General features: G+C 61.4%; 95 protein-coding genes, 2 tRNA genes and 1 riboswitch. Of the genes, 42 read left to right on the top strand and 55 right to left on the bottom strand.

What is annotated here, in order from left to right:
* The 6 genes from ACTCHC_RS10780 to ACTCHC_RS10755 all read right to left on the bottom strand — a co-directional run.
* The coding region (locus tag ACTCHC_RS10780; protein ID WP_463022498.1) for an MBL fold metallo-hydrolase at window positions 1-445 on the bottom strand (445 nt) is incomplete at its 3' end.
* Window positions 445-1251 (bottom strand): TatD family hydrolase, encoded by an 807-nt coding sequence (locus tag ACTCHC_RS10775; RefSeq protein WP_463022497.1) that lies wholly within the window; start codon window positions 1249-1251, stop codon window positions 445-447. The genes ACTCHC_RS10775 and ACTCHC_RS10780, both read right to left, overlap by 1 nt.
* Window positions 1248-2387 carry a DNA polymerase III subunit delta' gene (locus ACTCHC_RS10770; protein WP_463022496.1) on the bottom strand — a complete coding sequence of 380 codons (1140 nt, stop codon included), beginning with the start codon at window positions 2385-2387 and terminating at the stop codon, window positions 1248-1250. Before ACTCHC_RS10770 ends, ACTCHC_RS10775 begins: the two co-directional genes overlap by 4 nt.
* Window positions 2384-3010, bottom strand: a complete 627-nt coding sequence (gene tmk, locus ACTCHC_RS10765) for a dTMP kinase (protein ID WP_463022495.1) — start codon at window positions 3008-3010, stop codon at window positions 2384-2386. The genes ACTCHC_RS10770 and tmk overlap by 4 nt, the downstream gene beginning before the upstream one ends.
* 2 nt (window positions 3011-3012) lie before the next feature.
* The gene (locus ACTCHC_RS10760; protein WP_463022494.1) at window positions 3013-4164 is read right to left on the bottom strand and encodes a D-alanyl-D-alanine carboxypeptidase family protein; all 1152 of its coding nucleotides are present in this window, start codon (window positions 4162-4164) and stop codon (window positions 3013-3015) included.
* 25 nt (window positions 4165-4189) lie between these two features.
* The gene (locus tag ACTCHC_RS10755; protein ID WP_463022493.1) at window positions 4190-5113 is read right to left on the bottom strand and encodes an SPOR domain-containing protein; all 924 of its coding nucleotides are present in this window, start codon (window positions 5111-5113) and stop codon (window positions 4190-4192) included.
* 218 nt (window positions 5114-5331) lie between these two features.
* On the opposite strand from ACTCHC_RS10755, the gene ACTCHC_RS10750 reads away from it, so the two are divergent.
* A tRNA-Ser gene (locus ACTCHC_RS10750) sits at window positions 5332-5421 on the top strand.
* 28 nt (window positions 5422-5449) lie between these two features.
* On the opposite strand, the gene ACTCHC_RS10745 is transcribed toward ACTCHC_RS10750, so the two are convergent.
* Entirely contained in the window at window positions 5450-6010 is a 561-nt protein-coding gene (locus ACTCHC_RS10745) for a hypothetical protein (RefSeq protein WP_463022492.1), read from the bottom strand.
* 31 nt (window positions 6011-6041) lie between these two features.
* Here ACTCHC_RS10745 and ACTCHC_RS10740 point away from each other — a divergent pair, with 31 nt between their 5' ends.
* Both ACTCHC_RS10740 and ACTCHC_RS10735 read left to right on the top strand, forming a co-directional pair.
* A complete protein-coding gene (locus tag ACTCHC_RS10740) occupies window positions 6042-7571 on the top strand; it encodes a glycosyltransferase (protein ID WP_463022491.1) in 1530 nt (509 codons plus the stop codon).
* 17 nt (window positions 7572-7588) lie between these two features.
* Window positions 7589-8623: an acyltransferase family protein gene (locus ACTCHC_RS10735; RefSeq protein ID WP_463022490.1), complete on the top strand. Its 1035-nt coding sequence runs from the start codon at window positions 7589-7591 to the stop codon at window positions 8621-8623.
* Between the two features lie 55 nt (window positions 8624-8678).
* On the opposite strand, the gene ACTCHC_RS10730 is transcribed toward ACTCHC_RS10735, so the two are convergent.
* The 19 genes from ACTCHC_RS10730 to hemP form a co-directional block, all read right to left on the bottom strand.
* Complete coding sequence (locus ACTCHC_RS10730; protein ID WP_463022489.1) at window positions 8679-9560, bottom strand: DMT family transporter; 882 nt, start codon at window positions 9558-9560, stop codon at window positions 8679-8681.
* Window positions 9561-9783: 223 nt separating this feature from the next.
* Complete coding sequence (locus ACTCHC_RS10725) at window positions 9784-10041, bottom strand: rhodanese-like domain-containing protein (RefSeq protein ID WP_463022488.1); 258 nt, start codon at window positions 10039-10041, stop codon at window positions 9784-9786.
* 138 nt (window positions 10042-10179) lie between these two features.
* Window positions 10180-10923 (bottom strand): ABC transporter permease, encoded by a 744-nt coding sequence (locus tag ACTCHC_RS10720; RefSeq protein ID WP_463022487.1) that lies wholly within the window; start codon window positions 10921-10923, stop codon window positions 10180-10182.
* Complete coding sequence (locus ACTCHC_RS10715) at window positions 10920-11627, bottom strand: ABC transporter ATP-binding protein (protein WP_463022486.1); 708 nt, start codon at window positions 11625-11627, stop codon at window positions 10920-10922. Before ACTCHC_RS10715 ends, ACTCHC_RS10720 begins: the two co-directional genes overlap by 4 nt.
* A gap of 37 nt (window positions 11628-11664) precedes the next feature.
* Entirely contained in the window at window positions 11665-12615 is a 951-nt protein-coding gene (locus ACTCHC_RS10710; protein WP_463022485.1) for an ABC transporter substrate-binding protein, read from the bottom strand.
* Window positions 12612-13604: a HesA/MoeB/ThiF family protein gene (locus ACTCHC_RS10705; protein ID WP_463022484.1), complete on the bottom strand. Its 993-nt coding sequence runs from the start codon at window positions 13602-13604 to the stop codon at window positions 12612-12614. The genes ACTCHC_RS10710 and ACTCHC_RS10705 overlap by 4 nt, the downstream gene beginning before the upstream one ends.
* Entirely contained in the window at window positions 13601-14197 is a 597-nt protein-coding gene (locus ACTCHC_RS10700; RefSeq protein ID WP_463022483.1) for a thiamine phosphate synthase, read from the bottom strand. Before ACTCHC_RS10700 ends, ACTCHC_RS10705 begins: the two co-directional genes overlap by 4 nt.
* Window positions 14194-14958 carry a thiazole synthase gene (locus ACTCHC_RS10695; RefSeq protein ID WP_463022482.1) on the bottom strand — a complete coding sequence of 255 codons (765 nt, stop codon included), beginning with the start codon at window positions 14956-14958 and terminating at the stop codon, window positions 14194-14196. The genes ACTCHC_RS10700 and ACTCHC_RS10695 overlap by 4 nt, the downstream gene beginning before the upstream one ends.
* Window positions 14959-14961: 3 nt before the next feature.
* Window positions 14962-15156 carry a sulfur carrier protein ThiS gene (gene thiS / locus ACTCHC_RS10690; RefSeq protein WP_463022481.1) on the bottom strand — a complete coding sequence of 65 codons (195 nt, stop codon included), beginning with the start codon at window positions 15154-15156 and terminating at the stop codon, window positions 14962-14964.
* Window positions 15153-16136: an FAD-dependent oxidoreductase gene (locus ACTCHC_RS10685; RefSeq protein ID WP_463022480.1), complete on the bottom strand. Its 984-nt coding sequence runs from the start codon at window positions 16134-16136 to the stop codon at window positions 15153-15155. The genes thiS and ACTCHC_RS10685 overlap by 4 nt, the downstream gene beginning before the upstream one ends.
* Window positions 16133-16936, bottom strand: a complete 804-nt coding sequence (thiD, locus tag ACTCHC_RS10680; RefSeq protein ID WP_463022479.1) for a bifunctional hydroxymethylpyrimidine kinase/phosphomethylpyrimidine kinase — start codon at window positions 16934-16936, stop codon at window positions 16133-16135. The genes ACTCHC_RS10685 and thiD overlap by 4 nt, the downstream gene beginning before the upstream one ends.
* 62 nt (window positions 16937-16998) lie before the next feature.
* Window positions 16999-17103, bottom strand: a riboswitch (TPP riboswitch).
* A gap of 127 nt (window positions 17104-17230) precedes the next feature.
* Complete coding sequence (locus ACTCHC_RS10675; RefSeq protein WP_463022478.1) at window positions 17231-18310, bottom strand: DUF1513 domain-containing protein; 1080 nt, start codon at window positions 18308-18310, stop codon at window positions 17231-17233.
* 3 nt (window positions 18311-18313) lie between these two features.
* Entirely contained in the window at window positions 18314-19297 is a 984-nt protein-coding gene (locus tag ACTCHC_RS10670; RefSeq protein WP_463022477.1) for an imelysin family protein, read from the bottom strand.
* The gene (locus ACTCHC_RS10665) at window positions 19297-20814 is read right to left on the bottom strand and encodes a di-heme oxidoreductase family protein (protein WP_463022476.1); all 1518 of its coding nucleotides are present in this window, start codon (window positions 20812-20814) and stop codon (window positions 19297-19299) included. Before ACTCHC_RS10665 ends, ACTCHC_RS10670 begins: the two co-directional genes overlap by 1 nt.
* Window positions 20801-21286: a bacterioferritin gene (gene bfr, locus ACTCHC_RS10660; protein WP_463022475.1), complete on the bottom strand. Its 486-nt coding sequence runs from the start codon at window positions 21284-21286 to the stop codon at window positions 20801-20803. The genes ACTCHC_RS10665 and bfr overlap by 14 nt, the downstream gene beginning before the upstream one ends.
* Window positions 21234-21533, bottom strand: a complete 300-nt coding sequence (locus ACTCHC_RS10655) for a (2Fe-2S)-binding protein (RefSeq protein ID WP_463022474.1) — start codon at window positions 21531-21533, stop codon at window positions 21234-21236. The genes bfr and ACTCHC_RS10655 overlap by 53 nt, the downstream gene beginning before the upstream one ends.
* Before the next feature lie 11 nt (window positions 21534-21544).
* Entirely contained in the window at window positions 21545-22816 is a 1272-nt protein-coding gene (locus tag ACTCHC_RS10650) for an imelysin family protein (protein WP_463022473.1), read from the bottom strand.
* An 18-nt stretch (window positions 22817-22834) separates the two neighbouring features.
* Window positions 22835-23305, bottom strand: a complete 471-nt coding sequence (locus ACTCHC_RS10645) for a hypothetical protein (RefSeq protein ID WP_463022472.1) — start codon at window positions 23303-23305, stop codon at window positions 22835-22837.
* Window positions 23306-23315: 10 nt separating this feature from the next.
* The gene (hemP, locus tag ACTCHC_RS10640; protein ID WP_463022471.1) at window positions 23316-23474 is read right to left on the bottom strand and encodes a hemin uptake protein HemP; all 159 of its coding nucleotides are present in this window, start codon (window positions 23472-23474) and stop codon (window positions 23316-23318) included.
* A 380-nt stretch (window positions 23475-23854) separates the two neighbouring features.
* Here hemP and ACTCHC_RS10635 point away from each other — a divergent pair, with 380 nt between their 5' ends.
* Window positions 23855-24598 (top strand): GMC family oxidoreductase, encoded by a 744-nt coding sequence (locus tag ACTCHC_RS10635; RefSeq protein WP_463022470.1) that lies wholly within the window; start codon window positions 23855-23857, stop codon window positions 24596-24598.
* A 21-nt stretch (window positions 24599-24619) separates the two neighbouring features.
* On the opposite strand, the gene ACTCHC_RS10630 is transcribed toward ACTCHC_RS10635, so the two are convergent.
* The 7 genes from ACTCHC_RS10630 to ACTCHC_RS10600 form a co-directional block, all read right to left on the bottom strand.
* Window positions 24620-25321, bottom strand: a complete 702-nt coding sequence (locus ACTCHC_RS10630) for an EthD family reductase (RefSeq protein ID WP_463022469.1) — start codon at window positions 25319-25321, stop codon at window positions 24620-24622.
* A gap of 153 nt (window positions 25322-25474) precedes the next feature.
* Window positions 25475-27124, bottom strand: coding sequence for an ABC transporter ATP-binding protein (locus ACTCHC_RS10625; protein WP_463022468.1), 1650 nt, complete (start codon window positions 27122-27124; stop codon window positions 25475-25477).
* Between the two features lie 5 nt (window positions 27125-27129).
* Window positions 27130-28191: an ABC transporter permease gene (locus tag ACTCHC_RS10620; RefSeq protein ID WP_463022467.1), complete on the bottom strand. Its 1062-nt coding sequence runs from the start codon at window positions 28189-28191 to the stop codon at window positions 27130-27132.
* A 9-nt stretch (window positions 28192-28200) separates the two neighbouring features.
* Window positions 28201-29157: an ABC transporter permease gene (locus tag ACTCHC_RS10615; protein WP_463022466.1), complete on the bottom strand. Its 957-nt coding sequence runs from the start codon at window positions 29155-29157 to the stop codon at window positions 28201-28203.
* Window positions 29158-29262: 105 nt separating this feature from the next.
* Window positions 29263-30870, bottom strand: coding sequence for an ABC transporter substrate-binding protein (locus ACTCHC_RS10610; RefSeq protein WP_463022465.1), 1608 nt, complete (start codon window positions 30868-30870; stop codon window positions 29263-29265).
* A 256-nt stretch (window positions 30871-31126) separates the two neighbouring features.
* Entirely contained in the window at window positions 31127-32209 is a 1083-nt protein-coding gene (locus ACTCHC_RS10605; RefSeq protein WP_463022464.1) for an AI-2E family transporter, read from the bottom strand.
* 129 nt (window positions 32210-32338) lie between these two features.
* A complete protein-coding gene (locus tag ACTCHC_RS10600) occupies window positions 32339-32992 on the bottom strand; it encodes an SH3 domain-containing protein (protein WP_463022463.1) in 654 nt (217 codons plus the stop codon).
* Window positions 32993-33242: 250 nt separating this feature from the next.
* Here ACTCHC_RS10600 and ACTCHC_RS10595 point away from each other — a divergent pair, with 250 nt between their 5' ends.
* Window positions 33243-34118 carry a PRC-barrel domain-containing protein gene (locus ACTCHC_RS10595; RefSeq protein ID WP_463022462.1) on the top strand — a complete coding sequence of 292 codons (876 nt, stop codon included), beginning with the start codon at window positions 33243-33245 and terminating at the stop codon, window positions 34116-34118.
* A gap of 66 nt (window positions 34119-34184) precedes the next feature.
* Here the strand turns inward: ACTCHC_RS10595 and ACTCHC_RS10590 are convergent, their stop codons facing one another.
* From ACTCHC_RS10590 to ACTCHC_RS10580, 3 genes are all read right to left on the bottom strand, one after another.
* Window positions 34185-34586: a response regulator gene (locus tag ACTCHC_RS10590; protein WP_463022461.1), complete on the bottom strand. Its 402-nt coding sequence runs from the start codon at window positions 34584-34586 to the stop codon at window positions 34185-34187.
* 169 nt (window positions 34587-34755) lie between these two features.
* On the bottom strand, window positions 34756-35268 hold the full coding sequence (locus tag ACTCHC_RS10585) for a pyridoxamine 5'-phosphate oxidase family protein (protein WP_463022460.1): 513 nt from the start codon (window positions 35266-35268) through the stop codon (window positions 34756-34758).
* Complete coding sequence (locus tag ACTCHC_RS10580; RefSeq protein WP_463022459.1) at window positions 35268-35468, bottom strand: CsbD family protein; 201 nt, start codon at window positions 35466-35468, stop codon at window positions 35268-35270. Before ACTCHC_RS10580 ends, ACTCHC_RS10585 begins: the two co-directional genes overlap by 1 nt.
* 166 nt (window positions 35469-35634) lie before the next feature.
* Between ACTCHC_RS10580 and ACTCHC_RS10575 the strand changes: the two genes are divergently transcribed.
* Window positions 35635-36363, top strand: a complete 729-nt coding sequence (locus tag ACTCHC_RS10575; protein ID WP_463022458.1) for a Crp/Fnr family transcriptional regulator — start codon at window positions 35635-35637, stop codon at window positions 36361-36363.
* Window positions 36364-36512: 149 nt separating this feature from the next.
* Here ACTCHC_RS10575 and ACTCHC_RS10570 read toward each other — a convergent pair whose 3' ends face one another.
* Genes ACTCHC_RS10570 through ACTCHC_RS10560 form a run of 3 tightly spaced genes read right to left on the bottom strand, consistent with a single transcriptional unit; the run spans window position 36513 to window position 38978 of the window.
* Window positions 36513-38216: a sensor histidine kinase gene (locus ACTCHC_RS10570; RefSeq protein WP_463022457.1), complete on the bottom strand. Its 1704-nt coding sequence runs from the start codon at window positions 38214-38216 to the stop codon at window positions 36513-36515.
* Window positions 38217-38245: 29 nt separating this feature from the next.
* Entirely contained in the window at window positions 38246-38836 is a 591-nt protein-coding gene (locus ACTCHC_RS10565) for an RNA polymerase sigma factor (RefSeq protein ID WP_463022456.1), read from the bottom strand.
* Window positions 38826-38978 carry a NepR family anti-sigma factor gene (locus tag ACTCHC_RS10560; RefSeq protein WP_463022455.1) on the bottom strand — a complete coding sequence of 51 codons (153 nt, stop codon included), beginning with the start codon at window positions 38976-38978 and terminating at the stop codon, window positions 38826-38828. Before ACTCHC_RS10560 ends, ACTCHC_RS10565 begins: the two co-directional genes overlap by 11 nt.
* 97 nt (window positions 38979-39075) lie before the next feature.
* Here ACTCHC_RS10560 and ACTCHC_RS10555 point away from each other — a divergent pair, with 97 nt between their 5' ends.
* Window positions 39076-39888, top strand: a complete 813-nt coding sequence (locus ACTCHC_RS10555; RefSeq protein WP_463022454.1) for a response regulator — start codon at window positions 39076-39078, stop codon at window positions 39886-39888.
* 37 nt (window positions 39889-39925) lie between these two features.
* Here ACTCHC_RS10555 and ACTCHC_RS10550 read toward each other — a convergent pair whose 3' ends face one another.
* Both ACTCHC_RS10550 and ACTCHC_RS10545 read right to left on the bottom strand, forming a co-directional pair.
* Complete coding sequence (locus tag ACTCHC_RS10550; RefSeq protein ID WP_463022453.1) at window positions 39926-40420, bottom strand: Dps family protein; 495 nt, start codon at window positions 40418-40420, stop codon at window positions 39926-39928.
* A gap of 83 nt (window positions 40421-40503) precedes the next feature.
* On the bottom strand, window positions 40504-40677 hold the full coding sequence (locus tag ACTCHC_RS10545; RefSeq protein ID WP_463022452.1) for a DUF1328 domain-containing protein: 174 nt from the start codon (window positions 40675-40677) through the stop codon (window positions 40504-40506).
* Window positions 40678-40879: 202 nt separating this feature from the next.
* Between ACTCHC_RS10545 and ACTCHC_RS10540 the strand changes: the two genes are divergently transcribed.
* Together ACTCHC_RS10540 and ACTCHC_RS10535 are read left to right on the top strand one after the other, a co-directional pair.
* Entirely contained in the window at window positions 40880-41206 is a 327-nt protein-coding gene (locus ACTCHC_RS10540; RefSeq protein ID WP_463022451.1) for an ElaB/YgaM/YqjD family protein, read from the top strand.
* 8 nt (window positions 41207-41214) lie between these two features.
* Window positions 41215-41532 carry a phage holin family protein gene (locus ACTCHC_RS10535; RefSeq protein WP_463022450.1) on the top strand — a complete coding sequence of 106 codons (318 nt, stop codon included), beginning with the start codon at window positions 41215-41217 and terminating at the stop codon, window positions 41530-41532.
* A gap of 63 nt (window positions 41533-41595) precedes the next feature.
* On the opposite strand, the gene ACTCHC_RS10530 is transcribed toward ACTCHC_RS10535, so the two are convergent.
* Window positions 41596-42441, bottom strand: coding sequence for an SDR family NAD(P)-dependent oxidoreductase (locus ACTCHC_RS10530; RefSeq protein ID WP_463022449.1), 846 nt, complete (start codon window positions 42439-42441; stop codon window positions 41596-41598).
* A gap of 284 nt (window positions 42442-42725) precedes the next feature.
* On the opposite strand from ACTCHC_RS10530, the gene ACTCHC_RS10525 reads away from it, so the two are divergent.
* The 13 genes from ACTCHC_RS10525 to ACTCHC_RS10465 all read left to right on the top strand — a co-directional run bounded on the left by ACTCHC_RS10525 (window position 42726) and on the right by ACTCHC_RS10465 (window position 58224).
* Complete coding sequence (locus ACTCHC_RS10525) at window positions 42726-43283, top strand: NADPH-dependent FMN reductase (protein ID WP_463022448.1); 558 nt, start codon at window positions 42726-42728, stop codon at window positions 43281-43283.
* A gap of 31 nt (window positions 43284-43314) precedes the next feature.
* Window positions 43315-44238: an alpha/beta hydrolase gene (locus ACTCHC_RS10520; RefSeq protein WP_463022447.1), complete on the top strand. Its 924-nt coding sequence runs from the start codon at window positions 43315-43317 to the stop codon at window positions 44236-44238.
* Between the two features lie 25 nt (window positions 44239-44263).
* The gene (locus ACTCHC_RS10515) at window positions 44264-45946 is read left to right on the top strand and encodes an AMP-binding protein (protein ID WP_463022446.1); all 1683 of its coding nucleotides are present in this window, start codon (window positions 44264-44266) and stop codon (window positions 45944-45946) included.
* 325 nt (window positions 45947-46271) lie between these two features.
* Window positions 46272-47516 (top strand): LLM class flavin-dependent oxidoreductase, encoded by a 1245-nt coding sequence (locus tag ACTCHC_RS10510; RefSeq protein WP_463022445.1) that lies wholly within the window; start codon window positions 46272-46274, stop codon window positions 47514-47516.
* The gene (locus ACTCHC_RS10505; protein WP_463022444.1) at window positions 47513-48316 is read left to right on the top strand and encodes an alpha/beta fold hydrolase; all 804 of its coding nucleotides are present in this window, start codon (window positions 47513-47515) and stop codon (window positions 48314-48316) included. Before ACTCHC_RS10510 ends, ACTCHC_RS10505 begins: the two co-directional genes overlap by 4 nt.
* A gap of 64 nt (window positions 48317-48380) precedes the next feature.
* Entirely contained in the window at window positions 48381-48806 is a 426-nt protein-coding gene (locus ACTCHC_RS10500; RefSeq protein WP_463022443.1) for a VOC family protein, read from the top strand.
* A gap of 353 nt (window positions 48807-49159) precedes the next feature.
* The gene (locus tag ACTCHC_RS10495; RefSeq protein WP_463022442.1) at window positions 49160-50641 is read left to right on the top strand and encodes an aldehyde dehydrogenase family protein; all 1482 of its coding nucleotides are present in this window, start codon (window positions 49160-49162) and stop codon (window positions 50639-50641) included.
* Between the two features lie 118 nt (window positions 50642-50759).
* Window positions 50760-51524 carry an SDR family NAD(P)-dependent oxidoreductase gene (locus ACTCHC_RS10490; protein ID WP_463022441.1) on the top strand — a complete coding sequence of 255 codons (765 nt, stop codon included), beginning with the start codon at window positions 50760-50762 and terminating at the stop codon, window positions 51522-51524.
* A gap of 282 nt (window positions 51525-51806) precedes the next feature.
* The gene (locus ACTCHC_RS10485) at window positions 51807-52970 is read left to right on the top strand and encodes an isovaleryl-CoA dehydrogenase (protein ID WP_463022440.1); all 1164 of its coding nucleotides are present in this window, start codon (window positions 51807-51809) and stop codon (window positions 52968-52970) included.
* Entirely contained in the window at window positions 52970-54577 is a 1608-nt protein-coding gene (locus ACTCHC_RS10480) for a carboxyl transferase domain-containing protein (protein ID WP_463022439.1), read from the top strand. Before ACTCHC_RS10485 ends, ACTCHC_RS10480 begins: the two co-directional genes overlap by 1 nt.
* A gap of 11 nt (window positions 54578-54588) precedes the next feature.
* Window positions 54589-56592: an acetyl/propionyl/methylcrotonyl-CoA carboxylase subunit alpha gene (locus ACTCHC_RS10475; protein ID WP_463022438.1), complete on the top strand. Its 2004-nt coding sequence runs from the start codon at window positions 54589-54591 to the stop codon at window positions 56590-56592.
* Complete coding sequence (locus ACTCHC_RS10470) at window positions 56585-57442, top strand: hydroxymethylglutaryl-CoA lyase (RefSeq protein WP_463022437.1); 858 nt, start codon at window positions 56585-56587, stop codon at window positions 57440-57442. Before ACTCHC_RS10475 ends, ACTCHC_RS10470 begins: the two co-directional genes overlap by 8 nt.
* A complete protein-coding gene (locus ACTCHC_RS10465; protein WP_463022436.1) occupies window positions 57439-58224 on the top strand; it encodes a crotonase/enoyl-CoA hydratase family protein in 786 nt (261 codons plus the stop codon). Before ACTCHC_RS10470 ends, ACTCHC_RS10465 begins: the two co-directional genes overlap by 4 nt.
* 67 nt (window positions 58225-58291) lie before the next feature.
* Here the strand turns inward: ACTCHC_RS10465 and ACTCHC_RS10460 are convergent, their stop codons facing one another.
* Entirely contained in the window at window positions 58292-59326 is a 1035-nt protein-coding gene (locus ACTCHC_RS10460) for an alcohol dehydrogenase catalytic domain-containing protein (protein WP_463022435.1), read from the bottom strand.
* A 249-nt stretch (window positions 59327-59575) separates the two neighbouring features.
* Here ACTCHC_RS10460 and ACTCHC_RS10455 point away from each other — a divergent pair, with 249 nt between their 5' ends.
* The 4 genes from ACTCHC_RS10455 to ACTCHC_RS10440 all read left to right on the top strand — a co-directional run bounded on the left by ACTCHC_RS10455 (window position 59576) and on the right by ACTCHC_RS10440 (window position 66373).
* Complete coding sequence (locus ACTCHC_RS10455; protein WP_463022434.1) at window positions 59576-60547, top strand: efflux RND transporter periplasmic adaptor subunit; 972 nt, start codon at window positions 59576-59578, stop codon at window positions 60545-60547.
* The gene (locus tag ACTCHC_RS10450; protein ID WP_463022433.1) at window positions 60540-63764 is read left to right on the top strand and encodes an efflux RND transporter permease subunit; all 3225 of its coding nucleotides are present in this window, start codon (window positions 60540-60542) and stop codon (window positions 63762-63764) included. Before ACTCHC_RS10455 ends, ACTCHC_RS10450 begins: the two co-directional genes overlap by 8 nt.
* 166 nt (window positions 63765-63930) lie before the next feature.
* Window positions 63931-64752, top strand: coding sequence for an enoyl-CoA hydratase-related protein (locus tag ACTCHC_RS10445; RefSeq protein WP_463022432.1), 822 nt, complete (start codon window positions 63931-63933; stop codon window positions 64750-64752).
* Window positions 64753-64819: 67 nt separating this feature from the next.
* Window positions 64820-66373 carry an acyl-CoA synthetase gene (locus ACTCHC_RS10440; RefSeq protein WP_463022431.1) on the top strand — a complete coding sequence of 518 codons (1554 nt, stop codon included), beginning with the start codon at window positions 64820-64822 and terminating at the stop codon, window positions 66371-66373.
* Window positions 66374-66433: 60 nt separating this feature from the next.
* Here ACTCHC_RS10440 and ACTCHC_RS10435 read toward each other — a convergent pair whose 3' ends face one another.
* Window positions 66434-67213: an SDR family NAD(P)-dependent oxidoreductase gene (locus tag ACTCHC_RS10435; RefSeq protein ID WP_463022430.1), complete on the bottom strand. Its 780-nt coding sequence runs from the start codon at window positions 67211-67213 to the stop codon at window positions 66434-66436.
* Window positions 67214-67268: 55 nt separating this feature from the next.
* Window positions 67269-68501, bottom strand: coding sequence for an acetyl-CoA C-acetyltransferase (locus ACTCHC_RS10430; protein WP_463022429.1), 1233 nt, complete (start codon window positions 68499-68501; stop codon window positions 67269-67271).
* Window positions 68502-68776: 275 nt separating this feature from the next.
* On the opposite strand from ACTCHC_RS10430, the gene ACTCHC_RS10425 reads away from it, so the two are divergent.
* The 12 genes from ACTCHC_RS10425 (at window position 68777) to ACTCHC_RS10370 (ending at window position 79037) form a co-directional block, all read left to right on the top strand.
* On the top strand, window positions 68777-69421 hold the full coding sequence (locus tag ACTCHC_RS10425; protein WP_463022428.1) for a TetR family transcriptional regulator: 645 nt from the start codon (window positions 68777-68779) through the stop codon (window positions 69419-69421).
* A gap of 60 nt (window positions 69422-69481) precedes the next feature.
* A complete protein-coding gene (locus tag ACTCHC_RS10420; RefSeq protein WP_463022427.1) occupies window positions 69482-70624 on the top strand; it encodes an acyl-CoA dehydrogenase family protein in 1143 nt (380 codons plus the stop codon).
* A gap of 117 nt (window positions 70625-70741) precedes the next feature.
* On the top strand, window positions 70742-72529 hold the full coding sequence (locus ACTCHC_RS10415) for a PHA/PHB synthase family protein (RefSeq protein ID WP_463022426.1): 1788 nt from the start codon (window positions 70742-70744) through the stop codon (window positions 72527-72529).
* 87 nt (window positions 72530-72616) lie between these two features.
* Window positions 72617-74053, top strand: a complete 1437-nt coding sequence (gene atpD / locus ACTCHC_RS10410; protein ID WP_463022425.1) for a F0F1 ATP synthase subunit beta — start codon at window positions 72617-72619, stop codon at window positions 74051-74053.
* Window positions 74050-74466 (top strand): F0F1 ATP synthase subunit epsilon, encoded by a 417-nt coding sequence (locus ACTCHC_RS10405; protein WP_463022424.1) that lies wholly within the window; start codon window positions 74050-74052, stop codon window positions 74464-74466. The genes atpD and ACTCHC_RS10405 overlap by 4 nt, the downstream gene beginning before the upstream one ends.
* Window positions 74463-74735, top strand: a complete 273-nt coding sequence (locus ACTCHC_RS10400) for an AtpZ/AtpI family protein (RefSeq protein WP_463022423.1) — start codon at window positions 74463-74465, stop codon at window positions 74733-74735. The genes ACTCHC_RS10405 and ACTCHC_RS10400 overlap by 4 nt, the downstream gene beginning before the upstream one ends.
* On the top strand, window positions 74732-74998 hold the full coding sequence (locus ACTCHC_RS10395) for an N-ATPase subunit AtpR (RefSeq protein ID WP_463022422.1): 267 nt from the start codon (window positions 74732-74734) through the stop codon (window positions 74996-74998). The genes ACTCHC_RS10400 and ACTCHC_RS10395 overlap by 4 nt, the downstream gene beginning before the upstream one ends.
* Entirely contained in the window at window positions 74995-75681 is a 687-nt protein-coding gene (locus ACTCHC_RS10390; protein WP_463022421.1) for a F0F1 ATP synthase subunit A, read from the top strand. Before ACTCHC_RS10395 ends, ACTCHC_RS10390 begins: the two co-directional genes overlap by 4 nt.
* A 3-nt stretch (window positions 75682-75684) precedes the next feature.
* Window positions 75685-75930, top strand: a complete 246-nt coding sequence (locus tag ACTCHC_RS10385; protein WP_463022420.1) for a F0F1 ATP synthase subunit C — start codon at window positions 75685-75687, stop codon at window positions 75928-75930.
* Window positions 75930-76664 carry a F0F1 ATP synthase subunit B family protein gene (locus tag ACTCHC_RS10380; protein WP_463022419.1) on the top strand — a complete coding sequence of 245 codons (735 nt, stop codon included), beginning with the start codon at window positions 75930-75932 and terminating at the stop codon, window positions 76662-76664. The genes ACTCHC_RS10385 and ACTCHC_RS10380 overlap by 1 nt, the downstream gene beginning before the upstream one ends.
* Window positions 76654-78174, top strand: coding sequence for a F0F1 ATP synthase subunit alpha (locus tag ACTCHC_RS10375; RefSeq protein ID WP_463022418.1), 1521 nt, complete (start codon window positions 76654-76656; stop codon window positions 78172-78174). Before ACTCHC_RS10380 ends, ACTCHC_RS10375 begins: the two co-directional genes overlap by 11 nt.
* Window positions 78171-79037 (top strand): F0F1 ATP synthase subunit gamma, encoded by an 867-nt coding sequence (locus ACTCHC_RS10370; RefSeq protein ID WP_463022417.1) that lies wholly within the window; start codon window positions 78171-78173, stop codon window positions 79035-79037. Before ACTCHC_RS10375 ends, ACTCHC_RS10370 begins: the two co-directional genes overlap by 4 nt.
* A 42-nt stretch (window positions 79038-79079) precedes the next feature.
* Here ACTCHC_RS10370 and ACTCHC_RS10365 read toward each other — a convergent pair whose 3' ends face one another.
* Both ACTCHC_RS10365 and ACTCHC_RS10360 read right to left on the bottom strand, forming a co-directional pair.
* On the bottom strand, window positions 79080-79472 hold the full coding sequence (locus tag ACTCHC_RS10365; RefSeq protein ID WP_463022416.1) for a phasin family protein: 393 nt from the start codon (window positions 79470-79472) through the stop codon (window positions 79080-79082).
* 242 nt (window positions 79473-79714) lie between these two features.
* Window positions 79715-79798: transfer RNA gene (locus ACTCHC_RS10360), tRNA-Tyr, on the bottom strand.
* A gap of 136 nt (window positions 79799-79934) precedes the next feature.
* On the opposite strand from ACTCHC_RS10360, the gene rlmB reads away from it, so the two are divergent.
* The 3 genes from rlmB (at window position 79935) to ACTCHC_RS10345 (ending at window position 82012) form a co-directional block, all read left to right on the top strand.
* Window positions 79935-80711: a 23S rRNA (guanosine(2251)-2'-O)-methyltransferase RlmB gene (rlmB, locus tag ACTCHC_RS10355; protein ID WP_463022415.1), complete on the top strand. Its 777-nt coding sequence runs from the start codon at window positions 79935-79937 to the stop codon at window positions 80709-80711.
* A gap of 185 nt (window positions 80712-80896) precedes the next feature.
* On the top strand, window positions 80897-81325 hold the full coding sequence (locus ACTCHC_RS10350) for a CoA-binding protein (RefSeq protein ID WP_463022414.1): 429 nt from the start codon (window positions 80897-80899) through the stop codon (window positions 81323-81325).
* Window positions 81326-81421: 96 nt separating this feature from the next.
* The gene (locus ACTCHC_RS10345) at window positions 81422-82012 is read left to right on the top strand and encodes a L,D-transpeptidase (RefSeq protein WP_463022413.1); all 591 of its coding nucleotides are present in this window, start codon (window positions 81422-81424) and stop codon (window positions 82010-82012) included.
* Between the two features lie 15 nt (window positions 82013-82027).
* On the opposite strand, the gene ACTCHC_RS10340 is transcribed toward ACTCHC_RS10345, so the two are convergent.
* From ACTCHC_RS10340 to ACTCHC_RS10305, 8 genes are all read right to left on the bottom strand, one after another.
* Window positions 82028-82336 carry a phosphoribosyl-ATP diphosphatase gene (locus tag ACTCHC_RS10340; protein ID WP_463022412.1) on the bottom strand — a complete coding sequence of 103 codons (309 nt, stop codon included), beginning with the start codon at window positions 82334-82336 and terminating at the stop codon, window positions 82028-82030.
* Window positions 82333-83094: an imidazole glycerol phosphate synthase subunit HisF gene (gene hisF / locus ACTCHC_RS10335; RefSeq protein WP_463022411.1), complete on the bottom strand. Its 762-nt coding sequence runs from the start codon at window positions 83092-83094 to the stop codon at window positions 82333-82335. Before hisF ends, ACTCHC_RS10340 begins: the two co-directional genes overlap by 4 nt.
* Window positions 83088-83816 (bottom strand): 1-(5-phosphoribosyl)-5-[(5-phosphoribosylamino)methylideneamino]imidazole-4-carboxamide isomerase, encoded by a 729-nt coding sequence (gene hisA, locus ACTCHC_RS10330; RefSeq protein WP_463022410.1) that lies wholly within the window; start codon window positions 83814-83816, stop codon window positions 83088-83090. Before hisA ends, hisF begins: the two co-directional genes overlap by 7 nt.
* 163 nt (window positions 83817-83979) lie before the next feature.
* Window positions 83980-84648: a Dph6-related ATP pyrophosphatase gene (locus tag ACTCHC_RS10325; RefSeq protein ID WP_463022409.1), complete on the bottom strand. Its 669-nt coding sequence runs from the start codon at window positions 84646-84648 to the stop codon at window positions 83980-83982.
* Window positions 84645-85283, bottom strand: a complete 639-nt coding sequence (gene hisH / locus ACTCHC_RS10320) for an imidazole glycerol phosphate synthase subunit HisH (RefSeq protein ID WP_463022408.1) — start codon at window positions 85281-85283, stop codon at window positions 84645-84647. Before hisH ends, ACTCHC_RS10325 begins: the two co-directional genes overlap by 4 nt.
* A gap of 4 nt (window positions 85284-85287) precedes the next feature.
* Complete coding sequence (gene hisB / locus ACTCHC_RS10315; protein WP_463022407.1) at window positions 85288-85875, bottom strand: imidazoleglycerol-phosphate dehydratase HisB; 588 nt, start codon at window positions 85873-85875, stop codon at window positions 85288-85290.
* 64 nt (window positions 85876-85939) lie between these two features.
* The gene (locus ACTCHC_RS10310) at window positions 85940-86341 is read right to left on the bottom strand and encodes an acyl-CoA thioesterase (RefSeq protein ID WP_463022406.1); all 402 of its coding nucleotides are present in this window, start codon (window positions 86339-86341) and stop codon (window positions 85940-85942) included.
* 82 nt (window positions 86342-86423) lie between these two features.
* Window positions 86424-87806 (bottom strand): arylsulfotransferase family protein, encoded by a 1383-nt coding sequence (locus ACTCHC_RS10305; RefSeq protein WP_463022405.1) that lies wholly within the window; start codon window positions 87804-87806, stop codon window positions 86424-86426.
* 370 nt (window positions 87807-88176) lie between these two features.
* Here ACTCHC_RS10305 and ACTCHC_RS10300 point away from each other — a divergent pair, with 370 nt between their 5' ends.
* Entirely contained in the window at window positions 88177-89808 is a 1632-nt protein-coding gene (locus ACTCHC_RS10300) for an alpha-D-glucose phosphate-specific phosphoglucomutase (protein WP_463022404.1), read from the top strand.
* Window positions 89809-90008: the final 200 nt, after the last annotated feature.

Genomic DNA, 90008 nt, shown 5'->3' with positions numbered 1-90008 from the left:
CCTGAATCGTGACATCACCGCGGATGGTGTGCATGTCCAGGATGGGGGGGTAAGGCGAATCCGCCGGTTGCACAAAGGCATAGCCAAAGCGCGAAAACAGCGCATCCTGCGTGGGGCCATCGGCCCAGACAGCCAGGCGCCGCCCGGTGTTGAACACGATCTGGCGAAGGTCATCCAACCCGTGCACATGGTCGGCATGCGCATGGGTATAGATGACGGCATCCAGTTCGCCGACGCCCGCGTTCAGCAATTGCTGGCGCATATCGGGTGTGGTGTCGATCAGAACGCGGGTCACGCCGTCTTCGTCTTCGCGTTCCACCATCAGCGAACAGCGCAGGCGCGTATTGCGCGGCTCGTCCGGGTCACAGTCACCCCAGTTGCCGCCCAAGCGTGGCACGCCGCTCGATGACCCACAGCCCAGAATGGTGAAATGCATTCGTGCCATCATGCCGCCTTTGCCCAGGCCGCGGCCCGTGTGAACAGCCGGTCGAAATTGGCCTGTGTCTGTGCTGCGAAATCAGCGTATTCCATGCCGAAGACCTCGGCCCCCACGCGCGCGGTATGGGCGGTAAAGGCAGGTTCATTGCGTTTGCCGCGATGGGGCGGCGGCGCCAGATAGGGCGCATCGGTTTCGACCAGAATGCGGTCCACCGGGGCGGCGGCGAAAATATCGCGCAGATCGCCCGATTTCGGGAAAGCGGCGATGCCCGACATCGACAGATAGAACCCCAGATCAAGCGCCGCCTGCGCCAGAGCGGCGCTGGAGGAAAAACAATGCATCACGCAGCCGAAGGCACCCGCGCGGTGTTCTTCGGCCAGGATGCGGGCCATGTCGTTATCGGCGTCACGTGAATGGATGATTATCGGCAGGCCGGTTTCGCGCGCCGCCGCGATATGGATGCGCAGGCTTTCGGCCTGAATGGCGGCGGTGTCGGCGGTGTAATGATAATCCAGCCCGGTTTCGCCGTAAGCCACGAATTTGGGATGCCGGGCCAGGGCGGTCAGTTCATCCAGCGTGGCCAGCGGTTCTTCGGCCGCGCTCATCGGGTGGGTGCCGGCGGCGTAAAAGACGGGGGCGTGGACCTCGGCAATGGCGCGCACGCGCGGTTCGTGCCGCAACCTTGTGCAGATCGTGACCATGCGTGTCACCCCGGCGGCCTGCGCACGCGCGACGACCTGCGGGATTTCGCCTTCGAAATCGGGGAAATCCAGATGGCAATGGCTGTCGGTGATCTGCGCGAGTTGTGTCATGCCGGGGCCCGTCTGGCGGCCAGTGAGGCCGCGCATTCGTCTATGCGGAAAATCATATCAAGGATCAGCGCGGCGGGGTCAAGGTTCACCGCCCGCCCGTGACGTGCGCGCGCGCCCAGCGTTTCGGCCAGTTCGGCCCAGCGGCGCGCGGCATAGGTGTCGGGGCACAGCCGGGTCAACAGATCGGCTTCGCCCGGCGCCCCTTGCGGGGTTGGCGCACCTGCCACCCCTGTGCGCGCCAAACGCGACAGGAACAGATCGAACAGGCGGAGCATCACATCGAACCTGTCGGCATTCGTGGCGCCGGCGGCGGAATTGGCAAGGGCCAGCGCACGGCCGCGATCCAGCCGGGGCAGGGTGGCGAACAGATCGACAATGGCGACGTAAATGGCCAGCCCGTCCAGATTGGTCAGCCGGATCGCCTCGCCCACAGAACCGCCCGACAGTGCCGCCAGCGCATCAGGATCCGGAACATCGGCACCTGCCTGTATCAGGGCCTGTGCCATCAGATCGGGCGGAAGGGCTGCGCAGCGCAGCTCGCGGCAGCGCGACCGGATGGTGGGCAGCAGCGCGGCAGGCCGATGCGCGACCAGCAGCAAGGTTGCGTCCGCGGGCGGCTCCTCCAGAACCTTCAGCAGTGCATTGGCGGCGCTGGTATTCATCTCATCGGCGCAATCGACAATCACCACCCGCCGCCCGCCATCGGTTGCGGACAGGCCAAAGAACCCTTTCAACTTGCGCGCCTCATCGACCGAAATCACCGATTGCAGCTTGGCGGTCTTTTCGTTCCAACCCCGGCGCAACAGGAACAGGCGGGGTTCGGACAGCGCCCGCATCCGGCGCAACACCGGATGATCGGCGGGTGCATCCAGTGTTTGGGGCGGCGGGGGCGCGCCGAACATGCCGCCGTCATCCTGTGGCTGTGTCAGCAGGAAGCGGGTGATGCGCCAGGCCAGCGTGGCCTTGCCCACGCCACGCGGCCCGGTGATCAGCCAGCCGTGATGCATTCGCCCCGAATTGAACGCGCTCAGAAACGCCTGTTCGGCCGCCTGCTGGCCCAGAAGCCGTGTCGTTTCACGCGGATGTGGCGCACCCTCGACGCGGTCGGGTTCAGGCAGATCGGCTGGGTCGGTCATCCCAGGTGCGCCCGAACGATACCGGCAATTTCGGCCGCCACGACCTGCGGGTCGCGATCACCGTCGATCACCTTGCAGCGGGCGGGAAATTCTGCGGCCAGTTCCAGAAATCCGTCGCGCAACTGGGCCTGCAAGCCTTCGCCGAAATCCTCGAACCGTTCTTCGCCGCCCTGTCGGCTGCGCGCGCGCGCCAGTCCGGTGCCCGGGTCCATGTCGATGACAAAGGTCAGATCGGCTTCGCGGCCGATCATCATCATGTGCAACTGATCGACCACCCCGCGCAGATCGCCGCGGGTGATCCCCTGATACAGCCGGGTGGAATCGACGAACCTGTCGCTGATCACGACCTTGCCGGCCGCAAGGGCGGGTTCAATGGTCTTTTCCAGATGATCGCGCCGGGCGGCGGTGAACAGCAGAATTTCTGTTTCCGCCGACCAGCGGTCCGGGTCACCCTCCAGCACCAGGCGGCGGATGTCTTCGGCACCCGGCGATCCACCCGGTTCGCGCGTCAGCATCACATCATGTCCGGCCTGGCGCAGCAGATCGGCCAGCATGCGCGCCTGCGTCGATTTCCCGGACCCGTCGATGCCTTCAAAGGTGATGAATATGCCCCGGGCCGCCATATCTATCCGGCCTGCGCCTGCAAGCGGCGCAGCAATACCTCGGCGGCGGTGCGGATGCGGGGCAGGAACCCGCCCTTGGCCACGGCGCGTTCAGCCACCAACGGCACGCTGACATCCTGCATGTCGGGCAGTTTTACCACCAGTGTGCCGATCTGCTGGCCTTCGGCGATGGGGGCGCTCAGCGGGGTTTCATATACGATTTCTGCCTGCACCTGATCCTGAATCGTCGCGGGAACCACGACCGACAGATCCTGCTCCGCCACCAGCCCGACACGGCGCTCTGCGCCCAGCCATATATCGGCCTCGGTCAGGCGGGTGCCTTTGGTCACGACGGTTTTCTGGACAAATTGCCGGAAGGCCCAGTTGATCAGCTGTTCGCCTTCCTGCGCGCGCTCGGCTTCGGAATTAAGGCCGGATATCACCACGATCACCCGGCGTGCGCCCTGCACCGCCGACCCGACCAGGCCATACCCTGCCTCTGCGGTATGGCCGGTTTTCAGACCATCTGCCCCGACACCCATCTTGAGCAGTGGATTGCGGTTAAACCGGTTTTGCGGGGCGCGGCCGTCATAATCGTATTCGGCCTCGCCGAAATAGCCGTAATATTCCGGAAATTCGCTGATCAGCCGGTCAGCGAGTATCGCCAGATCCTTCATCGACATGCGGTGGGCCGGGTTCGGCCAGCCAGAGGCATTGGCAAAGGTCGACCCCGTCATGCCAAGCGCCTTGGCGCGTTCGTTCATCGACCGGGCAAAGGCATCTTCGGTGCCGGCCAGCCCTTCGGCCACGACGACACAGGCATCGTTCCCCGACAAGACGACGATGCCCTGAATCAGGTCGCGTACCGTGGGACGGTCGGTTTCGTTCAGGAACATAGTCGATCCGCCCATGTTCTTGGCACGGGTCGAGACGCTGAATTCTGTATCCAGCGTCACGCGCCCGTCACGCAGTGCCTCGAACAGCATATTCAGTGTCATGAGTTTTGACATGGATGCCGGCGGCAGCGGTGTATCGGCATTTTTCGACAGCAAGACCGTTCCAGTTGTCTGGTCCAGCACATAGGCGGCGGTGGCGCGGGTGTCGAACGCCTGCGCGGCGGATGTCAGCAGCACGGTGCCCGCCAGCGCCAGAACAAGTGTTTTGATATATCGCATGGGTCCGTCCGTATGTTGGGGTGGTCTAGTTGGAAACGAAATACGCGTCGGAATATCCCAGCCCCTTGGCTTGTTTCAGCAAATCCTGCCGCGCCGCCTCTGTCGACAGCGGGCCGATGATGACGCGCCAGAAGGTCTTGCCGCTGCTTTCCTGTTTCAGGACCGTCGGCAGGATGCCGTTCTGGCGCAAGGTGTCCGCAGTGCGGTTTGCATTGGCTTCGATATTGAAGATACCGATCTGGATATAGGGTTTGGCAAGGGCTGGTCCAGCCGGATTGGCCGGTTTTGCCGCTGTGGCAGGGGCGGTCTTGGCCGCATCGCGTGCGGGGGCGGCGGGCGGCGGGGTGGTGCCCGTGGTGGTTGCGCCGGCCTTTGTTTTTGCTTCCGCCTTGTCGATCGCGGCTGCGGCAATCGGCGCAATGGGCTGCGTCGTGATGGCGCCGTTGGCGGGTGCAGGCGCGGCTTGGGGCGTTTCTTCAGCCTTGACCGGTGCTGGCGGATTGACCGGAACCAGTTCCTTGCGCAGCGCCACGACCTGCAGCGCGGTCGGTGCACCGGCCAGCAGGCCCAAAGCCGCGGCCGCATCGGATGATACGGTCAGCTTGGGGCCGGGGTTTTCACGCTCGCGGTTGAACAGGGCGCCGATAACCGATTTGCCATTGGTCTGGTTGCGGATCATCACGCGTTCGGGCTCTGCGATGCCGGGATAGGCCACCCAAACCCCGCCCAGCGACGGCCGCCCGTCCCATAGCCCCGGCTCGGATGCCTGGAACACATCGGGCGATTCAATGTCGCGTTCGATCATTTTTCCGACCGGACGGTCGCCCTCGACGGCAACCGAGCCTTCCGAAGGCTTCAAGAACGAAAACGTCTGACCATCTTCGCAGCCAGCCAGTGCCAGCGCGGCACATAGAAAAAATGCACCTTGCCCGATAATCTTGTTCGACATTTCATGCCCCCTGCGCGGCGGTTTTCGCCATTATTGCCCGATATACGCCATTTTTGGTCTCGCCCGCGCATACAATAGCGGGCATGACCCTTCATGGAAAGGCTGCGGCGCGGCGGGGCGGCAAAAATCGGCTTGGAAACGGGCTTTCAGAATCGCAATTGCCACGCTAAGGCAAACCGCCGTGTGCAAGGTGGCCTGCAAACTGAAGGCTGCGGCAGGGAAGCGTGTCCGAGTGGTTTAAGGAACTGGTCTTGAAAACCAGCGTGCGGGAAACCGTACCGTGGGTTCGAATCCCACCGCTTCCGCCACGATTTAACGCATTGATTGAAATCTGTTTTATGGCGTTGAAATTGTCGCGCGATAACCGTGATATATGAGATGTTCGGCCCCTCTGCGACTTGAAATTGCAGATGAAACACGGCCGTTCATCATGCGATGAGTCCCCTTGCGCGATTTGACTTGCGAATGCGGCCGAAAAGTCGGGGCTTGGTGCAGATGCTGCGACGCGGAACGGCCGCACGGCGTGATCGGCACCAAGGTCCCGATCACGCTGACGAAATCGGGGGACACCACCAGCCTGTCATCTTGATCGACGCCGGAAAATTCTGCCTTCGGGTGGTAGAAGGTTCGGCGTCGGACCACGCGGACCTGCTCCGTGCCGAGGCCGATCCGTCTGGATTGACACCCGCCAATCCACCTTCTCTCGGCCAGCGGGGCGACGATCTGAGCTGGATAACCGGCTTGGTGCTTTTGTCCTTCTGGCGGGCAATCAGATGAATTTTGCGGCAATTGCGACACAGGGTGCAGCAATAATATCACAATAGGAGTCTCGCCGCTGAATTTCCGGGCATACCGCCAGATCGGTGCAACCTGATGCGGAAATTCAGCGAAGATCACCGTGATCGTGAATCATCAGGGTTTACAGCAATTGGAGAACAAGATTGTGCCGGTGCTGGAGTATGGTTTTCTTGCCATCGTGACATTCATGGTGGTTTTTCTGCTGGTGATGTCGGTCTATAACGTCATTCTCGTGCGGCGCTATCGCCGCACCCGCGGACCCGATCCATTGCCGGTCAGCAGGTTTTCCGATGCCGAGTTGCCGCGCGTGGTTATCCAGTTGCCGGTCTATAACGAGGGGCGTCTTGCCGCACAGTGCCTTCGGCTTGCGGCCCAGCTGGACTATCCGCATGACAGGCTTGAAATCCAGTATCTGGACGATTCCGATGACGGCGTGACATCGCAGATCGCGGTTGCTGAAATCGAAAAGCTGCGCGCAGCCTATCCGGGCATAGTCTTTCAATATCTCAAGCGGGGCGATCGAAGCGGGTTCAAGGCCGGGGCATTGAAATACGGCACCGAACGGACCACCGCCGAGTTTCTGGCGATCTTTGATGCCGATTTCGAAATTCCCTCTGATTTCCTGCGTCAGACAATCCACTTCTTCACTGATCCCGGCATCGGTATCGTGCAGGCGCGCTGGGATTATCTGAACGACAGCAGTTCTATCTTCACGCGGCTGCAGGCCAACAAGCTGGACAGTCACCAGATGTTCGAACAGACCGCGCGGGCGCGCAGCGGGCTGCCTGTGATCTTCCACGGCACGGCTGGTGTCTGGCGTGCCACCGCGCTGGCCGATGCCGGGGGTTGGGATTGCATCAGCGAAGTGGAAGACGTGGAACTGACCATCCGCGCGATGACCAAGAACTGGCGCGTCGTCTATCTGGATCACCTTCGCCTGAAATCGGAATTGCCAGAAACGACGAATGGCTTCATCCGTCAGCAGATGCGCTGGAAGCGCGGCTGGAGCCGCGTGACGCTGCATTATACGGGAATGATCCTGCGCGCCGACTTTCCGCTGCGCCAAAAGCTGGACCTGCTCATGCGGATACACCTGACCTGGGGCCCGTTCTTCGGGCTGGTCATGACGCTTGCAGTGCTGCCGTTCTTTGCGATCGCCAAGAGCCACGGGCTGTATCCGGTGGCCGTCGTCCTGTATGGCAGCGGGCTGGTTCTATCGCTTGTGACGCGCCATATGGAGACGCGGACACTGTCTGAAGATCCCCGCGCGCGCGCGCCCATGCAAATGCACCCCTTGCTGCGCCCGCTGCCGCTGAATTACCTGATCCTGAGCATGGGCATGCTCTGGCCGCTTACCCAGGCCATGTTCGAGGGCTTCTGGTCCAAACCCGTCTGGGAAGTCACGCCCAAAAGCGGCACCACGGCGCTTTCGACAGGCCATGCCGCCATTCGCCGGTCCAGACGGTTGCCGTTCTATGTGACCGGAACACTTCTGCTGTCGCTGGCCGGTTTTGCGCTGGCCGCATTTTCGCTGCTCTGGGGGCTGTGGCTGGCGGTTGTGTTCTATCTGATGATGGGGCTGGGTGCGGGATATGTCGCGGTGGACCTGCTGCGCTTTTTCTGGGCGCGGCCCCGCCTGCAACCCTCGACAGTGTCCTGACCGGCCGGTGCTGATCCATGATTATGGCGCAGCCGCAACCCTATCTTTCGGTTCAGGCGCTGCGCGGGGTGGCGGTCTTTGTCGTCATCTGGTTCCATGCAAGCGTCATCTGGCCGGTCCCGGTTTATATCAACCTACCCGTCCTGGATGATCTGGGCTGGCTCGCCGTGCGGCTGTTTTTCGTGCTCAGCGGCTTCATCATCGCCGACCGCATCGCAGAGGCGCCATCGCTGCGCATGTTTCTGTTGCGCCGCTACCTGCGGGTGCTGCCGCTCAATGTGCTGGCCACGCTTGCGGCGCTAGGCGTGTCGCTGGCGGTGGGGGGCCCGATCTATACCAGCATGACGACCGATAGCGGCGCGCCATATGCGCCGGGGCCGCTCTATCTTCTCAAAAGCTTGTTGATCGTTCCCCAGGACGAATGGCCCTATCTGTTTCTGGGCTGGAGCCTGGAATTCGAGATCGTCTTTTATCTGGTGTTCGGCGTGTTGTTCTTCACGCTGGCGCGGCGGGCCGCAACGTTGATCTTCATCGCGATTTCATTGCTGTTGTGGATAACCAAAGGGTTCGGTCTGGATGTTACCCAGGGCTATTATGTCTATTTCGCGGTCGGATTGATCGCGCGCGAGTGGCTGCGCCATGACCCGCCTTCGATGCTGACAATCCCGCTGGCCGGCCTTGCGGTCGCGATCCCCTTGGCAAGATCGCTTTGGGGGATGGATTTCGGCGCGGCCTTCATCCCCTTGACCGCTTCGGGGTTCATGGGCGTGCTGGTTCTGGCGATGACGCTTGAACGTCGTGGCCAGGCCTTTACCCGGCCCGGCTGGTGGAGCCGGCTGGGGGACATATCGTTTTCGGCCTATCTGACACATGCGCTGGTAGTGAATTTCCTTGGCTTTCTGGCCCGTGGCTGGCTGACGCATCCACTTCTTGCCGAAGGCGCCCGCCTGTTCACGGTGTGGGTTTCTCTGATCGCCTCTGCCTGGGTTTTTCACCGTTTCGAACGCCCGATCCGCAGGTATATCGCCGCAAGGTTGAAGGCCACGCCCTGAAGACGGCGCAGCGCGCAAGGATGACGGGTGGGGCGGCGGGCTTGCGGCCCTGTGATCAGGGATTCCCGGCCTTTTCCCGAAAGATCGTGACGATGCCGCTGGCAATGATGATGGCCGCGCCAACGAAGGTCATTGTGTCGGGAAGTTCGTTCCAGATCAGCCAGCCCAGCGTGGTCGCCCATAGCAGGCCAGTATAATCCAGTGGCGCCACGACAACGGCAGCGGCCAGCCGGAAGGCCTGTGTCATCATCGTCATGCCCGCAGTGCCGAATATGGCGATGCCCGCGAAAAGCCAAAGGTCATCGGCCTGAACAGGCACCCAGACGAATGGCACGATGAATGCGCTCAGCAATGCGGCGGCGGCCGTCAGATAAAGAAGCAGCGTCCATACACTCTCGCGCGGGTCCACCCAACGGGCGCCAAGCATCAGCAGCGCATAAATAAACGCCGTTGCGACGGGCAGCAGGGAAACAAGCTCAAAGGTCGCCGCGCCGGGCCTGATCGCGATCAAGACCCCAATAAAACCGCCAAAGACGGCCGCCCATCGCCGCCAGCCTACATGTTCGCCCAGAAAGACGGCCGACAGGACCGTGATGAAAAACGGCGCGACGAATATCAACGCTGTCGCTTCTGCCAGTCGCAGGCGCATGATGCTTGTGAAAAACAGGGCGGTCGCGCAAACCCACAACAGCCCCCGCAATAGATGTGCAACGGGCCGATACGACCGCAATGCCGCCGTCCCACCCATCCGCAGCGCGATGAGAACCGTGAACGGCAGCGCGATCAGATTGCGCAGGAACAGGATCTGAAAGGGCGAATAGCCTTCGCTTAGCGTTTTGGCGATGGCGTCATTGATGCTCAGACAGGCAACACCCGCGCACATCAACACGATTCCCGCCGTGTTGGTTTTCGGCGCACCGGATGACAAGGTTCGCATCGCTTTCTTCCAAACTCGACTTGGCCAACCCGCGGGCCGGCCGCGATAGGCTACGAAAATGCCGGTGCGGGCATATCGGCAATATTCAATCGGCCTTGTTGATCTGAAGGCTATTACCGTCTCTGGGCGTCATTTTCTACCACTTACCGTCAGGCCCAGAAGGCGCCAGACCTGCATGCGCCCCGGTATTAATAGATACGTTCTGACGAATATCCGGCATTGATCATGGTGTGGATCGGGGGCGACTGGCCGCACCAGACGCCATTGCAAAACAGCGCGACAGGTTTTGCTGCCGTGCAGTCCCAGTGACCTGCCCCCCGGTCGTCCCTCGTTCATAACGAGAGTCCTTGGGGTTGATCGCGCCGGGGATCGTGCCGCCTTCGAACCAGTCACGGGTGCGGCTGTCTATCACCACAGCCTTCGGATCTTGCAGCATCGTGATCAATTCCAGCTCGCCGATCGTCAATGCAGGTTTCTTCATGGCTTTGTCCGCCCCGCAAATCCGCCTTCGGGGTCCAGCTTGGGCGCACGGGGGGCAGGTCATCGAAAAGTCGCGATCATGTGCTGGTCCATCGGCCCGAACAGCGGCTGTCGGCACGTGTCGGCGTCGGTATCCTTGTCAGGAAAACCGGGCAAAGCATCTTCGGACAAACATGCTGATCACGGCATGAAAGCCTGTGGCAAGCAGCGTGATCAGCGTCAGCGCGGCAAAGGTCAGATCAATTCGCATGCGGCCATTGGCATGGATCATCACCGCCCCAAGGCCTTCGGATCCGCCAACCCATTCGCCGATCACGGCGCCCACAGGCGTATAGACGGCGGCCAGTTTCATCCCGCTTCCCAGCATCGGCAACGCCATCGGAATGCGGATGTGCCACATTTCACGCCAGCGGTTGGCGCCCATCGTTCGGGCCAGATCCAGACAGGCGAGCGATGTGCGCTCCAACCCGTCAAGAAAAGCCGAGGCGACGGGGAAAAATCCGATCAGGGCGGCGACCACGATCTTGGGCGCAATGCCATAGCCCAGCCACAGCGTCAGGATCGGCGCCAGCGCGAAAATCGGGATCACCTGCGAAAACAACAAAACCGGGCGCAACGCAGCGGCCAGCCTAGGGCGGGCGGCCATCATCACCGCCAGGGTCGCGCCGACCCCGGCGCCAAGGGCGAACCCGGCCAGAATCTCGGTCAGGGTGCGCAGTGTGGCCCGTGCAAGGATCGCGTTATGGGTCAGCAGGGCCTCGGCGACGGCCCGGGGGCCGGGCAACAGGAAGGGCGGCAATCCGGTTACCAGGATCAGCCCCTGCCACAGCAGCAGGCCGCCCGCGACTATGGCCAGCACGGTGCAGGTTCGCCGCAGGGTCATTGTGCCACCCGGGACAGCAGCCGGGTCAAAAGCGCGCCCTGACAACCCAGCACCGCAGGGTCCGAGGGCAATCGTGGCGTCGGCGTGTCGGGGGCGCGTTCTTCGACCAGCCCATCTTCTGACAGCAGGTGGATACGGTGCGACAGGCGTGCAGCTTCTGCAGGGTCATGGGTGACCATCAACACCGTGCGCCCCCCCAAAAGGCCGGCCGTCAGATCCTGCATCGCCAGCCGCATACGCACATCCAGCGCCGAGAATGGCTCGTCCAGCAGCACAAGCGGGCGATCCTCCATCAAGGTTCGGGCCAGGGCCACCCGTTGCCGTTGCCCGCCTGACAGTGCGGGCGGGTACTTCCCGGCATGATTAGACAGGCCCACCCGTTCCAGAATACTGTCCAGGCGCAGGGGGTCGGCCGTCTGGCCGCGCAGCCGCGCCCCCAGTGCCGCGTTCTGCCGAACCGTCAGCCAAGGCAAAAGCCCCGGATCCTGCGCCATCAGCGCGACAGGCAGGGGGTTCTCGAGCCGGCCTTCGAACGTGCCGCCGATCGGCAGATCCGCGATCAGGCGCAAAAGGGTGGTCTTGCCCACGCCGGATGGCCCCAAGATGGATGTCCACCGGCCTGGTTCCAGCGCCAGCCGGATCGGAGGAACCAGAACCCGCCCGCCGAACCGCACCTGCCCGGACAGGATCACCGGCAGTGTCATGCCTTTCGCCGCGGCCCAGGGTGGTGGGCGGTCGTGCTCATTCCACCGCCCCTGGATCAATCGCCAGATCTGACACCGGCAGGATACCTTCTGTCAGACCGGCCTTGAACAGGAAGGTTTCAAACCGGGCATAACGGCCATGGTCCAGCGCGGCCGGGCTGTGGGCAAAACGCGGCAGGGTGTCGATCCATGCACGGCTGTTCAGCTCATCCGACAGATCCGGGCCAGAGGCCGCGAATGTGGCAAAGGCCGCGTCGGGATGGTTGAGCATGTATTCCGTGGCGCGTTCGATCGCGGCCAGAAAGCGGGCGATCTTGTCGCGGTCCAGCGTGTCGGAATTGGCCACGAAGATCAGTTCGTCATAGCTGGGCAGGCCTTCCTCCTCGGGATAGAAACACCGGCCATTGGCCCCGGCCAGCCGCATCTGTGTCAGCTCAAAGTTGCGAAAGGCCCCGATCACCGCATCCACCTGACCCGTCAGCAAAGACGGCGTAAGCGACCAGTTCACGTTGATCATTTCGACATCATCAATGGACAGCCCCGCCTTGGCCAGCATGGCCGCCATCATCGCCTCTTCGATGCCGGAAACGGAATAGCCCACCTTGCGGCCCTTCAGATCGACAAGACTTTGGACCGGGCCATCGGCATCGACCATCAGACAGTTGAGCGGTGTGGCGATCAGCGTGCCCACACGCATCAATGGCAGGCCCTCATGCACCTGAAGATGCAGTTGCGGCTGATAGCTGACAGCCAGATCGGCACGGCCCGCGGCCACCAGTTTTGGGGGTTCGGTCGGATCGGCGGGGGCGACCACTTCGACGTCAAGCCCCTGTTCTGTGAAGAACCCCTTTTCCTGCGCCAGAATGATCGGCGCGTGATCGGGGTTCACATACCAGTCCAGGATCAGGGTCAGCTTGTCCTGCGCCATGGCGGGCAAGGCAAGGGCCATCCCGACCGCAAGCGCGGCCACAAAGCGGGTGTGTTTCATGTGGTCTTGTCTCCTTGAACAGGGGGTGTGTCGGCTAAAAGGACGATCTCGCCCCCCCAATGGGGGCGCAGGCGATCAGCCGCGCGCCAGGCACGCAGCCCAGAGCGGCAGGCGAAAACGGCCCGCTGGCCCGGTGCGGGGCAGGGGCCGGACGGGCCGAAGACATCTTCGGCAAGGCGTTTGGCATGGGGGGCGGCGGGTTCGGGGGCCTCTTGCGTATCGCGCAAATCGACCACGAAATCGCTTGCGCGCAGGTCTGCCTTTGCAATGAAACGGTGCGGGGGCTGGTCCGGCTCTGGGGCGGTGTCAAAGCGGATCGAAGCCATCCGAAACCCTGACATGTCATATTGCACAAGCTGGCCCAGCGGCGACGGTTCCAGCCCGATCAGCACCGCCAACGCCATCTGCGCCTGTAAAAGCCCGAACATGCCCACAACCGGCCCCAGCACCCCGGCCGTGGCGCAGGTGGCCAGCGTGTCGGGCAGGTCGGGAAAGACCGCCCGCAACGATGGCGCACCGCCGCAAAACCCGCCGACATAGCCCGACAGACCAAGAACCGAGGCCGAAATGAACGGCTTTCGCCGGGCCAGACAAATATCGGAGAGGGTATAGCTGACAGCGAAACTGTCGGCGCAGTCCAGCACCAGATCGGCCCCTTCCACCAGCGCGGGCGCGTTTTCGGGCGTAAGCCAGGCAACCTGCGGGAAAACCTGCACCTGCGGGTTCAGCCCATGCGCAAAGGCGGCGGCGGCCACGGCCTTGGGCTGGCCAAGGGCGGGCCCATAGATCGGCTGGCGGTGCAGGTTCGTTTCTTCGGCCCGGTCGGGGTCGATCAGCGTCATCCGCCCCACACCAGCACCGGCCAGATATTGCACCACCGGCACGCCCAGCCCGCCCGCGCCCACGACCAGCACATGCGCCGTCCCGATCCGCGCCTGCCCGTCGGCGCCGATCTGGGGCAGGATGGTCTGGCGGTCATAGCGGATCATGCCGTCACCCGCAGCCAGTCGCGCACGCGCGCCTCGGGGTCAGGGTTCAGGGTGATGTCGGTTACGACCGAAACCACATCCGCCCTGGCGGCAAAGGCTGGCGCCGCGCGCGCAGGGGTCAGACCGCCGATGGCGATCAGGGGCGTATCGCCGATCAGGGCTTTCCAGTCGGTCAGCTTTTCAACCCCCTGCTGGTGCCATTTCATTTTCTTCAGGATCGTCGGCCAGACCGGCCCCAGCGCGACATAATCGGGGCGCAATGCCATTGCCCGCGCCAGTTCGGCCGCGTCATGGGTCGAGATACCGATCTTCAGCCCCGCGGTGCGGATCGCGGGCAGATCGGCGGTGTCCAGATCTTCTTGCCCCAGGTGAATCCATTCGCAGCCTTCGTCGATGGCGATGCGCCAGTGATCATTCACGACCAGAACCGCCCCCGCCGCGCGGCACAGATCGCGGGCGCGGTGGATCTCGGCGCGGATCCGGGGGGCTGTGCTGTCCTTGATCCGAAGCTGCACCAGTTTCACCCCAAGCGGCAGCATCCGGTCCAGCCAGTCGGCATTGTCGAAAATCGGATAGAAGCGCGGCAACGTCATTCCAGAAACGCCTTTCCGATAACAGGGGTCGAAGGGGCGGCCATGTCACGCGGATCTATCGGATCGGCCAGAAAGGCCGCGCGCCCGGCCTGGACGGCCAGCGCCATCGCACGGGCCATGGCAACGGGATCGCCCGCCTTGGCCACCGCCGTGTTCAACAGCACTGCGTCATATCCCATTTCCATCGCCTGCGCGGCATGCGACGGGCGGCCGATCCCGGCATCAACCACAAGGGGCACATCGGCAAAATGCGCGCGCAGGGACCGCAGGCCATAGGCGTTGTTGATCCCCAGCCCCGATCCGATCGGTGCGCCCCATGGCATCAGCACCTGACAGCCCGCATCCAGCAATCGCCCGCAAACGGTCAGATCCTCGGTGCAATAGGGAAAGACCTCAAACCCGTCATCGGTCAGGATCCGCGCGGCCTCGACCAAGGCGAAGACATCGGGTTGCAGCGTGTCGGTGTCGCCGATCACCTCAAGCTTGATCCAGCGCGTGTCGAACAGCTCGCGCGCCATATGGGCGGTGGTGACGGCCTCTTTCACCGTATGGCAGCCCGCCGTATTGGGCAGGATGCGGATGCCAAGCCCGCCAACAATATCCCAGAATGCCTGCCCGCCGCCCTGTTCACGCCGAAGCGACACCGTGGCGATGCCGGCACCGGACGCGCGAAACGCATCGGCCAGAATGGCGGGTGACGGATATTGCGCGGTTCCCAGCATCAGCGCGCTGTCGACCCGGGCTCCATAAAAAACCGGCATGTCTCAGCCCCCCTGCATGGGGGCGACGACCTCGATCCGGTCGCCATCCAGTATCTGCGTTGCCGCGCGAAGACCGGCGGGCACGAAATCGCCGTTGCGCGCGGTGGCGACCTTTGGCCCGAAACCGCATTCCACCAGCAGATCGGAAAGGGTGGCGGCATCGGTGTTTTGCGGCTGACCATTAAGCGTGATGTTCATATCTGAACCTCGTCCATGAATTCGGGGGTGGCGCCTGTTTCCAGATGATCGGCGGCCATGGTGGCAACCGCGGGCGCCAAAAGAAAGCCGTGACGATAAAGCCCGTTGGCATAAAGCGTGGAACCACGCCGCCGCAATCTGGGCAGATTGTCGGGAAAGGCCGGCCGGGCATCCGCGCCGGTTTCCAGTATCTCGGCCTCGGCAAAGGCGGGGTGCAGGGCATAGGCGGCCGATAACAGTTCCAGAACCGCGCGCGCGGTGACAACCCCGCGCCGGTCGCTTTCGATCATGGTGGCCCCCAGCATGAAAACCCCGTCGCCGCGCGGCACGATGTAAAGCGGAATGCGCGGATGCAGCAGGCGCACCGGCCGCGACAGGGTGATATCGGGACAGCGCAGCACCAGCATTTCGCCGCGCACGCCGCGCAGATCGGCCAGCTGATCACGGGCGGCCAGGCCGCGTGCATCAATCACCAGATCGAGGGCGGTTGCAGGGGGCGCGGCATGAAAGACCACCCCCTTTGCCAGCAACCGGCGGCGCAATTCGTTCAGGGCCTGGCGCGGTGCTATATGCGCCTCGTCAGCATAGAAAAGCCCGCTGGTGAAGCGGCCAGCCAGGTCCGGTTCCAGCGCCGCGATGCCAGTGGCATCAACCATCTGGTGTCCCCGGCTGCGGCGGGCAAAGCGGGCCAGTTCGCCCCGATCCCGCGATTGCGTCAGAACAAGGGTGCCGTTACGGCTGGCTGTGCCGGTATGGCGATCCCACCAGTCGATGGCGGCCTGCCCGTGGCGTTCAACCGGTTCTTCAGCGGATTCGCCTTCACAATAGGGGGCCAGCATGCCGCCTGCCCACCACGAACAGGCATGGGGGCCGGGGGCGGGTTCGGGATCGACCAGTTCGACCGCGTGCCCGCGCGCGCTCAGTTCCGTGGCGATGACCAGCCCCATCACGCCCGCGCCAAGGATTTGAACCATGTTCATGATTTTGCCGCCCAAAGCGCATGAAAGTGATGCACCGGCCCGTGGCCCGACCCGATATGCAGCGTGTCGGCGGCGGCGATGGCCCCTTGCAGATAACCATGCGCACGGGTCACGGCCTGGGGCACATCCATGCCCTGCGCCAGACCCGCCGCGATGGCGGCCGACAGCGTGCAGCCCGTGCCATGCGTATTGCGGGTGACGATCCGCGGGGCCGTAAGGCTGTGATCCTTCGGCCCCAGCAGCAGATCGGTGCAGACTTGGCCTTCGGCATGGCCCCCCTTCATAAGCACCCATTCGGGCCCAAGCGCCAGCAGCGCCCGGCCTTGCACGGTGCGCCCGGCAGGATCACCGGCCGGGCCTGTGGCCAGCAGCTCGCCCGCCTCGGGCAGGTTCGGGGTCAGCACCGTGGCCAGCGGCAGCAGTTCCGACCGCAGCGCCGCGATGGCCTCGGCCGCAAGAAGCCGGTCGCCGGATTTTGCCACCATGACAGGGTCCAGCACCACCGGCAGGCCCCGCCCGCGCAACCCGTCGGCCACCACGCGGATCACTGCCGGATCGCCCAGCATGCCGATCTTGACGGCCCGCACGGCCAGATCGTCAAAGACCGTTTCGATCTGTGCCCGCACGATGGCGGGCGAAAGCGTCTCAACCGCCGTCACGGCACGGGTGTTCTGGGCTGTCACGGCAGTCAGGACGCTGGCGCCATAGACCCCAAGCGCCGAGAATGTCTTGAGATCCGCCTGAATCCCGGCGCCACCCCCGCTGTCAGAGCCTGCAATGGTCAATGCAATTGCTGTCACGTCGCCCCCATATCGACCGACGGATGGGAGGGGGGCTTTTGGTTGGCAGAATGCTGCCGCGCCTGCACAAGCTACCCGTTCCCTCCGCCGGTCTTAACCGGATCAGGTTCGATGGGTTGGCTCGCGCCTCTCAGCCCCGGCGTTCCGGGGCACCCCAACGAGTAAGTCCATGCAGGCTAATACCGAAACGGGCGATCCGCAAGGGGGCGTCAGCAATACCTGGGCACCAAAGCGCCCCATCGCAGAAGCGGACGATCACCGGGCGTTGTGCCGGTCCGGATCAGACGCGGCGGATCAGGCCGCCAAGGTGACGACATGATTGTCCCATGCACAGCCCCAGCGGGCCAGCGGGTTTTGGCGATCGGCGCATATGGCGATCAGCCCGCCCAGCCCGTCACTGGCCAGAAACCCCTGTCGATGCGGGGCAAGGCCACACACGTCGCTGCGCGACACCGCGCCTAGAAATTCACCGTCACCGGAAAACCTGTGGACCCTGCCGCCGCGCGGCGAGGTGATCGCGACCTCGGTGCCGTCGCCGCTGAAGGCGATGCTGCCGGCATAGCCCTGCATTGCCAGTTCATCCGCCAGCGGGGCAGGGGCCAGCAGCGCCGCCGCACCGGGCCGGTGCAGGCCAAGCAGCGGCGTGGCCGCGCCCGGCTGGCCCTCCCATTGCATCGCAAAGGCCACCAGACCATCGTCGCGAATGGCCAGGTGGCGGATCGAATTCTGCCGCAGATCGGGGCCAAGCAAGACCTGTTCGCGCAGGGTTCCGGCAATGTCCAGATAGGTCAGATTGGGCTGCATGCTGTCGATGTTCAGCTTGGTCCGGTCGGTCGGGTCGGTGGCAATGCCGCCATTGGCCACGATCAGGGTGCGGCCATCGGGCATCAGGCGCAGATCATGCGGACCGATGCCGTGGGTCGGCATTTCGCCGATGCGGGCATAGGCGGTGGCCGAGGATTTCCAAACGCCGATCACACCTTCGCTGGTATCGGCACGCTGTTCGGATGTGAACAGGCGCGCGCCGGTTTCGTCAAAGACGCCATGGCCATTGAACTGCCGCCCGGCAGGCGGGGTCAGCGGGTGCCGGACATTGCCGGTTGCGCAGTCAATGACCAGGGCAAAACTGCCCGGACGCCGGGCGAATACGACAGCCTCGGCCCGCTGCGGGTGGCCCGCACCGGCATGGCCCCGCGCAGGCAGCGCCACGCGAAAGATCCGCGAGCCGTCCAGGCCCAGCCCGAACAGGGCAAAGCGGCCATCGGGTTCTTTCGCGGCAGCCAGAAAGGCGGGATTGCCTGCTGCGGCCCAGCCAAGTGCCGGTGCGGTTCCGGCGGCAAGAAGGCTTGTCAGAAAGGCGCGGCGCGTGGTCATGGTTCAGTCTCCGTCCTGTGAATTGAAACCCGGTGCAATGCCAAGGACCGCGCCGATTTCGGTTTCGATCGCGCGACGCATCGCGCGCACAGCCTGTTGCAGCACCTCGGCGTGAAACCGGCCCTGCGGATCGCCGACATCCTGAAACGCGGGGTCCGTGATGTTATCGGCCGCCGCCAGAACCTGTGCCAGGGCCGCATCGGTCTGTGGCAGGTCGCTGCCAGACAGATGGTGGGCAAGGGCCTGGGCGGCCTTGGTCGACAGCACCACATTGCGCAGGCTGCGACCCGAGCGCCAGGCCTCTGCCAGCCTCGGACGGGGGCGGTCGAGGCTGCCAAGGGGGCGGCCAATCCGGCTGTCCGCGGTGAATTCCAGGCTTCCAAGGATTTGGGTGTAAAGGGCGCGGATCGCCTCGGCCCGGTCCAGATAGGTTGCGTTGCCGGGCTGGCCTGCGCTGGTAAGGGTCGCCGCAAAATCGGTTGACCACGCGGTATCGAGCAGCTGCGCCTGTTGCGCAAGATCGGCTGCAATGGCCCTGACAAGCCCGCAGGTGTAATCGCCCGTGTCATAGCTGGCGAAGGCCGGATCATAGAGCAGCATCTCAAGCGCGAAAAAGCCGCGCGCGGCGACAGAGACCTGGGCATAGGCGTCAGGATCGTGAACGATGGGGTCTTGTGCCGCAATCAGCCCTGACAATGCGCGCGGGGTAAACCCACGGTCGTCGGGCCAGAACGCGATCGACAGCGCGCCGGATTCTGACGGGCCGATCCGCATATCCGCGACAGCCGTCCATGTGTCAAAGGCGGTCTGATAGGCCGTGCGCAGTTTGCCGGGTCGGCAATCGGTCTGCGCGGCGCGCGACAGTTCAGCACTCGCGCGGGCGAACCCGGCCATCTTGGGCAGAATATACCCTGACACCGCCCCGCTGACATCGGCGAAGGCCATGCTGCCCCAAAGGGCGGTCACAACAACAAGGATTATCCGCATCACAGGCTCTCCAGAAAACGTAACAGGGCGGCACGGGTCGCGCCCGGCATTTGGATGACATGGTCGCGCGCGGCCTGCGCTTCGCCTCCATGCCACAGGATTGCCTCGAGTATGCTGCGCGCCCGGCCATCATGCAGAAAACTTGCCTGGCCGCTGACCTGTTCCGTTTGGCCGATCCCCCAAAGCGGCGCGGTGCGCCATTCGGTTCCGGTGGCGCGGGCCTCTGGCCGGTGGTCGGCAAGCCCTTCGCCCATGTCATGCAACAGCATATCCGTATAGGGCCAGATCAGTTGAAAGCTTTGCTCGGGCTGATCTGCCAGCCGCGCGGTGACGAAGTTGGGGGTATGGCAGGCGGCGCAACCTGCGGCGTGAAAGGCATGCTTGCCCCGCAATACTGCAGGGTCGCCCGCGTCTGGGCGGGCCGGAACGGCCAGATTACGGCTGTAGAAGGTCACAAGATCAAGACCGGCGGCGTCAATCTCGAACCCGCCGCGGGATGCGTCATCACCATGACGTGCGGCACGGCACTTTTTCTGGGCAGCGGTGCAATCCCCCCAGGGGGCGGGAAAGAGCGGGCTTGATATTCCCATATCCCCCGCGAAGGCGGCCGCGGATTGTTCGCGGATCGTTGCCATTCCCGCCTTGTGACCGAACCGGCCCAGCATCGGGCGGTCGTATTCGGCGGACCAGACGATATTGGCGCGCCCTGAAATGCCGTCGCCGTCAGCATCGTCGGGATCGGCCAGCGCAAGAATATCCTGTGCCGGAATGGCCTCTAGCAGGCCCAGACCGATCATCTGCGGGGCGACGCGCGGGCTGAGCATGGCGTCGGGATGCAGCGGGCCATATCCCAGATCGGCGGCGGAATAGGTGGGGCGGCGAAGCGTGGCGGTTTCATCATCCGACAAGGCCAGCGTGACGTCTTCATAGGTGACATCAAGCCGGTATTCCCCCGGCTGGCCCGCCGTGCCGAAATCCTGCAACTGGCCGCCATAGACCGGGTCCGGCGCGGTTGCCAGGTAATCGGCGATCTCGGCCATCGCGACATCGGGTTCGGCGGGAATGGAAATGCGCAGAAACATCGACACCGACGTGTCAGCCGGCCCGGCCGGCGGATGCCCGCGACCGTCCTTGATATGGCAGTTCTGGCAGCCGCGCGCGTTATAGATCGGCCCCAACCCATCCGAGGCCAGCGTCGATGACGGCGCCGAGACCCACAGCTTGCGGAACAAACCGTTGCCGACCTTGAAGTCCAGCTCTCGTTCAAAGCTGATATTGGCCGAAGGTTGCGAAAACGCATCGGCATTCGTCCGCAGGCGCACGGTGGCAGCCCCCGCCGGCAATCCTTCGAAGGCTTCGGGTTCGGTGAAATCCTCAGGGGGCGCGGTCACTACGGCGATCCGCGCGCGCTCGGCCGAAGTGCGCGGAACAACGTTCAGATGGATATCATCCAAAGTTTGGGCCGCCGCCGCGCTGCCGATAACGATCGCCACCAGGGCAAGACTATTCAGCCTCATCCATCGGCGAGGCATTGAGAAGGGCATAACGTTCGGCTCCGAGTTTATCGTAAAGGTCGATCTGCGTTTCAAGAAAATCGATATGGCCTTCCTCGTCGGCCAGCAGTTCCTCGAACAGCTTCATCGTCACGTAATCGCCCGCCCGCTGGCAGTATTCGCGGGCCTCTTTGTACAGCGCGCAGGCCTCTTGTTCGGCGGCCATGTCGCTGTCCAGCGTTTCCCGCGGGTTCTGACCGATCCGCAGCGGGTCAAGCTTCTGCAGGTTCGGATGCCCTTCGAGAAAGATTACCCGCGCAATCAGCCTGTCTGCGTGGCGCATTTCTTCGATGCTTTCCTCGCGGCTTTTGCGGGCCATGCGTCCCAGGGTCCAATCTTCCTGGAGCCGGTAATGCACCCAGTACTGGCTGACTGCCGTCAGTTCAGACCGGATTGCCCGGTTGAGATAGTCGATGACTTTCGCGTCGCCTTTCATGTCGGTTTTCCTGTGTTGGTTCGCGGCCTTTGCGCAGGCCGCGAAGTTGCATGGGGACTTCCAGATTGTCGTTCTGTCGCATGGTTGACAGGAAAAGCGGCATGCAAGTGCCGCAATCGGCCGCCTTTCCCAGGGCCCGATAGATCTTGCCGGGCGTGATGATCGTCTTTGGATCAGCGGCGCGCATCCAGTCGATGGCCGCATGCACGTCCGTATCGCTGATATATTGGCATTGGCAGATGATCATCGAGGTTGGCCTTATTGGAACACGGCGCCGGGATTATCCAGGCTGTCAGAGCCTTCGAATACGATCTGATCCAGATCCAGCGCGGCCACGATCCGTTCGATCGTGCGGGTCTGGTCGATCAGGCCCTTCACCCCGGCCATGATCAGGGCCTCGCCTTCGGCATTGCCGCGTTCCAGCATCATGTCATAGGCGAATCCGGTCTCTGCCGCCGCCTTGATCGCGCCAAGGGCGGTCATCGTGACATCAAGCCTCGACTGCATTTCGGCATCCAGCGACGGATTGCTTTCGGCCAGAAGGTCCGACAGCGAGGGGCCTTCGATCACCGATCCGTCCAGCCGGACATATCGCCCCTGATAGACATTCTGCACGCCAAGCCCGTCATAGTAATGGCTGTTATGGGTGTTATCCGAAAAGCAGTCATGCTCTTCTTCGGGGTCGTTCAGCATCAGGCCAAGCCGCATCCGTTCGCCCGCCTGTTCACCGTAAGACAGGCTTCCCATGCCGGTCAGCATGGCCACCAGCCCCTGATTTTCATCCGCAAGAACGGCCGCACGCGCGGCGCCGCCATCGGCCCATTGCGCAGCCATTTCTTGCAGGTCACTGATCAGAAGATCGGTTGCGGCGGCCAGATAATCGGCGCGGCGGTCGCAATTGTCATGCGTGCAGCCTTCGCCCTGAACAAAATCGGTATAGGGCCGTTGTCCGGCGCCCGGGCCGGTGCCGTTCAGGTCTTGCCCCCACAGAAGAAACTCGACCGCATGATACCCGCGCGCCACATTGGTTTCGATCCCGTCGGCCTCGTTCAACGTATCGGCGATCAACGCCGGGGTGATCTGGCCGGCGTCGATCTGTGTGCCCGCGATGGTGATGACGGGATTGGCGATCACATTCAGCGAGGCAAGGGCATTCGCATCCGTCGGTCCGCCATAGGAGGCATCCACATAGTCGATCAAACCTTCGTCCAGCGGCCAGGCGTTCACCTTGCCTTCCCAGTCATCGACGATCGGATTGCCAAACCTGTAGACCTCGGTCTGCTGATAGGGCGCGCGGGCCGCGATCCAGGCTTCACGCGCCGCGTCAATGGCGGCTTGGGACGGTGTTTCGATCAGGGTTTGCACAGCAGCACGCAGCGTCTTGGCGGTGGTCAGGCTGTCGGAATACTTGGCGGCGGCGATATCGGCATAGGTTTCCAGCACCGCACGGCGGCTTGTGTCAGCCGTAGCGATTGTTGCCGACCCAAGCGATAGCGCAAGGGCGCTGGTCATCAGGGTGAGAGTCTTCATGGAATATTCAGTCCTTTTTCAGTTGAGTTTCGTGCGTTCGGCCTGCCGCAGCCAGGACTGCGTCCGCAGGTCCAGACGTTTCAGGGCGGCCGCAAAGGTTTCGGCCAAGCCCACCAGGCATTGCGCCATGTCGGCGCGCACAAGGATTGTTGCGATCAACATCGCATCTTCGTGGTGCCCTTCGCCCGCGGCGGCCACGAAATTGGCGAAACACGCCTCATCCGCGCCAAGACATTCGCAGCCGGGTTGATGACGCATCAGCGGGCGGCGGGCATTGTGCATCAGCAGGCCGCAAAGCAGATCAAATGACTGCATGACCTGCGGCTCGTCTTGCCCGGCCAGATCGTGGCAGTTAGCCGGAATAACGGGCCGCATATCCGACCCATCGCACCAAAGCCGCAGATACCGCACCGCGCCGGCCTCCACGGCGGGAAGATCGGACAAATACCCAACCGGGCTGCCGCCGCGCAGTGAGGGGCTTATCGCCATGACGCGTCTCCTATTTCGTCAGGATAAGCTTGCCCGCGCGCGTGATCCGCAGGGTATAGGTTTGCGACCCCAGGATGATCTGCGCCTGGTTCCCGATGCCAACAAGGTCTTCGGCCTTGTGTATGGGGGGGCTGCTGTCGTCGGGCTGGGTTCTTTTCGCTTCAGTCATCGAACCCGATCCGCTGATTTTCGCAGTTCGAATTTCGGGTATGCGCGCATGTGTGAGGCATTGCCTGGCTCCAATATCCGGTGGCCCCGGGCTGCCCGGCGATTTACGCATTCGGGGGGCTAGGAGAACCCCACAAAGATGACCAAAAGAATCAACTATGTCAATCCCGACATTTTCTATCGGAAAATGCCGCTGGCCTATGCGCCGCAACGGTGATCCGGAAGCCATATCCAGAACCGAATACCAGCGAATACGCGATTGACATGAATCTTGCTGGTGCATCACTCGACCGGCACCAATATCGAATACGCCGCGACATATATCGGGAATATCGGGCGGCGGCCGCGTCATACATTGTGCCGGGGACTTGCTTCGCTCAGATGCGCTATGGCGTCGGAGAAAATCTGAGCGACCACCTGATTACCGGCTGCGGGTTCAGGACCAATGTGCCTGGCACAATCAATCACATGATGTCCAGTCCGCTGCGGCAGGGGGTCGCGGGGCTGCAATACATATTGGCGCGCCGCGGGCCGCTGGCCACCGGGCCGGCGCTGGCGGGCGGATTTATCAAGACAGATCCGGGTCTGGATGCGCCCGATCTGCAATTCTTCTTTTCGCCGCAGATTGTCGAAGGTCCGGCGCTGGCGCCGTTCAACGGGTTTTCGATTGCCTTTTATCCGACACGTCCCGAAAGCCGCGGGCAGATCAGGATCACATCACGCGATGCGACGGTCGCGCCGTCTATCCGGGCCAACTATCTGACCAGTGATTATGATGTCAGGCTTACCCTTGCCGGGCTGCGTCTGACCCGCCAGATCGCGGCGCAACACCCCTTGGCCGGAAAGATTGTTGACGAGGTCCGCCCCGGCAAAATCGCCGAAACAGATGAGCAATTGTTGGATTATGTCCGCCAGAACAGCTATTCTGGCTTTCATCATGTCGGCACTTGCAAGATTGGCACCGACGCGCTTGCCGTCGTGGACAGTGCGCTGCGCGTTCATGGCGTCGATCGTTTGCGTGTGATCGACGGGTCGGTCATGCCCGCGGTTATTTCCGGCAATACCAACGCCGCCTGTTACATGATCGGCGAAAAGGGCGCGGATATGATCTTGACCAGGGGTTAGCCGGGCGAGAAGTGAAATTGATCAGTGTCCGGGGGTTGCCTCCCTGACGATATACAGCTCATCCACCTGATAGACGGCGATGGTTTGGGCCTCGGCATTACCGAGATTCCAGTCGTCTTGCGGGGCGGCGCGCATCGCGCTGTCCAGCGTGGCCTGGTCACGGAACCACAGCTCCAGCACCCCGTCCACGACCGGGTCGCCCTGCACGACACCGGCCGCCACCGGGTGATCCTTGTCGACTACCAGGTTCATCGTGCTGCGGCACAGACCGGGGATGGCCGACAAATTGCGCGCCATCCGGGCCTGCCATGTGGCCGGGTCCTGCAGGGCCGCCGAGTGCGGGGCGATCTTTTGCAGGACCAGCACTTTATGCGGTGCCTCTTGCGGGGCTTCATCGGCCAGAATGGGCAGTGGGCTGGTGACCAGAACGGTGATCGCGCCCTGAAATTTAGGGATATCCAACTTGGTTTCGGCATATTCGGGTGACACCTCGGCGGCTTCCATCGCGGCAAGGTCGTCGAATTGCAACTGTGACAGCCCGTCGATGGGCTGCATCGGCCAGGGCGCAGCTTCGAACAAGCGCGCGCGGATGTGGTTCTGGCGATAATCGCGCAGGCCGGGCAGGTGGCGCGCCAATTCGCCATGCACCGAGATCCAGTGATTGGTGAAGGTCTTCAGGCTGTCGCCGTCGCGCCTGCAGATTACCCCGATCCTGTGAATCATATGCGTGCCCGCCTGTGCTGAATATATTCTTATGGCAATAAAATACCTAATTCGCACGATAAGAGATAATGTCGAGATCGGCAATGCCGTATGCTGCACCAGGCGCAACAGATTTCAATCCATCAATTCTGCCCGGTCTGCCGCAATGGCGCGTTATGTTCTGGCGGCTTCGCCTATACTGTCGACGCCGCGCTCTTCCAGCAAGGTGGTCAGCCAGTCGGGGTCCATCTCGGGGACCGATGACAACAGCAGATCGGTATAGGGGTGATGCGGCGGCTTGAACATCTGGTCCTTGGGGCCTTGTTCGACCACGCGGCCCGATTGCATCACCACGACCTCATCTGCGATGGATCGCACTGTGGCCAGATCGTGGGTGATGAACATATATGCCAGGTTCAGCTGCTTTTGCAGCCCGTCCAGCAGTTTCAGGATACCTTCGGCGACAAGTTGATCCAGCGCGCTGGTCACTTCGTCACAGATGATGAAGCTGGGCTCGGCGGCCAGGGCGCGGGCGATGCCGATCCGCTGTTTTTGTCCGCCTGACAGTTCCGGTGGATAGCGGTTGTAATATTGCGAGGGTTCCAGTTCGATCAGATCAAGCAGTTCATCGACGCGCGCCTTCAGCTTGGTGCCCCGCAACCCGCCATAGAATTGCGCGGGGCGGCCGATGATCTCGCTGATCCTGACCTTGGGGTTCAACGCAGTATCGGCCATCTGATAGATCATCTGCGCCTGCCGAAGCTGGTCCTTGCTGCGGTCGCGATAATCGGGCGGCAGGACGATGCCGTTAAAGGCGATCTGCCCTCTGGTGGGGGGCAAAAGGCCGGTGATGCAACGCGCCGTCGTGGATTTCCCCGAACCGGATTCCCCCACGATCGCAACGGTCATGCCCGCATGAATGTCAAAGGAGACGTCATGCAATACGGGCGTGTCACCATAGGACGCATCTATATTCTGAACTGACAGAACCGGCGTTACATCGGCCGTGGGGCGCGATTTTTGCGGTCGCTTGAAGCTGCGCACGGCCCAAAGCGACTTGGTGTATTCATCCTGCGGGTCGTCCAGCATCTTTTCGGTGCTGGCGGTTTCCACCTCCTCGCCTTTCAGCAGAACCTTGATGCGGTCGGCCATCTGCGCCACCACGGCCAGGTCATGCGTGATATAGATCGCGGCGGTATTGTATTCCTTGACGATATCGCGGATCGCGGCCAGCACCTCGATCTGGGTGGTCACATCCAGTGCCGTGGTCGGTTCGTCAAAGATGATCAGGTCGGGCCGGCAAGCCATGGCCATCGCCGTCATCGCCCGCTGCAGCTGACCGCCCGAGACCTGATGCGGATAGCGAAACCCGATTTCCTGAGGGTTGGGCAGGCGCAGCTTTTCATACAGCTGCATCGCGTCTTCCTGGGCCTGCACGCGTTTCTGGATACGATACTGAACCGGGGCTTCGGTATGCTGGTTGATGATGCGATGCGCGGGATTGAAGGACGCGGCTGCCGATTGCGCGACATAGGCAATCCGCGATCCGCGCAGGGCACGCCGTTCGGCCGCAGAGGCGGTCGTCAGCTCCATCCCGTCGAATTCGATAGTGCCGCCGGAAATGCGGGTGCCATCGCGGGCATATCCCATCGCCGCCGCGCCAAGGGTCGATTTCCCGGCACCGGATTCACCGATCAGGCCCAGAACCTCGCCGCGCTTCAGGGTCAGGTTGACGCCCTTGATGATGTCGACCCAGTCTTCACCGGTGAAACCCTGAATTTGCAGGTCGCGGATTTTCAGCAGAATGTCATTCTTTCCGGTCATCGCGCTTACTCCTTCAGGCCCGACGACCGGAACAGCATCCAGTCGACCACAAAATTGACCGAGACCGTCAGCAGCGCGATCGCCCCTGCCGGGATCAGGGGGGTGACGTCGCCGAAGGATATCAGCGTCGCGTTTTCACGCACCATCGCGCCCCAGTCGGCGGTGGGGGGCTGGATACCCAGTCCAAGAAAGGACAGGCCCGCCACCAGCAGGAAGACAAAGCAGAATTCCAGCCCGAATTCGGCAATCAGCGGGGCGGTCGAATTGGGCAGGATTTCCTTGCGGATCAGATACCAGTTGTTTTCGCCGCGCAGTTTGGCGGCCTCGATATAGTCCATGACGACCACGTTTCCGGCCACAGCCCGTGTCAGGCGGAACACCCGCGGTGCATAGATGACCGCAACCGCGATGATGATGACGCTGACCTTCGGCCCGAATATGCTGAGCATCAACAGCGCGAAAATCAGCGACGGGATCGACATAACGACATCGGCCAGCCGCCCCAGGAACTGATCAAGCCAGCCCCCCCTTGTCGCCGCCAGCAGGCCAAGGAAGGCCCCGACGGCAAAGGCCAGCAGCGTGGCCGCCAGTGCCAGCCCCACGCTGTTGCGGGTGCCATAGATGATGCGGCTGAACATGTCGCGGCCCAGTTGATCCGCCCCCAGCAGCATCCTGCCATCCGCCATGGCAAAGGCATCGGCGATCACTTCGGATTCGCCAAAGGGGGCAATCCAAGGGGCGAACACGCCGGCAATCGCATAGGTGAAGATCACGAACATGCCGAAGGCCGCGGTCAGCGGTGCAGTCTGGATTTCGCGGGCGGCCCCGGCGGGCAGGATCAGGGCCAGAAACTCGCGAAAGGCATAGGATATGCCGGCCGCGAACCCCAGCATACCGGCGCAAATGGCGATGAACCGCAAAGCCGCGACACCGCCGACGATACCCAGAATGAACGAGACCAGCGTCAACGAGAACAGCATGCCAAAGGCGCTGCGATGTTTGAAATAGGCCGTCAGGCAAGAGGCCGCGACCAGAAGGGCAAAGTATGCAATGACGAAGTAATTCATACCCTGCTCCTATTTCGGGTGCCGCAGGCGCGGATTGGTCAGGATAGCCCCGATATCGGCGGCAAGGTTCAGCAGGATGAAGGTCGCGGCAAAGATCAGGCAGCAGGCCTGCACGATCGGAAAGTCGCGTTTCGATACCGCATCCACCAGCGCCTGACCGATCCCCGGATAGACAAACACAACCTCGACCAGCACGACGCCGGTGATCAGATAGGCCAGGTTCAGCGCCACCACATTGATGATCGGCGCCCAGGCATTGGGCAGGGCGTGATGCACGATCACGCGCCAGGGCGGCACGCCCTTCAGGCGGGCCATCTCGATATAGGGAGAGGTCAGCAGGTTGATGATCGCGGCGCGTGTCATGCGCATCATATGCGCGGTGACGACCAGAACCAGTGTCAGCGCCGGCAGGAAGGTTCGCTGCAGAAGGTCGAGAAAGCTCATGTCGCTGCTGAGATTGGAAATGGCCGGGAACATCTGCGCCTTGACGGCCAGAAACAGGATCAGCAGGTAGCCCAGGAAAAATTCCGGCGATGAAATGGATGTCAGGGTCAGCACGTTGGCGACCCTGTCAAAGACGGTATTGCGAAACAGCGCCACCAGAATGCCCAGCACGATGGCAAAGGGCACGGCTATCACCGCCGCATAGGCCGCCAGGAACAGGGTGTTCAGGAACCGTCCGCCGATGGCGTCGCTGACGCGCTGGCCTGTGATCAGCGATGTCCCGAAATCACCCTGAACCGCGCCGGCCAGCCAGTGCAGGTATCGCACGGGCGCGGGCTGATCCAGCCCCATCTGTTCCCGCAGGGCCGCCAGATTGTCTTCGGTCGCCCCCATGCCCAATACGGCCTGGGCGATGTCGCCGGGCAGCAGTTCCACCATGAAAAAGATGATGATCGAAATGATCAAAAGCGTGATCAGCCCCAATCCCAGCCGTTTCGCCACCAGCCTCAGGATATCCCGCATCAAATCCTCCTGTTCATGCCATGGCGCGCCGCGTGCCGTCTATCCGCCACGCGGGACCGGACATGTTGCCCCGGTCCGAAATTGCGGGCCGGGGCGTGTCACGGTTCAGGCCGAGAACCACCAGCGGCTGCAGGCGCGTGCGCCATCCATCTGCCAGCTTGCGGCAAGCTGTTCGCCATGCTGCACGTTCTTGCGCCGGGCATAGACGAAATTGGGGAAGAACGGCACGATCGTGCCGCCATCATTGCGCGCCAGCAGCGCCATCTCGCGATACATCTCGGCGCGCAGGGAATTGTCCAGCTCGGCCTTGGCCTTGATCAGCAATTCATTGAAGCGCGGATTTTTCCAGTGGCTTTCGTTCCATGCGGCGTCGGCCTTGTAGGCCAGGCTGTACATCACGTCCGGCGTTGGCCGGGCGCCCCATTGCACGGCGCAGAACGGCTTTTTCAGCCAGACATCGGAATAATACCCGTCATTGGGTTCGCGCACGACATTGATCTTGATACCGGCCTTCTTGGCCTGTTCCGCATAGAGGACGCACATATCGACTGCGCCCGAAAATACGGAATCGGCGATGCTCAGATTGACCTCAACACCTTCGGCCCCGGCTTTCTTCAACAGTGATTTCGCCTGATCGGGATCATATTCGCGCTGGGGAATGTCATCTGGCCAATAGGGCATGGCGGGGGAGTGATGAAAATCATTGCCCAACGAGGCCGCGCCAAAGGCGATCTTGTCGATGATCTCGTTCCGGTCGATCGCCAGTTTCAGCGCGGTGCGCACATCGAGATTATTGAACGGAGCCTGATCGACAAACATCGGCATGGTGATGGCCGCGGCCGAAGGCACGTTGTCGATGGCGATATTGGGATCGCGCTTCAACAGCGACAGTGTCTTCAGTTCCAGTTGCGTGATCGCATCGACATCGCCGGTGACAAGTGCCGTCTGGCGTGCGTTGGGGTCGTTCAGAACCGTGATTTCGACCTCATCGAAATAGGCGCCATCCAAATGCCAGTCTTCATGCCGCACCAGCCGGTAGCCAACGCCGAATTCGGCATCGACCAGCTTGTAGGGGCCGCAACCATCGCCCGATTGCCAGTTGGCGGTGCCATCCGCATTGGCGGGTATGATCGTCAGGTGATAATCGGTCATCAGCCAGGGTAGATCGGCATTGCCTGATGCCAGCTTGAACGTGACGGTGCTGTCATCGACCTTGACCAGATCTTCGACATCGGCCAGCAAAGCCTTGGCGGCAGAGGTCGATTTTTCACCACGGTGATGGTTCATCGAGGCAATGACATCATCGGCTGTGACCTTGCCGCCGCTGTGGAAGGTTGCCCTGGAATTGATCTTGAAGGTCCATTCCTTGGCGTCAGGGCTGGCTGACCATTCGCTGGCAACATCTGGCCCCAGTGAGCCATCTGATTCAATCAGCGTCAGATAGCTGCGATAGGTATGCGCCAGCTGGATGATCGAAAAGCTCAGATATGTGCCGGGGTCATGGGTGTCGGATGTATTGCCGTCATGGGCACCCAGACGGAACGTGCCGCCCCGTGCCGGTTGTGCCATCGCGGCACCGGTCCACAGACCTGTGGCGGTGCTGGCGGTCAGGCCGGCGGCAATCGAATAGTTCATGAACGAGCGCCGTGAAATCCCACCACGGCGCGCCGCCTTGGCCATGTTGTCAATAAGTAATTTCTTGTCTGAATTCATAGCTTTTTACTCCTGGAAATTTCCGGTCGTGGTGCTGGAACATACAAAGCCCGCACACCGGGAACGACGCATGCGTGCCCGCTCTATCTGTAGAAAACGACATGCTCTTAGGAAAACACGAACGGGCTTTACATGCTACCCCCGTGTGGGGATTCGGTCGGATCGATGGGTAAGCATCTGTATTAAAATAGTAATTTTTCATGTTTTTGTGCCCTCACGATAGAGGAAATGGGGGGCAAGAGCACCGGCAGAGGCCTCACACACCCCGGTGTGGTCGCGCATTCTCTGGTGTGGAAGCCTCCGTCCGGGGCATTTCACTAAGCTGGCCGTTGATCACCAACCCCCATACAAGCAACGGGATCGCCACGATGCCGCCGGCCGGGCCCCACAGCCAAATTCCGAATACGATCGCCAGAAAGACGATCAGCGGATTGATTTCCATTTGCCGCCCGACAAGGGCGGGGGTAACAAACTGGCCTTCGGTCGTATTCAGGCCGACAAAGCACAGCGCGGGCAATACGGACATGATGCCGTCGAATTCCGCGATACCGGTGAACAAAAGCGCGACCGTAAACGCGGCCGGACCGATATAGACAATGAAATTCGCCAGGAACGCCAGCACGCCCCATGACAGGGCGTCCGGCATATCCAGGAGCCGAAGCATAAGGGCGGTTACGGCCCCCAGGCCCGCATTGATCGCGGCAATAGTCAGAAAATAACTGGAGACCCTGCGTTCGGCCAGCCGAAGCTTTTGTGCTGTTTCTATCCGGTCGCGATAGCGCAGGAACTGGGCGGCGATCTTTTCATAGACCGATACCCGCGTTGCCAGGAAGAAGAACAGGGTGCCGGCGAAGATCACAAACTGGCCCAGCAGGGCCGGCGCCAGCATCAGCGCATCCGTTGCCGATGGCACAGCGGGCTCTTTGGCGGGGGCGGTTTGTGTGGCGGCGGGCTGGGGCTGATCGCTTGACATCGCCTCGGTGACATCATCCGATATTTCCTTGAGCCCTTCAGTGGCGCGGCGAAAGTTGTCTACGGTGCCGCGCATGTCGTTGATGACCTGGGGCGCGTTTTCAATCATGCGCGCGACGATCGGTTGAAATATGATGCCAATCATCCCCAGAAAGCACAATGTAAGCAGCAGGCTGATCCCCGCCGCCGCCGCGCTGCCCAGACCGATGCGTGCCCACAGATCGGATAAAGGCGACAGGACAATGCCGATTACCATCGCCAGCGCCACGGGAACCACGATATCTTCGGCCAATTTAAGGGCTATGCAGATGGAAATCAGACCAATGGCGATGATCGCCAGTTTCGCCAGTTTGTCGATATCGCCCAATTCGTTTCTCCGGCCAGACAATATATAACGCGGGAATGGCGATCGGGTTCCGTAAGGGTGCCACTTTAACGACGGCAGGCCCGGCCCATATCCGGGCCAGGCCTGTTTGTTCATGCATGCGAACGCAGATCAGCGCAGAATGCGAATGATCTTGCGGTCGTCGTTCTTCACGATCACGGTCTGTCCATTCACGTTCAGATAAGAAAATTCGGAATCTGGCACTGGAACCAGCGTGACAGAGTCAGGAATGCCCGCCCCCGCGACGACCTCGCCTTCCAGAAAGATCGGCTCGTTCACAGGATGATTTTCCACATAGGTCATCACTTTGGGGTCGGGGGCTGTGGCATCGCCCGCGATCAGGCCTGCAACGGCGCCCGTGGCGACGGCGACAGGGCCGCCGATCAGGATGCCGGCCACTGTGCCGACCGCTGCGCCGCCGATGCGCGATTCAGGGCCTTTGTCTTCGACCTCGATCGTGGTGATGGTTGTGCGGGCCGGTTCGGTGGTCAATTGCATGGGGGTGTCTTCGATCAGGGTTGACAGATAATCCCCATAGGCCCAGCCGGACATGCCGTCATAATTGACCTTGCACCAGTTGCTGGCATCAACGCAGCCCATGACCTCGACTGTGTCCTTGTTGGTGATCACGCCTTCGATCTTGTATTCGGGTCCCGGTCCGGCCCGCAGATTCAGATCTGTCAGCGCAGTTGCCGTGCTTGCTGCATTGGCCGCCTGGCCCAGCATAAGAACAATCGCACTGGTGGTGAAAAGCATGCGTTTCATTTTTGTCAGCTCCAATTGTTGTGTCGGGCGTTCTTGTCGCCGCGACAGATGAGGTATCAACGATTTCCGGCGGGCTTTGTTCCGGCGCCGGCTTTGATCATGGGGTGGGGCATGTTTCGCGGCGGATATTTGCCGGCGGTGTGATTATTTCCGCCGGAACTGGAACCATGCCCAAGCCAGAGTGTTGATGCACCACACGCCCATTGCATGACGCAGCGGGCCTTGGACAATAATGATTAGGAGACTGAAAATGCGCAAACTTCTTGCGACGACCTCGCTTGCCCTGCTGATTGCGGGCCCGGCGCTGGCGCAATCCCAGATGATGGCACCCGGTTTTGTCGAAAGTTATGCGGCAGGTGATGTCTATGGGTCCGATCTTATCGGAATGCGGCTGTACATGGCCGACACGCGGCCCGAAGACGGTGCTGTTGCAACGGCAGACATGCGTGCCAATTGGGAAGATGTCGGCGAAATCAATGATGTGATCGTCGGAATGGACGGTCAGATCAAGGCGGTGCTGCTGGATGTGGGCGGTTTCCTGGGTATGGGTGAAAAGACCGTGGCCGTCAGCATGGACAGCCTGACCTTTGTTCAGGATGGCGATGACGAGAATGACCACATCGTATTCATGCAGGGCAGCAAGGAAGTGCTGGAGCAGGCACCCGAGTATCAGCGGGATATGCAGGCTGCCATGAACAGCGACAACAATAGTTCCACCGGCACCACGACAACCGGCACTACTGCAACCGGAACCACGGCAACCGGCACTACTGCGATGACCGCCGATCGTCAGGATGGCACCGCATGGACACGCCCGACGCAGATGCGCGAAGGGTATGTCGATCTGGAACCGACGGAACTGACCGCCGAGAACCTGACCGGGGCTACTGTCTATGGCGCCAATGACGATTCCATCGGTGAAGTCCAAGATATCGTGATTACCGCCGACGGCCAGACCGAAGGCGCGCTGATTGATGTCGGTGGCTTCCTGGGTATCGGTGAACACCGGATCGAGGTGTCGTTCGATGAGCTGCAAGTCGTTCGCCAGGCAGATGGTGACGAAGTGCGCGTTTATATCGACGCTACCAAGGAACAGCTGAAGGCACGTCCGGCTTACAAGTCGTAAGCACCGTATCGTGTTAAAAACGGGGCCGCATCATTGATGCGGCCCTTTTTCATGGGGCAAGGGGCATCAGTTGCTGCGTGACAGCAGTGCCATGATCGTCTGGCGCAGGGTTTCCTCGTTATAGGGCTTGTCCAGAACCGGGGCGTCATTTGTACCGGCGGGCTTATTATCCCTGGTCGAATGGCCTGTGGTCAGTGCAAAAGGGATGGCTGCGGCCGAAAGAGTGGCTGTTACCTGTTCGGTGGATGCTCCCCCCAGATCGACATCGACAAGGGCTATGGCGACAGGGTGTGCGGCCAGAATATCAAGGGCTTCGCGAACGGTTTGCGCAATATGAACCTTGGCGGCGCCAAGCTCGTTCAGTATATCTGCCGCGTCCAGCGCGATGATGACATTGTCCTCTGCCACAAGGGCGTGACGTGCGCGCCATGCTTCCCTGATAGCTGTGTCGTTCTCAAATGCCTGCATATAATACCTCGACAGTTCCAGAATGACCTGTGCCCGTTCTCATGGGCATGGGTCAGTCCGGTTGGCTAGCACGACTTGGGACTGCGCTGATTAACTTATGACATTGCGAAGACATAAAAATTCCCGCCCCGGGATGTGACGCCGGGGCGGGATAATGGTTTGGTCGCGATCAAGCCGCCTGGGTGAAATCCACAACGTAATGTTCGCCCAGATCCGGATCGTGATCGTTGCGCAGGTTCGCGCGCAGAATCTCGAACCCGAACACAGCCGGATTTCTGGTCGAGGTCCATACCGAGGCCTGAGCCAGTGGCATTTTCAAGAGTACGATCCGCGGATCATCAATGCCTTCCTCGAACCAGGCCGCGGACGCCATCGACCACAACTCACGCAATTTGTTGCGGTCCATTTCCTGGGTGATCGGCCCCGACATGCAGGCGTGCAGATCCTGCCCCTTTGACATGACGGTGAAATGGGCGATGGCACCCACGCCTATGGCCGCAGCAAGATCGGTATCATTTGCAGTAATGAACCACAGCGTGCTGGTGTCGCGGTCCAGATAGTGATGCATAGGCTGCATATGTTGTCCGGATCCGACGACGCCCAGCATACCTGCGTTTACATCGTCAAGCACATCGAAAAGATCATTCGTACGCTCACTATGCGACGTCGCTGCATCGGTCATCACGAATGGTCCTTCATCCACTTGTCGACTTCGTCGCGGGCCTGTTCCTTGGTCTTGCCATACCGTTCCTGGATGGAACCTTCGAGTTGTTCGCGATTGCCTTCGATCTTGTCCAGATCGTCATCGGTCAGATCGCCCCATTGTTCGCGCGCCTTGCCTTTGAATTGTTTCCATTGGCCTTTGATTTGATCCCAGTTCATGATGCTCTCCTGTCAAGATGAATGCGTTTTACCGCTTGTCTATCAACGATTTCGGGAAGACTTCGTTCCGATGCCCTGCGCAATATGGGCGGAAAGTTGCAAGTTGTGGCTGGAACCGGACCACATTGGGGACATTGATATGGCAAAGGCTCGGGAAGAACGGGGTATGACGACCAACTGCGAGAATTGTCCATTACGCAAAAAGCCGTTGTTCAAGGATCTGTCCGCGGAAGAAGTCCGGTTCATGCAGCGGTTCAAATCGGGCGAACTGGTTGTCGATCCGGGGACGCAGATATTGATGGAAGGGGCGAACAGCCCGCAATTATATACCGCGCTCAACGGTATGGGTATTCGGTACAAGATGTTGGAAGATGGCCGCCGCCAAGTGGTTAATTTGGTGCTGCCCGGCGATTTTCTGGGTCTGCAAGCCGGTTTGATGGGCGAAATGGGCTATTCGGTAGAGGCCACGACACGCATGACGCTGTGCGTCTTCAGGCGTTCTGATTTCTGGTCGTTCATGGCAAATCACACCGAACGGGCGTTCGATCTGACCTGGCTGGCAGCGATTGACGAGCATTTTCTGGGCGAAACGCTGACGACCGTTGGCCAGCGCACTGCAATCGAGGCCATCGCCTGGGCCTTTGTGCGGGTCTATCTGCGGGCCAAGGCAACCCTGTCGGGCACCAATGGCCGGGTTTCATTCCCGTATCGGCAACAGGATCTTGCCGATGCGCTGGGCCTGTCCCTGGTTCATACCAACAAGACGGTTCAGAAACTGCGCAAGCAGCAGCTGATTACCTGGGAAGACGGGATGCTGACGATCCATGATCTGGAACAACTGGCGCACATCGCCAAAACCGAGACAGCAGAGCCACCACGACGCCCCATTCTATAGGCGATGATGCCTGGTCGAGGCGCAACTCGTCTGTGAAAATGGCGGGGTGATTAGGGATGAAATCACCCCGCCTGCACTGGTTGAAAGAAGATGTGTGGGGCCACACCTTCATCTGGATAACCGCGTAATGTGCAAAAGGTTCCCGCCCATCAGAAATGATGGTCGCCCCCGGCCTCGGCATCGAAATCAGCGATCGTAAAGAGCAGGCGGGCGATATATTCCTGATCCGATATCTCGGTTTCGACCCGTCCATGAACCTGCTGAGCAAAGGCCGCGATCAGTTGCTCTCCTACCTTGGAGTTGAATTCGGTCGCTTTTGATCCGATCTCGATGCCCAGCGAATTGCGGGTCTCGAATTCGGCCCGTCCATCGGGCAGCAATCGCAGCCTGGCCGACAGCCAGGGCCGCCCGTTAGAGGGGGTGCCAATGTGCTTGATCGCGTTCGTCAGCAATTCCGAAACAGCCAGCGTCAGCGGCACAGCCTGATCGGGCACAAGCGTGATCGTGTCGTATTCCTGCGTCACCTCTACATTATGTTCGGCGGGCAGTATCGTGCTGAACATCCGGTCGGCAATCGTGGCGATCAGTTCATCCACGCTGACCGTGCCTTCGGTCGATGTTTCATACAGATATCGGTGCACTGTGGCGATGCTCATGACCCGTTGCTGAATATCGCGCAGGGCGCCGCGGGCCTCGTCCGAGGTCGCCTTGCGGATTTTCATGTTCAGCAATGAGACGATCAGTTGCAGGTTGTTCTTGACCCTGTGATGCACTTCCTTGAGCAGGATGGATTTCTCATGAACCGTATCTTCCAATTGGGCCTCGTCATGCAGAAAGCTTTCCGCAAGAAGGGACCAGGTTTCGTTCATTTCGCGGATTTCGGTGGCAAGCCTGTCAGCGTTCTCCATCGGGACCAAGCGCCGGGTCCGCTTGAATGTCAGCATACGTGCGCGCAGGTTTCGCGTGGGCCGGATCACCATCCGCTCGACGGCAAAGAACGCGACCAGCAGACAGGCCAGCCACATCAGAACCGGAAAGATGACAGGGATGGCGATCTTGAAACCGCTTATGCCCAGAAAGACCCGTTCGCGCTGCCAGCTTCCCATGGCATAGACCGTATCGGGGATGATCGGAACAATGGCAAACACACGCGGCGCGCCATCACGTGTCTTGCCGGTAAATGAAAATTCGCTTCCGCCAACAAAGTCTTTCAATGCCCAGCCGTCGGGCAGGGCGCCTTGGGCTCCATCAAGCCCGCCATCGGCGGTCAGAATCACGCCATCAGCGTTGAACGTGATCAGTTCAACCGGGCGCTCCGATACTTTCGCCCGATTCTTGGTGATACGGCCATGCGGTAGAGAAATTGCTACATAGCCGTCAAAAACCCCGTTCGACATGACCGGGTTGGCGACCACGATGACAGAAGTCTTGCTGATCGGCGCATCGGTATTCACCGTCACCCGCTGGCGCGGGTTGGCCTTCATGTCGATAAATGTCTGCATATCGGAAATGTCCATCCGCACGTCTGCTGAAGAGCAATTCATGATTCCATCCGCGTTGACATAGCCTGCGAATGAAAAGATGCTGGCGTCCTGCAGGAATGTTTCGAAGCTGTTCCTGCATTGCGGGCCATCGGACCCGATCATGGGGATAAGCGCGGCGATGGCGCGGCCGGCCCCAAAGGCGGACCGGATATCGCCGGCTTCTGCATCGGCGGCTTCATAGGTCAGGGCCAGAAGGTTGGCCTCGGCCTTGCGGTCGGCCTCTTCGATCAGCGCATAGGTCTGCAAGACCGATACCAGCCCGATCGGCAGCAATGCGATCGCAAGCAATGATGCCAGCCGATATGCCAAGGATCCCCTGGCGTCACGCAGGCGGCTGATCAACCGAACACCCGCTTTCCAACCATGCCCGACGTGAGAACCGCAACTGTGCCGCGATCTGTCAGCTCCATCGCTTCATCGTCATGCATGTCCAGAAGCTCGATCAATTGCGCCCGGCCACGATTCACCCGGCTTTTGATCGTGCCGATTTTCACGCCGCACATCTGCGCGGCATCCTCATATGAAAAACCCGATGCGCCGACCAGGATCAAGGCTTCGCGCTGTTCATCGGTCAGTTTGGCAAAGGCACGCGCAAAATCACGCAAGGCCAGATGCCCGTCATGATCTGGTTTCGAGACAAGCGTGGCGGCCATGATGCCATCTACATCGGCCACCTCGCGCCTGTGTTTGCGCCGATCCGAATAAAAGGTGTTGCGCAGGATCGTGAACAGCCAGGCACGCATATTCGTGCCGGTCGTGAACTTGTCGATGTTCTTCCAGGCTTTGATGATGGTATCCTGAACCAGATCATCCGCAGCCGAGGCGTTTCTGGTCAGGCTCATTGCGAAAGCCCGCATGGAGGACAGGTGTTCCACGATTTCATCCCGCGGCTCGCCGCTGTGCCGTTTTCCGCTTGCTTCAGCTTCCATTCTGGCCGTCCTGTTCCTTGAGCTGTCGCAACAAGTCTTTGAACCGATCAGGAATTTCATCCTCTGCCAGGGTCTGGAACACTTTTTTCAGGTTTTCATCTATCACCTTCTTCGAGGGGGACCCTGCCTGATTTTTTGTCATCCTGATTTTCTTTCCGGACGTAATTTTTGCATTCCTTGGAACAAAACTCTGACAAAATGAGTTTGGTTCCAAGAAAAATATGAAAAGGACCGCTTTAATGTCTGAAACCACTGACAGCAGCTATCTTTCCGTGACCGTTGCCAGCCTGTTGCCCTATCTGCGCCGTTATGCCCGCGCCCTGACGGGCAATCAGCGATCCGGCGATACCTATGCCGCTGCCACGCTTGAGGCGCTTTTGACGGATCGGTCCGTATTCGAGGCCGGGTATTCTCCAAAGGTTGCGCTGTTTCGCGCCTTTCATGCGATTTGGTCCAGCGCCGGGGCGCCGGTGGCCGAGGCTGACAGCGGCGTTGCCGCACGTGCCCAGGCCTTGCTGGCACGCCTGACCACGAATTCGCGCGAAGCGCTGCTGCTGCACACGGTCGAGGAATTTTCCTTCGAGGATATCGCCACGATCATGTCGCTGGACCCCGACGAGGCAAGTCATCTTGTTGACACCGCGCGCCGGGAAATGGCTGACAGTATTTCCGGGCGCGTCATGGTGATCGAGGATGAGGCCATCATCGCCATGGATCTGCAGGATATCGTTGCCGATATGGGGCATGCCATCACAGGCGTGGCGCGCACGCATACCGGCGCTGTGTCGCTGGCCGGGCGCGAACGTCCGGATCTTATCTTGTCGGATATCCAGCTTGCCGACGGATCCTCGGGGATCGAGGCTGTCAACGAAATTCTCGGGGCGGCGGGTGAAATCCCGGTCATCTTCATCACGGCCTTCCCGGAACGGCTGTTGACAGGGGAACGACCGGAACCCGCCTTTGTCATCACCAAGCCTTATACCGAAGATCAGGTGCGCTCGGCGATCAGCCAGGCGATGTTCTTTGCCAGCACTGAAACGCTGGTGGGATGATGACCGCGCCCCGGCCAGATGCTGGCCGGGGCAAGGATCACGCTGCGGTGGCCCGCAGCATCCAGACCGCTTTCTCGTGAAAAGCGGATCGCGCGGTTGCCATATCGGCGGTGACAGGATCATCCTGTTCTTCCGCGATCCTGATCAGTTCATGCATCGCGCTGGCCAGATGTTCGTGGTCATTCGCCAGATCGGTTATCATTTGCTGTGCGGTCAGTTTGCTGACCGTGCCGCCAACCGCCGATCCCTGTATCACGGCGTCGATATCGGTCTGCGTCAACTTGCCCAATGCACGAATGCGTTCGGCCATTTCATCTGCCGCCTTGAACAGATTCTGATAGTGCTCTTCGGTCAGGTGATGGATCGAATAGAAATGCGCACCTTCGACGTTCCAGTGATAGATGTGGCTTTTGATCATCAGCCGGTATGTATCCGAAAGCGCCGTCGCCAGCGCCTTGGCCACTGTGTCGCGATCCTTGACCCCGGTCTTGACCTGATCGGATTTCGCCAGGGTTTTCATTGCGCTATCCACGATAAACTCCTTTTCAATACATCATTTACATAAGGTGAACAGATTTTCGCAGGGGGCGAAGGCCCCCCGCAAACGGGTCTTGTTCAGACCGGGGGCTTGCCGCGCAATGCGCGGGCGACCATGGCAATCGCGAACAGGATCAGGAATACGACAAAGATGATCTGCGCGATCCCGGCCGAAGCCGAAGCAATGCCGCCAAAGCCGAAGACAGCGGCGATCAGTGCGATAACCAGAAAAGTCAGGGCCCAACCAAGCATGGGACATCTCCTTTGCATAAAGGCGCCAATGGGCGCGGATTAACAATGAAACGCAGGGTATCGGGCTTGGGTTCCACAAATTCGCGGCCCGTATCGGCCTGCCGGGGATGCGCTGGAATAATTGTCGCGTGCGGCTGGGAACCTGTGCCGTCGCAGCGGGTTGGTTTGGCAAGCAACCCAAGTTAACCAAAAGGGAAACATCATGGCACAGAACCAAATGACCAAAACTGCCGAACAATCCAGCGCGGATGTTCAAGCGGAGCTTTCCAAGCTGAAAAGTGATATCTCGTCGCTGAGCGCAAGTCTGAGCGACCTGGCCGCGAAACAGACCGAAAGCCTGAACTCCATGGCGCGTGCAAAGGTAGAGGCTGTGCGCCGGACAGGCGAGGAAACCCTGACCGAGGCACAGAAAATGGCCGCGAATGCCTATAAGAACGCGGAAAGCTCGGTCAAGGAAAACCCGGCTACCGGTGTGGCGATCGCAGCCGGGGTGGGCTTTCTTGTCGGCCTGTTCGCCGGGCGTCGCTGATCGTGGCCGTGGGCAAGGCAATCACTGATGCGGTGGGGCATGCGGCGCGACCGATCCTCATGGCGCTGATCGCCGGCTTCTTGCTGATGGTGGGGGCAGGTTTTGTAACCGTGGCGGCATGGATTGGTCTGGCGGATGTATATGGCCCCGCTATCGCCGCATTGGTGCTGGGCTGTGTTTATGGTGGTTTGGGGCTATTGGTATTGGCCTTTCGTAAACCCCCGCCGCCGCCGCCGGAACCCGCACCCAAGGTCGCGGATCGGATGGCCGATGCCTTCTTGCAGGGAATAAGCGCCGGTGCCGCAACGAAGCGGCGGCTGTCATAAGGTGGTCCTGTGATCATTTTGGCGCCCCCGCCCGATATCCACGGGCGGGGGCTTTTGCGTAGGTTAAGGCTTCACATCACCTGCGCTGCTCATGTTGAAACCCGAGGCCGGGTTGCGTGACCCACTATGCGGGAACAGCGAAGGCCCCCAGGCCAGCAGCCCGCCATCCACCACCATCGTATGGCCCGTGGTGAAGCGTGACTCGGAGCTGGCGAAATACAGCGCCGCATAGGCGATATCTTCGGCATAGCCGGTATCGGGCCAGGGCTGACGCCCCTTCATGAAGGTGCGCATGCCTTCATCATCGGCCACCGGAATCATCGGGGTGTGGATGCCGCCCGGCGCAATCGCATTCACGCGGATGCGGTCAGGGGCCAGTTCGACGGCGGCGTTCTTGGTCAGGTTGACCACACCGGCCTTGGCTGCAGAATAGGCCGCCGGGCCGCTGCCACCACCCATGCCTGCGGTGGACGAGGTATTGATGATCGACCCGCCTTCGCCATGCAGCCGAATCGCCTTGGCACCATGTTTGATCCCCATGAAGACCGAGCGCATCAGCAGAGCAAAGGTCTTGTCCCAGTTCTCGACCTCGGTTTCCGTGATCGGGGTCATCGCGCCCCCCACACCGGCATTGTTGAACAGCACGTCCAGCCGTCCGAACCCGTCGACCGCCTTGGCGATCATCGCCTTGACTTGCGATTCGTCAGAGACATCCGTGCGCGTGGCCAGGATATTCTTGGCAAATCCCTTCGAGCCGGCGATATCCAGAACCTCGTCGGATTTTTCGGTGTTGATATCGGCGATCACCACCTTTGCACCCTGATCCAGAAATATCAGCGCCGCCGCACGACCCATGCCGCTGGCACCGCCCGTTATTACAGCAACTTTACCTTCCAATCGTCCTGACATCGTTTCCTCCCTGTGAAAGCCTGCTGATTTGATGGCCGCAATCGGCCTGATTTGCAACCCGGACAAAGTATTGCGCGTTTGTGGGGTTGCCATTCCTTTGTGAAATTCGCAGATTATCGCAAAACTGGGAGGAGCGCCTTTTGCGTCCGGTTGCAAGCGGTCGAAATGGTCGTTGCCAGGGTGGTTGAGGCTTCTCCATACTGAACAGACGCTGCATCTTGTGGGGCATTGCATGTCTTCCGGAATCGCGGCGTGAGGCGAAGGCCGGAGAGGATGAATACCGTATGAACATCGTTGGACTGGGTGGAACGCTGCGCGCGGGGTCGTCGACCGAGGCTGTCATCCGGCATGTGTTGAAACATGCGGCTGACAAGGGGGCGCAGACCCGAATGTTTGCTGGCGATGCCATCGACCTTCCGATGTATACCCCCGGTGCCGTGGCCGATACGCCCAAGGTGCGGGCGCTGATCGCGGCACTGCGTGACGCCGATGCAATCGTCATCGGATCGCCCGGCTATCATGGCGGCATTTCCGGGCTGGTGAAAAACGCGCTGGATTACACCGAGGAAATGGCCAAGGACGCGGCCCCCTATTTCACCGACAAGCCCGTGGGATGTGTCGGCACCGGTTTTGGGTGGCAGGGCTGCAATACCACATTGGCCGCCTTGCGCAGCGTGACCCATGCCCTGCGCGGCTGGCCGACGCCGATCGGTATCGCGCTGAACACCAAAGATCCGGCTTTTGATGCCGACGGCAAGTGCCTGATCCCGGAACTGGATATCCAGACCCGCCTGATGGCCGAACAGTTGATGATGTTTCCTGCGCGCCGCAAGGCCGCCTGAAACAAGAGAAATTTTCCAAGGAGGAATCGATATGGCCCTGCACCCTGAAATCGCCACATACCTGCAAATGATGAAAGATGCGGGATTTCCGCAGATGAATACGCTGACGCCGGAAAAGCTGCGCGCCATCATGGCGGCAGCCCCGCGTGCGCCTGGTCCCGAAATGGCCAAGGTCGAGGATTTCGAGATCGACGTCGAGGGCGGCAAGATCAAGGCGCGCCTTTATGTGCCTGCGGGCGATCCGGTGGCGATCATCGACTTCATGCATGGTGGCGGCTGGACCATGGGTAGCATTGACCAGTCGGATGCCAATTGCCGCTATCTGGCGCGCAACGCCAATTGCGCGGTGGTTTCTGTCGATTACCGCCTGGCGCCAGAACATCCTTTCCCGACACCGGTGAACGATGCCTATGCCGCACTGGAATGGATCGCCGCCAACAAGGCCAAGCTGGTCGGCAAGGATCTGCCCCTGATCGTGCAGGGTGACAGCGCGGGCGCGAACCTGACCGCCGTTGTCTGCATCATGGCACGTGACCGCAACGGCCCGAAGATTGCCGCCCAGATCATGACCGGGCCCGCCGTGGACGGCGATATCGACGCGCCGGTGCTGAAGGAATTCGTGTCGCCCTTCCTGTCGCTGGAAGAAACTGCCTGGTTCTATGACATGTATGTGCCCAATCGGGCCGATCGCAGCGATTACCGCTTTGCCCCGATTCACGCTGAAAGCCATGCCGACCTGCCGCCGGCGCTGATCATCACGGCGGAAATGGATATCCTGCGTGTGCATGGGGAATCCTATGGCGCGAAACTGGCCGCCGCGGGCACGCCCGCGATGGTGTGCCGGTTCCCGGGCACGATCCACAGCTTCATGGCCATCAACGGCGAATTCGAACGCAGCAAACAGGCCTATGCAACGATCAAATCCTTTGTCGATGGTTTCGTCGCGCAGGGCTGACCGGCATAGGGGAGGAGAGAAATTGATGGAAAGCTATGTAAAAGGCAAATCCACACCGCCCCTGATCGAAACCACGATCGGGGTGGCGCTGGACAAGGCGGCCGCGACATGGGGCGGGCAAGAGGCGCTGGTCAGCCCGTCGCAAAACATTCGGATGACATGGGCCGAATTGCACCGCCGCGTCGAAAACCTCGCGTCGGGGTTCCTTGCCAGCGGGTTGCAGCCGGGAGATCGGATCGGCGTGTGGTCGCTGAACCGGTATGAATGGACTCTGACCCAGTTCGCCGCCGCCAAGGCAGGGCTGATTCTGGTGACGATCAACCCGGCTTACCGGCTGCACGAGCTGCAATATGCCCTGAACAAGGTCACCTGTGCTGCTATCGTGATCTCGCCGCCGTTCAAGACATCCGACTATCCGGGCATGATCGCGGCGCTGGCCCCTGAACTGGCCCATTCCAAGCCCGGCGCGCTGAAGGCCGAAAAGCTGCCTCATCTGCGGCTGGTGATCCAGATGGGTGATATCGAAACGCCCGGCGCGCTGCCCTTTGCCTCGGTCGAGGAAATGGGCGAACGCGCGGGAACCGACACACTGCGCAAGGCCGAGGCGGGGCTGAAAAACCACGACCCCATCAATATTCAATTCACCTCGGGCACCACCGGCAGCCCCAAGGGTGTCACGCTGAGCCACCGCAATATTCTGAACAACGGCTATTTCACCGGCGCGGCGATGAACCTGACAAATACCGACAGGATCTGCATTCCGGTGCCGCTGTATCATTGCTTTGGCATGGTGATGGGCAATCTGGCCAGCGTGACCCATGGCACGACGATGATCTATCCCGGCGAGGGGTTCGATCCTGTCGTTACCCTGCGCACCGTGGCCGAGGAACGCTGCACTGCCCTGTATGGTGTGCCCACCATGTTTATCGCCGAACTGGACCGGCCCGAATTCGGCGATTTCAACCTGTCCACCCTGCGCACCGGCATCATGGCCGGTTCACCTTGCCCGATCGAGGTGATGCGCAAGGTCGTGGACCGGATGCATATGCGCGATATCACCATTGCCTATGGCATGACCGAAACCAGCCCGGTCAGCTTCCAGACTACCGAAGACGATCCGCTGGAACGGCGCGTGTCCACCGTGGGTCGGGTGCATCCGCATGTGGAATGCAAGGTGATCGACGAGGCCGGCAATACCGTGCCGCGCGGCCAGCGCGGAGAGCTGTGCACACGCGGCTATTCGGTGATGATCGGCTATTGGGATGAGGCCGAACAGACAGCAGCGGCCAAGGATGCCGATGGCTGGATGCATACCGGCGATCTAGCCACGATCGACGCCGAAGGCTATGGCAACATTGTCGGGCGGATCAAGGATATGGTGATCCGCGGCGGTGAAAACCTGTATCCGCGCGAGATCGAGGAATATCTGTATACTCATCCGAAGGTTCAGGATGTTCAGGTCTTCGGCGTGCCCGATGCCGATTATGGTGAAGAACTGTGTGCCTGGGTCATTCTGGCCGATGGCGCCAGTATGGACGAGGCCGATCTGCGCGCGTTCTGCAAGGGGCAGATCGCGCATCAGAAGATCCCGCGTTATGTACGTTTCGTCGAATCCTTCCCGCTGACCGTTACGGGTAAGGTGCAAAAGTTCCTGATGCGCGAGGCGATGATGAAGGAACTGAATCTGGCCGAAGCCGAGACCGCCTGACATGCATTTTGGGTGCCGTATTACTGCTGATCGGCGGTGCGGCGCCCGTTTGCCGGTTTCATGGGCAGTTGGGGCAAAAACGGGCGCATAACCGCTTGGGATATCGCGGAATTTCCTGCCCTTGGAGACTGGATTGAGTTGACACATCGGCGCGACAGGCGTTAGTTTTTATGCAGGAGTATTGGCGGGTTCTATCTGTTCCTGTCCATTAGGGACGAAACCCCGATATGTGGAATGATTTCGGCATTGATCCATCTGCCGTTTGCTATTCCCCTTATGGGGTCAGTCAACGCGAAGAGTTCTGAATCGAAAGGGAGGATGCCACGTGAAAAGCGTTTGGTTCCATATGCAAAGTTACCGGGATCTGCCGGATGACTTCAGCAAGAAATACGAAAGCATCTGGGTGACACCGCCCAATGATGTGTTGTGCGATCCGGTGAAATCGGGCGAATATTTCCGCGCCAACATGGACGAGCTGGAATATGCCGACGAGGTCGGATTTGACGGCATCGGCGTGAACGAACACCATTCCAACGGCTATGGTTACTGCGTCTCGCCGAACATGGTGGCGATGCCGCTGGCGCGGCGCAATTCCGACGCGGCCGTGGTTGTGCTGGGCAATACCTTGCCGCTGTATAACCCGGCGTTGCGTGTGGCCGAAGAATTCGCGCTGCTGGATTGTGTCAGCAACGGCCGTCTGGTTGCCGGTTTCCCCGTCGGATCGGCGATGGATACTGTCGGCGTTTACGGCACTCCGCCCACCCAGGTGCGTCAGCGTTATTACGAGGCCCACGACCTGATCACCCAGGCCTGGACCAAGCCGGGCCCGTTCGCGTTCAACGGCCAGTTCAACAAGCTGCGCTATGTGAACCCCTGGCCCAAGCCGATTCAAAAGCCGAACCCGCCGATCTGGCTGGCCGGTGGCGGCTCGATCGAGACGTGGAAATTCGCGACCGACAACAACTATACCTATAACTATCTCAGCTTCACCGGCTATAAATTCGCCAAGGCGCTGATGGATGGGTATTGGGAACAGGTTGCCAAGGCCGGTCTGGATGACAACCCGTATCGCGCCGGTTTTGCCCAGATCGTTCTGGTCGCCGACACGGACGAAGAAGCCAAGAAGCTGTATTTCAAACATGTGCAGAACTTCTTTGCCAAGGGTCTGCATGTGCCGCCCTATATCGGTGGCGCACCGGGTTTCATGAGCGCCGAAAGCGTCAAGTTCAACATGAAGCACCGCGCCCCGCCGCGCGACCCGTATGAGCAGACATGGGAAGACTTCCGCGCCGACAAGCGGATCATCGCGGGTTCGCCCGAAACGGTGATCGCGGAAATGACCGAAGCCGCTGAATCGCTGCGGGTTGGCCACTTCATGCTGTTGATGCAGTTGCAGTCGATGGATACCGCGCTGACCAAATACAACACCAAGATGTATGCAGAGCGCGTGATGCCATATATCCGCGATTACTGGGACAAGCAGGGATACAAAGACCATTGGTGGCCGACAGGCGCGACGCAAAAGCCGCGCGTCAAACTGGCCGCCGAGCAGAAGGAGCCGGCAGAATGAACATCGCAGTCAATACCGTTGAATTCGGCCGTGGCTTTGTGCCCAACCCCGTCAAGATCAAGGGCGAGGGCAGCCCCGTCGTGTTCATGCACAGCTTTCTGGGCCAGGAATGGAACGGGATGCTGGATGATCTGGCCAAAACCCACAAGGTCATCGCGCCCGCCCATCCCGGCAGCGTCATGATCGAAAGCATGCCCAGCTTTTCCGACCTGAAACAGCTGGGCAGCTTCTGGGATCTGGTTCTGTATTACGATGACCTGTTCGATTCACTCGGGCTGGAAAACTTCGACCTGATCGGCCACAGCTTTGGCGGAATGGTGGCGGCGGAATATGCCGCGACATTTTCCAAGCGCGTGAACAAGCTGGTGCTGATTGATGCGATGGGGCTGTGGGATGACGCAAACCCGGTTGCCGATCACTATCTGACATCGGACGACAGCCGCAAGAAGCTGATGTATCACGATCTGAAACATCCCGAAGTGGTCAAGCGCCTGACCGATCCGACCGACCCTGAAGGTGCGCGCGATGCCTATATCGGCCGTTTCCTTGGGCTGGGCAGCAGTGCGCATTTCATCCATCCGATTCCGGAACGCGGCCTGAACAAGCGCCTGCACCGGATCCGGGCAAAGACGCTGGTGGTTTGGGGCAAGAACGACACCCTGACCCCGCCCTTCTATGCGGATGCGTTCAAATCGAAGATCGCGGGCGCCAAGGTCGAGATGATCGCCGATGCGGGCCACACGCCCTATGTCGAGCAGCGCGAAAAGGTCAGCGCGGTCGTCGGCGGCTTTTTGGGCTGAGCAAGAACCATTGCGGCGGGCGCCAAACAAGGTGCCCGCTGCCTGTTTGTGGGGGGAGGCGCGGATGAGCAAGATATTCGGGGTTCCGGCCCAGAACGGATATGTCGTCGAAGATATTGACCAGGCGATCGACCATTGGGTGAAGGTTCTGGGGGTTGGTCCCTTTTTCAAGCGCGCCCATGCCAAGCTGTCGGATTATCAGTTCAACGGGGTGGCTTGCGCCCCGGATCTGTCCATCGCCATCGGATATTGCGGAAATTTTCAGATCGAATTGATCCAGCAGCACAATGATGCGCCATCCCATTACAAGGATTTCATCGACCGTTACGGATATGGCTTGCATCACATCCTGTGTGTGACGCCGGGCCTGTCGCTGAAAGATAACCTGGCAAGGCTGGCCGAGCTTGGATATGTCCCCGCCTCAAGCGGCAAGATATCGGGTGGCGGAAATTTCGCCTATTTCGCACGGATACGATTCCAGGCACGGTGATCGAAATCGGCGATGGCAGCCCCGAGGTGCGCGAGATATTCGCCGCAATCCATCAGGCATCTGTCGACTGGGATGGCAGTGACCCGGTGCGCGAATTGCCGCTGGGTGGCTGATGGCACATATGCCACATTGCGTGGCGGCGCGGCGCGGGGCATCCTGAAAAGGAAAGGTGCAGCCCTTGAGGACCATTGGCAAATGTCGCACGCAGAATGGAGTATGAACATATCATGGCCCCGATCTGTGACGACCAGATACCAAGGTTTCCAAGGCGCAATTAAAGTTCTTGATGCCTGACGCCGTCCTGGGCGTCAGGCGCTGGATTACCAAACTGACCAATGCGGGAGGATACGCATATGACACTGGATATCGTTTCATCGCGGGAAAGCATTCTTGCCAACTCGCCCAAGCAACTTCTGATCGATGGAAAATGGGTTCCGGCCAAGTCCGGCAAGACATTTCAGACGATCAACCCGGCCAATGGCAAGGTTCTGGCCGACATCGCCTATGGCGACAAGGAAGACATCGATCTGGCCGTTGCCGCCGCGCGCCGCGCGTTTGAAGGGGACTGGTCGAAAGTATCGCCGTTTGACCGGCAGGCCATTTTGCTGCGTCTGGCCGATCTGGTCGACAAGCATTTCGACGAAATCGCCTATCTGGACACGATGGATATGGGGGGACCGCTGTCGCGCACCATTTTGGGGCGGCGGCGTGCGGTTGGGTTGCTGCGCTATTACGCCGGTCTGGCCACGTCGATGCATGGGCTGACGATCCCGAACTCGGCCCCCGGCAACCCGCTGACCTATACGCTGCGCGAACCTGTGGGCGTGGTCGGTGCGATCAACCCGTGGAACGGCCCCTTTGGGCTGAGCGTGTGGAAATTGGCCCCGGCGATTGCCACCGGCTGTACCGTCGTTCTGAAGCCTGCCGAACAGGCACCGCTGTCGCCGCTGTTCCTGGGGCAGCTTTGCCTTGACGCAGGCGTGCCGCCGGGTGTTGTGAACGTCGTTCCTGGCACGCCTTCGGCCGGTGCGGCGCTGGCGGCGCATCCCGATGTCAACAAGATCGCTTTTACCGGTTCGACCGAAGTTGGCCAGAAGATCATCCAGGCATCGGCCGGCAATTTGAAGCGGCTGTCGCTGGAGCTTGGTGGCAAATCCCCCAACATCGTCTTTGCCGATGCCGATCTGGACAAGGCCGTGCCGGGCGCCGCGATGGCGGTTTATTCCAATTCGGGCCAGATCTGCAGCGCAGGCACGCGTCTGTTCATCGAAGAAGCGGTATACGACGAATTCGTCGAAAAGGTTGCCAATTTCACCAAGACGCTGCGTGTGGGCGATCCGCTGGACCCGGAAACCCAGCTTGGTCCGCTTGTGTCGTCCGAACAGTTTGATCGGGTGACCGGCTATCTGGCGCTGGGCAAGGAACAGGGTGCCAATGTAGCCGTGGGGGGGGAAGCCTATGCAGACGGCCCCAATTCCCAAGGTTACTTCGTCAAGCCGACCCTGTTCAGCAACGTCAAGGATGACATGCGGATCGCCAAGGAAGAAATCTTTGGGCCGGTCATTTCCGCGCTGCCCTTCAATGATATCGAGGACGTGCTGCGCCGCGCCAACAGCACCGAATACGGTCTGGGCAGCGGCGTGTGGACGCGCGACATCAACAAGGCGCAGTATATCTCGCGGGGGCTCAAGGCCGGGTCGGTCTGGGTGAACTGCTATCAGTTGATGGATCCCGCTGTGCCATTCGGTGGTTACAAGATGAGCGGCTATGGCCGCGAATCCGGGATGGAGCATCTGGAGGAGTTCATGGAAACCAAATCCGTCTGGATCGCCTGATTACAGCCGGGGCCCCGCCGCAATGCAGGGCCCCGCATCATTAGCCAAAAGTATCTGAATGCGACTGTTGCCCGGTGCCGGGCCGCAGCGTGATTTTCTGACAGGAAAGGGAGAGAGAATGCAACTGAAGGACAAGCGTGTCATCATCACCGCCGCCGCCTCGGGCATGGGGCGCGCCGGGGTAGAGCTGTTCGCCAAAGAGGGTGCTTTTGTCGTCGCCGTTGACCGCGACGGCGATGGTCTGGCCTCGCTGGCCAAGGATGTGCGCGCCGCGGGCGGCAAGGTTGAAACGATCACCGCCGATCTGCTGGATACCGATGTCTGTCGCGATGTGGTGAACAAATCGGCCGAAATCATGGGTGGGCTTGACGTGCTGTGGGCCCATGCCGGCCTGCCGGGCAAGCGCGAGATCGAAGATCTGGATCTGGATGCCTATGAGCGCACGATGAACCTGAACGTGCGCACCGGTCTGGTGATGACAAGTGCCGCCATCCCGCACCTGCGCAAGACCAAAGGATCAATACTGTTCACGGCGTCGATCGCCGGTCTGAAAGGCGCATCGGTCAGCCCGATCTATTCGGCGGCGAAATTCGCGGTGATCGGCATGGGGCGGTCCTTGTCCAGCCGGTATGCGCCTGAAGGCATTCGCGTCAATGTGGTTTGCCCCGGCCCGGTGGAAACGCCGATGCTGCCGCAGTTCATGGACCCCGATGCCGATCCCGAACTGGCCAAGCAGGCGCTGCAGCGCACCCGCAATGCTGTGCCTTTGGGCCGCGTGGGCCGACCCGAGGAAATCGCCGCCGCCGCGCTGTGGCTGTCATCGGACGCGGCGTCGTTTGTGACTGGCGTTGCCTTGCCCGTGGATGGTGGAACCATCGCCTGACCTCGTTTGGCGCCCCGGTGATTTCGGGGCGCCGACCTGATGCTCGGCTTTGAGGGGGCGTGATGACCGCCCATCATTTTCGCGCGCAAGAAAATTTCATCAAACCTGGCATTATTGTCGGAATCGACTTGTTCCCCGTCACGCAGATGGGGATAACTGACCCCAGAAAAGGGCGGCAAACCAGCCTGTTTCGTTCTTTTTCGAAGGGGCTGGGCGGTTGCCTGTGGCACAAGCAGTGCCGGTATGGTCAATGCCGGCGTGCTGCATTTCAAGGAGCGGACGATGTTCAATGCGAGTATGAAATTCGATCTGGGCGAAGACGTGAACGCGCTGCGCGACATGGTGCATCGCTGGGCGCAGGAACGGGTGAAACCGCTTGCCGCTGAAACCGACGCCAAGAATGAATTTCCTGCAGAACTGTGGCGCGAAATGGGGGATCTGGGCCTGCTGGGCATTACTGTGCCCGAAGAAGATGGCGGCGCGGGCATGAGCTATCTTGCGCATACGATTGCGGTGGAAGAAATGGCGCGGGCCTCGGCCTCGATCGCGCTGTCGTATGGGGCGCATTCCAACCTGTGCGTGAACCAGATCAAGCTGAACGCAACGCCCGAGCAGAAGGCGAAATATCTGCCCAAGCTGATCAGCGGCGAACATGTCGGCGCGCTGGCCATGTCCGAGGCGGGTGCCGGTTCGGATGTCGTCGGTATGAAGCTGCGGGCGGAAAAGAAGAATGGTTATTACAAGCTGAACGGCACCAAGTTCTGGATCACCAACGGGCCGGATGCCGATACGCTGGTCGTCTATGCCAAGACCGACCCTGAAGCCGGATCGAAAGGGATCACTGCCTTCATCGTGGAAAAAACCATGAAGGGTTTCAGCACATCGCCGCATTTCGACAAGCTGGGCATGCGCGGATCGAACACGGCCGAGCTGATCTTTGAAGATGTCGAAGTGCCGTTCGAAAACGTTCTGGGCCAGGAAGGCAAAGGCGTGCGCGTGCTGATGTCGGGGCTGGATTACGAACGGGTCGTGCTGTCTGGCATCGGCACCGGCATCATGGCCGCCTGTCTGGACGAAATCATGCCCTATATAGCCGAGCGCAAACAGTTCGGCCAGCCGATCGGAAGCTTTCAGCTGATGCAGGGCAAGATCGCCGATATGTATACCAAGATGAATTCGGCCCGCGCCTATACCTATGAGGTCGCGCGGTCTTGTGACCGGGGTCAGGTCACGCGGCAGGATGCGGCGGCCTGTGTATTGTATGCCTCCGAGGAAGCCATGGTTGTGGCGCATCAGGCGGTGCAGGCCATGGGTGGGGCAGGGTTCATGAATGAAACCCCCGTCAGCCGTCTGTTCCGCGATGCCAAGCTGATGGAGATCGGCGCAGGCACATCGGAAATCCGCCGTATGTTGATTGGGCGCGAATTGATGGGGGCGATGCAGTAATGGCCGTTCTGAAATCCCAGATTTCCCCCCGGTCCGATGCCTTTGCCGCCAATGTGAAGGCGCATCTGGCGGCGATGGCCCCGGTGCAAGAGGCCGCCCAGGCGTCACTGACCGGTGGCGATCAGAAATCGCGCGACCGCCATTTATCGCGTGGCAAGATCCTGCCGCGGGAACGGGTCGAGCGGCTGCTTGATCCCGGTTCGCCGTTTCTAGAGGTGGGCATGTTCGCGGCCCATGGTCTGTATGGCAATCAGGTGCCGGCGGCCGGTGCCATTGCCGGGGTGGGCCGGGTTGCCGGGCGCGAAGTGATGATTGTGTGCAATGATGCCACTGTCAAAGGCGGCACCTATTATCCGGTGACGGTCAAGAAGCACCTGCGCGCGCAGGAAATCGCCGAACAGAACGGGCTGCCCTGCGTCTATCTGGTGGATAGCGGCGGCGCCAACCTGCCCAATCAGGATGAGGTTTTTCCCGACCGCGACCATTTCGGGCGCATCTTTTTCAATCAGGCCAATATGTCGGCCAAGGGCATTCCGCAGATCGCCGTGGTGATGGGGTCGTGCACCGCCGGGGGCGCCTATGTGCCTGCGATGTCGGATGTCACCATCATCGTGCGTGACCAGGGCACGATCTTTCTGGCTGGCCCGCCACTGGTCAAGGCCGCCACGGGCGAGGTGGTGACGGCCGAAGATCTGGGCGGCGGTGATGTGCATACGCGCCTGTCGGGTGTGGCCGATTATCTGGCCGACAATGACGCGCATGCGCTGGCACTGGCCCGTCAGGCGGTGGCCAATCTGAACCGGCCCAAGACGAATTACCTGGACCTGCAACCGGTCGAAGAACCGCTTTATGACCCGGATGAAATTCTGGGCGTTGTGCCCGCCGACCTGAAAACCCCCTATGACATTCGCGAAGTGATCGCACGAACCGTGGACGGGTCGCGGTTTGATGAATTCAAGGCGCGCTATGGCACCACGCTGGTCTGTGGTTTTGCCCATATCATGGGAATGCCGGTGGGCATCATCGCCAATAACGGCGTGCTGTTTTCGGAATCCGCCGTGAAGGGCGCGCATTTCGTAGAATTGTGTTCACAGCGCAAGATCCCGCTGGTGTTCCTGCAGAACATCACGGGGTTCATGGTCGGGCAGAAATACGAATCCGGCGGGATTGCCAAGGATGGCGCCAAGCTGGTGACAGCCGTATCCACCACATCGGTGCCCAAGATCACCATGCTGGTGGGCGGGTCGTTTGGCGCGGGCAATTACGGGATGTGCGGTCGGGCGTTTTCGCCACGTTTCCTGTGGACATGGCCCAACAGCCGGATTTCGGTCATGGGCGGCGAACAGGCGGCGGGCGTTCTGGCCACGGTGCGCCGCGCCACGATCGAACGCGCAGGCCAAAGCTGGAGCGCCGAGGCCGAAGCCGAATTCAAGGCCCCGACCATCAAGATGTTCGAGGAACAGTCGCATCCGCTCTATGCCTCGGCCCGGTTGTGGGACGATGGCATTGTCGATCCGCGCAAGACACGTCAGGTGCTGGCGCTCAGCCTGTCGGCGGCACTGAACGCGCCGGTGGAAGAGACACGCTTTGGCGTGTTCCGGATGTAAGGGGGCTGACTATGTTCAAGAAAATTCTGATCGCCAATCGCGGCGAAATCGCCTGCCGCGTCATCGCGACGGCCCGTCGTCTGGGGATTCAGACGGTGGCGGTTTATTCCGATGCCGATGCGCTGTCCAAACATGTGGCCCTGGCCGATGAGGCCGTGCATATTGGCCCGGCCCCGGTGGCCGAAAGCTATCTGAGGGGCGATGTCATCATCGCGGCGGCCAAGGCGACCGGCGCGCAGGCGATCCATCCCGGTTATGGCTTTCTGTCGGAAAATCCCGGTTTCGTGGATGCGGTCGTGGCGGCCGGGCTGGTCTTTATAGGCCCGACTTCTGGCGCGATCCGTGCCATGGGGCTGAAAGACGCGGCCAAGGCCTTGATGGAAAAGGCCGGCGTGCCGGTCGTGCCCGGCTATCACGGCGACAACCAGAATCCCGATTTTCTGGCCGGAGAGGCCGACGCCATCGGATACCCCGTGCTGATCAAGGCGCGTGCGGGCGGCGGCGGCAAAGGCATGCGGCTGGTCGAAGACCCCAAGGATTTCAAATCGGCACTGGAAGGCGCGCAGCGCGAAGGCCAGTCCAGCTTTGGCGATCCGGCCTGTTTGATCGAAAAATACATCACCAAGCCGCGCCATATCGAAATTCAGGTATTCGGCGACAGCCATGGCAATGCGGTATCGCTGTTTGAACGCGACTGTTCCTTGCAGCGCCGCCATCAAAAGGTGATCGAGGAAGCCCCCGCGCCGGGCATGTCGGACGAAATGCGCGCCGCCATGGGCCGCGCGGCGGTCGAGGCGGCCAAGGCTATCGGTTATCAAGGCGCCGGCACGATCGAATTCATTGTGGACGGGTCCGACGGGCTGCGGGCGGATCGGTTCTGGTTCATGGAAATGAACACCCGTCTGCAGGTGGAACATCCGGTCTCCGAGGCGATAACGGGGCTGGATTTCGTCGAATTGCAGTTGCGTGTGGCGGCGGGCGAACCCCTGCCGTTCAAACAGGACGATCTGAAAATCAACGGCTGGGCGTTCGAGGCCCGCGTTTACGCCGAAGATGTGCCCAAGGGTTTTTTGCCCGCCACGGGCACGCTGGATCATCTGACGTTCCCGCAGGGCGCGGAATTCGGGCGCGGTGCTTTGCGCATCGACAGCGGTGTGCGGCAGGGTGATGTGATCAGCCCGTTCTATGACCCGATGATCGCCAAGGTGATCGTGCATGGCCCCGACCGGGCCGCAGCACTGAACATGCTGGATGCGGCACTGGCGGGCACCCATGTGGCCGGCTCCGTCACCAACCTGGAATTTCTGGGCGCGCTGGCCCGGCATGACGGTTTTGGCCGGGGCGAGGTCGATACCGGCCTGATCGGGCGCGATCTGGACGATCTGATCGCCAGCCCCGCAACGCCCGAAGCGGTGATCGCGCTGGCGGGTATCGGCGCGCTGGGCCTGTTGGACAAACCGGCGGGCAATGACCCCTGGGATGCGCGCAATGGCTGGCGGCACTGGTCGCAGGCCACCCATCATGCGCGACTGGATCAGGGCGAGCATCGGCTGGACCGTCAGGTGCAGGATCTGGGGCAGGGCGTCTTTCATGTCACCGGTGGCGATGCGCCGCTGGATCTGCGCATCAAGGCGCTGGATGGCACGGCGGTTGAACTGACCCTGGGCGACCACACCAGCCGCGCCGACCTTGTAATCACCGGGCAGCGTGTCACCGTTTTCGCGGGCGGTCTGACCTTCGGTTTTGACATCCCCGACGATCTGAACAGTGGCGATGACGGCGGTGCGGGCGGTGACAGCGTGTCGGCGCCGATGCCGGGGCAGGTGACGCTGGTTCATGCCAAGGCGGGGCAGGCCGTGACCCGCGGCGATGCGCTGTTGGTGCTTGAGGCGATGAAGATGGAACACACGCTGTCGGCCCCGCGCGACGGCGTGGTGGCCGAGGTTCTGGTGGCCAAGGGCGATCAGGTGACCGATGGCACGATCCTGCTGAAGCTGGAGATCGCCGATGCCTGACCATGTCACCATCTTCGAAATGGGTCCGCGCGACGGGTTGCAGAACGAAAAGGCGCTGATATCGACCGCCGACAAGATCGCGCTGGTCGATATGCTGTCGGATTGCGGGTTCAGCCGGATCGAGGTGACCAGTTTCGTCAGCCCCAAATGGGTGCCGCAAATGGCCGATGCCGCCGATGTGCTGGCGGGCATCACCCGCCGCACAGGCGTGTCCTATGCCGCGCTGACGCCCAACCTGCGCGGGTTTGAATCCGCGCTGGCCGCGCGCGCCGACGAGGTAGCGATTTTCGGCGCGGCCTCTGAAGGATTCAGCCAGAAGAACATCAACTGTTCGATCCAGGAAAGCCTGGAACGTTTTGCCCCCGTGCTGGCGGCGGCGCAGGCCAGCGGCACGCCGGTGCGCGGCTATGTATCTTGCGTGACCGACTGCCCCTATGATGGGCCGGTGGCCCCGGCGCAGGTGGCCGATGTGGCGGGCAAACTGCTGGCGATGGGCTGCTATGAGATCAGCCTGGGCGATACGATCGGCCATGGCACGCCCGAAACCATCGGCGCGATGCTGGATGCGGTTCTGGCGGTGGTTCCGGCCGATAAGCTGGCCGGACATTACCACGATACCAAGGGCCGCGCGCTGGACAATATCCGCGTCAGTCTGGATCGCGGATTGCGAGTGTTCGATGCGGCGGCGGGCGGTCTGGGCGGCTGCCCCTATGCGCCGGGCGCCAAGGGCAATGTCGCGACCGAGGCTGTGGTGGCAATGCTGGCAGCGGCTGGATATGACACCGGAATTGATCCCGTGCGTCTGGCACGCGCAGCCGAATTTGCGAAATCATTAAGGACAACCGAATGACCAGCTTTGAAACCCTGACCGTAAATATCGACGCGCGCGGGGTGGCCTATGTCGGGCTGAACCGGGCCGACAAGCGCAACGCGCTGTCGCCGCAGATGCTGATTGATCTGTCGGATATGGCGATGACGCTGGGCCGCAGCGACGATATTCGCGCGATTGTGCTGTCGGGCGAGGGGTCAGTCTTTTGTGCGGGCGGCGATCTGAACTGGATGCGCGAACAGATCATGGGCGACCGCACCACGCGGATGCGCGAGGCCCGCAAGCTGGCGATGATGCTGAACACCCTGAACGAGATGCCCAAGCCGTTGATCGGGCGTGTGCATGGGGGTGCCTTTGGTGGTGGCATCGGTATGTGCTGTGTCTGCGACGTGGCCATCGCGCTGGAAGGCACAAAATTCGGCCTGACCGAAACCAAGCTGGGCATTACACCGGCCACGATCAGCCCCTATGTCATGGCGCGGATCGGCGAAGGCCATGCGCGGCGGATCTTCATGTCATCGCGTATTTTCGATGCGCCAGAAGCCAAGGCGCTGGGTATCGTTGCCGATGTGGCATCCGCAGATCAGATCGACGCGGCGATCGAGGCACAGGTTGCGCCCTATCTGGTTGTTGCCCCCAAGGCAGTGGGCGAGGCCAAGGCGCTGGCGCGTCTGCTGGGCCCGCGCATTGATGCGGCGATGATCGACGAAACCATCAGCCGTCTGGCCGATATCTGGGAAGGCGACGAAGCGCGAGAAGGGATCGAGGCCTTTTTGAACAAACGCCCCGCACCCTGGGCGTAATAAGGCTCAGATATCGCATTAGGAATGTGTGGCAAGCCATTGATATTCATGGCTTGCCGCTTTCATTTCAGGGCTTCAATACGACCTTCAGAACACCATCTTCGCGCTTGTCGAACATGCGATAGGCCTCGGTGCCTTCGGAAAGGGACATCCGGTGGGTGATCTGCTGTTCGGGGTGCAGATGACCGGTGCGCACCAGTTCCGTCAGTTCGGGCAGGAAACGCTGCACCGAACAGATGCTGGGGCGGAAGGTCAGCCCCTTGCGGAAGGCATCGACCATCGGGAAATCGTAACGCGGCAGGCCCGCGCCGATCACCGAAACCGTGCTTTGCTGGCCAGCCAGCGCGATCGCCAGATCGGTGGTGGGGGCGATGCCCACCACCTCGACAGTGCAATCCAGCATCCGGCCTTTTGTGGCCTCACGCACGGCCTCGACCGCATTGGCCGGGTCCAGCGGAATCGCGCCCAGCTTGGCGGCCGCGGCGCGGCGTTCGGGGATCAGGTCAATCGCATAGACAACGCTGGCGCCCATAACCATCGCGATTTCCACCGCGTTCAGCCCGATTGGCCCCAGCCCGATGATGCCCACGCTTTTGCCCGGCCCGATATCGGCATTGTAACAGCCGATATGGGCGGTGGGCAGGCTGTCGGTCAGCATCAGGGCCTGGTCCTCGGTGATGCCTTCGGGCACCTTGATGGCGTTGAAATCGGCGGCAGGCACCACGATCGCTTCGGACTGACAGCCTGGCAGGCCACGCCCGATGCCATAAACCCGCACGCCGCCGTTTTCACATTTGTTCACCAGCCCTTCATAGCAGGGGCGGCAGGCGCCGCAGCCGACCGAACCGGGGATCATCACCTTGTCGCCCGCACGCAGGGTGGTCACGGCGCTGCCCACTTCCATCACCTCGCCCACCGCTTCGTGGCCGACGCTGTAACATTCCTCGCTGGCGGGCATATGGCCGTGCAGGATGTGCAGATCGCTGCCGCAGATGCTGCAGCTGGTGATCTTGATCAGCGCGTCGCGCTTGTCCACGGCTTTGGGGTCGGGCAGCGATTCATACCGAATATCGCCCGGTCCGTGATAGGCTAGTCCCTTCATCGTTTTCCTCCGCTTGGGGTATATGCCCCTTTGATTTTGGTGAAGTTTACCGTCAGTCAGGCTGTATGCAACCTGTATTGCGGGGCTGCGACATCGCGGCGGTAATGGGGGAAGTTCATCATGGGTATTTACATATTCCCAAGTTTGAATATATCAGTGTCCGATCGCCAGACGAATTGACCGAAGTCAACACGGCACCCGGTGAAAGCCGCTAGTCTGGCGAAAACATAACGCGCACAGGAGGCTGTCATGCTTCGACTATCCATCGCCCTGATCACATTGCTTGCGGCCCAGGGCGCCGCCGCCGAGATTGTGGAACTGCGGCCATCCCCTGTGACGGTCTGGAAATCGGTTTACGGAGAGGTCGAGCCCCGCGACCTGATCCCGGCGCGCGCGCGCATCAGCGGCACGCTGGTCGCGCTGGATGTCAGCGCGGGTGATCGCGTGCAGGTCGGCCAGCCTATCGCGCGGGTCGAGGATGACAAGCTGGCCTTTCAGATCAACGCGATCGACGCGCAACTGGGGGCGCTGCGCACCCAGTTGGCAACCGCCCGCACCGATCTGGAGCGCGGGCAGTCACTGGATCAACGCGGTGTCATCACCGCGCAGCGTCTGGACCAGTTGAGAACCGCCGTTGATGTTCTGCAAAGCAATATCGAAAGCACCGAGGCCCAGCGCTTTGGCATCGAGCAGCAGATTGCCGAAGGCGCGGTGCTGTCGCCGGTGGCCGGTATCGTCTTGCAGGTGCCCGTTGCGCGCGGATCGGTGATCGGGCCGGGCGAAACCGTGGCGCAGATTGCCGGGGGCGGGGTGTTCTTGCGCCTGGCGCTGCCGGAACGCTATGCCGCCGCGCTGACGGTGGGGGATGAGATCCGCATCGGGGATGGCGCGCAATCCCAAAGCGGCAAGCTGGTCAAGGTCTATCCCCAGATCGCCGGTGGCAGGGTGCTGACAGATGTCGAGGTCGCCGGGCTGGAAGATCGTTTCATCGGGCTGCGGGTGCCGGTGCGCCTGCCAATCGGCGAAACGACCGCGTATCTGGTGCCGCAAGGCGCGCTGTCGCGCCACGGAGGGCTGGATTTCGTGACTGTTGAAACGGCTGGCGTGCCGGTTCAGCGCGTGGTGGTGCCCGGCAACACCCATATGCGCGATGGTGAACAATGGGTTGAAATTCTTTCGGGACTTGCCGAAGGCGACAAGGTGCTGACCAGCCATGACTGAAGATAACAATCCCAAGGCTTTGGGTCTTGCCGGCCGGATCACCCAGGCCTTCATCGCATCGCCGCTGACACCACTGTTCCTGATGGCATCGCTGGCCGTCGGGCTGATCGCGCTGATGTCGCTGCCGCGCGAGGAAGAGCCGCAGATTTCCGTGCCGCTGGTCGATATTCACATACAGGCCGCCGGCCTGAGAGCCGAAGATGCCGTCAAGCTGGTGACCGAACCGATGGAAAACATCGTCAAGGGGATCAGCGGAGTGGAACATGTCTATTCCTCGACCCGCGACGATCAGGCGATGGTCACCGCGCGCTTTACCGTTGGCCTGTCGGCCGATACCGCCATCTTGCGGGTGCGTGACAAGATACTGGCCAATCTGGACCGCATCCCCAAGGGCATTCCGCAGCCGCTGGTGGTCGGGCGCGGCATCAATGACGTGGCCATCGTCACGCTGACCCTTACGCCCGCCCAAGGGCAGGAAGGCGTCACCAGCGCCGATCTGACGCGCGTCGCCCGCGAGGTGGAGGTGCAACTGACCCGGATCGAGGATGTGGGCCTGACCTATCTGGTGGGGGCGACATCTGACGCGCTGCGCATCGCGCCCGATCCTGAAAAGCTGGCGCTTTATGGCGTGACGTTGCAGCAGCTGGCCGGCAAGGTCGAAGGGGCCAATTCGTCGGCCCCGGCGGGATTGATCCGCAAGGATGGCGGGCAGATCGGGCTGGTTCTGGGGCAGACGCTGAAAACCCCCGAAGAGATCGGCCTGCTGGAGGTCACCACCCGCGACGGGCGCACCGTCTATGTCAGGGATCTGGCCGAGATCAGTTTTGTCTCGGGCATGGAGGAATATCATGTCGCCAGCCTGCACCGCACGGATGATGGCGCGATTGAGCGCAGCCCGGCGGTGACGCTGGCGCTGGCCAAGCGGGCCGGGGCGAATGCCGTCGTGGTCGCCGAACAGATCCTGCATCAGGTCGAGGCGATGCAGGGGCGGGTGATCCCCGACAGTATCGATGTGGAAGTGACACGCGATTACGGTGAAACAGCCGCCGAAAAGGCCAATGAACTGCTGTTCCATCTGGGCCTGGCGACAATCTCGATCGTCGCGCTGGTGCTGTTCGCCATCGGTTGGCGCGAGGCCATCGTGGTGGCTGTGGTCATCCCTGTTACCATTCTGCTGACGCTGTTTGCCGCCTATATCATGGGTTATACGCTGAACCGGGTGTCGCTGTTCGCGTTGATCTTCTCGATCGGTATTCTGGTCGATGACGCCATCGTGGTGATTGAAAACATCGCCCGGCACTGGGCGCTGGATCCGCGCAAATCGCGGCTGCGCGCTGCCGTGGCAGCGGTGGCAGAGGTGGGTAACCCCACCATCGTGGCCACACTGACCGTGGTGGTGGCATTGTTGCCGATGCTGTTCGTCTCAGGGCTGATGGGTCCCTATATGAGCCCGATTCCGGCCAATGCCTCGGCGGCGATGATCTTTTCATTCTTTGTCGCGGTGACGATCACGCCCTGGCTGATGCTCAAGGTCGCCGGGCGCGCTGACATGTCGGCGCATGGCGACGAAGATGCATTCGGCGGGCACAGGCATTTCAGCCCGCTGGGCCGGTTCTATGCGCGCATTGCCCGCCCGATCCTGCGCAGCAAGAAGGTTTCGTGGATATTCCTGCTGGCGACGGTGTTTCTGTCTTTCGGTTCACTGGGCGCGCTTTACACCAAGGATGTCACCGTCAAGCTGCTGCCCTTCGACAACAAGTCGGAACTGGCCGTGGTGATCGACATGCCCGAAGGCACATCGGTCGAGGCCACCGATGCCGTGGCGCAGGATGCCGCCCGCATCGCCATGCAACTGCCCGAGGTGCATTCGGCCCAGACCTTTTCCGGCACCGCCGCCCCGTTCAATTTCAACGGGCTGGTGCGGCATTATTTTCTGCGGCAGACGCCCGAAGTGGGCGAGGTGCAGCTGAACCTGGCGCATAAGGCCGAGCGCGAGCGCGCCAGCCATGACATCGCGCTGGAACTGCGCGGGATGCTGGCCGATCTGACGCTTCCGCCGGGCGCCAGCATAAAGGTGGTCGAACCGCCGCCGGGGCCGCCGGTGATCGCCACCTTGCTGGCCGAAATCTATGGTCCCGATGCCGAAACCCGGCGCGCGGTCGCCACCCAGGTGCGCGCGGCTTTTGCCGCTGTGCCCTTCGTGGTGGATATCGACGACAGTTTCGGGATGCAGCCCGACCGGTTGCGCGTCGAGATGAGTGCCAGCGATCTGGATTTCTATCGGGTGCAGGAAGCCGATGCCCTGCAGACGCTGCAATTGCTGAACGGCGAAACCACGGTCGGCTATTCGCATCGCGGCGAGGGGCGACCCCCGATCCCGATCGTGCTGGCCCGTGACAAGGCCGACAAGGTGATGGATGAACGCACGCTGTCCACGCCTGTTCCGGCCAATGCCTTGCCGGGCGGGCGCGGTGTGGTCGAATTGGGCGATGTCATCCGATTACAGCAGGAGCCGGCCAGTTTCCCGATCTTCCGCCATAATGGCCGCCCGGCCGAGATGGTCACGGCCGAACTGGCCGGCACGTTCGAGGCCCCGCTGTATGGTATGATCGCTGTGCAGGAACAGATCGACGCGATGGATTGGGGTGATCTGCCCAAACCGCGCATCAGCCTGCATGGCCAGCCCATCGACGATGCAGAATCGGTGCTGCTGTGGGATGGCGAATGGGAGGTCACATGGGTGACATTCCGCGACATGGGGGCGGCCTTTGGTGTGGCGTTGCTGGGGATCTATATTCTGGTGGTCGCGCAGTTTGGCAGCTTCCGACTGCCGCTGGTGATCCTGACGCCGGTTCCGCTGACCTTTCTGGGCATCATGTTGGGGCATTGGCTGTTGGGGGCGCCGTTTTCTGCCACCTCGATGATCGGGTTCATCGCGCTGGCGGGGATAATCGTGCGCAATTCGATACTGCTTGTCGATTTCATCCGGCATGCAGATCCCGATGGCAAGGTCACTGTCGATATCCTGATCGAAGCAGGGGCTACCCGGTTCAAGCCGATCCTGCTGACGGCGATTGCCGCCATGATCGGTGCGGTGGTGATCCTGGCCGACCCGATCTTTCAGGGGCTGGCGATTTCGCTGTTGTTCGGTCTGGCGTCGTCCACCGCGCTGACGGTTCTGGTGATCCCGGCGATCTATCGGATTTTCAAGACCTGAGCCCGCCCGGTGTCACCGGGAATGCCAAGTTCCATGCCGGCCCGAAAATTCCTTCTTTCGGGCCGGTCTTTTTTTGCCCATACATAGGTCAGCGATCTATTTTTGCATCCGGGTTGTGCGATGATACGCCATGCCGGGACGCGCGCGCGCCGAGGGGAGGGCAAGCATGAATCCGACGACAGTTCTTATCGAGATTGACGAAGGGGTGGCGCATATAGTGCTGAACCGCCCCGAAAAGCGAAATGCGATGTCGCGAGCGTTCTGGGCGGAACTGCCGCAGGTGGTTCGCCAGATTGACGATCAGTCATTGGCGCGGGTGATCGTGATTTCCTCGACCGGGTCCTATTTCAGCAGCGGAATTGACACATCCATGTTCGGCACGGCCGGGATCGGCAGTGATCCGCTTGCAGCGCGCTTGGCCCGATATGAGGATATCAAAACGTTGCAGCAGACATTCACCGCGCTGGAAAACTGTCGCGTACCGGTGATTGCGGCAATACAGGGCGGCTGTCTGGGAGGTGGTGTCGATCTGGTCAGCGCCTGCTGCATTCGGTTGGCAGCGGCGGACGCGTTTTTTTCGGTGTTTGAAATCAATGTGGGCCTGCCGCCCGATACCGGGTCGATCCCGCGCCTGTTGCGGCTGTTGCCCGAAGGGATTGTGCGCGAACTGGCCTATAGCGGGCGCAAGATGGATGCCGCCGAGGCGCAACAGCGGGGGTTCGTCAATCAGGTCTATGCCGATCATGCCGAATTATTGGACGAAGCGATGAAGCTGGCGCGGCAGATCGCGGCGAAGGCCCCGATCGCGGTTCACGCAGCCAAGCATCTGATCACCTATGGCCGCGATCACAGCACCGAAGATACGCTGACACAAGTGGCGCTGTGGGTCGGGGGGATTGTGCCCAGCGAACAGATTCTGGAGGCCGCCCGCGCGAACAAGGAAAAACGTCCCGCCCTGTTCGCAGACCTGCCCAGGCGCGACGGATAACCGTCATCAAAACGAGATCGGCCAGCTGGATCCGGCCGCCGCAAGATATTCATGGTGGAGAAAGACGATGTCGCAATTCAAAACCCCGTTTCCCGCAGTCAGTTCCGCGCCGCAAAGGCCAGCCTATATCATGGCATCGACGGGAGAAACCGTTACCTATCAACAACTTGAAGATCTGTCGAACCAGGGCGCGCATCTGTTGCGCGAAATGGGTCTGAAGCCGGGTGACCATGTTGCCATGCTTCTGGAAAACCACGCGCGTTTTCTTGTGGTCTATTGGGCCGCGATGCGGTCGGGGATGTATGTCACACCGGTCAGCACCCATCTGAGCGCGCCAGAGGCGGCCTATATCATAAATGATTGCGGGGCACGTGTGCTGATAAGTTCAGGCGCGATGAAACGCATCGCCGTTGACCTGCCGGCCCTGACACCGAGTGTGGAACATTACCTGACAGTCGATGCGCCAATGCCAGGCTTCGACAACTGGATGACCCGGATCGAACCGCAGCCCAAGACGCCGATCGCCGATCAGGTGGCGGGGCAACATATGTTCTATTCTTCAGGCACGACCGGCAAGCCCAAGGGGATCAAGACCGACTTTGCCAATGCCGAGGTCGATTCAATCCTGCCGCTGGCCAAATCATTTTCCAAACGCTTCGGATTTGATGGCGATACCGTCTATCTGTCTCCGGCGCCGCTGTATCATGCCGGTCCGCTGGGCTATTGCTCTCAGGTCTTTCGCGCGGGCGGCACGATTGTGGTCGTGGGCCGCTTCGACCCCGAGGATTTCCTGCAATTCGTTGAAAAATACAGGATCACCCATACGCAGGTGGTTCCGACTATGTTCGTCAGGATGCTGAAACTGCCGCAGGATATTCGCGAGAAGTATTACACTTCGTCGATGAAAGTGGCCATTCATGCGGCCGCACCTTGCCCGGTCGCGGTCAAGGAACAGATGATGGAATGGTGGGGGCCGGTTCTGTACGAATATTATGGCGGATCGGAAGGCAACGGCATGACGATCATCAACCCCGATGAATGGATGCAGAACAAGGGTTCGGTCGGCCGGCCGATCATGGGCGAGCTGAAGATTCTGGGCGAAGAGGGCGAAGAGCTGGCACCGGGCGAAACCGGTTATGTCTATTTCGCCAATACGCGGACCTTCCAGTATCACAACGACCCCGACAAGACGCGCGAAGCCATCAATGACAAGGGTTGGTCGACGCTGGGCGATGTCGGTTACGTCAATGACGGGGGCTATCTGTTCCTGACGGACCGCAAGTCATACATGATCATTTCGGGTGGGGTGAATATCTATCCGCAAGAGGCCGAAAATGTGCTGACGATGCACCCCAAGGTCTTCGATGTCGCGGTGCTGGGGGTTCCGAATCCGGACTTTGGCGAAGAGGTGAAGGCCGTGGTTCAACCGGTAAACTGGGAAGATGCCGGCCCCGCGCTGGAGGCCGAACTGATCGAATATTGCCGGTCGCAGATTGCTGCGATCAAATGCCCGCGCTCGGTCGATTTCGACGCCAACCTGCCGCGTCAGGACAATGGCAAGCTTCTCAAGCGACTGCTGCGCGACCGGTATTGGAAAGGCCCAAGCAAGATCGCCGGATAGGGGATTGACCGCCTTGCAGCGCCCCGGTGTCGTGGGCCGCTGCGGGCGTTTGCGTATTAATCAGCGCATTCCCATGCGAATGGCGCCATCCAGGCGGATATGTTCGCCATTCACATAGGTGTTGCGACACAGTTCCAGCGCCATCGTTGCGAATTCATCCGGCTTGCCCAGACGCTGGGGGAACGGCACGGCGGCCGACAGGGCCTCAAGCACCTTTGGCGATGCGTTCTGCATCAGCGGTGTCGCGAAGATGCCGGGCAGGATCGTGTTCACCCGCACGCCGTCGCGCGCCAGATCGCGGGCGATGGGCAGGGTCATGCCGACGATCCCGGCCTTCGACGCCGAATAGCCTGCCTGGCCCATCTGTCCGTCGATGGCCGCCACCGAGGCTGTGTTGACAATGGCGCCGCGTTCGCCATCTTCCAGCGGGTCCAGCGTCAGCATGCCTGCGGCCGACATCGCGATGCAGCGAAAGGTGCCCAGCAGGTTGATCTGGATGATCCGGTTGAATTCGGCCAGCGGGTAGTGGGTGATTTCACCGGTTTCCTTCGACCGGCTGGCGGTCTTGATCGACTTGCCGGTGCCCGCGCAGTTGATCAGGATCCGTTCTTGCCCATGGGCGGCGCGTGCCTTGGCAAAACCCGCGGCAACGCTTTCATCCGATGTTACATCGACATGGCAGAAGACACCGCCGATATCGGCGGCGACGGCTTCGCCTTTTTCGGTGTTCAGGTCGAACAGGGCGACCTTGGCGCCCGCGGCGGCCAGCGCGCGGGCCGTGGCCCCGCCCAGACCCGATGCGCCGCCTGTTACAACTGCGCATGCTCCGGCAATTTTCATTTCATTCTCCGATTTGTCATGGGCGATTTTCGGGATGCGATCTGGCCCGGGGGCGTCAGATACGCTCGATGATGATTGCGGGCGCCATGCCGCCTGCGGCACACATGGTGGCCATTCCGACCGTCAGATCGCGGCGTTCCATCTCATCCAGCAAGGTGCCCAGGATGATCGCGCCGGTCGCCCCGATGGGGTGCCCAAGCGCCATGGCGCCGCCATTGACGTTGACGATGGCCGGGTCGATATCCAGATCGCGCATGAATTTCAGCGGCACCACGGCAAATGCCTCGTTGATCTCGAACAGTTCGATATCCGACAGGGTCATGCCCGCGCGTTTCAGCACCTTTTGCGCAGCGGGGCCGGGGGCGTTCAGCATCAGTTCCGGGCTGTCGCCGATATGGGCCATGGCGCGGATGCGGGCGCGGGGCTTCCAGCCCTGTGCGCGCGCATAATCTGGCGAGGCCAGCAACAGCGCCGCCGCCCCGTCAACCACCCCGGACGAATTGCCGGCATGATGGATGTGGTTGATTTCCAGACCCGGATAGATGCCCTGAATATCCTTCTTGAAGGTATTGCCATCCTCGTCGATCGGGCGATCCCAGAAGCCTGCAAATGACGGTTTCAGCCCGGCCAGGCTTTCCATCGTCGTGTTGGGGCGCGGGAATTCTTCGGTGGCCAGGGCCAGCGTTCCGTCGTCATGATAGACGGGAACCAGGCTGTTGTCGAAATGACCGGCCTTGATCGCGGCATCGGCGCGGCGCTGGCTTTCGACGGCGAGGGCGTCGGCCTCTTCGCGGGTGATACCTTCCAGCGTGGCGATCACATCGGCGCAGACACCCTGATGGATCTGGGGATGCAGCCGGCGCAGGTGTTTGTTGCCCTTGTCGAAGAAGGGAAAGGGGTTATCCAGCGTCGCGACATGCGACATCGATTCCACGCCGCCGGCGACGATCAGATCGTCCATGCCCGCCATGATGCTGGTCGCGGCAAAATTGACAGATGTCATCCCCGAGCCGCAGAACCGGTCCAGCGTGACGCCGGGGGCGCGCACATCCCATTCGGCATCAAGGGCCGCCATGCGCGCGATACAGGCGCCCTGTTTTCCGCGCTGCGATCCGCATCCCGCAATCACATCGTCAATCTCGGCGGTATTCACGCCGTTACGGTCCGACAGTGCCTTGAATACCGTCGACAATATGCGCTGAGGGTGAACATTGCTGAGCGCGCCTTTGTCCACTTTGCCAATGCCGCGCGGTGTTCGTGCGGCGTCGATGATCCAGGCTTCTGTCATGGTTGTTTCTCCTGTTTGGGTGCCGGGGTGGCTGGCATTTATCCGGCTATGCAGCAATCGGGGCGTCGCGTTGGGGTGCGAACCGGGGCGGATTGGTGTGCACGCGTTTCGCGGGGTGCTGTCGGCGCATGTTCATCCTCCCTTCGATATCTTACCGTGCGATATGCTTTTATCGAACACCACACTAATTTGACAGGAAAAAATTAGTCAATCGATTAATTAACTCTTGCGACGTCATCAGGCGCTGCTAGCATGGGGGCAGGAGGGGCGTGAAAATGCAACCGGCACAGAATACGGGCCTGAAACTGGCCACAGACGAGGGCGGAACGGCGGACAAGCTGTTGTCGTCGGTCTGCGATCTGATGATCGAAAAGGAATCGGTCGACGTGTCGCTTGCGGAAATTGCGGCGCGGGCAGGGGTGAATTCGGCGCTGGTCAAGTATCACTTTGGCAATAAGGAAGGACTTTATTTCGCGCTGCTGGCCCGGATCGCGGCGGCGGAAATGGGATCGCTGGATGGTCTGTTGGACATGCCGGTTTCGGCCAGTGCGAAAATGCGGCTGCATATTTCAGGTATCATGAAGACCTATTACCGGTTTCCGTTCATGAATGCGCTGTTTCATTATCTGCGCAATTCGGGAACCACCGATCAGCATCCGGTATCGGATCTGTTTGTGAATCCGCTAGTGGCCTTCTATCGCAAACTGCTGGCGCAGGGGGTTGCCTCGGGTGAATTCCGCGATGTGGATCCGCTGCATTTCTATGCCTTTGTGTTCGGTGCCACGGCCAATCTGTTTTCAGGGCGTCCCATTCTGATGCTGGTGGCTGATGTCGGCCCCGTGACCAAAGAGGAATGTCGCGAATATGCCCGCCTGGTCGAGGCGGGCGTATTCGGTGTGCTGGGCCGCAAGCCTGACTGATTGCGGCCTGCGACGCGCGGTATCCAGCCCGCCTTATCACAGCCCGAGGAGGGGCCCAGAATGCTGAACCTGAATGGTCGGATCGCCTATGACGAAGATCACATGATCTTTCGTGACAGTGTGCGCAAGTTCATCGACCGGAACGTCTTGCCCAACCTGGCCCGCTGGGAACAGGAAGGCATTGTCGATCGCGACTATTGGCTGGAATTCGGGGCTGCCGGTTTTCTGTGCCCGACAGTGCCCGAAGACCTGGGCGGGCTGGGGCTGGATTACCGCTATCATGCGATCGTCAGTGAAGAAATGGCCTATGTCGGCTGCCATGCCGGAACAGCACTGCAATCGGGTGTGGTGGTGGATTATCTGGTCAAATATGGCTCTGATGAACAGAAAAAAATGTGGATCCCCAAGATGATAACGGGTGAGGTTATCACGGCTATCGCGATGACCGAACCCGGGGCCGGATCGGATCTGCAGGGTATCAGGACCACGGCGCGGCGTGACGGGGACCATTATGTGATCAATGGCGCCAAGACCTATATCACCAATGGTCAGCACGCTGATCTGGTGATCGTCGTGGCAAAAACCGACCCCGAGGCAGGCGCCAAGGGCACCAGCCTGATCCTGGTCGAAGGCACGCGCGAGGGTTTTCGGCGCGGCAAGAACCTGGACAAGATCGGCCAGCACGCCGCCGATACGTCAGAGCTGTTCTTCGACGATGTGCGGGTTCCTGTCACCAATTGCCTGGGCGATGAAAACCGCGGCTTCGCCTATCTGATGGGGCAGTTGCCGCAGGAACGGCTGGGCATCGCGGTGGCCGGGCAGGCTGCCGCCCAACGCGCCTATGACGAAGGGATCGCCTTTGCCAAGGATCGCAAGGCCTTTGGCAAGCGGGTGGTCGATTTTCAGAATTCGCGCTTTGTGCTGGCGAATATGGCCGCCAAGCTGCAGGTGGGCTGGGCCCATATCGACTGGGCGATCCTGCGCCATGTGCGGGGCGAATTGACCGCCGCCGAAGGCGCGATGGCCAAGCTGTGGCACACCGAAACCCAGTGGGAAATTCTGGATGCCAGCCTGCAATTGCACGGCGGGGCAGGGTATATGAACGAATACCCGATTGCCCGCATGTGGCGCGATGGGCGGGTGCAGCGCATCTATGGCGGCACCTCGGAAATCATGAAAGAGATTATCGGGCGCGGCCTGTAAGGGGCGATCCGGTCAAGGTATATGCGGTTCTTGACCAAGATCAACGCGTCGCCCATGGCAAGGCCTTAGAACTGCGCCCAAGTCACCGCTGATACGGCGCAGGTTCAGGTTCCGCCCATGACTGTAACACAACGCCAACCACCCACATCGGACGCGGCACATGTCGCACTGCCACAGGGCCATTTCAGCCCGACGACCGGGGTCGACAGACGCCTGCATGCCGCCATTGCGCGGGTCACGCGGGGTCTGTCGCCGGCAGCCATTTCGGTGGCGTGGATCGACTGGGGGTTGCATCTGTTGGCCTCGCCGGAAAAGCAGTCGTTTCTGATGGCGCAGGCGGTGGAAAAATCGGCGCTGTTGCAGACCTGGCTTCGGTCAACCGCATGGTCGCCACAAGCGCGTACCCGGGTGATTGACCCCTTGCCGCAGGACCACCGTTTTGATGCCGAGGCTTGGTCGGGCTGGCCATTCAATGTTTCGGCGCAGGCGTTCCAGCTGACCCAGCAATGGTGGCACCATGCCACGACCGGTGTTCGCGGCGTTGACCCGGCGGATGCGCGCATCGTCGAATTCATGGCCCGTCAGGCGCTGGACATCATGGCGCCAAGCAATTCGGTGCTGACCAATCCCGAGGTTCTGGCGCACACCATTCAGGAAGGCGGGGCCAATCTTATACGCGGCTGGCAGAACTGGCTGGAGGATGTCGCGCGTCATGCCCGGGGCGAACCGCCGGCCGGGGCCGAGGCCTTTCGCATCGGCCACGAGGTCGCGGCGACACCCGGCAAGGTGATCTATCGCAACCGGCTGATCGAACTGATCCAATACGCACCGAGTACCGGCGCGGTGCGCCCCGAACCGATCATGATCGTTCCGGCCTGGATCATGAAGTATTACATCCTTGATCTGTCCACAGAAAATTCGCTGATCCGCTGGCTGGTGGGGCAGGGCTTTACGGTCTTTGCCATCTCGTGGAAAAATCCGACATCCCGGGATCGCGATACCGGGTTTGAAGATTATCACCGGCTGGGCGTCATGGCCGCCATGGATGCGGCCACCGCGATCACCGGCGCCAAGCAGGTGCATGGAATTGGCTATTGTCTGGGCGGCACGCTGCTGTCGATCGCGGCTGCGGCAATGGCCCGTGATGGCGATGACCGGCTGGCAACGCTTTCGTTGTTTGCCGCGCAGACGGATTTCACCGAGGCCGGCGAGATCCGTCTTTTCATCAATGAAAGCCAGGTCGCCTTTCTGGAAGACATGATGGCCGAGCAAGGTTATCTCGACGCCAGCCAGATGGCGGGGGCGTTTCAGATGTTGCGCTCGAACGATCTTATCTGGTCAAGGATGGTGCGCGAATATCTGATGGGGCAGCGAACCCCTGTCACTGATCTGATGGCATGGAACGCCGACCCCACCCGCATGCCCGCGCGTATGCATTCGGAATATCTGCGCCAGCTTTTTCTCAACAATGATTTTGCCGAGGGGCGGATGAAGGTGGGCGGGTCGGTTGTGGCGGTGTCGGATATACGCGCCCCTGTCTTTGCCGTGGGCACCGAATGGGACCATGTCGCGCCGTGGCGTTCGGTCTACAAGCTGCATATGCTGGCCGATACCGATATTACCTTCGTGCTGACCAATGGCGGGCATAATGCAGGCATCGTCTCGGAACCCGGCCATCCGCATCGCCATTACCGGATAGCCACCCGCCACGAACGTGCCCCCTTCACGGAGCCAGATCGCTGGATGGATGAAACGCCGGTTCAGGACGGGTCTTGGTGGCCCGCCTTTGCCAAATGGCTGGGGGCGCATTCGGGCGATCCGGTGCCGCCTCCGCCGATGGGGGCGGCGAAGATGGGTTATAAGGTGCTGTGCGACGCGCCTGGCAGCTATGTCACCCGGACGTGAACAGGTGCCGCCACAGGCCTTGATCTGAATCATTGCTTGCGGTGCTATTGTGTTTCAGCCTTTTGGGCAAATGACAGCGTGGCTTTCATGACCCAGACCCCAGCGACTTGCGGAACCGTCATTGCCGTGCGTGGCCCGGTTGTCGATGTCCGTTTTGACGGCGGTTTGCCCGCCATTGGAACAGTTCTGAACGTGGATTGGGATGTCGGGCATCCGTTGCTGCTGGAAATTCATGGCCATATCGACAGAAGCGCGGTGCGCGCCATCGCGTTTCAGGCCACTGCCGGTCTGGCGCGCGGCACCCCGGTGACGGCAACCGGGGCACCATTGCGCGTTCCCGTGGGCGAGGCGGTGCTGGGGCGATTGCTGGATGTCACGGGCGCACCCCAGGATGGCGGGCCGGACTTTCCCGCCGATACGCCCAGGCGGCCGATACAGGGCCTGCCGCCCGCCTTTGACCGCGCTGAATCTGGTGTTACGGTGTTTGAAACGGGCATCAAGGTGATCGACCTTCTGTTGCCGCTTGCGCGCGGAGGCAAGGCCGCGATGTTTGGCGGGGCTGGCGTGGGCAAGACCGTACTGGTGATGGAGCTGATCCAGGCGATGGTCCAGAAATATCAGGGCATTTCGGTTTTCGCCGGGGTTGGCGAAAGGTCGCGCGAAGGTCAGGAGATGCTGGCGGACATGACCAGTTCTGGCGTGTTGGCGCGCACGGCGCTGATCTATGGCCAGATGAACGAACCTCCCGGTGCCCGCTGGCGCGTGCCGATGACTGCGCTGGCAATCGCTGAGGATTTTCGCGACCGCGCCCATCGGAACGTGCTGTTGCTGATGGATAATGTCTTTCGGTTCGTTCAGGCCGGAAGTGAGTTGTCGGGGCTGCTGGGGCGGCTGCCTTCGCGGGTTGGCTATCAGCCGACACTGGCCTCGGAAGTGGCCGCGCTGCAGGAACGCATCGCTTCGGTCGCGGGGGCGGCGGTAACGGCGATTCAGGCGGTCTATGTCCCGGCGGATGATTTCACCGACCCGGCCGTCACGACCCTGTCAAGCCATATGGATTCGTCCATCGTTCTGTCACGGGCTCTGGCTGCGTCTGGGTTTTATCCGGCGGTCGATCCGCTGGCCTCCAGTTCGTTGCTGCTGGACGCCGAGGTGGTGGGTGCGGAACACTATCATCTGGCCAGCCAGGCGCGCAGCATGCTGGCCCGCTTTCACGATCTGCAGGATATCATCGCCCTTTTGGGCACCGAGGAGCTTTCCACCGCCGACCGGCTGACCGTGCGCCGCGCCCGGCGGCTGCAGCGGTTTCTGACCCAGCCCTTTGCAGTGACCGAAAGCTTTACAGGCACCCCGGGCCGCTCGGTCACACGGGCCGACACGCTGGCGGGTTGCAAGGCGATACTGGAGGGCGAGACCGATGACTGGGCCGAAAGCTCGCTCTACATGATCGGCACGATCGACGAGGCAAGACAAAAGGAACAGGCTGCGGGTCACAAGGCCGGGATGGCGGGGGCCGCGGCATGAAGTTGATCATCGTCACTCCCCTGTCGGTTGCCCTGGACAAAGCAGATATCCGCGCCATTACGGCCGAGGATGCCACGGGCCGGTTCGGTATTCTGCCGGGACACGCCGATTTCCTGACTGATCTTGCGATTTCGGTGGTCAGTTGGACGCTGACCGACGGCACGCGGCGACATGCCGCCGTGCGGGGCGGGGTTCTGGCCGTGACCGGTGGCGATCAGGTTCACCTCAGCACGCGCGAGGCCGTGCTGGGTGACGATCTGGCAACCCTCTGCGAACAGGTGCTGACCCGGTTTCGGGCCGAGCAGGACGAGGCGCGCGCCGAACATGTCGATGCCACCCGGCTGCAACTGGCTGCAATACGCCAGATCGTGATGAATCTGGACGGGCGCGCACAACGGGACAGCCTGGCATGAGCGAAAACGAAGACCTTGCCGAAGCCGCGCGCCGCAGGGCTGAACGTGAACGCAGTTGGCGGGCCGAAGGCGAGATGTCCTTTACCCGCAGGCTTGGCCAGATCGGTGTTCTGGGCTGGCTGATCGTGTTGCCTGCTTTGGGCGGGGTGTTCATCGGCCGTGCACTGGACCGGATGTTTGGCACCGGCATCTTCTTTTCGGCGCCGCTGTTGCTGCTTGGGATCTGTTTGGGGGCTTATTTCGGTTGGAAGTGGATGGAGAAGACATGACACCGCTGATCTGGACAATATTTGCCGTATTGGCCGGTCTTGTGGCCGGACGATTGCATTTCAGGGCGCTTCGGGCCGGAACCGATGCGCTGATCCGTGACGGATCGCCAATGCGGGCGCTGGGGCTGGGTGCCTTACGCTTTGGCGTCACGATCGGGCTGTTTGTTCTGGCGGCGCTGATGGGTGTCGGGCCGCTGGCGGGCGCGGCGCTTGGCTTCGCCCTGGGGCGGATCTGGGAGTTGCGCCGTGGCAGGGCCATATGATGAACTCGCCGCTGGAAACAAATGTTGTATTTCACATTGGCACGGTCGCGGTATCGCAGGCTGTGGTTACCACCTGGGCCATCATGGGGGTGCTTGTGCTGGTGGCCTGGCTTGTCACCCGCGACCTGAAGCGCGATCCGGGCATGGTTCAATCGGCGGCGGAGCTGATCGTCGATACGCTGGATGCCCAGATCCGCGACACGATGCAGACCGAACCTGGACCGTTCCGCGCCTTTATCGGCGGGCTGTTCCTGTTCATCCTTGCCTCTAACTGGTCGTCGCTGGTGCCCGGCGTGAAACCCCCGACCGCCGCGCTGGAAACCGATGCGGCGCTGGCGCTGCTGGTATTTTTGTCCGTGGTCTTTTTCGGGATACGGGCCGGCGGGCTGGCCGGCTATCTGAAAAGCTTTGCCATGCCCACGCCGCTGATGATTCCGCTGAACTTTGTCGAAAGCATCACGCGCACCTTTTCGTTGCTGGTGCGGCTGTTCGGCAATGTCATGAGCGGGGCGTTCATCATCGGGATCGTGCTGTCGCTGGCTGGCTTGCTGGTGCCGATCCCGTTCATGGCGCTCGATCTGCTGACGGGACTGGTGCAGGCCTATATCTTTGCGGTTCTGGCGATGGTGTTCATCGCCGCGACCGTGTCCGAAGCTTCTGAAAATCCAAAACAAAAGGACTGACACATGGATTGGCTCGCCATCGTTTCGATCGTTTCCGCCGCCTTCGCCGTTGCGTTCGGCTCTCTTGGGCCGGCCCTTGCCGAAGGGCGCGCCGTTGCCGCCGCGATGGAGGCCATCGCCCGCCAGCCCGAAGCGACCAATTCGATCTCGCGCACATTGTTCGTCGGTCTCGCGATGATCGAGACGACAGCGATATATTGTCTGGTGATCGCGCTTTTGCTTCTGTTCGCCAATCCGTTTATCAACTGATGTCGCTGGACTGGTCCACACTTGCGTTTCAGACCGTCAATGTGACGGTTCTCATCTGGCTGCTGAGCCGGCTGTTCTGGCGCCCCCTGGCGCAGGTGATCGCGGCGCGCCGGGCGGAAACCGACCGTATCGTGAAAGAGGCCGAAGCCGCCCGCGATGCCGCCGAAACCCTGCGCGCCGAACTGAACGCCGAGCGCGACCGCATCGCAACAGATCGGCAGGACGCATTGAAAGCGGCCCGCGCGGCGGCCGAGGCGGAACGGGGCAGGCTGCTTGAGTCTGCCCGCGACGAGGCCCGCCAGATCAGGGCCGCGGCCACCGCCCGGATCGAGGCCGACAGAGCCGCGGCCCAGGCCGAATTTTCCGGTCATGCTGCCGATCTGGCGCTGGACATGGCTGCCCGTCTGGGGCGTGATCTGGATGGTCCGGCCCTGCGCGCGGCCTGCCTTGATGAATTGGCCGCCAGGATCGGCGCGCTGTCCGATAGCGACAGGTCGGCCCTGGCCACCACGGACGGTCTTGTCGTCGCCACCGCCACGGCTGTGCCCGAAGCCGAGCAGGACCGGATACGTGATCGGCTGTTCACCGCGCTGGGGGCCGCGCCCGTGTTGGCGTTTCGCACCGATCCCCCACTGGTGGCCGGTCTGGAATTGACCGGGGCGCATATGAGCCTTTCCTTTTCATGGCGGGATGTCCTAGCCCGGATGCGAGAGGGGATTGTTCATGACGACTGACCCCGAAACCTGGCTGGCCAAGGCCCGGCAGGCCGTTGCGCGCACCGATCTTGGGGTGCAGGTCGCGCGTTTCGGCCGGGTCGAGGAAATCGCCGATGGCATTGCCTTTCTGTCGGGGCTGCCGGACGTGCGGCTTGACGAGGTGCTGTCATTCGGCGGGGGCCAGACCGGCTATGTTCAAAGCCTGGAGCCCGACAGGGTGGCGGCGGTTCTGCTGGATCATGCCGAGGGCATCGAGGCGGGCGACAAGGTATCGGGCACGGGCGCGGTGATCCGCGTGCCGGTCGGCCCGGCGCTGCTGGGGCGTGTCGTTGATCCGCTTGGCCGGCCCATCGACGGCGGTCCGCCGATCGAGGCCACGGACACGAACCCCATCGAATGCCCGGCCCCCGGCATCATCGAGCGCGCCCCCGTGATCCGCCCGGTTCAGACCGGAACGCTGGTGGTGGATACGTTCTTTGCGCTGGGCCGCGGCCAGCGAGAGCTGATCGTGGGCGACCGTGCCACCGGCAAGACCACGCTGGCGCTGGATACGATCCTGAACCAGAAAGACGGCGATGTGATCTCGATCTATGTCGCTATCGGCCAGAAGGGATCGGCGGTGCGCCGCGTGGTGCAGACGATGCGTGACAGCGGCGCGCTGGCGCGCAGTATCGTGGTGGTTGCCGGCGCGGCCACGCCGCCCGGGCTGCAATGGATCGCGCCCTTTGCCGGCATGACCATGGCCGAATATTTCCGCGACAGTGGTGGGCATGCGCTGATCGTGCTGGACGATCTGACCAAACATGCCGCCTGCCACCGCGAAATCGCCCTGCTGACCCGGCAGTCTCCGGGGCGCGAGGCCTATCCGGGCGATGTGTTCTATGTGCATGCCCGCCTTCTGGAACGTGCCGCCAAACTGGCCGACAGCCGGGGTGCGGGGTCGCTGACGGCGCTGCCCATTGCCGAAACCGACGCTGGAAACCTGTCTGCCTATATTCCGACAAACCTGATTTCCATCACCGATGGCCAGATCGTTCTGGACAGCAAGCTGTTCAACGAGGGCCAGAAACCGGCGGTGGATGTCGGCACCTCGGTCAGCCGCGTCGGTGGCAAGACCCAGGCCCGGTCATTGCGCGATGCTGCTGAAACGATACGGCTGGACTATGCCCAGTTTCTGGAGCTGGAGATGTTCACCCGTTTCGGCGGTATTCCCGACATGCGCGTGCGTGCGCAACTGGCCCGGGGTCAACGGATTCGCGCCATTCTGGTGCAGGGCCAGCACAGGCCGCTGGATCTTGCGCAAGAGGTCGCACTGGTTCTTGCCGTTCAATCGGGCGTGCTGGACGCGCTGCCGGTCGAGCGTATCGCCGCGTTTCGCGCCCGCCTGCCCGAGGTGCTGGCCGGGATTGATCAAGCAGGGCGGATTGGTCAGGACAGCCTGAACGATACCATGCGCCAAAGCCTGATCGCGGCGCTGGCGGCGCTTGCCGCGGAACTGACCCCGGCGCGCAATGGGGTGGCGCCATGACCGTGCGGCTGGCCGATCTGACCGACCGCATCGACGGGGTGCGCAAACTGGGATCGGTGGTTGCCGCCATGCGCGGCATGGCTGCAGCCCGCGCCCGACAGGCCACAACCGAACTGGCGGCCGTGGATACCTATGCCGAAACGATCCGGGGGGCTTTGGCGCGCATTCTGGCGATGCTGCCGAACCCGGGGCCGGGGCCGGGGCCGGATATACCTGAAACCCTTGTGGTTTTCCTGGCCGAGCAGGGCTTTGCCGGTGCGTTTTCCGAACGTGTGCTGGACCGTCTTGCGATGGGTGCGCGTCTTGTTCTTGTGGGCACGCGCGGTCACTATGTCGCGGCGGAACGGGGCATTGCCGCCTGGCGCCGTGTGGCGCTTCCGGTTCATGGGCCCGGCGTTCCGCGCTTTGCCGATAACCTGGCCCGCGAGCTTCTGGCCGGGGGCAGCCGGCGTATCGACGCGATCTTTACCGTTACCGGTCCGGGTGGCGTCCCGCGGGTTGAAACCCTGCGCCTGTTTCCTATCGACACAGAACCTGGCGCGCGCGGGGCTGCGCCGCCTGTTCTGAACCTGCCCCCGGCCGATCTTCTGGCCGGATTGATGGCCGAGGCGTTGCATGCCGGGCTGTGCCGTGCCGCACTGCATGCCCTTGCATCCGAGAATGCCGCCCGCATGCAGGCGATGGCGGCCGCCCAGACCCAGGCCGAACGCAAGCTTGCTGACCTGATCGCGCAGGCGCGGCAGGTGCGTCAGGAAACCATCACCGATGAGATCATCGAATTGGCGGCAGGCGAAGCATCGTTTCGCGCGGCCCGCAAACGTGCCGATACCGTCCACCGGCGACATGACTTGCCCCCGGCATGATCCGCCGCCCAAAGGGGGCCAATGCAGGCCATGACGACCGCTTTATTCCGCGGCGCGCCCATTGATCTGCACCGACAGCGAGGTTGCCATCTCTGACATGTTGCGCTGCGCCAGATCGGCCAGATTTGTGCCTTCGACGGTATAGTCGTCTGTCATGCGCTCTACAAAGTCGCGCTGGGCGTTCAGGCTGTCATCGGGCGAATTGCATTGCGCCAGACTTTGCCACAGGGCCGCTTGCGCCTTGGTCCGGCGCTGGGCGAAGGCCAGAATTTCCGCCCATGTTTCCAGATTGGCCTGCATCATTTTAGCCAGGGGGGCAAAGGTCTGCAGTGTTGTGACCTGGGTCATGTTCGCGAATTGCCTGGCCTGTTCAAGGCCGATGCCCGGATCCAACATGCCGGTCGCCGCCGAGTTTCCCGCTTTCAGAGGTTTCATCGCGTCTACTCCCGTCCATTTATGTTGCCAATCACACATCCTAGCACCATGCCGGGCTGCCTGCATTGCGCTCGATCAATCGCAGCCTGAATATTCTGCGGCTGGTGTAAGGGCTGGCGGCATGGATATGGGTCCGCAGCGGCCGATTTCTCTGCGTGGCGATTGTTCTGAATGGAAATGGCGATGCCCGGCCGAATGGTCAGAACGGCCCGTGGCGGCAATCGGACAAGAATAAAGAAAAATGGTGGGCGACCCTGGAATCGAACCAGGCGTGCGTCTCCGCGAGGGAGTTACAGTCCCCTGCCACACCTTGCGGCCTGTCGCCCATCGTTTCGGGGCGGACCCCGAAGCGAGTGACGGGTGGATATCGCCGCCGCAGGGGGGCGTCAACAGGAAAATCCCTTGCAACCGCGACGTTCCATGGCCATGGTCCACGCCGCAACGCACAGCGCATGGGGCCATATGAAAAAGCCGGATTGGGTCATCGACAAGGAACGCGCAAAACGTGCGGCGGCCGCCGAAACCGTCTGGCTGTTCGGGTTGCATGCGGTGCGTGATGCGCTGATGAATCCGGCCCGCATCCGGTTACGTCTGGTGGTGACTCGCAACGCCGCCGACAAGCTGGCCGAGGCGATCGCGGCCAGCGGCATGCAGCCGGAAATATCCGATCCGCGCAAATTCGCAGCTCCGCTGGACGATGGTTCGGTGCATCAGGGGGCCGCGCTCGAGGTCAAGCCGCTGGATTGGGGCAAGATCGAAACCCTGTGTGAACCCGGACTGGGCGCGCCGCGCGTGGTTTTGCTGGACCGTGTAACCGATCCGCATAATGTCGGCGCGATCCTGCGCTCGGCCGAGGTATTCGGGGCGCGGGCCGTGATCGCCCCCCATCGTCATTCCGCCCCTGAAACCGGGGCACTGGCCAAGACGGCCAGCGGCGCGCTGGAGCGTCAGCCCTATTGCCGCGTGCCCAATCTGGCGGATGCGATGCTGACCCTGCGCAAGATGGGCTATGTGCTGCTGGGTCTGGACGGAGAGGCCGATGTGACGCTGGACGAGGCCCTGAACCCCGTTCGTCATCTGCCGGTCGCGCTTGTGCTGGGCGCCGAGGGCCCCGGCCTGCGCGAACGCACCCGCGAGACCTGCGACCAGCTGGTCAGAATTCCCTTTGCCGGGGCATTCGGATCGTTGAATGTCTCGAACGCCGCGGCGGTTTCGCTTTATGCATCCCGCGAGACTTGAAATGCCCGGCCGTTTACACGCTGTTCACGAATTTATCACATGCTCTGGCAATGTGGCCCAGCCGACCTATCTGGTAGTCAGAGGCGCGAAATCGGAACCTTCGCGTTTTCTTTTTACTGTCCCTCGTTCCGTAACTGGCGCCCGGCCATCTGGCCCGGGCGCTTTTTTCTATCAGGTTTGATGTAATGACCGACTATTCCGATACTTTCCTCAAAGACATCCTGAGCCGCAGCAAGGTGATTGCCGTGGTCGGCATATCAGCCAATACCGCGCGTCCCAGCCACCGGGTGGCGCGATTCCTGCAATCCATCGGCAAGCGGATCGTGCCCGTCAATCCGGGCCTGGAAGGGCAAAGCCTGCTGGGTGAACCGGTCTATGCCAGCCTTGGACAGATCCCCGCAGATGTGGGCGTGGATATGGTCGATGTGTTCCGCAAATCCGAAGATGTTCCGCCCGTGGTGCAGGATGCGCTGGACCATCTGCCCGGTTTGAAAACGATCTGGCTGCAACTGGGGATCGTCAATGATACGGCTGCCGCGCAAGCGCAGGCTGCGGGCATTGATGTCGTCCAGAACCGCTGCCCCGCCATCGAACATCCACGCCTGTTCGGATAGGGTCCAGCCCTCGCATATTCGTGACCGGGGGCAGGGTTTTGGGCAATGCCCCGTCCTGCTATGCCGTCAGAAAACCACATGGCCATGGGGCAGATCATGCAGAAATCATTTCCCAGTCTTTCCAGTCGCAGGAATTTCATCATTGGCGCCGGCGCATGCGCCGTATTGGGCGGTCTGCCCCGGTTTGCGCTTGCCGAAGAAAATTATGTCGAGGCACCCCATCCGACCGATCACAACGTGTCCAGCTTCACCGCGCAACGCTGGCAAGATCATTTCAGCACATTGGGCCGGGCGACGATCGTGGCCGATACGGTTTCACGCGCCCTGCATTTCTGGAATGCAGACGGATCGGATTACCGTATCTATCCCACCTCCGTCCCGATGAGCGACGAACTGACCCGGCGCGGATATACCCGTATCGTTCGCAAACGGGTCGGTCCGGACTGGACACCGACACCGGACATGATCAAGCGCAATCCCGATCTTCATTATATGCCGCCCGGTCCCGGCAATCCGCTGGGCACGCATGCCATGTATCTGGACTGGCCCGCCTATCTGATCCACGGCACCCATGACACCCGCAAGATCGGGCGGCGGTCATCCTCTGGCTGCATCGGGTTGTATAACGACAAGATAGAGGAACTGTTCGCCCTTGCCCCGGTCGGCACTCAGGTGCGTATCATCTGAACGGCCGGGCGCAGATCAGCGTCCCGCTTTTTCCGCGATTCCGGACCGGCCTTCGCGCCGGTCCAGTTCCGCCAGCACATCAGCCAGCGGCACATCGCGGGCCGCAAGCATAACCAGCAGATGATACAAGACATCGGCGGCTTCGGCGGTCAGGCCCGCACGGTCGTCCTTGACGGCTGCGATGATGGCTTCGACCGCTTCCTCGCCGAATTTCTCGGCGCATTTCTCGGGACCACACGACAGCAGTTTCGCGGTCCAGGAGGTTTCGGGATCGGCGGTCTTGCGGGCCGCGATCGTCGCCGATAGCCGTTCCAGCGTGTTCATGTCAGCCTCACTGGTATGCCGGCCGCCGCCATATGTGCCTTGGCCTGGCCGATGGTGAATTCCCCGAAGTGAAAGATCGACGCGGCCAGAACCGCGCTGGCATGGCCCAGGGTGACGCCTTCCACCAGATGATCCAGCGTGCCAACCCCGCCCGATGCGATCACCGGCACATCGACGGCATCGGCGATGGTGCGGGTCAGCGGCAGGTTGAACCCCGCCCGTGTGCCGTCGCGATCCATGCTGGTCAGCAGGATCTCACCGGCGCCCTTGGCGGCGGCCAGGCGGGCGAATGCCACCGCGTCAATCCCGGTGGATTTGCGTCCGCCATGGGTGAAGATCTCCCATTTGCCCGGGGCCACCGTCTTTGCGTCGATCGCCACCACGATGCACTGGCTGCCGAACCTGTCCGCGGCGCGCGCGACAACATCGGGCTCGGCCACGGCGGCCGAGTTGAACGACACCTTGTCGGCCCCCGCCAGCAGCAAGGCGCGCACATCCTCCGATGTCCGCACGCCGCCGCCCACGGTCAGCGGCATGAAGCACTGCTCGGCGGTGCGCGTTACAAGATCATACATCGTGCCGCGGTTTTCATGGGTGGCGTGGATATCCAGAAAACACAGCTCGTCCGCGCCGGCGGCATCATAGGCCTTGGCGGCCTCGACCGGATCGCCCGCATCGGTCAGATTGACAAAGTTGACCCCCTTGACCACGCGGCCATCGGCCACGTCCAGACAGGGGATGAGGCGGGTCTTCAGCATGATGACCCCTTCAGCGCGACCAGTGCCTCACCCAGATCAATTGCGCCATCATACAGCGCGCGTCCCGAAATCGCCCCCGAAATCACGCCGGTGTCGCGCAGCGCGATCAGATCCGCCAGCGACGAAACCCCGCCACTGGCGATCACCGGAATCGAAACCGCGCGGGCCAGCGCCTCGGTCGCCGCGATATTGGGCCCCTGCATGGCGCCATCGCGGTTGATATCGGTATAGATGATGGCGGCCACGCCCGCATCCTCGAACGAGCGCGCCAGATCGGTGACCATGACATCGGTCTCCTCGGCCCAGCCCTTGGTGGCGACACGGCCGTTGCGGGCGTCGATTCCCACGGCAACCTGTCCGGGAAAAGCGCGCGCGGCCTCGCGTACCAGGGCCGGATTTTCCACCGCCACCGTTCCCAGGATCACCCGCGACAGCCCCTTGGTCAGCCAGTTCTCGATCGTGACCATGTCACGAATGCCGCCGCCCAACTGGGTGGGCACATCCACCGCGGCCAGAATGGCCTCGACCGGCGCGGCATTCACCGGGGTCCCGGCAAAGGCGCCGTTCAGATCGACCAGATGCAGCCATTCGCATCCTGCCGCCGCAAAGGCGCGGGCCTGCGCGGCGGGGTCATCGCTGAAAACGGTGGCCTGATCCATCTCGCCCTTGAACAGGCGCACGCATTGGCCGTCTTTCAGATCAATCGCTGGATACAGGATCATGTCAGGCTCTCCGGTCTTGTGCGGCTGTTATGCACGGGCGCGGGTGAATTGCAACTCGGGCGCTGCCCGCGGCACAGCGACGTGTTTGAAAAACTTTCTGTTTATTCTTGGCCGAAATACCCTCGCCGAAGGCGCGATTTTTCGCAGAAAAATCGTAACCCTTTCACAGGGGAATCACGTCAGCGAAGACAAACCCGTCGCGCGTGACCGTCTCGCCCGGCCTTACGGGGATGGGGGCGCTGAACATCGGCCCACCGGTCACGGCGGTATGGAATTCACCATTCTCGCCGCAGGGGTCGACGCCTGTGGGCAGATCGGCCAGAAAACTTTCATCAAACGCCCGCCCGGCAAAGGAAGCATCCAGCTTGCGCGGGTCCACGGTGACAATCCGCGCTTGCAGGCCCGCGTCGATCATCTGGCGTGCCAGCAGGCCGGTATCGCGGCCCCAAAGCGGGAAAATCGCCTTGATCCCCACCCTGGCCAGGTTCGTCTCGCGATAGGCGCGCACGTCTTCCAGGAACAGATCACCAAACACCATGTGACGAATGTCACGCTCCAGTATCTGCTGCGTGGCGGCGGCCATCCGCGTCTCGTATTGCGCATTCGAACAGGGCCAGGGCAGGGGCACCTCGATCAGATCCAGCCCCAGCGCATCGGCCTGCCGGCGCAGCAATGTGTTGCGGGTGCCATGCATGGCGACGCGATCAAAGGCCTCGTTCGTGGTGGTCAGCACCGCCACCACATCGGCCAGCCCCAGCCTGCGCGCCTCTACCAGCGCAAAGGCGCAATCCTTGCCCGAAGACCAGGACAGAACGGCGCGGGGCGGGGTCACGGTTTCCAGCGCAGGAAATTGGCGATCATGCGCAATCCGGTGGCCTGGCTTTTCTCGGGGTGGAACTGGGTGCCGACAATATTGTCGCGCCCTACGATGGCGGTGATGTCGCCGCCATAATCGCAATGCACCAGCCGATGCGCGGGGTCGCGCACCCTGAAATGATAGGAATGCACGAAATAGGCGTGATCGCCCGTTATGATTCCTTCCAGCACCGGGTGCGGGGCGTCGATCACCAGATCGTTCCAGCCCATATGCGGCACTTTCAGCGCCGGATCGCCCGGGACGATCTTCACGACCTCGCCGCCGATCCAGTCGAAACCGGGGGTCTGTGCATATTCCATCCCGCGCGTGGCCAGCATCTGCATCCCGATACAGATGCCCAGAAACGGCCTGCCGCCCGCAATCACGGCCTCCTGCATCGCCTCGAACACGCCGCGATGGTCGAACAGTTGCGCCCGGCAGGCGGGAAAGGCGCCATCGCCGGGCAATACGATACGACCGGCTGTCCGGATCACATCGGGATCGGCGGTCACGACAACCCGGCCCGCGCCGGTTTCGCGCGCCACCCGTTCAAACGCTTTTTGCGCCGAGTGCAGGTTTCCCGACTCGTAATCGACAATCGCCGTGACCACGGGCTTACAGCGCCCCCTTGGTCGAGGGGATGGTATCGCCCTTGCGCGGGTCGGTTTCCACGGCCTCGCGCAAGGCGCGCGCCACGGACTTGAACGCGGCTTCGGCGATGTGGTGGCTGTTGATTCCGTGCAGTGCATCCATATGCAGGGTGATCCCGCCATGGGTGCTGACGGCCTGAAAGAATTCGCGCACCAGTTCGGTGTCGAAGGCGCCGATTTTCGCGGTGGGCAGCGTCACGTTCCACACCAGAAATGGCCGCCCCGACAGGTCCAGCGCGGCGCGCACCAGTGCGTCATCCATCGGCAGCAGGCAGGCGCCATAACGGCGTATGCCGCGCTTGTCGCCCAGGGCCTGTGTCAGCGCCTGTCCCAGTGCGATGCCGGTGTCTTCGACGGTGTGGTGATCGTCGATATGCAGATCGCCCGTGGCGCGGATGGTCATGTCGATCAGAGAATGGCGCGCCAGCTGATCCAGCATATGGTCGAAAAACCCTATGCCGGTCTGGTTGTCATAGGTTCCGGTCCCGTCGAGGTTGATATCGACGGTAATATCGGTTTCGGCCGTTTTCCGTTTGATCTGGGCTGTGCGCATCACAGGATCCTTGGCATTGATGTGCGCGCCTTATAGGCGCGGATATTGGAATTTCCAAGGCAGGTCATTGCAGATCGGATTCAGGGCGCGGCACCGGGCGCGGCACACCGTTTTCGTCTATGGCGACGAAGCGAAAGACGGATTCGGTGACCTTTTCATATTCGGTCTGCCCGCGGGGCTGGCGCCAGGCGCAAACCTCGATCTGCAGCGATGTCCGCCCTATTCCCAGCAGGGTGCCGTAAAGCGATACGATATCACCCACCTTCACCGGCTTTAGAAACCGCATCTGTTCGACCGTGATCGTCACCACGCGCCCCCGGGCAAGCTGATAGGCCATGATGCCGCCCGCAAGGTCCATCTGCGACATCAGCCATCCGCCGAATATGTCGCCCGAAATATTGGTGTCGCCGGGCATGGCGATCGCCCGCAGGATGGGTTCGATCCCCTTTGGGGGTTGTTCTGTCATTTGCTGGCTTTCTGATCAACGAAGCCCGGTTTTGTCAGGATGCGCGCCGTCAGGCAAGACCGTTTCAGGTGTCGGGCAATGCTCAGCCGCACGACACCCCGGCCAGCACTTTCGCGATACGGTCGCCGCGGTCGCGGTCGATGGCGCGGCTCCAGCCCAGCCGGTAAACCTTGCCGTTGCTGGCCCGGTTGATGAAACTGGCCTTGATGCTGCCATCGGCGCGGCCCACCAGCAGGCGGCCGAAGTTTTCCTCTTCGACCATCACATCGCCGCCGGGCAGCAGGGTAAAGCTGCCTTCGGACATGGTCTTGATATCCTGTCCTTTGAACAGGGCATCAAAGGGCGTGCTGGTCTGATCGGTGTCGAAATTATAATAGACGATATTGTTGGTCTTGTAGACCTGCGCGCCCTTGCCCATGTCGAGCACATTGTTGTTGAACACGGCAATGGTGTGGTCATCGACGATGTCCACATCGTGCTGGGCCGACCAGGGCCCTTCGCGCAGCCAGATGATCCGGTTGGTCGACGGGCGATACAGCATCAGCGCCGAGATATGCCGCATGCTGACAAACAGATCGCCCTTTTTCCAATGCGGACCATCCGCCAGCACGGGCTGGATGTCGTTGACGTGGATGCGGTCGATATGAACATGATCCTTATAGGCAGGACCGGTGCGGAAAATCAGATAGCGATATCCATTATCCATCAGCGCCTGCGTGGCGGAAATATTGGCCAGAATCGTGCCGTCTGCCGCGATGTGGGCAAGCCCGTCATCGAAATATTCGGGTAATACGCCCTTGGCCACGACCGGTTCGATATGGCTGGGGGTCCAGAAGCTGCCATCGTCGGCGGGTTCGGTGGAATGGTGAAACAACTGGCTGTCTTGCAGCCAGACCTTGCGCGAACAGGCATCGACCCTGGCCAGTGGCGCACCGTGATCCTTGATGATCAGCCCGCCATCATCGGTCAGCAGCGGGTGGATCACGCGAAAACGATTGTTGCCAAGATCGACAGGCTGTTTGTGTTTGGGGTTGGGGTCAACGCCCTGCATCAGGGTGTCTGCATCGGGCCGCCACTGAAACACGGTCTTTTGCGCCACCGGGTCGAACAGTTCGACCACGTGGCGATCAGTATCACCATCGAACCGGCTGAGCAGGATATAGGCATCAATCGGGGCGGCGCCCTCGGTCACATTCCAGCCGCCGGGGTTTTTGGCAAACCTTTGCCCGCCATAGGCGACCAAGCCCTGTTGCGGAGTCATCACGTTCTTCATCAGGGTAGGGAAACTGGCGACGGCCCCGGCGATCTGGCCAGCCCGCCCAAAGGTCTTGTATCCCTGCGCATCGACCCTGACCATCGCCCCGAAGACGGTCAGCCCGACAATTCCCAGCACAGCGACCAGCAGGATCAGCCAGAGTTCCACCCGTACCGCTTTGAACAGGAATTTTTCCATGCCACCCGACAATCATTCATCATACATCAGGAACGATGGCAGATTATTCAATATTTGCAATGGTTTGACGACAAGGGTGATATTGGTGTCACCTGTATGAAACTGGCCGCCCCGAATGAGTCTGATGTGGCCTTTTTCCGGTAACGACTTGTATTTTATATACTTTCATCACGATATCGGCGCCCTGCCAGGCACCATGTCGGATACGCAATGCGATGCGGCGCGGGAAATGGCTGATACAGTTGGGCGCAATCTTGCCGATCTCTTGGCTTTTCAGGGCAATAATCCGAAAGATTTCTTTTTACTTTCGTCACATAGGCCTGACACAACTTGCAGCCGGGCCACAGATGACAAGAATGCCTTCAACGAACAGGAGTATTCGATGCAAAAGATTTCCGTGGCCACCACACCCATCGCCGGACAAAAACCGGGCACGTCGGGCCTGCGCAAGAAGACACGGGTTTTCATGCAGCCGCATTATCTGGAGAACTTCATCCAGTCGGTCTGGAATGGCATCGGCGGGGTTGCCGGCAAGGTTCTGGTGCTGGGCGGCGACGGGCGTTATTTCAACGACCGTGCGGCGCAGGTGATCCTGCGCATGGCGGCTGCCGGCGGCGCGGCGCGGGTGGTCGTGGGGCAGGGGGCGCTGTTGTCCACCCCGGCGGCGTCGCATCTGATCCGGCTGCGCGGGGCGGATGGCGGGCTGATCCTGTCGGCCAGTCATAACCCTGGCGGTCTGGATGAAGATTTCGGCGTGAAATACAATATCGCCAACGGTGGCCCGGCGCCCGAGGATGTAACCGACCGGATATTTGCCGCCACCCAGTGCCTGACAGAATACCATATTCTAGAGGCGCAGGATGTGGACCTTGGCACCATCGGCATCACCCATCTGGGCGGCATGGCGGTCGAGGTCGTCGATCCGGTGGCCGATTATCAGGCGCTGATGGAAACCCTGTTCGATTTTGATGCGATCCGGGCGCTGTTCGCCTCGGGGTTTTCGCTGCGCTTTGATGCGATGCATGCGGTCACGGGGCCATATGCGCATGCGATTTTGGAAACGGCGCTGGGTGCTTCCCCGGGCAGCATGGTCAATGCCGTGCCCAGCCCCGATTTCGGCGGCGGTCATCCCGACCCCAATCCGATCTGGGCCAAACCGCTGATGGATCTGATGCTGGGGCCGAACGCGCCCGATTTCGGTGCGGCATCCGACGGGGATGGCGACCGCAACATGATCGTGGGGCGCGGCTGTTATGTCACGCCGTCCGACAGCCTGGCGGTGCTGGCGGCCAATGCGCATCTGGCGCCGGGCTATGCGGCGGGGCTGAAGGGGATCGCGCGCTCGATGCCCACCTCGGGTGCGGCCGACCGGGTGGCGGCTGCGCTGGGGATCGGCTGTTATGAAACCCCGACGGGTTGGAAATTCTTCGGCAACCTGCTGGATGCCGGCCGCGCCACGATCTGCGGCGAGGAAAGCGCAGGCACCGGATCAGACCATGTGCGCGAAAAAGACGGGTTATGGGCGGTGCTGTTGTGGCTGAATATCCTGGCCGTGCGGCGCCAGTCGGTGGCGCAGATCCTGCAAGATCACTGGGCCCGATACGGGCGCAACTATTATTCGCGCCACGATTACGAGGCGGTCGATGCCGGGGCGGCCAGCGGGCTGATGGATGATCTGCGCGCGCGGCTGACCGATCTGCCCGGGCAGGGGGTGGCCGGATTGATGATCGAAACGGCGGATGAATTCGCCTATGACGATCCCGTCGACGGGTCGCGCGCGACCGGGCAGGGGATCCGCATCGGGTTCCGGGGCGGTGCGCGCATCGTATTCCGGCTGTCGGGCACTGGAACCCAGGGTGCCACGCTGCGGGTCTATCTGGAACGCTATGAATCGGACCCCGCACAGATGGCCCTAGATCCACAACACGCCCTGGCCCCGGTGATTGCAGCGGCCGAAACTCTGGCGGACATCAAGCGTAGAACCGGGCGCGAGTCCCCCGATGTCATCACTTGAACGGTCCTGCAGGGGCCAGGAGGGCTTATTTTCAAAGCTATCCACAACTGATTTGCGGTTTGTGAAGAAAAAACGAAAAAACCTCTTGCGAGTCGTGATGTGTGTCCGTAAATAGCCCCTCACCGGCGGCGCAGGGATGTGCTGGCGGGTCGGGGTTCGGGTTGAATGATCTGGGTTTCGGTAAAAAATCTGAGGCAATT

The sequence above is a fragment of the Actibacterium sp. genome (genome assembly GCF_055134745.1).
The sequence above is the reverse complement of the archived record's forward strand: the minus strand, read 5'-3'. Positions and strand labels throughout refer to the sequence as shown.

Coding starts and splice junctions, on each gene's coding strand:
- ACTCHC_RS10775 (WP_463022497.1), bottom strand. CDS start 1,251: ATGACACAACTCGCGCAGATCACCGACAGCCATTGCCATCTGGATTTC.
- ACTCHC_RS10770 (WP_463022496.1), bottom strand. CDS start 2,387: ATGACCGACCCAGCCGATCTGCCTGAACCCGACCGCGTCGAGGGTGCG.
- tmk (WP_463022495.1), bottom strand. CDS start 3,010: ATGGCGGCCCGGGGCATATTCATCACCTTTGAAGGCATCGACGGGTCC.
- ACTCHC_RS10760 (WP_463022494.1), bottom strand. CDS start 4,164: ATGCGATATATCAAAACACTTGTTCTGGCGCTGGCGGGCACCGTGCTG.
- ACTCHC_RS10755 (WP_463022493.1), bottom strand. CDS start 5,113: ATGTCGAACAAGATTATCGGGCAAGGTGCATTTTTTCTATGTGCCGCG.
- ACTCHC_RS10735 (WP_463022490.1), top strand. CDS start 7,589: ATGATTATGGCGCAGCCGCAACCCTATCTTTCGGTTCAGGCGCTGCGC.
- ACTCHC_RS10730 (WP_463022489.1), bottom strand. CDS start 9,560: ATGCGAACCTTGTCATCCGGTGCGCCGAAAACCAACACGGCGGGAATC.
- ACTCHC_RS10725 (WP_463022488.1), bottom strand. CDS start 10,041: ATGAAGAAACCTGCATTGACGATCGGCGAGCTGGAATTGATCACGATG.
- ACTCHC_RS10720 (WP_463022487.1), bottom strand. CDS start 10,923: ATGACCCTGCGGCGAACCTGCACCGTGCTGGCCATAGTCGCGGGCGGC.
- ACTCHC_RS10715 (WP_463022486.1), bottom strand. CDS start 11,627: ATGACACTGCCGGTGATCCTGTCCGGGCAGGTGCGGTTCGGCGGGCGG.
- ACTCHC_RS10710 (WP_463022485.1), bottom strand. CDS start 12,615: ATGAAACACACCCGCTTTGTGGCCGCGCTTGCGGTCGGGATGGCCCTT.
- ACTCHC_RS10705 (WP_463022484.1), bottom strand. CDS start 13,604: ATGATCCGCTATGACCGCCAGACCATCCTGCCCCAGATCGGCGCCGAC.
- ACTCHC_RS10700 (WP_463022483.1), bottom strand. CDS start 14,197: ATGACGTTGCCGCGCTTCTATCCGATTTTCGACAATGCCGACTGGCTG.
- ACTCHC_RS10695 (WP_463022482.1), bottom strand. CDS start 14,958: ATGCCGGTTTTTTATGGAGCCCGGGTCGACAGCGCGCTGATGCTGGGA.
- thiS (WP_463022481.1), bottom strand. CDS start 15,156: ATGAACATCACGCTTAATGGTCAGCCGCAAAACACCGATGCCGCCACC.
- ACTCHC_RS10685 (WP_463022480.1), bottom strand. CDS start 16,136: ATGAACATGGTTCAAATCCTTGGCGCGGGCGTGATGGGGCTGGTCATC.
- ACTCHC_RS10675 (WP_463022478.1), bottom strand. CDS start 18,310: ATGACCACGCGCCGCGCCTTTCTGACAAGCCTTCTTGCCGCCGGAACC.
- ACTCHC_RS10670 (WP_463022477.1), bottom strand. CDS start 19,297: ATGCGGATAATCCTTGTTGTTGTGACCGCCCTTTGGGGCAGCATGGCC.
- ACTCHC_RS10665 (WP_463022476.1), bottom strand. CDS start 20,814: ATGAGGCTGAATAGTCTTGCCCTGGTGGCGATCGTTATCGGCAGCGCG.
- bfr (WP_463022475.1), bottom strand. CDS start 21,286: ATGAAAGGCGACGCGAAAGTCATCGACTATCTCAACCGGGCAATCCGG.
- ACTCHC_RS10655 (WP_463022474.1), bottom strand. CDS start 21,533: ATGATCATCTGCCAATGCCAATATATCAGCGATACGGACGTGCATGCG.
- ACTCHC_RS10650 (WP_463022473.1), bottom strand. CDS start 22,816: ATGAAGACTCTCACCCTGATGACCAGCGCCCTTGCGCTATCGCTTGGG.
- ACTCHC_RS10645 (WP_463022472.1), bottom strand. CDS start 23,305: ATGGCGATAAGCCCCTCACTGCGCGGCGGCAGCCCGGTTGGGTATTTG.
- hemP (WP_463022471.1), bottom strand. CDS start 23,474: ATGACTGAAGCGAAAAGAACCCAGCCCGACGACAGCAGCCCCCCCATA.
- ACTCHC_RS10635 (WP_463022470.1), top strand. CDS start 23,855: ATGCGCTATGGCGTCGGAGAAAATCTGAGCGACCACCTGATTACCGGC.
- ACTCHC_RS10630 (WP_463022469.1), bottom strand. CDS start 25,321: ATGATTCACAGGATCGGGGTAATCTGCAGGCGCGACGGCGACAGCCTG.
- ACTCHC_RS10625 (WP_463022468.1), bottom strand. CDS start 27,124: ATGACCGGAAAGAATGACATTCTGCTGAAAATCCGCGACCTGCAAATT.
- ACTCHC_RS10620 (WP_463022467.1), bottom strand. CDS start 28,191: ATGAATTACTTCGTCATTGCATACTTTGCCCTTCTGGTCGCGGCCTCT.
- ACTCHC_RS10615 (WP_463022466.1), bottom strand. CDS start 29,157: ATGCGGGATATCCTGAGGCTGGTGGCGAAACGGCTGGGATTGGGGCTG.
- ACTCHC_RS10610 (WP_463022465.1), bottom strand. CDS start 30,870: ATGAATTCAGACAAGAAATTACTTATTGACAACATGGCCAAGGCGGCG.
- ACTCHC_RS10600 (WP_463022463.1), bottom strand. CDS start 32,992: ATGAAACGCATGCTTTTCACCACCAGTGCGATTGTTCTTATGCTGGGC.
- ACTCHC_RS10595 (WP_463022462.1), top strand. CDS start 33,243: ATGCGCAAACTTCTTGCGACGACCTCGCTTGCCCTGCTGATTGCGGGC.
- ACTCHC_RS10590 (WP_463022461.1), bottom strand. CDS start 34,586: ATGCAGGCATTTGAGAACGACACAGCTATCAGGGAAGCATGGCGCGCA.
- ACTCHC_RS10585 (WP_463022460.1), bottom strand. CDS start 35,268: ATGACCGATGCAGCGACGTCGCATAGTGAGCGTACGAATGATCTTTTC.
- ACTCHC_RS10580 (WP_463022459.1), bottom strand. CDS start 35,468: ATGAACTGGGATCAAATCAAAGGCCAATGGAAACAATTCAAAGGCAAG.
- ACTCHC_RS10575 (WP_463022458.1), top strand. CDS start 35,635: ATGACGACCAACTGCGAGAATTGTCCATTACGCAAAAAGCCGTTGTTC.
- ACTCHC_RS10565 (WP_463022456.1), bottom strand. CDS start 38,836: ATGGAAGCTGAAGCAAGCGGAAAACGGCACAGCGGCGAGCCGCGGGAT.
- ACTCHC_RS10560 (WP_463022455.1), bottom strand. CDS start 38,978: ATGACAAAAAATCAGGCAGGGTCCCCCTCGAAGAAGGTGATAGATGAA.
- ACTCHC_RS10555 (WP_463022454.1), top strand. CDS start 39,076: ATGTCTGAAACCACTGACAGCAGCTATCTTTCCGTGACCGTTGCCAGC.
- ACTCHC_RS10545 (WP_463022452.1), bottom strand. CDS start 40,677: ATGCTTGGTTGGGCCCTGACTTTTCTGGTTATCGCACTGATCGCCGCT.
- ACTCHC_RS10540 (WP_463022451.1), top strand. CDS start 40,880: ATGGCACAGAACCAAATGACCAAAACTGCCGAACAATCCAGCGCGGAT.
- ACTCHC_RS10530 (WP_463022449.1), bottom strand. CDS start 42,441: ATGTCAGGACGATTGGAAGGTAAAGTTGCTGTAATAACGGGCGGTGCC.
- ACTCHC_RS10525 (WP_463022448.1), top strand. CDS start 42,726: ATGAACATCGTTGGACTGGGTGGAACGCTGCGCGCGGGGTCGTCGACC.
- ACTCHC_RS10520 (WP_463022447.1), top strand. CDS start 43,315: ATGGCCCTGCACCCTGAAATCGCCACATACCTGCAAATGATGAAAGAT.
- ACTCHC_RS10515 (WP_463022446.1), top strand. CDS start 44,264: ATGGAAAGCTATGTAAAAGGCAAATCCACACCGCCCCTGATCGAAACC.
- ACTCHC_RS10505 (WP_463022444.1), top strand. CDS start 47,513: ATGAACATCGCAGTCAATACCGTTGAATTCGGCCGTGGCTTTGTGCCC.
- ACTCHC_RS10500 (WP_463022443.1), top strand. CDS start 48,381: ATGAGCAAGATATTCGGGGTTCCGGCCCAGAACGGATATGTCGTCGAA.
- ACTCHC_RS10495 (WP_463022442.1), top strand. CDS start 49,160: ATGACACTGGATATCGTTTCATCGCGGGAAAGCATTCTTGCCAACTCG.
- ACTCHC_RS10490 (WP_463022441.1), top strand. CDS start 50,760: ATGCAACTGAAGGACAAGCGTGTCATCATCACCGCCGCCGCCTCGGGC.
- ACTCHC_RS10485 (WP_463022440.1), top strand. CDS start 51,807: ATGTTCAATGCGAGTATGAAATTCGATCTGGGCGAAGACGTGAACGCG.
- ACTCHC_RS10480 (WP_463022439.1), top strand. CDS start 52,970: ATGGCCGTTCTGAAATCCCAGATTTCCCCCCGGTCCGATGCCTTTGCC.
- ACTCHC_RS10475 (WP_463022438.1), top strand. CDS start 54,589: ATGTTCAAGAAAATTCTGATCGCCAATCGCGGCGAAATCGCCTGCCGC.
- ACTCHC_RS10470 (WP_463022437.1), top strand. CDS start 56,585: ATGCCTGACCATGTCACCATCTTCGAAATGGGTCCGCGCGACGGGTTG.
- ACTCHC_RS10465 (WP_463022436.1), top strand. CDS start 57,439: ATGACCAGCTTTGAAACCCTGACCGTAAATATCGACGCGCGCGGGGTG.
- ACTCHC_RS10460 (WP_463022435.1), bottom strand. CDS start 59,326: ATGAAGGGACTAGCCTATCACGGACCGGGCGATATTCGGTATGAATCG.
- ACTCHC_RS10455 (WP_463022434.1), top strand. CDS start 59,576: ATGCTTCGACTATCCATCGCCCTGATCACATTGCTTGCGGCCCAGGGC.
- ACTCHC_RS10450 (WP_463022433.1), top strand. CDS start 60,540: ATGACTGAAGATAACAATCCCAAGGCTTTGGGTCTTGCCGGCCGGATC.
- ACTCHC_RS10445 (WP_463022432.1), top strand. CDS start 63,931: ATGAATCCGACGACAGTTCTTATCGAGATTGACGAAGGGGTGGCGCAT.
- ACTCHC_RS10440 (WP_463022431.1), top strand. CDS start 64,820: ATGTCGCAATTCAAAACCCCGTTTCCCGCAGTCAGTTCCGCGCCGCAA.
- ACTCHC_RS10435 (WP_463022430.1), bottom strand. CDS start 67,213: ATGAAAATTGCCGGAGCATGCGCAGTTGTAACAGGCGGCGCATCGGGT.
- ACTCHC_RS10430 (WP_463022429.1), bottom strand. CDS start 68,501: ATGACAGAAGCCTGGATCATCGACGCCGCACGAACACCGCGCGGCATT.
- ACTCHC_RS10425 (WP_463022428.1), top strand. CDS start 68,777: ATGCAACCGGCACAGAATACGGGCCTGAAACTGGCCACAGACGAGGGC.
- ACTCHC_RS10420 (WP_463022427.1), top strand. CDS start 69,482: ATGCTGAACCTGAATGGTCGGATCGCCTATGACGAAGATCACATGATC.
- ACTCHC_RS10415 (WP_463022426.1), top strand. CDS start 70,742: ATGACTGTAACACAACGCCAACCACCCACATCGGACGCGGCACATGTC.
- atpD (WP_463022425.1), top strand. CDS start 72,617: ATGACCCAGACCCCAGCGACTTGCGGAACCGTCATTGCCGTGCGTGGC.
- ACTCHC_RS10405 (WP_463022424.1), top strand. CDS start 74,050: ATGAAGTTGATCATCGTCACTCCCCTGTCGGTTGCCCTGGACAAAGCA.
- ACTCHC_RS10400 (WP_463022423.1), top strand. CDS start 74,463: ATGAGCGAAAACGAAGACCTTGCCGAAGCCGCGCGCCGCAGGGCTGAA.
- ACTCHC_RS10395 (WP_463022422.1), top strand. CDS start 74,732: ATGACACCGCTGATCTGGACAATATTTGCCGTATTGGCCGGTCTTGTG.
- ACTCHC_RS10390 (WP_463022421.1), top strand. CDS start 74,995: ATGATGAACTCGCCGCTGGAAACAAATGTTGTATTTCACATTGGCACG.
- ACTCHC_RS10385 (WP_463022420.1), top strand. CDS start 75,685: ATGGATTGGCTCGCCATCGTTTCGATCGTTTCCGCCGCCTTCGCCGTT.
- ACTCHC_RS10380 (WP_463022419.1), top strand. CDS start 75,930: ATGTCGCTGGACTGGTCCACACTTGCGTTTCAGACCGTCAATGTGACG.
- ACTCHC_RS10375 (WP_463022418.1), top strand. CDS start 76,654: ATGACGACTGACCCCGAAACCTGGCTGGCCAAGGCCCGGCAGGCCGTT.
- ACTCHC_RS10370 (WP_463022417.1), top strand. CDS start 78,171: ATGACCGTGCGGCTGGCCGATCTGACCGACCGCATCGACGGGGTGCGC.
- ACTCHC_RS10365 (WP_463022416.1), bottom strand. CDS start 79,472: ATGAAACCTCTGAAAGCGGGAAACTCGGCGGCGACCGGCATGTTGGAT.
- rlmB (WP_463022415.1), top strand. CDS start 79,935: ATGAAAAAGCCGGATTGGGTCATCGACAAGGAACGCGCAAAACGTGCG.
- ACTCHC_RS10350 (WP_463022414.1), top strand. CDS start 80,897: ATGACCGACTATTCCGATACTTTCCTCAAAGACATCCTGAGCCGCAGC.
- ACTCHC_RS10345 (WP_463022413.1), top strand. CDS start 81,422: ATGCAGAAATCATTTCCCAGTCTTTCCAGTCGCAGGAATTTCATCATT.
- ACTCHC_RS10340 (WP_463022412.1), bottom strand. CDS start 82,336: ATGAACACGCTGGAACGGCTATCGGCGACGATCGCGGCCCGCAAGACC.
- hisF (WP_463022411.1), bottom strand. CDS start 83,094: ATGCTGAAGACCCGCCTCATCCCCTGTCTGGACGTGGCCGATGGCCGC.
- hisA (WP_463022410.1), bottom strand. CDS start 83,816: ATGATCCTGTATCCAGCGATTGATCTGAAAGACGGCCAATGCGTGCGC.
- hisB (WP_463022407.1), bottom strand. CDS start 85,875: ATGCGCACAGCCCAGATCAAACGGAAAACGGCCGAAACCGATATTACC.
- ACTCHC_RS10310 (WP_463022406.1), bottom strand. CDS start 86,341: ATGACAGAACAACCCCCAAAGGGGATCGAACCCATCCTGCGGGCGATC.
- ACTCHC_RS10300 (WP_463022404.1), top strand. CDS start 88,177: ATGCAAAAGATTTCCGTGGCCACCACACCCATCGCCGGACAAAAACCG.